105 protein-coding genes and 3 tRNA genes (2 of these 108 running past the window's edge) are annotated in these 115,343 nt (G+C 38.2%); 56 read left to right on the top strand and 52 right to left on the bottom strand.

What is annotated here, in order from left to right; translation table 11 throughout:
• Nucleotides 1-823 carry the 3' portion of a hypothetical protein gene (locus tag LZF87_RS01040; protein ID WP_244340355.1) on the top strand. 206 nt of this gene lie to the left of the window's left edge, so only the last 823 of its 1,029 coding nucleotides appear in the window; its start codon lies beyond the left edge, outside the window; its stop codon occupies nt 821-823.
• A 115-nt stretch (nt 824-938) separates the two neighbouring features.
• A complete protein-coding gene (gene dnaG, locus LZF87_RS01035) occupies nt 939-2,915 on the top strand; it encodes a DNA primase (RefSeq protein ID WP_244340353.1) in 1,977 nt (658 codons plus the stop codon).
• On the opposite strand, the gene LZF87_RS01030 is transcribed toward dnaG, so the two are convergent.
• Nucleotides 2,912-3,541, bottom strand: coding sequence for a response regulator transcription factor (locus LZF87_RS01030; protein ID WP_244340351.1), 630 nt, complete (start codon nt 3,539-3,541; stop codon nt 2,912-2,914). The two genes, dnaG and LZF87_RS01030, sit on opposite strands and share 4 nt — an antisense overlap.
• 76 nt (nt 3,542-3,617) lie before the next feature.
• Entirely contained in the window at nt 3,618-4,439 is an 822-nt protein-coding gene (gene nadE, locus LZF87_RS01025; RefSeq protein ID WP_244340349.1) for an NAD(+) synthase, read from the bottom strand.
• A gap of 85 nt (nt 4,440-4,524) precedes the next feature.
• Between nadE and gldB the strand changes: the two genes are divergently transcribed.
• Together gldB and gldC are read left to right on the top strand one after the other, a co-directional pair.
• Complete coding sequence (gene gldB, locus LZF87_RS01020) at nt 4,525-5,487, top strand: gliding motility lipoprotein GldB (RefSeq protein ID WP_244340347.1); 963 nt, start codon at nt 4,525-4,527, stop codon at nt 5,485-5,487.
• A complete protein-coding gene (gldC, locus tag LZF87_RS01015; protein WP_244340345.1) occupies nt 5,487-5,822 on the top strand; it encodes a gliding motility protein GldC in 336 nt (111 codons plus the stop codon). The genes gldB and gldC overlap by 1 nt, the downstream gene beginning before the upstream one ends.
• Before the next feature lie 28 nt (nt 5,823-5,850).
• On the opposite strand, the gene yihA is transcribed toward gldC, so the two are convergent.
• Nucleotides 5,851-6,468: a ribosome biogenesis GTP-binding protein YihA/YsxC gene (yihA, locus tag LZF87_RS01010; protein ID WP_244340343.1), complete on the bottom strand. Its 618-nt coding sequence runs from the start codon at nt 6,466-6,468 to the stop codon at nt 5,851-5,853.
• A 45-nt stretch (nt 6,469-6,513) separates the two neighbouring features.
• Nucleotides 6,514-7,269 carry an alpha/beta fold hydrolase gene (locus LZF87_RS01005; RefSeq protein WP_023573461.1) on the bottom strand — a complete coding sequence of 252 codons (756 nt, stop codon included), beginning with the start codon at nt 7,267-7,269 and terminating at the stop codon, nt 6,514-6,516.
• A gap of 410 nt (nt 7,270-7,679) precedes the next feature.
• On the opposite strand from LZF87_RS01005, the gene mraZ reads away from it, so the two are divergent.
• The 20 genes from mraZ to LZF87_RS00905 all read left to right on the top strand — a co-directional run bounded on the left by mraZ (nt 7,680) and on the right by LZF87_RS00905 (nt 31,580).
• Nucleotides 7,680-8,150, top strand: a complete 471-nt coding sequence (gene mraZ, locus LZF87_RS01000; RefSeq protein WP_244340341.1) for a division/cell wall cluster transcriptional repressor MraZ — start codon at nt 7,680-7,682, stop codon at nt 8,148-8,150.
• A complete protein-coding gene (gene rsmH / locus LZF87_RS00995) occupies nt 8,125-9,033 on the top strand; it encodes a 16S rRNA (cytosine(1402)-N(4))-methyltransferase RsmH (RefSeq protein ID WP_244340339.1) in 909 nt (302 codons plus the stop codon). Before mraZ ends, rsmH begins: the two co-directional genes overlap by 26 nt.
• A 3-nt stretch (nt 9,034-9,036) precedes the next feature.
• Nucleotides 9,037-9,381 carry an FtsL-like putative cell division protein gene (locus LZF87_RS00990; protein ID WP_244340337.1) on the top strand — a complete coding sequence of 115 codons (345 nt, stop codon included), beginning with the start codon at nt 9,037-9,039 and terminating at the stop codon, nt 9,379-9,381.
• Nucleotides 9,372-11,375, top strand: coding sequence for a penicillin-binding transpeptidase domain-containing protein (locus LZF87_RS00985; protein WP_244340335.1), 2,004 nt, complete (start codon nt 9,372-9,374; stop codon nt 11,373-11,375). The genes LZF87_RS00990 and LZF87_RS00985 overlap by 10 nt, the downstream gene beginning before the upstream one ends.
• A complete protein-coding gene (locus LZF87_RS00980; protein ID WP_244343839.1) occupies nt 11,375-12,835 on the top strand; it encodes a UDP-N-acetylmuramoyl-L-alanyl-D-glutamate--2,6-diaminopimelate ligase in 1,461 nt (486 codons plus the stop codon). Before LZF87_RS00985 ends, LZF87_RS00980 begins: the two co-directional genes overlap by 1 nt.
• A gap of 4 nt (nt 12,836-12,839) precedes the next feature.
• Complete coding sequence (gene mraY / locus LZF87_RS00975; protein WP_244340333.1) at nt 12,840-14,063, top strand: phospho-N-acetylmuramoyl-pentapeptide-transferase; 1,224 nt, start codon at nt 12,840-12,842, stop codon at nt 14,061-14,063.
• A gap of 1 nt (nt 14,064) precedes the next feature.
• Entirely contained in the window at nt 14,065-15,396 is a 1,332-nt protein-coding gene (gene murD, locus LZF87_RS00970) for a UDP-N-acetylmuramoyl-L-alanine--D-glutamate ligase (RefSeq protein ID WP_244340331.1), read from the top strand.
• Between the two features lie 98 nt (nt 15,397-15,494).
• Nucleotides 15,495-16,835 (top strand): FtsW/RodA/SpoVE family cell cycle protein, encoded by a 1,341-nt coding sequence (locus LZF87_RS00965; RefSeq protein ID WP_244340328.1) that lies wholly within the window; start codon nt 15,495-15,497, stop codon nt 16,833-16,835.
• A gap of 75 nt (nt 16,836-16,910) precedes the next feature.
• Nucleotides 16,911-18,005, top strand: coding sequence for an undecaprenyldiphospho-muramoylpentapeptide beta-N-acetylglucosaminyltransferase (murG, locus tag LZF87_RS00960; protein ID WP_244340325.1), 1,095 nt, complete (start codon nt 16,911-16,913; stop codon nt 18,003-18,005).
• Between the two features lie 44 nt (nt 18,006-18,049).
• Nucleotides 18,050-19,405 carry a UDP-N-acetylmuramate--L-alanine ligase gene (murC, locus tag LZF87_RS00955; protein ID WP_244340309.1) on the top strand — a complete coding sequence of 452 codons (1,356 nt, stop codon included), beginning with the start codon at nt 18,050-18,052 and terminating at the stop codon, nt 19,403-19,405.
• Nucleotides 19,392-20,114: a cell division protein FtsQ/DivIB gene (locus tag LZF87_RS00950; protein WP_244340307.1), complete on the top strand. Its 723-nt coding sequence runs from the start codon at nt 19,392-19,394 to the stop codon at nt 20,112-20,114. Before murC ends, LZF87_RS00950 begins: the two co-directional genes overlap by 14 nt.
• 8 nt (nt 20,115-20,122) lie before the next feature.
• Nucleotides 20,123-21,520, top strand: a complete 1,398-nt coding sequence (ftsA, locus tag LZF87_RS00945; protein ID WP_244340305.1) for a cell division protein FtsA — start codon at nt 20,123-20,125, stop codon at nt 21,518-21,520.
• Nucleotides 21,521-21,532: 12 nt separating this feature from the next.
• Nucleotides 21,533-23,542, top strand: a complete 2,010-nt coding sequence (ftsZ, locus tag LZF87_RS00940; RefSeq protein WP_244340304.1) for a cell division protein FtsZ — start codon at nt 21,533-21,535, stop codon at nt 23,540-23,542.
• A gap of 311 nt (nt 23,543-23,853) precedes the next feature.
• Nucleotides 23,854-24,303 (top strand): GatB/YqeY domain-containing protein, encoded by a 450-nt coding sequence (locus LZF87_RS00935; protein WP_244340303.1) that lies wholly within the window; start codon nt 23,854-23,856, stop codon nt 24,301-24,303.
• 83 nt (nt 24,304-24,386) lie between these two features.
• Nucleotides 24,387-24,460, top strand: a tRNA-Arg gene (locus tag LZF87_RS00930).
• Nucleotides 24,461-24,701: 241 nt separating this feature from the next.
• On the top strand, nt 24,702-25,502 hold the full coding sequence (locus LZF87_RS00925; RefSeq protein WP_244340302.1) for a zinc-dependent peptidase: 801 nt from the start codon (nt 24,702-24,704) through the stop codon (nt 25,500-25,502).
• 108 nt (nt 25,503-25,610) lie between these two features.
• Nucleotides 25,611-26,666, top strand: coding sequence for an efflux RND transporter periplasmic adaptor subunit (locus LZF87_RS00920; RefSeq protein ID WP_244340301.1), 1,056 nt, complete (start codon nt 25,611-25,613; stop codon nt 26,664-26,666).
• A gap of 16 nt (nt 26,667-26,682) precedes the next feature.
• The gene (locus LZF87_RS00915) at nt 26,683-29,772 is read left to right on the top strand and encodes an efflux RND transporter permease subunit (protein ID WP_244340300.1); all 3,090 of its coding nucleotides are present in this window, start codon (nt 26,683-26,685) and stop codon (nt 29,770-29,772) included.
• A 4-nt stretch (nt 29,773-29,776) separates the two neighbouring features.
• Nucleotides 29,777-31,084, top strand: a complete 1,308-nt coding sequence (locus LZF87_RS00910) for a TolC family protein (protein ID WP_244340298.1) — start codon at nt 29,777-29,779, stop codon at nt 31,082-31,084.
• Between the two features lie 73 nt (nt 31,085-31,157).
• A complete protein-coding gene (locus LZF87_RS00905; RefSeq protein WP_244340296.1) occupies nt 31,158-31,580 on the top strand; it encodes a CBS domain-containing protein in 423 nt (140 codons plus the stop codon).
• Between the two features lie 30 nt (nt 31,581-31,610).
• On the opposite strand, the gene rpe is transcribed toward LZF87_RS00905, so the two are convergent.
• The 10 genes from rpe to LZF87_RS00855 all read right to left on the bottom strand — a co-directional run bounded on the left by rpe (nt 31,611) and on the right by LZF87_RS00855 (nt 44,174).
• Nucleotides 31,611-32,276: a ribulose-phosphate 3-epimerase gene (gene rpe / locus LZF87_RS00900; RefSeq protein WP_023573481.1), complete on the bottom strand. Its 666-nt coding sequence runs from the start codon at nt 32,274-32,276 to the stop codon at nt 31,611-31,613.
• A gap of 216 nt (nt 32,277-32,492) precedes the next feature.
• Entirely contained in the window at nt 32,493-33,356 is an 864-nt protein-coding gene (locus LZF87_RS00895; RefSeq protein WP_023573483.1) for a sigma-70 family RNA polymerase sigma factor, read from the bottom strand.
• A 136-nt stretch (nt 33,357-33,492) separates the two neighbouring features.
• A complete protein-coding gene (locus LZF87_RS00890; protein WP_244340294.1) occupies nt 33,493-34,215 on the bottom strand; it encodes a hypothetical protein in 723 nt (240 codons plus the stop codon).
• 112 nt (nt 34,216-34,327) lie between these two features.
• Nucleotides 34,328-36,070 carry a hypothetical protein gene (locus LZF87_RS00885; protein ID WP_244340292.1) on the bottom strand — a complete coding sequence of 581 codons (1,743 nt, stop codon included), beginning with the start codon at nt 36,068-36,070 and terminating at the stop codon, nt 34,328-34,330.
• Nucleotides 36,067-37,326: a DUF4249 domain-containing protein gene (locus LZF87_RS00880; RefSeq protein ID WP_244340289.1), complete on the bottom strand. Its 1,260-nt coding sequence runs from the start codon at nt 37,324-37,326 to the stop codon at nt 36,067-36,069. Before LZF87_RS00880 ends, LZF87_RS00885 begins: the two co-directional genes overlap by 4 nt.
• Before the next feature lie 15 nt (nt 37,327-37,341).
• Nucleotides 37,342-40,116, bottom strand: coding sequence for a TonB-dependent receptor domain-containing protein (locus LZF87_RS00875; RefSeq protein ID WP_244340286.1), 2,775 nt, complete (start codon nt 40,114-40,116; stop codon nt 37,342-37,344).
• Nucleotides 40,117-40,119: 3 nt separating this feature from the next.
• Nucleotides 40,120-40,872, bottom strand: coding sequence for a hypothetical protein (locus LZF87_RS00870; protein WP_244340284.1), 753 nt, complete (start codon nt 40,870-40,872; stop codon nt 40,120-40,122).
• A gap of 174 nt (nt 40,873-41,046) precedes the next feature.
• Complete coding sequence (locus LZF87_RS00865) at nt 41,047-43,197, bottom strand: polyribonucleotide nucleotidyltransferase (protein ID WP_244340282.1); 2,151 nt, start codon at nt 43,195-43,197, stop codon at nt 41,047-41,049.
• A 148-nt stretch (nt 43,198-43,345) separates the two neighbouring features.
• A complete protein-coding gene (gene rpsO, locus LZF87_RS00860) occupies nt 43,346-43,615 on the bottom strand; it encodes a 30S ribosomal protein S15 (protein WP_023573491.1) in 270 nt (89 codons plus the stop codon).
• A 103-nt stretch (nt 43,616-43,718) separates the two neighbouring features.
• Nucleotides 43,719-44,174 (bottom strand): GAF domain-containing protein, encoded by a 456-nt coding sequence (locus LZF87_RS00855; RefSeq protein WP_244340280.1) that lies wholly within the window; start codon nt 44,172-44,174, stop codon nt 43,719-43,721.
• Between the two features lie 71 nt (nt 44,175-44,245).
• Between LZF87_RS00855 and xrtF the strand changes: the two genes are divergently transcribed.
• The 7 genes from xrtF to LZF87_RS00820 all read left to right on the top strand — a co-directional run bounded on the left by xrtF (nt 44,246) and on the right by LZF87_RS00820 (nt 50,643).
• Complete coding sequence (gene xrtF, locus LZF87_RS00850) at nt 44,246-44,803, top strand: exosortase family protein XrtF (protein ID WP_244340278.1); 558 nt, start codon at nt 44,246-44,248, stop codon at nt 44,801-44,803.
• Nucleotides 44,778-45,221, top strand: a complete 444-nt coding sequence (locus LZF87_RS00845) for an exosortase F system-associated membrane protein (protein WP_244340276.1) — start codon at nt 44,778-44,780, stop codon at nt 45,219-45,221. The genes xrtF and LZF87_RS00845 overlap by 26 nt, the downstream gene beginning before the upstream one ends.
• Before the next feature lie 34 nt (nt 45,222-45,255).
• Nucleotides 45,256-46,113: a restriction endonuclease gene (locus LZF87_RS00840; protein ID WP_244340274.1), complete on the top strand. Its 858-nt coding sequence runs from the start codon at nt 45,256-45,258 to the stop codon at nt 46,111-46,113.
• Nucleotides 46,114-46,116: 3 nt separating this feature from the next.
• Nucleotides 46,117-47,475 (top strand): MBL fold metallo-hydrolase RNA specificity domain-containing protein, encoded by a 1,359-nt coding sequence (locus LZF87_RS00835; RefSeq protein WP_244340272.1) that lies wholly within the window; start codon nt 46,117-46,119, stop codon nt 47,473-47,475.
• Nucleotides 47,476-47,533: 58 nt separating this feature from the next.
• The gene (locus LZF87_RS00830; RefSeq protein WP_244340270.1) at nt 47,534-47,968 is read left to right on the top strand and encodes an HYC_CC_PP family protein; all 435 of its coding nucleotides are present in this window, start codon (nt 47,534-47,536) and stop codon (nt 47,966-47,968) included.
• A gap of 62 nt (nt 47,969-48,030) precedes the next feature.
• Nucleotides 48,031-50,277 (top strand): TonB-dependent receptor, encoded by a 2,247-nt coding sequence (locus LZF87_RS00825; RefSeq protein ID WP_244340268.1) that lies wholly within the window; start codon nt 48,031-48,033, stop codon nt 50,275-50,277.
• A gap of 27 nt (nt 50,278-50,304) precedes the next feature.
• Nucleotides 50,305-50,643, top strand: coding sequence for a heavy-metal-associated domain-containing protein (locus tag LZF87_RS00820; RefSeq protein ID WP_244340267.1), 339 nt, complete (start codon nt 50,305-50,307; stop codon nt 50,641-50,643).
• A gap of 351 nt (nt 50,644-50,994) precedes the next feature.
• On the opposite strand, the gene LZF87_RS00815 is transcribed toward LZF87_RS00820, so the two are convergent.
• The 11 genes from LZF87_RS00815 to LZF87_RS00765 all read right to left on the bottom strand — a co-directional run bounded on the left by LZF87_RS00815 (nt 50,995) and on the right by LZF87_RS00765 (nt 64,557).
• Nucleotides 50,995-51,654, bottom strand: a complete 660-nt coding sequence (locus LZF87_RS00815) for a hypothetical protein (protein WP_244340266.1) — start codon at nt 51,652-51,654, stop codon at nt 50,995-50,997.
• A 109-nt stretch (nt 51,655-51,763) separates the two neighbouring features.
• The gene (locus LZF87_RS00810; protein ID WP_244340265.1) at nt 51,764-53,374 is read right to left on the bottom strand and encodes a hypothetical protein; all 1,611 of its coding nucleotides are present in this window, start codon (nt 53,372-53,374) and stop codon (nt 51,764-51,766) included.
• A 159-nt stretch (nt 53,375-53,533) separates the two neighbouring features.
• Nucleotides 53,534-55,981, bottom strand: a complete 2,448-nt coding sequence (locus LZF87_RS00805) for a hypothetical protein (protein ID WP_244340264.1) — start codon at nt 55,979-55,981, stop codon at nt 53,534-53,536.
• A gap of 91 nt (nt 55,982-56,072) precedes the next feature.
• Nucleotides 56,073-57,704 carry a chaperonin GroEL gene (gene groL / locus LZF87_RS00800; protein ID WP_244340263.1) on the bottom strand — a complete coding sequence of 544 codons (1,632 nt, stop codon included), beginning with the start codon at nt 57,702-57,704 and terminating at the stop codon, nt 56,073-56,075.
• A 65-nt stretch (nt 57,705-57,769) separates the two neighbouring features.
• Entirely contained in the window at nt 57,770-58,045 is a 276-nt protein-coding gene (locus LZF87_RS00795) for a co-chaperone GroES (protein ID WP_023578438.1), read from the bottom strand.
• Nucleotides 58,046-58,185: 140 nt separating this feature from the next.
• Entirely contained in the window at nt 58,186-58,575 is a 390-nt protein-coding gene (gene secG, locus LZF87_RS00790; protein ID WP_244340262.1) for a preprotein translocase subunit SecG, read from the bottom strand.
• 11 nt (nt 58,576-58,586) lie between these two features.
• Nucleotides 58,587-59,465 carry a hypothetical protein gene (locus tag LZF87_RS00785; protein ID WP_244340261.1) on the bottom strand — a complete coding sequence of 293 codons (879 nt, stop codon included), beginning with the start codon at nt 59,463-59,465 and terminating at the stop codon, nt 58,587-58,589.
• A 73-nt stretch (nt 59,466-59,538) separates the two neighbouring features.
• Nucleotides 59,539-60,042: an LptE family protein gene (locus LZF87_RS00780; RefSeq protein WP_244340260.1), complete on the bottom strand. Its 504-nt coding sequence runs from the start codon at nt 60,040-60,042 to the stop codon at nt 59,539-59,541.
• A 22-nt stretch (nt 60,043-60,064) separates the two neighbouring features.
• Nucleotides 60,065-61,333: a sigma-54 interaction domain-containing protein gene (locus LZF87_RS00775; RefSeq protein WP_244340259.1), complete on the bottom strand. Its 1,269-nt coding sequence runs from the start codon at nt 61,331-61,333 to the stop codon at nt 60,065-60,067.
• A gap of 45 nt (nt 61,334-61,378) precedes the next feature.
• Entirely contained in the window at nt 61,379-62,830 is a 1,452-nt protein-coding gene (miaB, locus tag LZF87_RS00770) for a tRNA (N6-isopentenyl adenosine(37)-C2)-methylthiotransferase MiaB (protein ID WP_244340258.1), read from the bottom strand.
• A 158-nt stretch (nt 62,831-62,988) separates the two neighbouring features.
• Nucleotides 62,989-64,557 carry a glycerol-3-phosphate dehydrogenase/oxidase gene (locus tag LZF87_RS00765; RefSeq protein WP_244340257.1) on the bottom strand — a complete coding sequence of 523 codons (1,569 nt, stop codon included), beginning with the start codon at nt 64,555-64,557 and terminating at the stop codon, nt 62,989-62,991.
• A gap of 284 nt (nt 64,558-64,841) precedes the next feature.
• On the opposite strand from LZF87_RS00765, the gene topA reads away from it, so the two are divergent.
• The 7 genes from topA (at nt 64,842) to LZF87_RS00730 (ending at nt 74,454) form a co-directional block, all read left to right on the top strand.
• Complete coding sequence (gene topA, locus LZF87_RS00760) at nt 64,842-67,343, top strand: type I DNA topoisomerase (RefSeq protein WP_244340256.1); 2,502 nt, start codon at nt 64,842-64,844, stop codon at nt 67,341-67,343.
• Nucleotides 67,344-67,345: 2 nt separating this feature from the next.
• Nucleotides 67,346-68,494: a formimidoylglutamase gene (locus LZF87_RS00755; protein WP_244340255.1), complete on the top strand. Its 1,149-nt coding sequence runs from the start codon at nt 67,346-67,348 to the stop codon at nt 68,492-68,494.
• A 140-nt stretch (nt 68,495-68,634) separates the two neighbouring features.
• On the top strand, nt 68,635-70,035 hold the full coding sequence (gldK, locus tag LZF87_RS00750; protein ID WP_244340254.1) for a gliding motility lipoprotein GldK: 1,401 nt from the start codon (nt 68,635-68,637) through the stop codon (nt 70,033-70,035).
• Between the two features lie 50 nt (nt 70,036-70,085).
• Nucleotides 70,086-70,721 (top strand): gliding motility protein GldL, encoded by a 636-nt coding sequence (gene gldL, locus LZF87_RS00745; RefSeq protein WP_244340253.1) that lies wholly within the window; start codon nt 70,086-70,088, stop codon nt 70,719-70,721.
• A 47-nt stretch (nt 70,722-70,768) separates the two neighbouring features.
• Entirely contained in the window at nt 70,769-72,319 is a 1,551-nt protein-coding gene (gene gldM / locus LZF87_RS00740) for a gliding motility protein GldM (protein ID WP_244340252.1), read from the top strand.
• A 41-nt stretch (nt 72,320-72,360) separates the two neighbouring features.
• The gene (gene gldN, locus LZF87_RS00735) at nt 72,361-73,338 is read left to right on the top strand and encodes a gliding motility protein GldN (RefSeq protein WP_244340251.1); all 978 of its coding nucleotides are present in this window, start codon (nt 72,361-72,363) and stop codon (nt 73,336-73,338) included.
• Nucleotides 73,339-73,404: 66 nt separating this feature from the next.
• Nucleotides 73,405-74,454, top strand: coding sequence for an NAD(P)/FAD-dependent oxidoreductase (locus tag LZF87_RS00730; RefSeq protein WP_244340250.1), 1,050 nt, complete (start codon nt 73,405-73,407; stop codon nt 74,452-74,454).
• Here the strand turns inward: LZF87_RS00730 and LZF87_RS00725 are convergent, their stop codons facing one another.
• Entirely contained in the window at nt 74,455-74,841 is a 387-nt protein-coding gene (locus LZF87_RS00725) for a DUF983 domain-containing protein (protein WP_244340249.1), read from the bottom strand.
• 64 nt (nt 74,842-74,905) lie between these two features.
• On the opposite strand from LZF87_RS00725, the gene LZF87_RS00720 reads away from it, so the two are divergent.
• Complete coding sequence (locus LZF87_RS00720; RefSeq protein WP_244340248.1) at nt 74,906-76,810, top strand: ABC-F family ATP-binding cassette domain-containing protein; 1,905 nt, start codon at nt 74,906-74,908, stop codon at nt 76,808-76,810.
• A 226-nt stretch (nt 76,811-77,036) separates the two neighbouring features.
• Here the strand turns inward: LZF87_RS00720 and LZF87_RS00715 are convergent, their stop codons facing one another.
• Both LZF87_RS00715 and LZF87_RS00710 read right to left on the bottom strand, forming a co-directional pair.
• A complete protein-coding gene (locus tag LZF87_RS00715; protein WP_244340247.1) occupies nt 77,037-78,185 on the bottom strand; it encodes a GNAT family N-acetyltransferase in 1,149 nt (382 codons plus the stop codon).
• 64 nt (nt 78,186-78,249) lie between these two features.
• Complete coding sequence (locus tag LZF87_RS00710; RefSeq protein ID WP_244340246.1) at nt 78,250-78,738, bottom strand: DUF1761 domain-containing protein; 489 nt, start codon at nt 78,736-78,738, stop codon at nt 78,250-78,252.
• A gap of 216 nt (nt 78,739-78,954) precedes the next feature.
• Here LZF87_RS00710 and LZF87_RS00705 point away from each other — a divergent pair, with 216 nt between their 5' ends.
• The 9 genes from LZF87_RS00705 to LZF87_RS00665 all read left to right on the top strand — a co-directional run bounded on the left by LZF87_RS00705 (nt 78,955) and on the right by LZF87_RS00665 (nt 86,183).
• On the top strand, nt 78,955-79,464 hold the full coding sequence (locus tag LZF87_RS00705; RefSeq protein ID WP_244340245.1) for a c-type cytochrome: 510 nt from the start codon (nt 78,955-78,957) through the stop codon (nt 79,462-79,464).
• A gap of 61 nt (nt 79,465-79,525) precedes the next feature.
• Complete coding sequence (gene nosZ, locus LZF87_RS00700) at nt 79,526-81,499, top strand: Sec-dependent nitrous-oxide reductase (RefSeq protein WP_244340244.1); 1,974 nt, start codon at nt 79,526-79,528, stop codon at nt 81,497-81,499.
• Between the two features lie 140 nt (nt 81,500-81,639).
• Complete coding sequence (locus LZF87_RS00695; protein ID WP_244340243.1) at nt 81,640-82,218, top strand: hypothetical protein; 579 nt, start codon at nt 81,640-81,642, stop codon at nt 82,216-82,218.
• A gap of 1 nt (nt 82,219) precedes the next feature.
• Complete coding sequence (locus tag LZF87_RS00690; RefSeq protein WP_244340242.1) at nt 82,220-82,648, top strand: nitrous oxide reductase accessory protein NosL; 429 nt, start codon at nt 82,220-82,222, stop codon at nt 82,646-82,648.
• Nucleotides 82,645-83,880 carry a nitrous oxide reductase family maturation protein NosD gene (locus tag LZF87_RS00685; protein WP_244340241.1) on the top strand — a complete coding sequence of 412 codons (1,236 nt, stop codon included), beginning with the start codon at nt 82,645-82,647 and terminating at the stop codon, nt 83,878-83,880. The genes LZF87_RS00690 and LZF87_RS00685 overlap by 4 nt, the downstream gene beginning before the upstream one ends.
• A complete protein-coding gene (locus tag LZF87_RS00680; RefSeq protein WP_244340240.1) occupies nt 83,877-84,599 on the top strand; it encodes an ABC transporter ATP-binding protein in 723 nt (240 codons plus the stop codon). The genes LZF87_RS00685 and LZF87_RS00680 overlap by 4 nt, the downstream gene beginning before the upstream one ends.
• On the top strand, nt 84,583-85,350 hold the full coding sequence (locus LZF87_RS00675; RefSeq protein WP_244340239.1) for an ABC transporter permease subunit: 768 nt from the start codon (nt 84,583-84,585) through the stop codon (nt 85,348-85,350). The genes LZF87_RS00680 and LZF87_RS00675 overlap by 17 nt, the downstream gene beginning before the upstream one ends.
• Before the next feature lie 18 nt (nt 85,351-85,368).
• Complete coding sequence (locus LZF87_RS00670; protein WP_244340238.1) at nt 85,369-85,743, top strand: group III truncated hemoglobin; 375 nt, start codon at nt 85,369-85,371, stop codon at nt 85,741-85,743.
• Entirely contained in the window at nt 85,740-86,183 is a 444-nt protein-coding gene (locus LZF87_RS00665) for a copper resistance protein CopD (RefSeq protein WP_244340237.1), read from the top strand. Before LZF87_RS00670 ends, LZF87_RS00665 begins: the two co-directional genes overlap by 4 nt.
• Here the strand turns inward: LZF87_RS00665 and nadB are convergent.
• Complete coding sequence (gene nadB / locus LZF87_RS00660; protein ID WP_244340236.1) at nt 86,151-87,704, bottom strand: L-aspartate oxidase; 1,554 nt, start codon at nt 87,702-87,704, stop codon at nt 86,151-86,153. The genes LZF87_RS00665 and nadB overlap by 33 nt on opposite strands.
• Nucleotides 87,704-88,633, bottom strand: coding sequence for a quinolinate synthase NadA (gene nadA / locus LZF87_RS00655; protein ID WP_244340235.1), 930 nt, complete (start codon nt 88,631-88,633; stop codon nt 87,704-87,706). Before nadA ends, nadB begins: the two co-directional genes overlap by 1 nt.
• A 116-nt stretch (nt 88,634-88,749) precedes the next feature.
• On the opposite strand from nadA, the gene ric reads away from it, so the two are divergent.
• The 5 genes from ric (at nt 88,750) to LZF87_RS00635 (ending at nt 94,093) form a co-directional block, all read left to right on the top strand.
• Nucleotides 88,750-89,475 (top strand): iron-sulfur cluster repair di-iron protein, encoded by a 726-nt coding sequence (ric, locus tag LZF87_RS00650; RefSeq protein WP_244340234.1) that lies wholly within the window; start codon nt 88,750-88,752, stop codon nt 89,473-89,475.
• A gap of 28 nt (nt 89,476-89,503) precedes the next feature.
• Nucleotides 89,504-91,594, top strand: a complete 2,091-nt coding sequence (locus LZF87_RS00645) for a ribonucleoside triphosphate reductase (RefSeq protein WP_262917900.1) — start codon at nt 89,504-89,506, stop codon at nt 91,592-91,594.
• A gap of 7 nt (nt 91,595-91,601) precedes the next feature.
• On the top strand, nt 91,602-91,766 hold the full coding sequence (gene nrdD, locus LZF87_RS14710; RefSeq protein WP_117612548.1) for an anaerobic ribonucleoside-triphosphate reductase: 165 nt from the start codon (nt 91,602-91,604) through the stop codon (nt 91,764-91,766).
• A complete protein-coding gene (locus LZF87_RS00640) occupies nt 91,760-92,437 on the top strand; it encodes an anaerobic ribonucleoside-triphosphate reductase activating protein (protein ID WP_244340233.1) in 678 nt (225 codons plus the stop codon). Before nrdD ends, LZF87_RS00640 begins: the two co-directional genes overlap by 7 nt.
• Before the next feature lie 252 nt (nt 92,438-92,689).
• Nucleotides 92,690-94,093 carry a T9SS type A sorting domain-containing protein gene (locus LZF87_RS00635; protein WP_244340232.1) on the top strand — a complete coding sequence of 468 codons (1,404 nt, stop codon included), beginning with the start codon at nt 92,690-92,692 and terminating at the stop codon, nt 94,091-94,093.
• Nucleotides 94,094-94,402: 309 nt separating this feature from the next.
• Here the strand turns inward: LZF87_RS00635 and LZF87_RS00630 are convergent, their stop codons facing one another.
• The 5 genes from LZF87_RS00630 to LZF87_RS00610 all read right to left on the bottom strand — a co-directional run bounded on the left by LZF87_RS00630 (nt 94,403) and on the right by LZF87_RS00610 (nt 99,853).
• Nucleotides 94,403-96,214 (bottom strand): hypothetical protein, encoded by a 1,812-nt coding sequence (locus LZF87_RS00630; RefSeq protein ID WP_244340231.1) that lies wholly within the window; start codon nt 96,212-96,214, stop codon nt 94,403-94,405.
• A 63-nt stretch (nt 96,215-96,277) separates the two neighbouring features.
• Nucleotides 96,278-97,609, bottom strand: coding sequence for a cbb3-type cytochrome c oxidase subunit I (locus tag LZF87_RS00625; protein ID WP_244340230.1), 1,332 nt, complete (start codon nt 97,607-97,609; stop codon nt 96,278-96,280).
• The gene (locus LZF87_RS00620) at nt 97,602-98,033 is read right to left on the bottom strand and encodes a c-type cytochrome (protein ID WP_244340229.1); all 432 of its coding nucleotides are present in this window, start codon (nt 98,031-98,033) and stop codon (nt 97,602-97,604) included. Before LZF87_RS00620 ends, LZF87_RS00625 begins: the two co-directional genes overlap by 8 nt.
• Nucleotides 98,034-98,172: 139 nt before the next feature.
• Nucleotides 98,173-98,724 (bottom strand): fasciclin domain-containing protein, encoded by a 552-nt coding sequence (locus LZF87_RS00615; RefSeq protein WP_244340228.1) that lies wholly within the window; start codon nt 98,722-98,724, stop codon nt 98,173-98,175.
• Nucleotides 98,725-98,791: 67 nt separating this feature from the next.
• Nucleotides 98,792-99,853 (bottom strand): hypothetical protein, encoded by a 1,062-nt coding sequence (locus LZF87_RS00610; RefSeq protein WP_244340227.1) that lies wholly within the window; start codon nt 99,851-99,853, stop codon nt 98,792-98,794.
• A gap of 15 nt (nt 99,854-99,868) precedes the next feature.
• On the opposite strand from LZF87_RS00610, the gene LZF87_RS14705 reads away from it, so the two are divergent.
• Nucleotides 99,869-99,994, top strand: coding sequence for a hypothetical protein (locus tag LZF87_RS14705; protein ID WP_262917899.1), 126 nt, complete (start codon nt 99,869-99,871; stop codon nt 99,992-99,994).
• 44 nt (nt 99,995-100,038) lie between these two features.
• On the opposite strand, the gene LZF87_RS00605 is transcribed toward LZF87_RS14705, so the two are convergent.
• Complete coding sequence (locus LZF87_RS00605; RefSeq protein ID WP_244340226.1) at nt 100,039-100,629, bottom strand: Crp/Fnr family transcriptional regulator; 591 nt, start codon at nt 100,627-100,629, stop codon at nt 100,039-100,041.
• Nucleotides 100,630-101,062: 433 nt separating this feature from the next.
• Between LZF87_RS00605 and LZF87_RS00600 the strand changes: the two genes are divergently transcribed.
• Complete coding sequence (locus LZF87_RS00600; protein ID WP_244340225.1) at nt 101,063-101,497, top strand: RrF2 family transcriptional regulator; 435 nt, start codon at nt 101,063-101,065, stop codon at nt 101,495-101,497.
• Nucleotides 101,498-101,714: 217 nt separating this feature from the next.
• Here the strand turns inward: LZF87_RS00600 and LZF87_RS00595 are convergent, their stop codons facing one another.
• From LZF87_RS00595 to LZF87_RS00520, 16 genes are all read right to left on the bottom strand, one after another.
• A complete protein-coding gene (locus LZF87_RS00595) occupies nt 101,715-101,960 on the bottom strand; it encodes a cytochrome C oxidase subunit IV family protein (RefSeq protein ID WP_244340224.1) in 246 nt (81 codons plus the stop codon).
• Nucleotides 101,961-101,962: 2 nt separating this feature from the next.
• Complete coding sequence (locus LZF87_RS00590; RefSeq protein ID WP_244340223.1) at nt 101,963-102,544, bottom strand: cytochrome c oxidase subunit 3; 582 nt, start codon at nt 102,542-102,544, stop codon at nt 101,963-101,965.
• 22 nt (nt 102,545-102,566) lie between these two features.
• Nucleotides 102,567-103,250 carry a carbonic anhydrase gene (locus tag LZF87_RS00585; RefSeq protein WP_244340222.1) on the bottom strand — a complete coding sequence of 228 codons (684 nt, stop codon included), beginning with the start codon at nt 103,248-103,250 and terminating at the stop codon, nt 102,567-102,569.
• A gap of 45 nt (nt 103,251-103,295) precedes the next feature.
• Complete coding sequence (locus LZF87_RS00580; protein ID WP_244340221.1) at nt 103,296-104,273, bottom strand: DUF438 domain-containing protein; 978 nt, start codon at nt 104,271-104,273, stop codon at nt 103,296-103,298.
• 4 nt (nt 104,274-104,277) lie between these two features.
• Nucleotides 104,278-106,053 (bottom strand): nitric oxide reductase activation protein NorD, encoded by a 1,776-nt coding sequence (locus LZF87_RS00575; RefSeq protein WP_244340220.1) that lies wholly within the window; start codon nt 106,051-106,053, stop codon nt 104,278-104,280.
• Nucleotides 106,054-106,117: 64 nt separating this feature from the next.
• Nucleotides 106,118-106,900 (bottom strand): CbbQ/NirQ/NorQ/GpvN family protein, encoded by a 783-nt coding sequence (locus LZF87_RS00570; protein WP_244340219.1) that lies wholly within the window; start codon nt 106,898-106,900, stop codon nt 106,118-106,120.
• 109 nt (nt 106,901-107,009) lie between these two features.
• Complete coding sequence (locus LZF87_RS00565; protein ID WP_244340218.1) at nt 107,010-108,395, bottom strand: cbb3-type cytochrome c oxidase subunit I; 1,386 nt, start codon at nt 108,393-108,395, stop codon at nt 107,010-107,012.
• Nucleotides 108,396-108,422: 27 nt separating this feature from the next.
• The gene (locus tag LZF87_RS00560; RefSeq protein ID WP_244340217.1) at nt 108,423-108,767 is read right to left on the bottom strand and encodes a c-type cytochrome; all 345 of its coding nucleotides are present in this window, start codon (nt 108,765-108,767) and stop codon (nt 108,423-108,425) included.
• Between the two features lie 606 nt (nt 108,768-109,373).
• Entirely contained in the window at nt 109,374-110,654 is a 1,281-nt protein-coding gene (locus LZF87_RS00555) for an alginate export family protein (protein WP_244340216.1), read from the bottom strand.
• Nucleotides 110,655-110,663: 9 nt separating this feature from the next.
• Nucleotides 110,664-111,257: an SCO family protein gene (locus tag LZF87_RS00550; RefSeq protein ID WP_413614293.1), complete on the bottom strand. Its 594-nt coding sequence runs from the start codon at nt 111,255-111,257 to the stop codon at nt 110,664-110,666.
• Nucleotides 111,258-111,273: 16 nt separating this feature from the next.
• On the bottom strand, nt 111,274-112,047 hold the full coding sequence (locus LZF87_RS00545) for a formylglycine-generating enzyme family protein (protein WP_244343837.1): 774 nt from the start codon (nt 112,045-112,047) through the stop codon (nt 111,274-111,276).
• 29 nt (nt 112,048-112,076) lie between these two features.
• On the bottom strand, nt 112,077-112,463 hold the full coding sequence (locus tag LZF87_RS00540; protein WP_244340215.1) for a c-type cytochrome: 387 nt from the start codon (nt 112,461-112,463) through the stop codon (nt 112,077-112,079).
• A 36-nt stretch (nt 112,464-112,499) separates the two neighbouring features.
• A complete protein-coding gene (gene nirK, locus LZF87_RS00535) occupies nt 112,500-113,975 on the bottom strand; it encodes a copper-containing nitrite reductase (RefSeq protein ID WP_244340214.1) in 1,476 nt (491 codons plus the stop codon).
• 283 nt (nt 113,976-114,258) lie between these two features.
• Entirely contained in the window at nt 114,259-114,711 is a 453-nt protein-coding gene (locus LZF87_RS00530) for a KTSC domain-containing protein (protein WP_244340213.1), read from the bottom strand.
• 128 nt (nt 114,712-114,839) lie between these two features.
• Nucleotides 114,840-114,912: transfer RNA gene (locus LZF87_RS00525), tRNA-Met, on the bottom strand.
• A 32-nt stretch (nt 114,913-114,944) separates the two neighbouring features.
• Nucleotides 114,945-115,017, bottom strand: a tRNA-Met gene (locus LZF87_RS00520).
• Between the two features lie 117 nt (nt 115,018-115,134).
• Here LZF87_RS00520 and era point away from each other — a divergent pair.
• Nucleotides 115,135-115,343 carry the beginning of a GTPase Era gene (gene era, locus LZF87_RS00515; protein WP_244340212.1) on the top strand. 676 nt of this gene lie beyond the right edge of the window, so only the first 209 of its 885 coding nucleotides appear in the window; it begins with the start codon at nt 115,135-115,137; the stop codon falls past the right edge of the window.

Genomic DNA, 115,343 nt, shown 5'->3' with positions numbered 1-115,343 from the left:
TAAAAAGAAGATGCAATTAGCTACAGATTATGCTAAGAAAATAGAAGACAGAGTGGCTGTAGAAGAGGAAAAGCTTAATGCTTTGGTGCAGGAAAGAGTAGATGGCAAACTGAGTGATACCATCAAGATTAAGAAAAGATACTCGATTACCATTCCGGCAGATCATTACGACAGAAAAACAAAGAGAACCACTTCGCAGTTTGTGTTTGCATTCGGACTTAATAATCTGGTAACCAACGGTGCTGTTGCGAATTCCGATTTTGGTTACTGGCGTTCGACATTCTATGAATGGGGAATTACCGGAAGAACGCGTTTGGGTAAAGAAGACAGTCCACTTCATCTTAAATACGGTTTCTCCTTCATGTATAATATTTTGCATGCTACCGACAACCGTTATTTTGTCGATAAAGGATCAGAAACGGTGTTAGAGACATATCCGGTCAACTTAATAGATGATAAAACGTATTTTAAAAATGTATTTTTTGCAGTTCCGATTCATTTGGAGTGGGATTTTTCAGAGAAAAGAGAAATCAATGGAAAAATGTACCGCAGATCTCATGATGGTTTCCGTTTTGGAGCCGGTGGATTTATAGGGATTAATACCAATTCAAAACAATTCTTAGGCTATGAAGACGACGGTTACAAAATTAAGGAGAGACAAAAAGGGGATTGGAATGTAAATGAGTTTACCTATGGTTTAAGTACTTATGTGGGGTACAAAAGTATAAGTTTGTATGCGAAATATGATTTGCAGCCGATGTTTGAAAATAATTCGGTAGATCAACGTAATGCATCGTTGGGATTACGTTTCGATTTTAATTAATTTGTTTAGTTAGATACTTTTATGCCCTTTCAGAGTTTCGATACTGAAAGGGCTGATTATTTCTAAAACTTTGTACCTTTGAGCCATTCCAAAAATAAACAGACTTTTTAATAATTTGATTTCACAAAATACCATAGAAACCGTATTTGAAACCGCCCGTGTCGAGGAGGTTATCGGGGATTTTGTGCAGTTAAAAAGGGCTGGAACTAACCTTAAGGGTTTAAGTCCCTTTTCCAATGAGAAGTCACCTTCCTTCATGGTGTCGCCGGTAAAACAGATCTGGAAGGATTTTAGTTCGGGTAAAGGCGGGAATGCAGTGACGTTCCTAATGGAGCACGAGCATTTTTCGTATCCGGAAGCCATTCGATACCTGGCAAAAAAATATAATATCGAGATTGAAGAAACCGAACAGACGGATGCTGATAAAGCGGAAGCAAATGAAAAGGAAAGTATGTATCTGGTTTCGGAATTCGCGCAGAAATATTTCCACAATGTTTTAATGCACACCGATGAAGGGAAAGCCATTGGATATTCCTATTTCAAAGAACGTGGATTTACGAAAGACACTATCGAAAAATTCGGTTTAGGTTATTCTCCTGAAACTTGGGATGCTTTCACTTTAGAAGCGCTCGGAAAAGGCTACAAGCTGGATTATCTTGATAAAACCGGATTGTCCATTGTAAAGGAAGGTAAGCAGTTCGACCGTTTCAAAGGGCGTGTGATGTTTCCGATTCAAAGTATGTCCGGTCGTATTCTGGGTTTTGGCGGACGAATCTTGACCAATGATAAAAAAGCGGCAAAATACCTGAATTCTCCTGAAAGTGAAATTTACCACAAGAGTAAAGTGCTTTATGGAATTTTTCATGCCAAGCAGGCAATTGCCAAGCAGGATAATTGTTTTTTAGTGGAAGGTTATACCGATGTGATTCAGATGCATCAAGCAGGAATCGAAAATGTGGTGGCATCTTCAGGAACAGCTTTGACTCCGGATCAAATCCGATTGGTCAACCGACTTACCAAAAATATTACGGTGCTCTTTGACGGAGATGCAGCCGGACTCCGCGCTTCTATTCGTGGAATCGACCTGATTCTGGAAGAAGGAATGAATGTGAAAGTCTGCACTTTTCCAGAAGGAGAGGATCCGGACAGTTTTGCAAAGAAAACCCCATACGATGATTTGGTGGCTTACCTGAGTGATAATGCTATGGACTTTATTCAGTTCAAAGCTTCATTACTGATGAAGGAAGCCAAGAACGATCCGATCAAAAAAGCAGAACTCATCAGGGATATGGTGATGAGTATTTCCAAAATTCCTGATAAAATTAAACGCGAAATTTACATTCAGGAATGTTCCCGAATCATGGATATTTCAGAGGATGTGCTTTTCAATACTTTGGCACAGCTAGTCCAGAAAGATGTTCAGGAGGTCGGTAAGAAACAGAAAGCAGACCAGAAAGCCTTTGAGGTTGTAAAAAGCAATCCGGAAGCTGTTTCAGCATCCGTAGACGTTCAGTATGAATTGGAACGAAAAATAATCGAAATATTGCTTTTGTACGGAACCGCCGAAGAGGAATTTGAGGATGTTTTACTCAAAGTCAACGAAGAAGGCGAAGCTATAGAAGTAAAAGAACTCAATAATTACAAAGTTTACCAGCGAATTTATCTTAGCTTACAGGAAGATGAGGTGGAATTGGCGAATCCTTTGTTTCGTGGCATATACAACGACCTGGTTAACTATTTTCATCAGAACGAAAAGTTCGAACTGGAACACTATCTGATGCGTCTTGATCCGGAATTGGCACAAGGAGTAACCCATATTCTTATGGAAGAAGAACGTGAGGCATTGCATAATTGGGATGCACAGCAAATCGTGGTAAAACAAAAAAACCAAACGATTAGTCAATATGTCTCTGAAACGATATTGACTCTCCGCTGGTTTTTAGTGGATAAGATTATTAATGAATTAAAGAATAGTATATCAAGCGAACCAGAAGCAGATAACTCGGAAATCCTTTCTTCTGCCATGGATTATTATAAACTAATCAATTCTTTTTCGTCTAAGCTTGGTAGAGTTTTGTCTCGATACAGTTAAACGATTTCAAGCGTTTTGGCTTTATTAACTAAATCTACCAAATTTGTTACATGTAACTTTGTTAACAAACGTAATTTGTAAGTACTGATGGTTTTTTCGTTTAGCGTAAGCAATTTTGCAATCTCTTTGTTTTTCTTTCCGTCGCTCAAATAACGTAATACTTCAATTTCTCGTGATGATAATTTTCGGTACAAACGATCGGATTTTTTACCTTTATTAAGTAATGCAAGGTTCTTCTTCACAGCATCACTAAAGATAACAGCTCCTTCGTTTACTTTCTTGATAGCGCTTTCTAAATCTTCTAATTTTGAGTTTTTATGTATATAAGCAGAAACACCCGCTTTTAATGCGTTAGGTGCATAAATTTGTTCTCCTAAATTAGTGAAAACCACAATTTTAGTGTCAGAGTAATCTCTTATAAGAGACTTAACCAAGTTGATGCTTGACAGTCCTTCCAGTTCCAAATCAAGAATGACTACATCCAAAGATTTCTTTTTTAGTACTTCGTCCAAATCGTCCAAATTACTAACGACACCTACAAGACTAATATCCGGATTGTCTTTAAAATAGGCTTTCACCCCAAACTGTACGACAGGATGATTGTCGGCTAAACACACTTTTATCATTTCATCAAATATTAATAGTAATTATCTTGTAAAGATACAAAAAATATATAATGTACTGATAATCAATGAAGGAAATTTATTTCAATTCATTTGGGACCAAACACACAGGAATCTTTGTCATTTTATGTTGATTTGTTATATTTAGTCGTGAGAATATTCTGAAAACCTCTTTTTCACGTCCTTCAAAGTCGTTTTCGGTCTTTCCATCCGCTAATGCCTGCATCGCAATTTCAAGTTCATCATAGGTCGCTCCCAATTGATCTTCATCACTTCGGTCGGTTTCTTGGGCTGCATCCGTAAACAATCCGTCCGTCGGTTTTGCGACTAAGATGCTTTCGGGAACTTGTAGGTAAGCAGACAGTTTTCTGACCTCGCTTTTTAATAAGTCGGCAATCGGACTGATGTCTACACCTCCATCGCCATATTTGGTAAAGAAACCGACACCAAAATCTTCCACTTTATTTCCGGTACCCGCTACTAGAGCGCTGTGTAAACCTGCAAAATAATAAAGTGTTGTCATGCGAAGGCGGGCACGTGTGTTGGCTAAAGTCAAATGTAGCAATGCTTCGTTTTCCGATGCCGGAACTTGTGTTTTAAATCCTTCAAAAACCGGTGTCAGTTCGGCTACTGCGCTTGAAACGTTCGGAAATCTCTTTTGTAATTGTTCAATATGTTCTTTTCCTCTGGAAACCTGGTTGGGTGCTTGGTGAATCGGCATTTCAACACATAAGGTTGGCATTCCGGTTTGTGCGCAAAGTGTTGAGGTTAAGGCTGAATCGATACCGCCTGAAATCCCCACAACAAAACCTTTTACTTTTGCGTTTGTTGCATATTCGCGCAACCAGTTAACTATTAGAGTGTTGATTTTATCGGCCTGAAAAGTGTCTGTTGTTGTCATAATTATTTATGAAAATTTTTTAAAACTGTGGCGTATATTTGCGCCGAATTTATTTGCTATAAAAGTATAAATTTTGACAAAAATTATGAAGAAGTATTTATTGCTTGTTGTTTTTGCCGCTTTTGCTGTTTCCTGTAAAAAAAATGTGGATAAAGCAACAGAAGCCGCCGAAGCTATTCCTGTTAAAGTAAAAATCGAACGTTTTGATAAGCTTTTCTACGAGTCGAAGCCTGAGGATTTGGGTCAGCTAAAGAGTAAGTATCCTTTTTTCTTTCCGGCAGGTAACCCGGATACGGTTTGGATAAACAAAATTAAAAATCCGTTGTTGCAGGAATTGTATGGAGAGGTAAAAAAGAAATTCCCTAACGATGCGGCTTTTGAAAACGATTTAGAGCAGTTGTTTAAACGTATTCAGTATAATTATCCTGACCAAAAAACGCCTAGGGTAATCACTTTGATTTCTGAAGTGGATAAAGATGCAAAAGCAATTTACACTGACAGTATTGTGCTGCTTTCGTTGGATACTTATTTGGGTAAAGATCATCGTTTTTATGAAGGATTCCCTAAGTATATGCGTCAGGGATTTGAGCCTGCGCAGATGATGCCGGATCTGGTAAGCAGTTTCTCAATAGGAAGAATCGCTCAGCCTGCAGACAGAACCTTGTTGGCACAAATGATTTACTTCGGAAAAGAATTGTATCTTAAAGATATGTTGCTTCCGGATGCCAGTGATGCGGCAAAAATTGAATATAGGGAAGATCAGATACAGTGGTGTAAAGAAAACGAAAGTGAAATGTGGAAATATTTCATTAACAATAAACTGTTGTATGATACCGATACCAAACTGATGCAGCGTTTTGTGGCTGTCGGACCGTATTCAAAATTTTATCTTGAAATTGATAGTGAATCGCCGGGAAGGGTGGGACAATGGCTTGGCTGGCAGATTGTGCGCTCATATATGGAAAACAATGATGTGCCGCTGAAAAAAATGTTAGCTATGGATGCTAAAGAAATTTTCGATAACTCAAAATACAAACCAAAGAAATAATGGCAAAAACAATAACTTCCGAAATTAAACTGACGGTTGAATTAGATGAAAACCGCGTACCGGAAAAAATAAAATGGACAGCACAGGATGGCGGCGTGAATGAAGAAGAGGCTAAGGCAATGCTTCTTTCTATCTGGGATAGCAAAGTTCAGGAAACTTTACGTATCGATTTGTGGACAAAAGATATGCCGGTTGATGAAATGAAAATATTCTTTCATCAGACATTAGTAGCAATGGCTGATACTTTCCACCGTGCTACTGAAGATGAGAAAATGACAGCAACCATGAGGGATTTTTGCGATTACTTCGCTGAAAAACTGGAATTGAATAAATAAAAAAGCGGTCATTTGACCGCTTTTTTATTTAAATATTGTTGCTCTTAAATATTTCGTCATTCACACCATCTATAAATTCCAAAAGAGAATCTCTTCCGGTTTCTTCTGTAGATGAAGTGACAAAATACTGAGGCATTTCTTCCCAGTTGTTTGCTAAAAGTGCTTTTCGGTAAGCAGCCACATGCTGGTCGATTTTTCCTTTACTGATTTTATCAGCCTTGGTAAAAATAATGCAAAACGGCACTTCGGTTTCACCTAAATATGTGATGAATTCCAAATCTATTTTTTGGGCTTCGTGACGAATGTCGACTAATACGAAAGCGCAAACCAATTGCTCTCTGGTTTCAAAATAATCCGTTATGAATTTTTGAAAAACCTCCTTTGTTTTTTTGGAAACGCGGGCGTAACCATAACCGGGCAAATCCACTAAAAACCAATTGCTGTTTATTTTGAAATGGTTGATCAATTGCGTTTTTCCTGGTCTTCCCGATGTTTTTGCGAGATTCTTGTGGTTGGTCAGCATGTTGATCAACGATGATTTTCCTACGTTAGATCGGCCAATAAAAGCATATTCAGGCAAAGGCTCTTTCGGGCATTTGCTTACTTCGGAATTACTGATTACGAATTCGGCGGTATTGATTTTCATATTTTTTTAAATTTAAAAAGTTACAGTTGCCTGTAACTTTCTATATTATAAATTCTTTTTTTTTAACCAGTCTGCCAATATAGTGTTGAATGCATCCGGATGTTCCATCATGGCAGCATGTCCGCATTTGTCGATCCAGTATAGATCTGAGTCTGGCAACAATCGGTTAAATTCTTCTGCTACATTCGGAGGGGTAACAATGTCATTTTTTCCCCAGATGATGCAGGTTGGTGTTGTCATTTTTGGTAAATCCTTTGCCATGTTGTGACGGATGGCGCTTTTAGCGATAGTAAGCGTTTTTATCAGTTTGATTCGGTCGTTTACTGTCGCATAAACATCATCAACAATTTCCTTAGTGGCTACTTTTGGGTCATAAAAAACATCTTCGGCTTTTTTTCGGATGTATTCGTAATCGCCTCGTTTCGGATAACTTTCACCCATAGCACTTTCGTATAGGCCTGAACTACCAGTGATAACCAATCCGGCCATTTTTTCAGGGTACATTTTTGTGTGGTATAAAGCGATATGTCCTCCAAGCGAATTTCCAAGCAGGATTACTTTGTCGAATCCTTTATAAGTGATAAAGTCCTTTACGAATTTCGAAAAAGCCTTCACGTTGGTTTTTAAAATGTTGTTCGTGTATAACGGCAATTCAGGAATTACAACCTGATATCCGTGTTTTGGAAAGTATTCTGCAACGCCGTCGAAGTTGCTCAATCCTCCCATAAGTCCGTGTAAAATAATGATAGGCGTGCCTTCTCCAGCTTCAAAATATCGGTATTTGCCTTCGTTTTTCAACATGTGTTTTTGGTGTATAATTATCCAATGTAAATATCAGACAAATATATGATTTTCTCAGGAAATAGGAAGTGTTCAAAATGAAAATCGAAAATACTTTCTTATTAAAACTAAAAGTATGTCTAATGTGTTAATTGTCAATAAATTTCATTTTTGTAATCACAAAAACAAGCTTAATTCTGATTTTTTTGTATTGATAAGAAAATCTATTAAAAAGCATGGTTTTTTGAATATTTTTTTATGATTCTTTTAAAATGATAAATTATCGCTAAATATTAAGAATGAGTGATTTAACATATTTTCCTACGTGTGAGAGATGTGGTGGGAAAACTTATCAACAAAGTGGGTGTTTGTGGTAAAAAGTGGTAAAAATTAGTTACTTTTGCTATAAATCATTTCAAATACGATTTCAGTTGACGAACATAATCGGAACATACGAATGTAAAATTGATGCAAAAGGAAGGCTGATGGTGCCTGCGCCTTTGAAGAAGCAATTGCCTTCTTTGGAGAGCGGTTTTGTGTTGAAACGTTCGGTTTTTGATAAATGTGTCGAGCTTTGGCCGAAATCGGAATGGGATGTAATGATGCTGAAAATCAACAAGTTGAATCGATTTGTGAAGAAGAACAACGATTTTATCCGCAAGTTTATGGCGGGTGTGAAAATGGTTGAGATTGATGATGCGGGCCGACTTTTAATCACAAAAGATCTGATTGATTTTGCCGGAATTTCCAAAGATTTAGTATTGACTTCAAAAGTTAATATCATCGAAATCTGGGATAAGGATTTGTATGAACAGTCTATTTCGGGTGATGATATGGATTTTGCAGATTTAGCTGAGGATGTAATGGGTAATTTAAATGACGACGACAATGGAATATCATAATCCGGTTTTGCTGAAAGAGACTGTGGATGGTTTGGATATCAAGCCAGACGGAATATATGTGGATGTGACTTTCGGTGGCGGCGGTCATTCCAGGGAAATCATGCGTCGTTTGGGGCCGAGCGGAAAATTGTTTGCTTTTGATCAGGATACTGATGCGCTGGCTAATGCAATCGACGACGAACGTTTTACCTTAATCAATGAGAATTTTAGATACATTAAAAGGTTTTTGCGTTTTCACGGTGTAAAGCAGGTTGATGGGATCTTGGGTGATTTGGGTGTTTCTTCGCATCAGTTTGATGTGGCAGAACGCGGATTTTCAACTCGTTTTGATGCGGAGTTAGACATGAGGATGAATCAAAAAGATGCTATCAGTGCTTATAATGTGGTGAACGAATATGAGGAGGCTGATTTGCGTCGCATTTTTGCCGAATATGGAGAGTTAACTACGGCAAAAGGATTGGCGCATGCAATTGTTCAGGCGAGAACGGAAAATCCGATAAAAAATACAGAGCAGTTAAAACAGGTGTTAAGCCGATTTTTACCTGCACATAAGAGTAATAAAATTTTAGCACAGATTTATCAGGCAATCCGAATCGAGGTGAATCAGGAAATGGAGGTGCTGAAAGAATTTTTGGAACAGTCACTTGAGGTTTTAAAACCGGGGGGAAGATTGAGTGTGATATCCTATCATTCCCTTGAAGACCGATTGGTAAAGCGTTTTATGAAAAACGGAATGTTTGAAGGCGAGCCTGAACGTGATTTCTTTGGAAGATTTGAAGTGCCGTTTAAATTGATTGGAAAAATGATTGTGCCGTCTGACGAGGAAATTAAGATTAACAGCCGCGCTCGGAGTGCAAAATTACGAATAGCAGAAAAGAAATAGAAGATGAAGGGCGGAGTATACAGTTTGCTGAAGGCGAAATTTCTAATCGACGATGATGCGTTAAAAAACTGGAAGTTTATCGTGTTCCTGATTTTGCTGGCGATGTTGATGATTGGAAACGCACACAGCTACGAGCAAAAAAATTACAGGATTACTGAATTGACAAATGAAGTGAAAGAGTTGCGTTCCGAGTTTGTAGACCGACGCTCTGAGCTGATGGAACTCAAAATGGAATCGACCATTTCCAATCAGATGGAACCGCACGGAATTGTTCCGTCTTCCGTTCCTCCGAAGAAAATTAAAGTGAAAGAACAGGAAAGCAGTATTCTTAAAAAGATATGGCAGTAGAAAATAAAAATATTTCGTACAGAATTTATTTGGTAGCCTTCACGATTTTCGTGATGGCTATTTTCGTTGCTGTAAAACTGACTAACATCCAATGGGTAGAGGGTGACTATTACAGAAAATTAGCCAAAGAAAGAACGGTGAAAAATTTTGTAATTCCTGCCAATAAAGGGAATGTTTACTCTGCCGATGGAAGTTTGCTGGCTACTTCAATCCCAAATTACACCATTCGATTTGATGCGGTGGCTCCTAAAAAAGAACATTTCGATGATAATGTAAAAGGACTGTCGGATTCGCTTTCGGTGATGTTAGGCAAACCGTCCGGGTTTTATCAGAGAGAATTGCGAAAAGCCCGCGCCCACAAAAACCGTTATTATTTGGTAGCCAGAAAATTAAGCTATACCGAATACATGCGAATGAAAACTTTTCCGCTTTTCAATTTAGGTGCTTATAAAGGCGGAATCATTACAGAACAAAAAACTGTGCGCGAACATCCTATCGGAAAGATTGCTGCCAGAACCATAGGTTATGAAAGGACTTATGATGATAAGAGATCAGATGGGAAGGGTATCGAATGGGCCTACCGATATTATATAAACGGTAAGGATGGTAAGAGACTTATGCAGAAAATTGCAAAAAATCAGTGGAAGCCAATTAGTGATAATAATGAAATTGAGCCTCGCGACGGATATGATATAATCTCTACGATCGATGTATATATCCAGGATATTGCACATCATGCTTTGTTGAAGCAATTGCAAAAGTATAATGCTGATCACGGTTGCGTGGTGGTAATGGAAACAAAAACCGGTGAAGTAAAAGCAATTTCCAATTTGGGAAGAGATGATGTCGACGGTAATTATTACGAAACAGATAATTATGCTATAAGAGAATCGCACGAACCGGGTTCAACCTTTAAATTGGTGGATTTGATTGCGTTGTTGGATGATGAAAAGGTTGATACAAGTAAAATATACGATTCCAAAGGGGGTGACATTAGTTACAGGGGAAGGCATGTTCGTGATTCAAACAAAAAAGGTTATGGGAAAGTTTCTTTAGCGCGTGGTTTTGAACTTTCTTCTAACACCATCATGGTTCAGGCAGTATATGAGAATTACAAAAATAGTCCTGAAGAATTTGTTAACCGATTGAATAGCTTGGGCTTGAATAAACCACTTGGGTTACCGTTTAAAGGTGAAGGAATACCAAGAATTCCACAGCCAGGGAAAAAAGGTTGGTCAGGGGTTTCATTACCATGGATGGCCTTTGGTTACGGGGTTTCCATAACGCCTTTGCAAACATTGACCTTGTACAATGCTGTTGCCAATAACGGAGAAATGGTAAAGCCAAAATTCGTTAGCGAAATCAAAGAGTGGAATAAAACCATTAAGAAATTCGATAAGGAAATAATTAACCCGAAAATTTGTTCGGATGTAGCATTGACCAAAATCAAAGCGGTATTGGAGAATGTGGTGAAAAAAGGAACCGGTTCAGGCCTGTATTCTAAAGATTTCTCCATGGCCGGCAAGACCGGAACTGCTCAGATGAATTATCGCAACAAAGGTGACGGTAAGATGTATTACGCTTCTTCGTTTGTTGGATTCTTTCCAGCCGATGAGCCGAAATATTCCTGTGTGGTGGTAGTGCACAAACCTAATGTGGCAAAAGGATATTATGGAGCCGATGTTGCAGGACCGGTTTTCAAGAGAATCGCGCAAAAGATTTTTACTGATGTTCCGTCTACCAATGAAATCAAAACACTGAATGCAAAAATCAAGCATCAGGAAAGGAATTACGTTGAGTATTACAGTAAAGAACAGAAGAAAGAAAATATAGTTCCGAATGTAAAAGGTATGGTAGCTATGGACGCTGTTGCTTTACTTGAAAACTTCGGGATGAAAGTAAAAGTAGTCGGTGTAGGGAAAGTAAAACAACAGTCTATTCAACCGGGACAACGATTCAATAGAAATCAAATCATAACCATAGAATTGTCGTGATGATTTTAAAAGAGATATTGTATAAAGTAGCTATTGAAGCTGTAAAGGGTTCAACTGATATAGAAGTGAACAAAATCGAATTCGATTCTAGAAAAATCGTTTCCGATGATGTTTTTGTTGCCATAAAAGGAACCATTTCTGATGGTCATGATTTCATCGAGAAAGCCATCAATCTAGGCGCGACTGTGATTGTTTGTGAGGCGTTCCCGAGTTTGATTATTGAAGGGGTTACATACGTTCAGGTTAAAAATACGAGCAGCGCACTGGCATTTATGGCGGCTAATTTTTACGAGAATCCATCGGAAAATCTAAAACTTGTTGGGGTGACCGGTACCAACGGAAAAACTACGATAGCATCATTGTTATATCAGTTGTTTAAAAAAGCCGGTTATAAGGTTGGTTTGCTTTCGACAGTAAAAATTCTGGTGGATGATATAGAATACAAAGCCACGCATACCACGCCGGATTCGCTTACGATAAATCATTATCTGAATGAGATGGCAGAAGAGGGTTGTGAGTTTTGTTTCATGGAAGTGAGCTCCCACGGCATTCATCAGAAAAGAACTGAAGGGTTGCATTTTGTAGGCGGAATTTTCACAAACCTGTCACACGATCATTTGGATTATCATACAACATTTGCGGAATATCGCGATGTGAAAAAATCGTACTTCGATAATTTACCGAAATCTGCTTTTGCTATTTCAAATATCGATGATAAAAACGGGGCGGTAATGCTTCAGAACACGAAGGCTAAAAAACTGACTTATGCGCTGAAATCGTATGCAGATTACCGCGCTCAGATTTTGGAAAACCAACTTTCAGGCTTGCTGATGAAAATCAACGATCAGGAAGTTTGGGTACGTTTAATCGGGTCGTTTAATGCATACAATCTGTTGGCCATATATGCGACTGCAGTTGAATTAGGTTTGGATAATCTTGAAGTGTTACGCTTGTTAAGCGAATTGGAAAGTGTTTCAGGGCGTTTTCAGTTCATTGTTTCTGAGTCAAACATTACGGCTATCGTGGATTATGCCCATACACCGGACGCTTTGGAAAACGTATTGAAAACCATTGCCGATATCCGTACTAAAAACGAACAACTTATTACCGTTGTTGGCTGCGGAGGTGACCGTGATACTGCTAAAAGACCGATTATGGCCAAAATCGCGTCCGAGATGAGTGACAAAGCCATCTTTACTTCTGATAATCCGCGAAGTGAGGACCCGGAAGCGATAATCTCAGAAATGGAAGAAGGTGTCGAACCTCAGAATTTTAAAAAGACTATTTCTATTGTCGACAGAAAGCAGGCGATAAAAACAGCCTGTCAATTTGCCCAAAGCGGAGATATCATCCTGATTGCCGGCAAAGGGCATGAAACGTATCAGGAAATTCACGGTGTACGTCACGATTTTGATGATATGAAAACGGTAAAAGAACTATTAGAACAATTAAACAAATAAAGATATGCTGTATTATTTATTTCAATATTTAGATAAAACATTGGATGTTCCGGGAACAGGGGTATTCCAGTATATCACATTTCGTTCGGGCTTGGCCATTATTTTGTCGTTGATGATTTCGACGATTTTCGGTAAACGAGTTATTAACTATTTGAGAAGACTGCAAATCGGTGAAACGGTTCGTGAATTAGGATTGGAAGGACAGACACAAAAAGCGGGAACACCGACTATGGGTGGATTGATCATTATTTTCTCCACACTGATTCCAGTGTTATTATTGGCTAAACTCGATAATATTTACGTACTGCTATTAATTGTTACTACCATTTGGATGGGAACAATCGGTTTTATTGACGACTATATCAAAATATTTAAAAAAGATAAAGAAGGCCTTAAAGGGATATTTAAGGTAATTGGTCAGGTTGGTTTAGGTTTGATTGTAGGTTCTGTACTCTATTTTCACCCTGCGGTTACGGTAAGAACTGATACTGCTAAAACGGATATTTTTAAGCAGGGAACTGTGGTTTCTGCTGTAGCCAAAGAAGAAAAATCTACTGCAACTACGATTCCGTTTTTCAAAAACAATGAAATGGACTATGCTGAATTATTGTCGTGGGCGGGAGATAACTACAAAGATTATGCGTGGTTGATTTTCATTCCGGTGGTGATTTTTATCATCACGGCGGTTTCCAACGGGGCTAATTTAACAGACGGAATTGATGGTCTGGCTGCGGGGACTTCAGCTATTTCGGTGCTGACCCTCGGTATTTTTGCGTTTGTTTCTGGGAACATTATTTTCTCGAATTACCTGAACATTATGTACATTCCGAATTCCGGAGAAATGACAGTTTATATTGCGGCTTTTGTAGGGTCTCTTGTCGGATTCCTCTGGTATAATACTTATCCGGCGACTGTTTTTATGGGGGATACCGGAAGTTTAACTATTGGTGGAATTATAGCCGTTTTGGCAATCGCTGTTCGTAAAGAATTATTGATACCGGTATTATGCGGAATCTTTTTAGCAGAAAATTTATCGGTGGTACTTCAGGTTTCGTACTTCAAGTACACCAAAAAGAAATTCGGTGAAGGCAGAAGGATTTTCCTGATGTCCCCTTTGCATCACCATTATCAGAAAAAAGGCTATCATGAAAGTAAAATCGTAACCCGATTCTGGATTGTAGCTATACTGTTGTCTATATTTTCATTAGTATCCTTAAAATTACGATAAGATGAGATTAGTGATTTTAGGAGGAGGGGAAAGCGGAGTAGGTACCGCAATCCTTGGAAAAAAAAAGGGATACGATGTTTTTGTGTCTGATTTCGGAGAGATAAGAAATAATTATAAGGAAGTACTCCTCTTGAATCAGATTCCTTGGGAAGAAAAGCAGCACACCGAAGAATTGATTTTAAATGCAGATGTGGTGATGAAAAGCCCAGGGATTCCGGACAAGTCGAACATAGTTAAGCATCTCAAGAAAAAGAACGTTCCTATTATTTCTGAAATAGAATTTGCAAGTCAGTTTACTGATTTTGTAACCATTGGGATTACCGGAAGTAACGGTAAAACTACGACAACGATGTTAACGCATCATTTGTTGAAGCAAGGCGGAATGAATATTGGAATTGCCGGAAACATTGGTAAGAGTTATGCTTGGCAGGTGGCTGAGAACAAGTTTGAAGCCTATGTTTTGGAGTTAAGCAGCTTCCAGTTGGACGGGATCGTGAATTATCACCCTCACATTGCGGTGATGACAAACATCAGTCCGGATCATTTGGATCGCTACAATTACGATTACGATTCGTACATCGAAGCAAAATTCCGAATTACAAAAAACCAAACGGAAGACGATTATTTTATATACGATGATGATGATGAAGCAATAGTGAAATGGTTATCGGAAAATACAATACGAGCCAAAAAAATTCCTTTTTCACTGATTAAGAAATTAGACGAAGGAGCATACGCAGACGAACAAAACATAACAACCCACATTAATAACGAAGAATTTACTATGGCAATCAACGAACTAGCACTAGAAGGAAAACACAATGTTAAAAACGCAATGGCAGCTACAACAGTGGCTCAGTTAATGCGTATCCGAAAAGAGACAATCCGTGAGAGTTTATCGAATTTTCAAGGAGTTGAACACCGATTGGAAAAAGTGTTGAAAATTCAGAATGTACAGTACATCAATGATTCCAAAGCTACGAATGTGAATGCTACTTTCTTCGCACTTGACAGCATGAATACACCTACGATTTGGATTGTTGGAGGGGTTGATAAAGGAAATGATTATACAGAGTTGATGTCGTTGGTTCGTGAAAAAGTAAAAGGGATTATCTGTTTGGGAGTGGATAACTCCAAAATAATGAAAGCGTTTGAAAATGTTGTGGATGTGATGATTGAAACGGCAAGTATGACCGAAGCTGTTAAAATAGCTCAGCGTATGGCTGAGAAAGGCGATACAGTTTTGTTATCACCGGCCTGTGCGAGTTTTGATTTGTTTGAAAACTACGAAGACCGCGGAAAACAGTTTAAAAACGCGGTTCAGAATTTATAATTTGAAGAGTAAATAGAGAAAAGGGGCAAAAGTCAAGATATTACAAGGTTGAAATAAATTTTGAAATTTTGCTTCTCTTCGTTTAGAAATGATAAAAGATGAGAGAGATAATTGGTAAACTTAAAGGAGACAGAGGGATTTGGGCATTCGTGGCCCTGTTGTCGCTATTTTCCTTTATGCCTGTTTTCAGTGCAAGTACCAATCTTGTGTATGTGGTGGGGAACGGCTCAATTATTGGGCATTTGATTAAACATTTGGTTCATGTTTTTATCGGTTTCTGTTTTATCTATTTTGTTCACAGGACACCTTACCATTACTTCAAAGCTTTCTCTTGGTGGCTGATGCCTTTGGTTATTGTATTGCTTGCATTTACAATGCTTCAGGGTAATACAATCGGAGGAGCCAATGCGAGCCGTTGGTTGCAGATTCCGTTTATCGGGGTTTCGTTTCAGCCTTCCGCTTTTGCGTTCCTCGTCATGATGGTTTATGTGGCCAGATATCTTTCTAAGATCGAAGAAAAAGAATATACGTTCAAGTCATCGTTTTTTGAATTGTGGATGCCGGTTTTCGGGATCATAGGTTTGATCTTGCCGGCCAACTTTTCTACGGCAGCTCTGATGTTTTCGATGGTTTGTATGCTGGTGTTTGTCGGGAAATACAGATTGCAATACTTGTTTACAATAATAGGAATGGGTATAGCGGGTTTATTACTATTTATTCTAATAGCCAAAGCTTTTCCGGACAACAAATTAACTAGCCGTGTAAACACCTGGATGAGTCGTATAGAACGCTTTAGTTCGGATGAGGAAAATGAAGACGATTATCAGATTGAAAAAGCAAAAATAGCAATAGCCTCAGGTAAGATCTATGGCTTAGGACCCGGTAAAAGTGTGCAGAAAAACTTTTTGCCTCAGTCATCCTCCGATTTTATCTACGCGATTATCGTAGAAGAATATGGTCTGTTGGGAGGATTTGCTATAATGGGATTGTATCTGTTGCTGTTTATCCGATTCCTGATCACCGCACACAAAGCGCCAACAATATTCGGGAAGTTACTCATAGTGGGGCTCGGTTTTCCAATCGTTTTTCAGGCTTTTACCAATATGGGTGTAGCGGTTGAATTATTGCCTACAACCGGACAAACCTTGCCGCTGATAAGTAGCGGGGGGACCTCTATTTGGATGACCTGTATCGCTGTCGGAATCATATTGAGTGTTACGAAGAAAGAAGAAGAAATTGCTCAAATAGAAGTGGAAGCCAAACTAAGGGACGAAGCATTGCAGCGTATCATTGATCGTGAAGTATCGTTGGAAATGGAGAGGGAGAATAAGGAAAATAATGACGTTGAGGAAATAATAGAAAAAGTCCAAAAAGACGAAAATTATTCCATTGAAGATACTACAGATAATCCGATGAATGCGGTTTTGAATAAGAAGTAAGAGATAGATTCAAGAGACAAGAATATAGGGAATAAAACTAGTAACTCAGATACTAAGTAACTCAGAAACTAAAAAATGAAAAACAATCCAAAGTTCATAATCAGTGGAGGAGGAACCGGAGGACATATCTATCCGGCGGTGGCCATTGCTAACGAATTGAAAATCCGTTTCCCGAATGCTGATATTCTTTTTGTGGGAGCCAAAGATAAAATGGAGATGCAGAAAGTGCCTCAGGCAGGTTATCCGATAGAAGGATTGTGGATTTCGGGTATTCAGAGAAAACTGACATTGGACAATGCTATGTTTCCTTTTAAGTTGATTTCAAGTTTGTCAAAGTCATTCGGAATTCTGAAAAGTTTTAAACCCGATGTGGTTATAGGAACTGGTGGGTTTGCAAGCGGAGCTGTTTTAAAAGTGGCCTCCATGATTGGGATTCCCACAGTAATACAGGAACAAAATTCATATCCCGGAATAACGAATAAATTGCTAAGTAAAAAAGCCAATAAGATTTGTGTGGCTTATGAAAATTTAGAAAGATTCTTTCCTAAAGAAAATATGATTTTAACCGGTAATCCGGTGCGTCAGGATTTGATTTCCGTAAGTGAAAAAAGAAACGAAGCTATCGCTCATTTTGGTTTGAATCCATCCAAAAAAACGCTATTGGTTTTGGGGGGAAGTTTAGGAGCAAGAAGAATCAATCAATTGCTTGAAAAAGAATTGGATTTCCTGCTTTCGCAAAACGTTCAGATTATCTGGCAATGCGGAAAGTTATATTTTGATGAGTACAAGCATTTTTCGGATAAGGAAAATGTTCAAGTACTTTCTTTTATTGATCGGATGGATTTGGTTTATGCTGCTGCTGATGTGGTGATTTCACGTTCAGGGGCTTCTTCCGTGTCGGAATTATGTATTGTAGGGAAACCGGTAATTTTCATTCCATCACCCAATGTCGCTGAAGATCATCAAACCAAAAACGCAAAAGCTATTGTTGATAAAAACGGCGCTATTTTATTAAAAGAATCCGAATTGGATGTTCAGTTCGAAACCGTTTTTCAGGGATTGATTTCGAACCAAGAAAAGCAAAGCGAATTGAGTAAAAATATAAAACAATTAGCATTACCTAATGCAACTAAAGATATTGCCGACGAGATTGTAAAACTGATTAAATAATTATTTCAATTATTAAATGTTCCAATCTTTAAATTGTAAAAAGAATGAACCTAAACCAAATACAGAACGTCTATTTCATCGGAATAGGAGGCATCGGAATGAGTGCCCTGGCGCGTTATTTTAAATTTATCGGAAAAAATGTGGCAGGTTACGATAAGACGCACACGCATTTAACGGGAGAGTTAGAAGAAAGTGGTATTTCGATTCATTTTGAAGACGATGTGAAACTGATTGGTGAGGAGTATTTGAATAAGGAAAATACGTTGGTCGTAATCACACCGGCGGTTCCGAAAAATCATTCGGAATGGAATTATTTTCTGGACAATGGCTTCGTTGTGAAAAAGCGAGCTGAAGTTTTAGGAATCATCACTAAAGATACTTTCTGTTTTGCGGTGGCCGGAACCCATGGGAAAACGACGACGTCCAGTATACTTGGGCATGTTTTACATGAAAGCGGTGCTGATGTGACTGCGTTTTTAGGCGGAATTGTTGAAAATTACAATTCAAATCTAATCGGAAACGGGAAAACCGTAACGGTGGTGGAGGCCGACGAATTTGATCGCTCGTTTTTGCATCTGCATCCGAATATTGCCTGCGTGACTTCCATGGACGCAGATCATTTGGATATTTATGGTGATGCTACGGCGATTGAAGCTTCATTTGTGGAATTTGCCCACAAAGTGGAGGATAAGCAACATCTATTTATCAACAACGGATTGCCATTGGAAGCAATAACGGTTGGTGTGAATGATGGTTCTGATTTCGTAGCAAAAAATATAAGAATAGAAAACGGTTGGTATGTTTTTGATGTGAAAACGCCAACAGAAGAAATAAAAGATTTACAATTTGGCCTACCGGGCAGACATAATCTGACCAATGCTTTGTTAGCTTTGGCAATGGCACGTACATTCGGCACCCCAACCGAGGACATAGCCAAAGCTTTTTTAACTTTTAAAGGTGTAAGACGTCGTTTCTCATTCCAGATCCGAAAACCGGAATTTGTGTATATCGATGATTATGCACACCATCCAACGGAAATTAATGCGGTACATCAGGCAGTTCGCGAATTGTATCCGGGTAAAAAAGTGTTGGCTGTTTTTCAACCGCATTTGTTTAGCCGTACGAAGGATTTTGCAGATGATTTTGCCAAAAGTTTATCGCAGTTTGACGAGGTGATGCTGATGGAAATTTATCCGGCCAGAGAATTGCCGATGGAGGGTGTGACCTCGCAATGGTTGCTGGATAAAATTGAAAACAATAATAAAAAACTGGTTCAGAAAGAAGAATTGATTTCGCTTATGAAAGCGTCCGATGCGCCGGTAATTGTTACCATAGGGGCAGGTGATGTGGGTGAAATGGTTCCTGATATTAAAAAAGCGCTGGAAAATGAAAAAGATTAAATGGACAGAAGTACGATTAGTGTTAATGATAGGCTTGCTGGCATTTCTGTATTCCTTCTCTGCAAAACGGAATGAAGAAAGAAAACTGGTGAAAACCGAAGTGAAATTCGCCGGTGAAAATATGCCTTTTGTAACCGATGAAATGGTTAATAACTTGTTAATACAAAATTTTAGCAGTGTTACGAGTATACGAAAAGATAAAGTAGATTTGAATAGATTAGAGCGTGAACTCGATGAGCATGAAATGATTGCTGATGCGCAGGTTTACGCCACTGTTGACGGAACTCTAAAAGCACTCGTAACGCAAAAGACCCCAATCGCTAGAGTGAGTAACGAAAGAAGTTCTTATTACATTGACTACGAAGGGAATAAAATGCCTTTGTCGGATAATTTTTCCGCAAGAGTGCCACTCGTTTTTGGGGAGATAAATGAGGAAAACAGAAAAGGTCTGACTGAGGTTTTTCAAAAAATTCACGATGATGATTTTTTGAAAAAAAATATTACCGGAGCCAAAATTTTGGAGTCGGGAAGCTTATTGATGACGAACAGGAATTACGATTACGGAATTCTTTTCGGTAAAGCGATTAATGTTGATAAGAAGTTTAATAATTACAAAGCTTTCTTTCAGCATGCGATGAAGGATACCTTGATAGGCGAATATAAAATGATTAATTTGAAGTTTACACAACAAGTTGTGTGCACCAAATAGTAGGAGATATGGAAAAAGAAAGTATTGCAGTAGGGTTAGACATTGGGACAACAAAGATTGTTGCAATGATCGGCAAGAAAAATGAGTATGGGAAGTTAGAGATTTTGGGCGTTGGTAAATCCAAAAGTCTTGGTGTGGCTCGTGGTGTTGTAAATAATATTACACAGACAATTCAGTCGATTCAACAGGCTATTGTTGAAGCTGAGGCGGATTCAGGTTACAAAATCAACGATGTGGTAGTTGGTATTGCCGGACAGCATATTCGCAGTATACAGCACAGTGATTACATCAGCAGAAATAACGCTGAGGAAGTGATCGGTGATGCGGATATTGATATGTTGGTTAGTCAGGTGGGTAAATTAGCGATGTTGCCGGGTGAGGAGATCATCCACGTGTTGCCTCAGGAATATAAAATTGACGGTGAATCCGAAATCAAAGAGCCGATTGGAATGTATGGCGGTCGTTTGGAAGCTAGTTTTCATGTGGTTGTTGGGCAAGCGTCTTCTATCCGAAATGTGGGAAGATGCATTAAAAGTGCCGGATTGGATTTGTCAGGATTGACCTTGGAACCGTTGGCGTCTGCTGATGCGGTTTTAAGTCAGGAAGAAAAAGAAGCTGGTGTTGCATTAATCGACATCGGTGGTGGTACTACGGATTTAGCTATTTTTAAAGATGGCATAATTCGTCATACTGCCGTAATCCCTTTTGGAGGAAATGTAATTACCGAAGATATCAAAGAAGGTTGTTCGATTATCGAAAAACAGGCAGAATTGCTGAAAGTAAAATTCGGATCAGCTTGGCCGGGCGAGAATAAAGACAATGAGATTGTTTCTATTCCTGGTTTGAGAGGTCGTGAGCCTAAAGAGATTTCTTTGAAAAATCTTTCGAAAATCATTCACGCCCGCGTGGTGGAGATCGTTGAACAGGTTTTTGCAGAAATCAAAGCATACGGACACGAAGATCCTCGCAAAAAATTAATAGCAGGAATAGTGTTGACAGGTGGTGGAGCCCAATTGAAACATATTAAACAATTGGTGGAATACATCACAGGAATGGATACAAGAATCGGTTATCCGAACGAGCATTTGGCCGGAGATTCTGATGAGGAGATTTCGAGCCCAATGTATGCAACGGCTGTTGGGTTGGTAATGAATAGTATTCGCAACAATACCAAAAGTGCAACGCCATTGATAGAAATTAAAAAAGAAGGGCCTAAAGTTGTAATTAGTCCTCCAGTGGCCGTTGAAGAAATAGTGAAAGAACTAGAGGAGGATAAGCGTCCTGAGCCTATAAAGGTTGAGGTTCCTGGTCCTAAAGGATCAGACGGGCCAATTCAAGGACCAAAAGGAGGCTTTTTTGAAAAATATATAGATAGAATTAAGGAATTTTTAGATAACGCAGAATAAAACCGATACAGTATGGAAAGCAATTCAGATTTTGGAAGCATCTCATTTGATTTACCAAAAAATCAATCAAATGTAATTAAGGTTATTGGTGTAGGTGGAGGTGGTAGTAATGCCATCAATCACATGTTTAAACAAGGGATTAAGGGTGTGGACTTTATTGTTTGTAACACGGATTCACAGGCGTTACAAAATAGTTCTGTGCCTAATAAAATCCAGTTGGGCGTTAATTTGACGGAAGGTCTTGGGGCTGGGGCAAATCCTGAAGTGGGACAGCAATCCGCTTTGGAGAGTATTGAAGAAATTGAAAAAATGTTGGATGTCAATACTAAAATGGTATTCATTACAGCCGGTATGGGCGGTGGAACAGGAACAGGTGCTGCTCCGGTTATCGCGCAATTGGCTAAGGAAAGAGATATTCTTACTGTAGGTATTGTTACCATTCCGTTTCAATTCGAAGGAAAAGTTCGTCAGGACCAAGCGTTATCAGGTGTTGAAAGACTTAGAAAGCAGGTAGATTCTTTAATCGTTATCAATAATAATAAGTTAAGAGAGGTATACGGAAATCTTGGTTTTAAAGCAGGATTCTCTAAAGCGGATGAAGTTTTGGCAACGGCTTCACGCGGTATTGCAGAGGTTATTACGCATCACTATACGCAAAATATCGACTTGAAAGATGCTAAAACCGTATTGTCTAACAGTGGAACCGCAATCATGGGGTCGGCAATTGCGTCAGGCGAAAACCGTGCGAAAGAAGCAATTATCAATGCTTTGGATTCTCCGTTATTGAACGACAATAAGATTACAGGTGCTAAAAACGTATTGTTGCTTATCGTTTCCGGAACCAATGAAATTACAATTGACGAAATCGGGGAAATCAACGACCATATACAAACAGAAGCAGGTTTCAATGCCAACATTATTATGGGGGTTGGTGAAGACGAATCATTAGGAGATGCTGTAGCGGTAACAATTATCGCAACGGGATTTAACGTAGAGCAGCAGGCAGAAATCGTTAATACAGAACCAAAGAAAATCATTCACGCATTAGAAGGTGAGCAAAAATTGGTTCAGGATTTAACTCAAAAACCAATTGTTCCGTCATTTGATTTTTCAATTCCGACTGAACAGCCAAAAGCTGCTCCGGTTGTAGCAGAAGTTACCCCGGTAATTGAAGAAAAGGTTGTGTTTACATTGGAAGAGGAGGTGGAAGTTGTTGAGGCAAAAAAGCCTGTAGCAGAAGTGGATTTGGTGCCGACTTCTGAATTCATTAATAACTTAGACGTATTTTTCGAAATTGTATCTCCTGTAACGGAACAGTCGAAATTTGAAATTAAAGATGTTCGTGAAATAGAAGTTTTTGGAGCCGAAATCGTAAAACCTGAAATTGTGACATCTGAAATTGAAAAGGTTCAGGAGCAAATCACCTTTTCGTTCGATTTGGCAAATCGAGGTGTTTCAGCCAACGACGACCGCATGGTTTTTGATTTAACGGAAGAGACTCGTGAGATGAAGGTAAACGAACCGGTTCAGGTAGTTCCGGTAACTGAAGTAAACCAATCCGGAGTGATTCGTTATTCTTTGGACGATTATATGGAAAAAGAAAACGAACTGGCAAATTCGAAACCAGTTGTGGAAGCAGTGATAGAAGAACCGATTCCTGCAGAGTTGAACTTCACTATGAAAAAAACAGCAGAGGTTCCAGTAATGGCTCCGGTTGTAACTCCGGCAGCAGCTCATGCACATTTCGATGAGATTTCTCCGGTTGAAATGACAATCGAAGAGACATTGCGTATGCGTGCCGACGAGCGTAAAAGAAAAATGAAAGAGTTCAATTATAAATTCAATAACAGCACAACCCGTGTTAATGAATTAGAAAAAGAACCCGCTTATAAAAGAATGGGAGTAGATTTAAATTCGGCTGCCATCGATAACAGCAAATCCCGCATGTCTTTGGGAATGGACAGTAACGACGACATTCAGTTGCGTTCCAACAATTCCTTCCTTCATGATAATGTGGATTAACTAACCTTTTTTGAGAAACCTTTAACCCGAAACAGTAATGTTTCGGGTTATTTTTTTATCTTCGCATAGCAAAATAAAAAATAGTTTTACAGCAAATTGTTAAGGTTTTGACAACCAGCCATTTTTTGCTTTCTCCCCAATTTGCCATTGCAGGTTTTTTAAACTAACTTACAATGCCAGGATTTTAGGTAGAAACTTCATTTCACTGAAAATAAAAATTATTGTAGAGTGAAATAATCGGGGTTGAGGAGGAAATCATTTGTTTTTGCAGTCAAATCAGATAAGTATAATCGATAAACAAATGCCTTACTATGAGTTTAGCAACAAGAATCATGGACGAAATGAAAAACGCCATGAAAGCAAAAGATACTGTAGCTTTAGAAGCTTTACGTGCGATAAAATCAGAATTGTTATTAGCACAGACAGCGTCAGGTTCAAAAGAAGAAATCTCAGAAGCAGATGAAATCAAATTGTTGCAGCGATTGGTGAAAATGCGTAAGGACAGTGCAGCTATCTTTACTGATCAGAACCGATCTGATTTAGCAGAACCGGAATTGGCTCAGGTAGCAGTTATTGAGAAATTTTTGCCTGCACAGCTTTCAGAAGAAGAAGTAGAAGTTGTAGTTGCACAAATCATTGCTGAAACCGGTGCTTCCGGAATGGCATCAATGGGCATGGTTATGGGATTGGCTACTGAAAAATTAGGCGGAACCGCTGAAGGAAAAACGATTTCTACTATAGTAAAAAAATTATTAGTTTAGATACAGATAGCTTGGACTTCTTAGATTTTTAAACAATGTTAGTTCTAATAATCAAAAAATCTAAGAAGTCTAAAAATATAAATGGCCTCGTAGTTCAACTGGATAGAATATCAGATTTCGGCTCTGAGGGTTGGGGGTTCGAACCCCTCCGAGGTCACGAATAAATAAGAACAACACAAAAATGTAAAGCTTGCTTTTAAATTTTTGTGTTTTTTTATTTTCAAAACGAAACTTTGAGGGGAAGGCTTTGTCAATCCTTCCGAGATCACAAATAAAAAGAAACAAAATGTTATATTTTGTTTCTTTTTTGTATTTTTAGGCGGTCCGTTTTGAAAGATGGTCCTTGTTTTTTAATTCAATTGAGAATTGATTAAGCCCTAATCTGTAAATTATAATTCTTGGAAAAGCTTCTGCTCGGTTTTGTTGCGCTTTTTTTTGTCGGGATGTTCCTTTTTAAGGCGTTCGAGAAAGTATATGTTGCTCTTTATAAAAAACCTCTTTATATTCATTTTTATCCTTTTTTAAAGCGTTTAAAGCGTTCACAGCGCGCAATCCTAAAGAGTGAATTTGTCTTTTATAACAAACTTACCAGAAAAGAGAAAAAGTATTTTGAACACCGAGTGGTAAATTTTATTGCCGAATATGAATTCGTGGGCAAATCAGGTTTGGTTGTGAATGATCAGATGAAAGTGCATATAGCGGCCACGTCCACGATGCTGACTTTCGGAATGAAAAATTATCTCTACGATGTTTTTGAACATATATTGATTTATCCCGACGAATATTATTCCATTACAACAGAACAGTATCACAAAGGGGAGTTCAATCCGTCGGTTAAGGTAATTGCATTTTCCTGGAAAGATTTTCAACGGGGATTCAGTATCCAAAATGATAACCATAATCTGGGACTTCACGAATTTGCTCATGCGCTTAATTTTCAGGCCATGAAAAGCTATAATACCAGTATGAATTTGTTCTCGGATATGTTTGATGAAATAATGCAGTATATCCACCATTTGCCTAATGCGAAACGCTTGATTGAATCGAACTACTTCCGTATTTATGCTTACACTAACAAGTATGAATTCCTGGCAGTAATCCTGGAGCATTTCTTCGAGTCTCCAGACCAATTCAAAAGAGAATTCCCTGAATTGTACCACAAGGTTGAATTGATGATTAACTTTAAAAGAAGTCGCTAAATTTTTGTTAAATACTATCAAAAAGAAGTGACATAGAAAAGATTAAGAAGTAGCTTTGTTTAAACCAAATCTTAGAATTGGAGTCATAAAGCACATATCTTATATCTTATGAAACCCAAATACATAATTTACTTACTGCTTTCCATAGTTTTGGGAGGTATGATTTTTTACAGAATATCCGAAAATAAAGAAAAAGGCGGCGGAAAGGATAAAGGCGGTGATAAAAAACCGGCTAAAGTTTCCGGTATTGTTTTAAAACCACGTGTTTTTTCAGATAATCTTTCGCTTTCCGGATCGATTGATGCTAATGAGCAGGTAGAAATCCGTAGCGAAGTTTCCGGCATTGTTGAAAGTATCAACTTCGATGAAGGAACATTTGTTACTCAGGGACAGCAACTTTTTAAAATTAACGATGTGGAACTACGTGCCCAATTGTCTCAGGCGAAAACCAAACAGACCCTGGCTTCGGAGAATGAAAGGCGCGCCCGATTATTGTTGGCCAAAGAAGCCATCAGTCAGGAAGAATATGACATTGCCAGCGCCGATTTTCGTTCTGCTAAAGCACAAACGCAATTGATTCAGGCTCAAATAGCCAAAACGTCGGTAAAAGCTCCGTTTTCAGGTAAGATCGGACTTCGTTCCATATCTAAAGGGACTTACGTTACGCCAACAACCATTGTTGCCAATCTTGTAAATACCAGTCAGGTGAAAATAACTTTTTCAATACCTGAAAAATATGCTACACAAATGAAAATTAATACCGGTATTTCTTTTTCGGTTGCAGGATCCAAAGACACGTTCGTAGCTAAGATTTATGCTATCGAACCGGGAATCGAAGTAGAGACCCGTACTTTAAAAATGAGAGCCATCGCGAATAATTCCGAAGGAAAATTGATTCCTGGAACATTCGCCAGTATTGCTCTTCCATTAGATAAAATTAATGATGCCCTATTAGTGCCTACCGAAGCGCTTATTCCGGTACAAAACGGGAAAAAAGTGTTCGTTTCTCTTGGTGGAAAAGCAAAAGAAGTTATGGTGGAAACCGGGGCGCGTACGGATAAAGAGGTTTTGGTTTTATCCGGACTAAAAGCAGGTGACACTCTTTTGACAAGCGGTGTTATGATGCTGAAGGAGGATTCTCCAGTAAAAGTTAGTTTAAAGTAAGATAAAATTATAAGTTATGAGTTTATCCACTTTAAGTATAAAAAGACCAGTGCTTACCATAGTACTCAATCTGATGCTGATACTGTTCGGGATTATTGGATATACCTTTTTGGGTGTACGTGAATTTCCATCTATTGACCCGGCGCAAATTTCAGTACAGACAAATTATTCGGGTGCGAATGCTGATATTATCGAATCACAGATTACAGAACCTTTAGAGAAAGCAGTTAATTCCATTGATGGGATCAGGAATATATCTTCTTCAAGCAGTCAGGGGCGTAGTAATATCAATATCGAATTTGATCTTGACAAAAATCTGGAGGAGGCTGCTAATGATGTGCGTGATAAAGTGTCACAGGCGGTTCGTAGTTTGCCGCAGGATATAGATGCTCCGCCTGTAGTTTCTAAAGCCGATGCCGATTCGGAGCCGATTATTACCATGACGGTTCAGAGTGATAATAAAAATGTCCTTGAACTTACGGATTATGCTGATAATGTACTTTCACAGCGTTTGCAGACGATTCCGGGAGTGAGTAGCGTTCAGATTTGGGGACAGCGAAAATACGCTATGCGTTTATGGATTGATCCCGTAAAACTGGCTTCTTACGGTTGTACAGTGGCCGATGTACGTGCCGCATTGAATAAACAGAATGTAGAACTGCCTTCTGGGAAATTAACGGGAGCCAACACAGAACTTACGGTTAAGACCCTCGGGAATATCTCTACAGAAGAAGAGTTCAATAATATAATCATCAAAGCGGAAAGCGACAGAATTGTTCGTCTTAGCGACATCGGTAAAGCCTCTTTGGAAGCAGAAAATCTGGAAACGAAATTGTCTGATTCCGGACAGCCGATGGTTGGTTTGGCTATCATTCCGCAACCAGGAACCAATTATCTGGACATTGCCGAAGTATTCTATCAAAAATATGATCAGTTAAAAAAAGATCTGCCGAAAGATTTCAAATTGAATATAGCCGTTGATAACACGGTTTTTGTAAAAAAAGCGGTTTTGGAAGTGGCGGAAACCTTGCTGTTGTCAATTATTCTTGTAGTATTGATCATTTATTTGTTCTTCAGGGATTGGGCGATTGCCTTCAGACCATTAATTGATATTCCGGTTTCGTTAATTGCCACTTTTTTCATCATGTATTTATGCGGATTTTCAGTAAATGTGTTGACATTGCTGGCAATCGTATTGGCCACAGGTTTAGTTGTTGATGACGGTATTGTTGTAACCGAAAATATTTTCAAGAAGGTAGAAGAGGGCATGACGCCCATTGAAGCGGCAATTAAAGGTTCCAATGAAATTTTCTTCGCCGTAATATCCATTTCAATTACTTTAGCAGCTGTTTTCCTTCCGGTAATTTTCCTTGAAGGTTTCGTTGGAAGGCTGTTTCGTGAATTTGGTGTGGTAATTGGTGCCGCGGTACTGATTTCTGCCTTCGTTTCGTTAACGCTTACGCCAATGTTAAATGCCTATCTGATGAAAAGCGGCGTACAGAAAAAATCTAAAATGTATGATTTAACCGAACCGTTTTTTCAGAAAATGAATTCGGGGTATGCTGAAGCGCTGTCGGGATTCTTGAAGAAAAAATGGCTAAGTTTTCCAATCTTGATTGGATGTTTTGCTTTGATATTCCTGTTTTTTAATCTTCTTCAGAAGGAAACGGCCCCATATGATGACCGTAGTTTTATAAGTGTAAACGTAACAGCTCCGGAAGGTGCTTCCTATGATTATATGGATCACTTTATGAGTGAATTAAACGAATTGATCAATGATTCGATTCCTGAGAAAAAAGTGAGTTTGATCGTTACGTCTCCGGGATTTGGTGCTTCATCGGTAAATTCAGGAAGAGCCAGAATTGCCTTGGTGCAGCCTGATGAAAGGGAGAAGAAGCAGAAGCAAGTTGCTGAAGATCTGACCAAATGGACAAAACAATATTCCGAAGCGAAAGTCAGTATTTCAGAGTCGCCGACAATCGCAGTAAACCGAAGAGGCGGAATGCCAATTCAGTTCGTGATTCAGGCGCCGAATTTTAAAAAATTGGAACAGAAGATTCCGCAGTTTATGGAAGAGGTCGAAAATGATCCGACGTTCTCCAATTCTGATGTCAATCTGAAATTCAACAAACCGGAAATTTATGTGACCATCGACAGGGAAAAAGCCCAAAGTCTGGGAGTTTCGGTAATCGATGTGGCGCAAACGCTGCAACTTTCTTTAAGCGGACAACGTTTTGGCTACTTCATGATGAACGGCAAACAGTACCAAGTGATGGGGCAATTCGATAAAAAAGACCGAAATGCACCGATGGACCTGACATCAATTTTCGTAAAAAGTGACACCGGTCAGTTAATTCAGCTGGATAACCTGGTTACTGTGGAAGAGCAGAGTAGTCCGCCACAATTATATCACAACAATCGTTATATGTCGGCCACGGTTTCAGCAGGATTGGCTCCGGGGAAAAGTATTGGAGACGGTATTGATGCCATGGAACGCATTAAAGAGAAGGTGCTGGATGATACCTTTACAACTGATTTGAGTGGTGAATCCCGCGACTTCCAGGAAAGTAGTTCGAATACATCTTTCGCTTTTGGCTTGGCTTTGTTACTGATATTTTTGATTTTAGCTGCGCAGTTTGAAAGCTTTATTGATCCGTTTATTATTATTTTAACGGTGCCGATGGCGGTTGCGGGAGCCTTGTTCTCACTTTGGCTGTTCGGTCAGACCTGGAATATTTTCAGTCAGATTGGAACAGTGATGTTGATTGGACTGGTGACGAAGAACGGTATTTTAATTGTCGAATTTGCCAATCAGTTGAGGGAACAGGGGAAACCTAAGTATCAAGCTATTTTAGAAGCGTCCGAGTCCCGATTACGACCTATTTTAATGACGAGTCTCGCGATTGCGTTGGGGGCATTGCCTATTGCGTTGTCTTTGGGGGCTGCCTCAACCAGCCGAATAGGGATGGGAGTTGTTATCGTTGGCGGAACCTTGTTTTCGCTGATGCTGACTTTGTTTGTAATTCCGGCAGTTTACCTAATGTGGTCGCGGGAAAGAAAACACCGTCCGGAATTTGACAATATTAAAGAATATGAAAAGGAATAAATTCATGAAAAGTAATATTTTGTTTAAAATAGCTTTATTGTTAACAGTAACATTTAACAGTTATGCCCAGGAGGTGTTAACTGTTGAAGAGGCTGTACAGATTGCGTTGAAAAACAATTATGATATCAAGCTTGCTTCTAACGATTTGGAAGTAAGTAAAGAGGGTTATAGTATTGCCAATGCCGGGATGCTGCCTAGGATAGACGGGACATTTAGTCAAAACAATAATATACAAAATACCAAGCAAACACAGGCGACAGGTGAAGTTCGTGAATTGAACGATGCCAAAAACAACAACATGACTTATGGTGTGAATTTGGGATGGACAGTTTTCGACGGATTGAAAATGTTCGCACGTTACGATCAGTTGCAGACGTTGGAAAAACAAGGTGAGGTACAGTTAAAATCGACTATTTTGACGAAAGTCAGCGATGTGATGACTACTTATTACGATTTGGTAAAACAACAGCAACTGATAAAAGCCTTGGATACAACGATAGTGATTTCCAAACAGCGTTTAAAGTTGGCCGATAACCGGTTTTCCATTGGAAAGGCGTCCAAACTGGAAGTGTTGAATGCGCAGGTCGATTTGAATCAGGATTTGTCTAATCTTTTGCTTTTAAAGCAGTTTTTTCAGATTTCAAAAGTAAACCTGAATGCGCTTTTGGCCCGAGATTCGGCAACCGATTTTAAAGTAGTGGAAGAAGTGGTAATTGATGAAAATTTACAATTGAAAGAATTGCAGGATTTGGTGGAGAAGCAGAATCCGCAATTGCAATTGGCGTTGATTAATAAAAGGGTAGCTGAATTGGATTTAAAGCAAGTACGTGCCGAACGATACCCAACAGTAAGATTGAATTCAGGTTACAATTTCAATAAGAGTGAATCCAGTTTGGGGTTTGTTTCGCAGTCTTCAAGTAATGGATTCAATTATGGCGTGGCGGCAACACTGAATATTTTTAACGGATTTCTTCAAACAAAAAATGAGAAAATTGCCAAACTTCAGGTGGATAATTCCAGCCTTTTAATTGAACAGGAAAGACAAACAATAAGTTCTGAGTTATATTCGACGTATCAGACGTATCTGACCAATGTGGAATTGGTAAGGTTAGAAGAGCATAACGAAGAGATTGCAAAAAAGAATCTTGAGATTACTTTGGAGAAATTCAAATTAGGATCGATTCCGACAATTGAATTCAGAAATGCACAGGAGAATTACATTAATGTTAAAGCCAGAAATACAAGTGCTAAATTTCAGGCAAAAATTTCTGAAGTAATGTTGAATGAAATCGCAGGCAATATCAAGTTTTAAATTTGCCGGTTATTCGTTCTCAATTTTGTAACTTTATAGTAGTGAATTTGTTCATTATTAAAACATTATGGTTATGAAAAAACTTGTACAAGTGTCAACCATTATGACGCAAAATGTAGTGAAATTGAATTTGACCGACGATTTGACCAAGGCGGAAAGTTTGTTTAAAGAACATAAAATCCGTCACATACCTGTGGTTAGCGGAAATAAAATTTTAGGGATGTTAAGTTATACGGATTTGCTTCGTATTTCATATGCGGATGCTGCCGATGATGAAGATGAAATAATTGATGTGACTGTTTATAATATGTTTTCTATTGAACAAGTCATGAGCAAAAAAGTGATCACGGTCACCCCGGAAACCACAATTAAAGAAACAGCCGAAATACTGGCAAATAATGAATTTCATGCGGTACCGGTATGCGAAGGCGATTTACTGGTAGGTATAGTAACTACAACTGATCTGATCAAATATTTGATTGAACAGTACGAATAAAAAAGGCGCTGAATTTCAGCGCCTTTTTTATTATATTTCAGTGATTTTTTTCAAATCTGCGATGGTTGCAATAGGATCTTCTGCTCTGAAAACATAGCTTCCGGCTACCAATACGTCGGCTCCGGCTTCCACTAGTTGTTTTGCGTTTTTATTGGTTACTCCTCCATCAATTTCGATAAGGGTAGAAGCCCCGTTTCGCACGATGATTTCTTTAAGTTGTTTGATTTTTTTATAAGTGTTTTCAATGAAAGACTGGCCTCCAAAACCTGGATTAACACTCATAATACATACTAAGTCGATATCGTTAATAAGGTCTTCCAAAAGTGATACGCTGGTATGAGGATTTAAGGCTACTCCGGCTTTCATGCCTTCGGCTTTGATGGCTTGTAGGGTTCTGTGTAAATGAGTAGAGGCTTCATAATGAACCACTAAAATGTCGGAGCCTAAGTCTTTAAATGTTTTGATGTAACGATCAGGATCAACGATCATCAGGTGTACATCGATGGTTTTTTTTGCATGTTTGTTGATAGCTTCCAAAACCGGCATTCCAAAAGAAATGTTTGGAACGAAAACACCGTCCATAATATCGATGTGGAACCAATCTGCTTCGCTTTGATTGATCATTTCGATATCACGCTGTAAGTTGGCGAAATCGGCTGCAAGTACCGATGGTGCTATAATTGCTTGTTTACCCATTTTGTATTTGTATTGTTGTGTTGTCGTTTTGTTGGTGCAAAGATAGTATAAAAAGCAAAACTCCGGTAATCAGCCGGAGTTTCAATCATCAATCAAAAAACGAACAGTTATTGAAACTGTTGTTATTTTCAATATTTTTAGGACTGGATGTCAAATTTTAAGTGCGTAAAGTTAAAATAAACAATTTAAATTACAACTTTTTTTTGACAATTCAAATTATCCTAAGTAAGTTTTAAGAATTTTACTTCTCGAAGTATGTTTCAATCTGCGGATAGCTTTCTCTTTAATCTGACGAACACGTTCACGGGTTAAATCAAAAGTTTCTCCAATTTCCTCTAAAGTCATCGGGTGCTGATCACCTAGGCCAAAATACAGACGAACCACATCGGCTTCTCTCGGTGTAAGTGTTTCCAAAGCTCTTTCGATCTCCGTACGCAATGACTCGTGTATTAATTCTCTATCAGGATTTGGTGATTCTCCTGAACGTAATACATCATATAAATTAGAATCTTCACCTTCCACAAGAGGCGCATCCATAGATAAATGACGACCTGAGTTTTTCATACTCTCTTTTACGTCATTAACGGTCATGTCTAACTCTTGTGCAATTTCTTCTGCTGAAGGAGCACGCTCGTTAGATTGCTCTAACAAGGCATACATTTTATTGATTTTATTAATCGAACCGATTTTATTCAACGGTAAACGAACAATACGTGACTGCTCGGCTAGTGCTTGAAGGATCGACTGACGAATCCACCATACGGCATATGATATAAATTTAAATCCACGGGTTTCATCGAAACGTTGCGCGGCTTTAATTAAACCCAAGTTGCCTTCATTGATCAAATCCGGTAAAGTCAATCCCTGATTTTGATACTGTTTAGCTACTGAAACCACGAAACGCAGGTTGGCTTTTGTTAATTTTTCCAATGCTCTCTGGTCTCCGGCTTTTATTCGTTGTGCTAATTCTACTTCTTCATCTGCAGTAATCAAATCAACTTTTCCAATTTCCTGAAGGTATTTGTCTAAGGAAGCAGTTTCACGATTGGTAACCTGCTTGGTGATTTTAAGCTGTCTCATTTAAGAATCTCCTTGTCTTTTAAGTGTTCAGGTTGTTATACGTATCGATTATCTAAAAAGTTACAAAGACTTTAAAAAAAATAGCAGCTCCCCCGGAAAAACTCCTGAAAGAGCTGCTAAAACAGAATAACTAACTCTATAATTTTCGCTTAGCTGTCCAGCTGCCGCTTTGTGGTGTCTCGTCTTGCCAACCTCCTTTTATGATGTTGTTGTTGATGATTCCTGAGAAGGTTCCTCCTTCAGATTTTCCGCTGATTGTATTTTTGCTAACGGAACCATCTAAATAGATTGTCTCGGTTTCTCCTTTTGTAAAGGCTAATCCAAAGGCATAATTAGTTGGGTTTTTTGGATTAGAAGCTATGGCTACGTTAAAAACGCCGCTTTTGTCGCCGTTGAATGTTCCCAAATAACATTTTATTTGTTCAAAGGAATATTCTTTAAGGATCTGTGCAAATGGTTTTTGTTGTCCGCTGATTTTCAAATTGTTCAAAAAAGGATTCTGACCATCGGCATCTACGTTAAAGTCAAAAGAAGAACTTCCGTTTGTAAATGTTAGGCCGACAATAGGTTGTCCTTCACTGACAGTTTCCGATGTCGTAAAATTATTGTAGGTAACATTGTTTATTACCATTTTTGCTGAAATCGATCCGTTGTTGTAAATGTTCACGTAAATAGTACCTGAAGAACCAACAAAAATACCTTTGTATACTCCGTAATTACTTGTGTCATATTCATCTTTTGCTTCCGGACCAGTGGATAACTTATCATCTGGAGATGTAGATGCTGAATTTGAATTATTGTCATTGGAGCAGCTCAGGAATGTTAAACTAAAAATTAAAAGAAGAGTAATTTTTTTCATGGTGCCCGATTTTAATATTGATATAAATTTAATTACTTTATTTTTTTCAATACGAATCCGGTATCACTAATCGATTAAACGTCAGTTATTTCGGTTTATTTATTTTCGTTCACTACTCAACGGTTATGAATTCTTTCAGCGAAACAGGATCTCCTTTCTCAGTAAAACCTTCTAATGAAATTTCAAACTGACCTTTTACGTCAGATGCGAAAAAAGACAGCGATGTTTCTTGTCTGTTAAGGAAAATTTCCGGTTCCCACAGTAGCTGATACCTGTAATCCGGAATTCGCGCAAAATCATTTTCGGCATAATTTGGGAAAAAGTATTTTTTTCTTCTTTGCGGCCTGTCAATAACCACTGTTTTAATGAAATCACCAGAGGTTTTTGTTTCGTAGTCATTTTTTTTGGTGACAAAATTGATAATACCGGTAAAAATTTTTGAGCCGTAAACATAGCCGTGATTAACCAGACTTACTTTGTAAATGTTTTGAGTATCATAGTCAAATAGTTCGGCATTGTCCTGAATTAAAAGACCGTCCACCATAACCAAAGCTTCACCGAATGAATCTTCCTGAGAAGAACTGGTTCTCAGGCGTATCGAATATCCATTTTCATTTTTCGTATAATAGACTCCATCCAACACTTCAACAATTGTTTCTTTTAAGTTAGGAAAACGGGTGTAATCATCCAGAATGTATTCTTTTTCCAATGGATGGAAGAAAGGTGTCGTTTTAGATATCTCGGCCAGGCTGTCTTTTTTCTTTTGGAAATAGCTGTTTTCTATCTGATTCGCAATGGAACGGTTCTCGATGTCAATTTTGTTTTTCGGATTCAGCTGCAAAGGGCTTACGGTGGTTAACATGCTGAAATCCGGTTTGATTGTTTCTTCAAGCGCTACAGCATATTCCTTGCGGTCATTTTCAACAATTTGAATTATTGCCTCGGAAGCTTCTGGATGTTCGTCTAGGATGAGATTGAATTTTCCGTTTTCATCTGTCTTAGCTATTTTGATTCCGAAATACTTTCCTGGAATTGATATCGATACGATTTTGTCTTTCAGGCTTTTAGAGCTGTCTTTTGAAGAGATCTTTCCCGATATGATTTCGCCCCGCATTTCAGGTAAAAATCTGCTTTTTTCAGTATTTGAATTGTCTTGAGAGGCAACCATGTTTAAGAAATCGATGGATGTGGCCCTCTTATGGTCGGGCAGACTGTCTGTTTTTCTGATAGAGATGGAAAAGTTGCCTTTGATTTCGCTTTTTAAATTGCTTTGGATGGTGAGACTTATTTTTTCTCGGGCAGCATATTTGGACTTATCAGTTCTTAGTGAAAGCAAACTGCTGTTTGATTGAATGCTATTTTCTTTTTTTTCAGTAAGCGAACTGTTTGATGGTTGCTTAAGAGCGCTTTCTTCCAAAGGAATTCTTTCAAATGGATTAATAATAAAAATATCGGTTTTGAAAATCCCTTTTTCCCTTTTGTTGAGCGTCCAGTTCGTATAGGCGATGAGTTTGTAATTTCCGGTTTTTAGTGATGTTGGGATAAAGAAGTCTCCTTGTCCTGTTCCGTTTTTCAAGACGATTTTTTGTTTTAAAACGCTACTGTTTCGATTGTCAAGTAATTCGACGTATGCTATTTTGCTTATCGCATCAAGAGTTTTTTGTTTTGTGTTTAAGGTGTATGCTTTGAGCAAAAGTGTCTCACCACAAAGGAGTGTAGTGGTGTTGCAATGCAAATAGACAGATTCTTCAATGGTGTTAATCTGGTTTATAGGTGTTATGGTACGGGTGCTCTGCCCATGAACAAAGTTGTTGGTAATAAATAAAAGAGCAAGAATGTTAATTATATTTTTCATTGCCAAAAAGGAGGTACTACGTTAGATGCAAAGGAAGAACAATCGCCACAAGGGGCGATAACCATAGTGAAGATGGGAAAGGCTGACTTGTAATGGAGCCTTCGGTCGTCACGGATATCCGCTCTCAGGGCCCCACCCGGGCCGCCCGATCCGCAAGGGTATTCTTCGTTATAAGGGCCGTCACCAAAATTCATGCTGTCAAATGTATATTCAGTGCATTCATAAGGATAGACGGGCAGGTGGGTATTCGGGAAAATATCCCGGAAATTGAAGAAAATCCTTTCGGATGAAATGGAAGCCACTTCAAAAAAACCGATTACTTTTTCTTTTGGATTGGTTGCCGATTTAATGTTTCCACTGAAAAAACCTGGCTGGTTAGGAGATAAAAGGCTTCCTGAACCCGACATGTCTTTCAGTGTTTTGTAAAAAGTGTAAGCTTCGAAACTCTGAACATACTGTTTTACCAGGATGCTGTATCGTTCTGCTATTGTGTAATCCGTATTGGCGATAAAGCGTACAGGGAAGTTGGTTACCCGATCTTCGTTAAAAGCAGTGGTAGTAGTGAGAAAAAGTTCGTCAGATTTTTTTGTTATGTAACAAACACGTGTATCTCGTGGTCTCGGTTCAAATCCTATGGTTTCAAATCCAAGAAATATACCAATGCTCCCACCTATGCTGCCACATATCCTAGGTTGGTCTAGTAAGATAGTATTAAAGGGATTCCATTTTGGAGCCGTAATTTGTGATGTTTCTTCATATTCGTAACGGTAATATTTTGAAGTGCCTGATGGGTCGTAACTGTTAACTCCTATTTCAACTCCGGTTTGACCGCCTTTCAACACAACAGTTGTGCTCAGGCTTTCAATTTCGGTGGGTGTCGTCAGAGTTTCTTTTGTGGAAACATATTCGCTGCCGTTAGCCGTGGTGACGAACAATTGGTATTGTCTGCCCGGGACAGCCTGAAATTGTACGTTAGATTCATAAACATTGTCTCCCTCGGTAAATTCGTATTGATTGCCCAAATCGTCTTCGATGTATACTTCAGCTCCTGTTTCGAAAGTGGGGCCGCTTTCTTCAAGGTGGTATGTTTTGCTGACTTTTACCTGTTGTTTTTTCAGTTCATTCGTAATTGTGGCTTCAAGAACGATGGCTTCGTCGAAGGTATTTGTTTCGAGTTGATAAGGTTCGGTACAGCTGATGATACTTGAGAAAAACAGCAGTACGGCTATGGTTTTTAGAATGTATTTTATTTTCATTTCTTCGGTTTTAAGTTAAAACTTGAAATTGTAGGTTATGGTTGGAACCGGTACAGAAAATATGGAGGTCTTGTAGGCTCTAACATCTCCGTTCTTGGTTACAAAAAATATGGAATACGGATTATTTCGTCCCAAAACATTATAAACGGATATGTTCCAAAAACTGTGTGCCAATTTTTTTATTTTGTGGTTTCCTTCAATGTTTATGCCTAAATCCAAACGGTAATAATCCGGGACCCTGAATTGGTTTCTGTCGCTGTAGACTGTATATTCGGCATTTCCGTAAGTGTATTTTCCAACAGGATAAGTTATTGGCCTTCCGGTTTGGTAAATGAAATTTGCCGAAGCGCTGTATCGTTTGGTGAATCGGTAATTTAAAACAGTACTCAAATCATGCGGTTTGTCGTAATTGGCGGGAAAATATTCTCCATTGTTTACTTTATCGCTGTCAAATTTGCTGTCCAGTTTAACAAAACTACGAGAATAAGTGTAGCCCAGCCATCCGTTTAGTCTTCCTGAATTCTTTTTCACCAGAAATTCGATACCGTATGCTTTTCCTTCTCCCTTTAAAATTTCTGTTTCAATGTTTTCATTCAGTAATAAATCGGCACCAACTCTGTAATCCAAAAGATTGTTTGTTCTTTTGGTGTATCCTTCGATGCTTATCTCACAATCTTCTTCGATAAAATTCTTGTACAATCCCAGAGAAAACTGATCGGCGTTCTGAGGAGCAATATTAAAATCGGATAGTTTCCAAGTGTCGGTTGGCGATTGTGTGGTGTTACTGGAGAGCAGGTGCAGATACTGGAAGGTTTTGTCATAACTGGCTTTTACCGAAATATCTTTACTGATGAAATAACGTGCCGAAATTCTGGGTTCTAAACCGTTATAGGTTTTTATGACTTCATTGTTTCCGTATTGTTTGCTTTCGACTACGGTAGCGTCGGTTATAGGTAAGCCGGATTCATAGGTTCTTTGTGTTGAAGGTCCTAATGCTGCATAAAACGAATAGCGTAAACCGGTATTAAGTAACAGCTTTTCTGAAATTTTGTAAGAGTCGGAAAGGTAGATTCCGGATTCCAATCCTTTCTCTTTTTCGATGGCAACCGGTACAAGTACAGTTTCCTGAGCCGTCGGATTCAAATATCCTGGTTCTATTTGGTATAGTTTTGAGCTGATACCATAACTAATTTTGTGATTATTATTCAGATTATAGCCGAATTTAAACTGAAGGTGGTTTTCATTGATCTTATACCCGAAATCAAACGATTTGGTTGGGTCGTTTTCTTTGTTGTATTCGATGTTGAATTTGTATTGACTGTTTGAAAATACTAAAGACCCTCTGTGTTTAGCATTAAAAACATGGCCCCATTTTAAAGAGAATAAGCGGTTGTCGTATTTGTACAATGAGTCGGATGATATACTGAACTTATCATGACTATAGTATCCCGTAGCTTCTATGTCATTTTTCTCATTTATCTTATGATTGTATTTTATGACTCCATCATAAAAAGAGGCTTGGCTGTTCTGTAATGATTTCTCATCGAGTGTTTTTAAAATCCAATCCGAATAGGTGGCTCTGGCACCAACCAGTAATGACGATTTTCCTTTAATCACTGGTGTACTTACGGTAAGATTGCCGGTAACGGGGCCAATACTGCCTTCTCCGGAGAGTTTGTTTGGGTTTCCGTTTTTGGTTCTTATGTCAAACACTGAGGAAAGGCGTCCGCCAAATTCGGCCGGAATACTTCCTTTATATATATCAACACTTGCAATGGTAAAAGCATTTATGCCCGAGAAGAACCCGAAGAAATGCGAAGGGTTGTAGATGACTCCATTGTCAAGAAGGATCAGGTTTTGGTCTGTTTTTCCGCCGCGGACATTAAATCCTGCAGAACCTTCTCCTGCCGTTTTTATCCCTGGAATTGTTGTAGCCACTTTAAAAATGTCTCTTTCTCCCAATACCATCGGGATGTTTTTCATTCCTTGTACATCAATGGAAGTAACGCCGGTATTGGCACTTTTAAGTGTTTCGCTTTTTTTTCCCTTAACAATTATCTCCCTAAGCTGATTGATATTTTCAGAAACTGCCAGATCTAATTTGCCGTTATTGTACAATATTACTTTTCTGGTTTCTTTTTTGTAAAGAAAGTTTTCCGTTTCGATGATGTTTATTCCTGCTGGTAAGGTTATGGTATAAAATCCCTGAGCATCTGTTATTGCTGTTGCTTCGGCGTTTTTGGAGCGGATTATTACTTCCGGCAGTGGCTTCCCTGTTTTGGCATCTTTTACGTAGCCGGACAGTTGAAAGGTTTTTCCCTTTGGGTTTTTATTTTCTTTTCCTATAACGTTGATGTCATCACCACTTTCATTTGTGTCAAGTTCTTTTTTGAAAACCGGCGCGCCTTGTATAACCACAGTTGTGTTGTTCTGTGGTTTGTTTTTTTCATTGTTGAAAAAGTTCTCAGGCAATTCATCGTAAATAACACTGTTTTTGGTCAGAATGATTTTTTTGTCTGAGATGTAAAAATTAAGGTTTGTGTTTTGAAATAATGTATTCAAAACGGTTTCTATGTTTGCGTTGGTAAGCTTTAGGTTAATTGGTTCCGGGTAGTTTTTGAGCCAGTCTTTATCCAAATAAAAGGAGTAATCCGAATTCTGTTCAATGGATTCGATTGCCTTTTCGAGGGTTATGTTTTCGAAGTTAAAAGTATATTTTTTTTCTTCAATCTGAGCAGTAATTACTTGATGTAACAGCATAACCACTATCGTAAACAATATTTTCTTCATGGGTTAATTACTCGGATTGTTTACCATTTCGTTGTTCAGGTAGTTCATCATTTTTTCGTAAAACAGGGATTCATCCGATTTCAGCATCTTTTTTGATGAGGAATAGAAATCGCTGATTTTCCTTTTGTATTGAGGAAAGAGTTTGATAAGATCTTTTTTGGAACTCACTTTGTTGAAAGCACCATTTTTTTCGATGAAGTATTCATAATCGTTATCAAATTCATAAAAAACGGACGATCCTTTTAATACTTCTCTTTTGTTTCGATGGTGTCTAATGTAAAAAGTAAAATTTTTTCCGGAGATATTTTCTTCGTAATAACCTGGTTTTAGCTTTATAATAGAAAAATAAAAGTTGTTCAGATACACGAATTTTTTATTATTGATATTAAACACAGCTACATTTTTCTGTATGAGTTCGATACTGATGGCATCCGATTCCAGTGGTCTGTAAATCAGGATGTCTTTGTAAATATCATATTTAATAGGGATGTCATAATAGTTTTGGTTGTTGTAGGTAACGAAACCGATTTCAAATTTGTCGTTTGGATAATACCGGTGCTTGTTGTTCAGGATTCGGTATTCATTGATATGGATGATTCCATTATTAATATCCAGATTTTCCTTTCCAATGGCTTGGTCAAATGATTTGGTAAGTGTTTCTTCGGACGACTGACCTTGAAGATGGTTCAAGTTGAAAATTATAAGGGTAAACGCAATTAAGAGTCTCTGGAAATTTGTTTTTGGTTTGGTTTTCATCTGTAATCAGAGCAAAAAAATATTGGATAATTCTTACGCAAAATAAAGATTAATTTGGTTTTATAATGTTAAATATGGTTTTATTTTTAAAAAATCACGTTTTATTATAACAAAAGAAAAACCCTGTTTCAAAACGAAACAGGGTTTACTATGAATTGATTTTATTTGAAAAAATTAACTTTTTTCAGAAACTTCTTTTTTCTCTTCACGTGGAGGTCTAGGTAGTAAAGCTTTTTTGGAAACTTTTTCTTTTCTGGTTTTTGGATCAACACCTAGGTATTTTACCATAAACACATCGCCCATTTTAACTACGTCGGCAACATTTTCCGTGCGCTCCCAAGCTAATTCCGATACGTGAAGCAATACCTCGTTTCCTGGTGCAGCCGTATATTCAACAACCGCTCCGAAATCAAGCATTTTGATTACTTTCACTTCGTAAGATTCACCTAGAACCGGTTTGAAAATGATAGAGTCGATTTTAGCCAATACCGCTGCAATACCTTCAGGGCTTGTTCCTAAAATTTCAACCACACCTTGCTCATCCACTTCGTTAATAACGATTGTTGTTCCCGTAGCTTTTTGTAATTCCTGAATAACTTTTCCGCCAGGTCCGATAAGGGCTCCGATGAAGTTTCCTGGAATAGTACGTGTGATGATTTTTGGAGCGTGTTTCTTAACGTCTGCTCTTGGTGTGGCAATTGTTTCGGTAATTTTACCTAAAATATGCAAACGGCCTTCACGAGCCTGATCTAAGGCTTGTTCCATGATGTCATAACGTAAGCCGTCAATTTTGATGTCCATCTGACAAGCGGTGATTCCATCAGCAGTACCGGTAACTTTAAAGTCCATATCTCCCAAGTGATCTTCATCACCTAAGATATCTGACAATACTGCAAATTTCTGTCCGTCTGTGATCAATCCCATGGCAATTCCTGAAACCGGTTTTACCATCTGAACTCCGGCATCCATTAATGCCATTGTTCCTGCACAAACTGTAGCCATTGAAGAGGAACCGTTGGATTCCAATACTTCAGAAACTATACGGATTGTGTAAGGGCAATCAGCAGGAATCATGTTTACCAAGGCACGTTGTGCCAAGTTTCCGTGACCAACTTCTCTACGTGAAGTTCCTCTTAAAGGTTTTGCTTCACCTGTTGAGAACGGAGGGAAGTTATAATGTAAGTAGAATTTCTCTTCACCTTGTTCTGATGGAGAATCAATTATGTTGGCTTCTCTGGAAGTTCCCAAAGTAACCGTAGCCAATGCCTGAGTTTCTCCTCTGGTAAATAAAGCCGAACCGTGTACGGAAGGTAAATAATCGGTTTCACACCAGATAGGTCTGATTTCGGTTGTTTTTCTTCCGTCCAAACGCAAGCCCAATTCAAGGATTACGTTACGAACCGCTTCTTTGTTGGTTTTGGAGAAATATTTGGATACCAAATCTCCATTTTCGGCTAATTCTTCTTCTGTAAATAAAGCTTTTACTTCTTCTTTTACGGCAGCGAATTTTTCACTTCTTTCACTTTTTCCGGAAGCTTCTTTTGCAATTGCATAGCATTTATCGTAAGCCGCAGCTTTTACTTTGGCATAAATAGCTTCGTCTTCTTTTTCGCCTTCATATTCTCTGTATGCAGGAGTTCCAACAGCGGCTCTTAAGCGCTCTTGTGCCTGGATCTGAACTTTGATGGCTTCGTGTGCAAATTTGATCGCCTCTACCATTTCGGCTTCCGAGATTTCTTTCATCTCACCTTCCACCATGGCAACAGAATCCATAGAAGCACCAATCATCATGTCGATGTCGGATTGCTCCAATTCTTCTCTGCTCGGGTTGATTACAAATTTACCGTCGATACGCGCTACACGTACTTCTGAAATCAAATTGTAAAAAGGAATGTCTGATACGGCTAATGCTGCAGAAGCCGCCAAACCGGCCAATGCATCCGGCATGATGTTGTCGTCATGTGACATTAACTGGATCATCACCTGCGTTTCTGCGTGGTAATCGTCCGGGAAAAGCGGACGTAACACACGGTCAACAAGACGCATGGTTAATACTTCATTGTCGCTCGGACGAGCTTCTCTTTTAAAGAAACCGCCTGGGAAACGACCTGCGGCAGCAAATTTTTCACGGTAATCTACTGTTAACGGCAGAAAATCAACTCCTGGATTGGAGGTACGAGCGGATACCGCGGTAGCTAATAACATTGCGTCGCCCATACGAACAACTACTGAGCCGTCAGCTTGTTTTGCTAATTTTCCTGTTTCGATTGAGATGCTTCTTCCATCTCCTAAATCGATAATTTCTTGGAATACTTTAGGAATCATAAAATGTAATTCTTAATTAAACAATGGGTGTCAGTTGAGTTGTTGTGTTGTTGTTGTGTGTAGTTGTCTAATACCCAATGAAAAACCAAACTTTTTTCTTTTTAAATGTACAAAACAAAAAGAGGCGCGCAGGCACCTCTTCTCATGATTATTTTCTGATGTTTAATTCTTTGATAATCGCACGATATCTGTTGATATCTTTTTTCTTTAAGTAGTCAAGAAGACTTCTTCTTTTACCTACCAATAAAACTAGTGAGCGCTCTGTGTTGAAATCGTGACGATTTTTTTTCAAGTGCTCAGTCAAGTGAGAAATTCTGAATGTGAATAACGCGATTTGACCTTCTGCAGAACCAGTGTTGGCAGCAGCACCTCCGTGTTTAGCGAAGATTTCTGATTTAACTTCTTTAGTTAAGTACATGCTAATATTTTTAAAATGATTATTATGTAAATTGAGACAGTCTCAATACGGGTGCAAAGTTAGTTTTATTTTTTAAACTCACAAACAAATTGCCGAAACTTGCCTAAAAAAGTTTTGCAACTTCCTGATTTACAAATTCTAAAAAAGTTTCGTCTTCTTTTGTGAAAGGATCCAGTACATGACTGTCGATATCTATTTGTCCTATGTTTTTTCCATCAACAAAGAGAGGTACGACAATTTCAGATTTCACCGTAAGGCTGCAGGCTATGTAGTTGTCCTGTGCTTTAACGTCGGGAACGACAAAGTTAGCGTTGGATTCGGCAACTTGTCCGCAGATCCCTTTTCCAAACGGGATGACGGTATGGTCGGTTTCGGCTCCAACATAAGGCCCGAGATGCAATGTCTTGGTTTCGTGATCGGCAAAATAAAAACCAACCCAGTCATAGTGGCTGATAGTGTCGCTTAATAACCGGCACAGATTTTTTAATTTTTCATCACGTGAAACACCGCTTTGTGAAAGCAGTTCGGTAACTTGGGGGTGTAATTCCTGAAATGTCATGTTTTTTGGTTTTTAGCAAAAGTATTTAATTGCGCTCTTTTTATTTTTATATTTTTGTTAAAATCATTTTGGTGAGAGATCTCTTTTTGCAATACAAGCCTTTTTTTGTTTTCCTGATAAAGTTTTTTGCACTTTATGCATTGCTGACCATTGGCTACCGATTATATCTCAGTCAATATGATGTAGCTCGTTTCGAAGTGGACGGTTTTACCCGTATGGTAGCTCATCAGTCTGAAGGTATTTTGCGGTTTTTGGGCAAGGAAGTGAAAACGGAACAGAATGTCTCAGAACCGTGCATGAATTTAATCTACAAAGGAAAATTTGTTGCACGTATCATAGAAGGCTGTAATGCCTTAAGCGTAATGATTCTTTTCGCGGCTTTTGTATTTGCTTTTTCTTCCAAATGGTTCAAGACAATGCTGTATATACTGGTTGGGTGTTTGATTATTCATGTGCTCAATGTTTTCCGGATAGCGTTGTTGGCCATGGCATTGTACGATCTGCCTCAATATGAGCATTTATTGCATGGTGTTGTTTTTCCGTTGTTTATCTATTCGGTAGTTTTTGTTTTGTGGGTTTTATGGATTCAGAAATTTTCAGGTTATGCTCAAAGAGGTGCTGAGAAATAAAGGTAAAATCCTTTGGGTTCTTGTTTTGGTTGTGCTTTTGGCGATGATTCGCTTGTTTGAGCAGGATTTGTTTTACGATCCTTTCCTGGCTTTTTTTAAAGAAGACTATCAGGGAGCTGAATTGCCGGAATACAATTCTGTATCGTTGTTTTTTGGATTGTTTTTTCGCTATTTTCTGAATTCGGCAATTTCATTAGCTGCGATTTATGTTGTGTTTAAAGATATTCAGCTGACAAAATTCATAACCGTTTTATATCTCCTTTTATTTGTTGTGCTGATGGTTTCGTTTTTCAGTCTTTTAAGTTATTCTGAAAAAGCCGATTTCATGCTGTTGTTTTATATCAGACGTTTTTTAATTCAGCCATTGTTTTTGATAGTTTTTCTTCCGGCCATTTATTATCAGAAAAAAAACTTCTGAAAAAATTCGTACCTTTAAACAAATGATTTAGTTTATGAAGGTCGTTAAACAATCCGGTGATATCGTTTATTTCGATCGGGATAAACTCCGTAATTCTCTTGTACTTTCCGGTGCCACAAATGAAAAAATCGAAGATATCCTGAGCATCATCGAAAGGGAGATTTATGATGGTATGCCAACGCGTAAGATTTACAAAATGGCATTTCAGCTGCTCAAAAAAACTTCGAAAGCCCATGCGGCAAGATACAATCTGAAAACAGCAGTTCAGGCTTTAGGCCCTGCAGGGTTCTTTTTTGAGAAATACATAGCCATGTTGTTCCGTACGGAAGGTTTTGAAGCTAAAACCAACGTGATTCTCGAAGGGAATTGCGTTTCCCACGAAATTGACGTGATGGTAAAAAAAGGGAATGTCATTGCTATGGTTGAATGCAAGTTTCACGGTAGCAACGAAATTAAATCCGATGTAAAAATCCCGATGTATATCCTCTCGCGTTTCAACGATTTAAAGGGAAAAACCCATCCGGTTTTCAGTCAGGAGGATACCATCAGTAAATGCTGGGTCATAACCAACAATCGTTTTACTTCCGAAGCAATTGATTTCGGCGAATGTTCCAACCTGAAATTGATCAGCTGGGATTTTCCGGTTAAGGAATGTCTGAAATATAAAATTGAGGAAAACGGTTTGTATCCGGTAACCTGTCTGACCACGCTGACTCAATTTGAGAAAGAAAAACTGCTCATTCAGGATGTGCTTTTGGCTTCTGATTTAGTCAATAACAGTAAATTGTTGTCGGATATCGGTATCAATTACAAAAGGATTAAAAACATTATCAGGGAAGCTTCCGAATTGTGCGAATACATAGGCGACAATAGTTCTATTTTTAATGACTAAACCATGAAAATTCAGTTTTTAGGAGCAGCCGGGACAGTAACCGGTTCCAAAACCTTAATAGAATCAAAAGGGATTCGTATTTTAGTTGACTGTGGTATGTTTCAGGGGAATAGGGAAGTGCGGCAACTTAATTGGGAACCGCTGCCGATTTTACCGTCAACCATTGATTTTGTATTACTTACCCATGGGCATTTGGATCATTGCGGTTGGCTTCCGTTGTTAATCAGACAGGGTTTCGAAGGGAAGATTTTCTGTACCAGTCCGACAAAAGCCATTACCCGACTGATTTTGATGGACAGCGCGAAAATACAAGAGGAAGAAGCGGAAAAGGCCAATAAGGAACATTATTCCAAACATAATCCTGCCGAACCTTTGTATACGGTTGAGGAGGCCGAGGAAGTTCTGCCTTTTTTTAGGGTGATAAAACCGGATACTTTTTTTGATGTGGATGCCGAAATTTCAGCCCGCTATTTTTCAGCCGGACATATATTGGGCGCCTGTTCCATTGAATTGTTTATAGAAGGCAAACGACTTGTTTTTTCAGGCGATATCGGAAGGGATAACGACGACCTGATGTATGCTCCCGTAAAACCGAAAGAGGGAGACTATGTTTTTTTGGAGAGTACCTATGGCGATAAGCTGCATCCTGATAATGATCCTAAAGAAGAATTGAAGCAGGCTATCAACGAAACTTTTGAGAAAGGTGGAAATGTTGTCATTCCAAGTTTTGCCGTCGAACGTGCCCAAGCGATCATGTATTTGATCTGGCAGCTTAAAAAAGCAGGCGAGATTCCGGAGATGCCTTATATCATTGATACGCCGATGGGGGTTAAGGTGATAGATATTTTTGAAGATAACCGGGAATGGCACAAATTAAGGTCAGACGAATGTCAGGAGATGTGCGCCGTTTTTTCCATGATAACGGACTATGAAGATACTATTGCCGCAATTTATGATGATCAGCCCAAAGTGGTAATTGCCGCGAGTGGGATGGTTACAGGCGGTCGCGTTTTGAGTTATCTGGAGCGGTATATAATACGTCCGGAAACGACAGTTATAATTGTTGGCTATCAGGCAGAAGGAACACGTGGAAGAAAACTGTTGGATGGTGAGAAAGAGATTAAAATGTATGGGAAGTATTATCCCGTAGAAGCCAAAATAGTCGAAATAGAAGGGCTGTCTGCACATGGTGATCAGGATGATTTGTTGAATTGGTTGTCGGAGCTGGATGAAAAACCTCAGACCGTTTTTCTGGTTCATGGCGAAACGGAAGCCTTAGTAGCTTTGAAGGAAAAAATCGAAACGCGTTACGCCATTAATTGTGAGATACCTTATCAGGGGCAGACAGTTGAAATCAATTAACAGTAAATTGTGTTTTGAAATTGAAAAAAAGAGTTAATTTTGGTCAGATTTTAACAAAATGAAAATAAATAAGCACATTAGTTTCGTTTTAGCGCTGCTGATCTTGGTTTCCAATGTCGGACTGGCGTTCAATGTGCATTATTGCGGCGGAGATCTGGCTGAAATTTCATTGGATTATAAAAAATCGGAGCCTTGTGAAGTAAAGAAAATTGAAAAGCAAGAGACATGCTGTGCTTCTACGGACGAACACGACAGTTGTTGTTCCAACAGTAAGGTCGATTTGAAAAAAACGATTTCCGATGAGGTTATCGTAAAAAGTTTTCAGTTAGATTTAGGTGCTTTTACTTTTGTAGAAGGATGGAAAGCGCCGGAAGTACCTGTTGATTTTGAAGAAATTAAATTGAAAAGTGATGCTCCTTCGTTTTATTGCGACAGTAATGCTCCGCCACTCTACAAACTCTATTGCCAGTATCTTTTCTACGACAGATTTTAATGTTTTTCCGATTTTCCGATTTAATCGGAGTAAACTTCTATTGAAACATTAAAATCAAAATCATGTATAAATATATTATGATTTTCCTTATGCTGACAGCCAATATTGCGTTAGCTCAGGAAAATGTGTCGGGTACCGTAACCGACGAAAAAAATAATCCTTTGCCCGGCGCTTCCATCGTATGGAAAGATACCGATAAAGGAGCAACGACCGACGAAAAAGGATTTTTCAGTTTGCCGATGAATCCGGGAAGCCATGAAATAACCGTGAGTTATGTGGGATATCAAAGTGTTTCCCTTATGGTTCATGAGCCAAAAGAGATCAAGGTGCAACTTCAACCCAGTAAGAGAAAAAGTCTGGATGAGGTTGTAGTAACGACCAAACGAAACTCGCTTCAAAAGTCGTATGTAAAAACGGCTAACGTAACCACTATGAGCAGCAAAGAATTGCTCAAAGCGGCGTGTTGCAACCTTTCCGAAAGTTTTGAAACCAATCCGTCCATCGATGTAAATTTCTCTGATGCCGTTTCTGGAAGCAAGCAAATCAAAATGCTGGGCTTAACCAGTCCGTACATCTTGATTGCAGAAGAAAATATTCCTTCGGTTCGAGGAGCCTCTCAGGCATACGGACTATCGTTTATTCCAGGGACATGGGTGGAAAGTATCCAGATAACAAAAGGAGCAGGGAGTGTGGTGAATGGGTATGAGAGCATTTCGGGACAAATCAATACCGAGTTGTTAAAGCCCGCAAACGACATTCCGTTTTATCTGAATGCTTATGGATCGACCGACAGCCGTTTTGAGCTGAATACACATCTCAACAAAAAGTTTACAGATAAATTAAGCAGCAGTCTTTTCGTTCATGGTAGTACCCGTGTGTCTAAAAAGGATATGAATGATGATATGTTTTTAGACAATCCTTTGGGAAAACAAATTAACTTGATGAACCGCTGGCAGTACAACGATCTGGAAAATGGTTGGGTGAGCTTTTTGAATGTGCGTTACATGAGAGACGAAAAGCAAGCGGGTCAGGTTGATTTTGATCCCGATACGGATAAAGGAACAACGAACCACTGGGGTTCCGAAATCAATACCGATAAAGTGGATGTTTCTTCAAAAATAGGTTATGTTTTTCCGGATATGCCATGGAAGAGCATCGGTTTTCAAAACGCATATAACTATCATAGTCAGAAATCCTATTTCGGTTTAAACCAATACAATATTCAGCAGAACAGTTTTTATTCGAATGTGATTTATAATTCCATCATCAGTAATACATTAAATAAATTTGCTACGGGTTTGAATTTCACATCAGATGATTACAACGAATTTGTGACGGTAGGTTTGCCGATGGACGTCAGTCGAAGAGATAATTCCCTGGGAGCGTTTTTTGAATATACTTACGATAATACCGATAATTTTAGCTTGGTGGCTGGAGCCCGTTTCGATTTACATAATCGTTTAGGAGCATTTTTTACCCCGAGACTTCACGTGCGCTACAATCCATGGGAAAAAGCCGTGTTGCGTGCATCTGCGGGAAGAGGAAAGCGCAGTGCCAATATTTTTGCTGAAAATCAAAACCTTTTTGCGAGTTCCAGAGCTTTTTCGGTTATTAATGCAAATGGAAAAATCTATGGTTTGGATCCCGAAATTGCGTGGAATTATGGGGTGAGTTTCACACAAGGCTTTCAACTGCTTGGTAAAAAGGCTGAAGTAACTTTAGATTACTACAGAACGGATTTTCAAAATCAGGCCGTGGTGGATGTGGATTTCAGTCCACAGGCCGTAGTTTTTCATAATTTAGATGGAAAATCATATGCGAACAGTTTGCAAATCGATTTCAATGTGGATTTAATGACACATTTTTCGGTTCGTACCGCCTATAAGTTTTATGATATTCAAACCGACTATCTGACAGGAACATTGGACCGTCCATTGCAGGCAAAACATCGTTTCTTTACCAATCTGGCCTACGAAACCCACATCAAGGAAAAAGGACAGCAATGGAAATTTGATTTTACCTATAACTGGATGGGGAAACAGCGTTTGCCAAATACGTCAACCAATCCGGAGCCGTATAAACTGAACCCGTATTCAAATCCGTTTTCGGTAATGAATGCTCAGGTAACGCGAACTTTCTCCAGTGTGTTTGAGATGTATGTGGGGGGTGAAAATATTGGGAATTACAAACAAAAAAATGCTATTTTAGGTGCGGAGGATCCTTTTGGCCCGTATTTTGACAGTTCAATGATATACGCACCGGTTTTCGGACAGATGTATTATGCCGGAATCCGATTTAAAGTTAAATAGATAATAAACAGCTAAACTTAAATTTTCATGAAAAATATTATTGTAATACTGCTGATTTCCTTTTTCGGATTTACAGCCCAAGCACAGGAAAAAAAGAACAAAAACGCTAAAGCGGATGTGGAAGTAAAAGGAAATTGTGATATGTGTAAAAAACGTATCGAAAAAGCAGCTTATTCTGTTGTCGGAGTAAAATCGGCGGTTTGGCACTCAGACGATCAGGTTTTGCATTTGGTGTTCAACGAACAGAAGTGTTCTTTGGAAGACGTAGAAAAATCCATCGCCAAAGCGGGACACGATACTAAAGATGTAAAAGCACCTGAAGATTCATACAATAATCTTCATACCTGCTGTCAATACGATAGATAATAGAACAAAAGCCGACTGAATTGCGAGTCGGCTTTTTTATTGAACTAATATATAACTTCCGTAAGATGCTGGTTTTTTGATTTTTATAAAAGGTGCTGTTTTATATGTTCAACTAAACACAATTTAATCGAAAAAACTACGTTAGTAGCTTATGTGTATGTTTACCATGCCAATCACGATCGATTGAATGAAGCAATGAGATTTTATTATGTGGCGTTAATTGGTAGTTGACTTTAAGTGACCAAAAAGGAACTGCAGTGACATAATATAAGTTTGTTTTAATTAAAAGGTTGAGTTAGTTATAATTAATTAAAGAAAAAGCCGTTCAGGATTTCTGAACGGCTTTACTTTTTAGGGGATTTCGATAATTTTTGTTTCGGAGATTATCTGTCCGTCTGTGGCTATACCTTCGATGACTACTTTTACTGTTTTCACGTAGTAATTAGGGATCGAGAATTTGAAAATTCCTTTTTCATCGGTTTCCACATTAGGCTCCCAGTGAATTGTTCCGAAATCCGTGAATCCTTCATCGCTGTAGCTGGTATATTTAGGATTAGCAAAAAGTTTAAGTTTCTCAAAACCATTTTTAACCAGGAACGATTGCGAATTGATTTTTGTTCTTCCAGGTCCTCCAAACGTTTTTTTGGTGTAAATCCGGATTATTCCATTGTGAGCTTCCGCACCTCCTCCGTAACCGCTTTTATTGATGTAAATCTCATCAACTCTGCTCATACTATAGCCCAACAGAAAGCTAAAATCAGGTAGAGGCGTGTCGTCTAAGAAAACAACAGGACTTTTGCTTCCCAAAAAGGAAGTCGACCTCCTTCCGAGGATCTTTACGTCGAGACCCTGAATGGATACATCATAACCATTTGCCGCTATAAACTGCAGGACGTCTCTACTAGCATCCGCATCCGTTATTTTATATCCCTTTGCCATGGCATTATTAAAACGTTTCAGGTTTGTAAGCTTAGGTTTTTTATCCTTCGCTCCGATTGTAATAGTGTCCAATTGGATGGCCTTTGCAATTTTCGGAAAATGAAAATTTGAATTTTCAGGTTTGCTTGCACCTATTTCCGGACAGTTGTTTTGTGTTATTTTAAAAGGTTTTATGAAAGTCCTATTGTTGTTTAAGACCTGAGCGGCTGATTTTAGTTCGATACGTTGGTTTTTTTTTGTCCAGAAGGGAAAAATGTACTAAGGTTGAATCGGAAACCAAAATGTTTTTAAAATAAAACTCGTTTTTCTCGTTGATTGGCGAAAATTCGCTTAATCCCGATGTTAAGGAGTTTATCTCTACTTTGGAATCCCTATCTTTTACCGGGATATTAATAGTTCCCTTAAAGGTAAGCCCGTTGTCAAAATCAAATTTCTTTTGAGGAGAAGAGCTTAGCATTGTCTGCCAATTGTACTTTGATTTTTGACACATTAAATAGGTGTCCAGTTCATAATGTTTTCTTTTAGAGAAATTGGAAAGCAGTTGATTGCCGTCCGGTGATTTTTCGCTTAGCTGGTTGTCAAGTAAAAAGGAGTTGTATATGGTTTTCTTTTCGGTTAAGGATTTGGTGCCTTCCGGTAAAACAGATACACTCAATGTTCCCGAAAGAATTGTACTTGTTCCGCTGATTACAATCGAATCGTTTTGTTTTCTTAGAACTTTAAGATCTATATTTCGGTCGAACTTCAACGGTTTGTATAGTATTCTTTCGGCAATTTTTTTATGGTTTTTGTCAACCAGATAGAGTGTATTGATTCCGTTCAATAAATTTTCATTTGGCAAAGCCAATAATTGCTCGGTATTGTCGTCTTTAAATGAAAAAGGAACATACGAACTGTAATCGTCTTGCTGGATTATAAGTGTTAAAGGTTCGTTTTTGTATTGGGCCAAACTGTTGCTGTTGGTTTTTATTTTTAATGTAGTCTTATTTTCAAAAGTGTAATTGTTGGCTGAAAAAGTAATTCCGTTAACCTCCGGGAAAGGCAGTTTTTCTTCTGTTTTAACATCGTTAATTTTGAAAACGGCTTTATATAATTCGCTTTTTGTTTGGAGGATTTCAAATTTGCCATAACCTAATGAGTTAGTGCTGAAGTTTGTTATGGTTTCACCTTTGGAATTTACTATTTCCCCGTCTTTTACACTTATGCCGTTTCCGTTGCAATCGCTGATTTTAACAGCTATTGTGTTTGATGTGCCCTCTAAAAACACATTTCCCTCAGGGAAGAATTCCGTCTTTATCGTGCTCAAATTCACTATTCTCGTGTCGGGGAATGTTTTTCCGTCTTTCGGATTGATGATTTTAAGTTCGAAAACAGATGATTCGTTTTCGGAGAAATTGTTCATGTAGTTTGTGAAAACCTCCAGGTAGTATTTACCCGTACTTATGTTTTCGTCAAGCTTGATGTTTCCTTCGAAAATACTGTTTTCGGCATAAAATAAGTATTTTTTGATTTTATTTCCTTTGTCGTCAAGCAAGGAGATGAGAACATTGGAAGTCAAAAAATAAGGCTTTTTGTTTTTCTTTTCTATAATGTACCCTTTGAACCAGATTTCGTCGCTGGTTAAAAAAATATTCTTGTTAAGATGGAGATGGATATTTTCTCTGTCCAGTTTGAAATACTCGGTAAGGGCATCGTTTATTTTTTCATGGCTTTGGTTTATTTCAGCTTGTGAAAAAACTAAGTTTTGTACTGTAAGGGCAATAATTAAATAGACTAATTTTTTTAAGTTCATTCTTTGTAAAGTTTAAACGGCGAAGATATTGAAAAAAAAAAACTGCCTGAAAGAAAAATCTGGTAGTTTTTTAGTTGTTTATATGTTTTTTTAGAACATTACATCATAGCTGGCATCCCGCTTCCTTATTTTCAACCTAATTCCTGTTTCAAATTGAATTTACGGGATTTCAATACTCGTTGTTTCTGAAATTAGTTGTCCGTCTGAAGCTATACCTTCGATGACTACTGTTACTGTTTTTTGGTTGTAATTAGGGAAGGAGAATTTAAAGATTCCATTTTCATCGGTTGTGATGTTTGGCTCCCAATGAATTGTTCCAAAATCCATAAATCCCTCGTCGCTATAGCTGGTATATTTAGGATTCGTAAATTGTTTAGGTTTTTCAAAACCGTTTTTAACCAGGAGCGATTGTGAACTGATTCTTGGGTCTATATTTTTGCTAAATGTTTTTTTTGTATAAATTCGGATTATACCGTTATGAGCCTCCATACCCCCTCCGTAACCGCTTTTATTTATATAGATCTCATCAACCCTGCTTAAACTGTAGTTCAATAACCAGCTGAAATCAGTAATTGGTGAGTCGTCTATATAAATAAGGGGGGCTCTAGTTGCTAAAAAGGAGGATGGTCGCCTGTTGAGGATTCTTACGGTGAGTCCTTGGGCAGAAGCAAGGTTGCCTTTAGCAGCTTCCTTCGCCAATGCAACGCTGTCGACCTTTGCGGGTTTTCCGATGGTAACATCATAACCATTAGCTACTATAAACTGCAGGACGTCTCTGTTGTCATCTGCCTCAGTAATTTTATAGGCTTTTGCCATGGAATTATTAAACTTTTTCAGGTTTGTAAGTTTAATTTTTTTCTCCTTGGTTTCGATTGAGATGGTATCCAGTTGAATGGCTTTTGCAATTTTCGGAAAGTGAAAATCTGAATTTTGAGTGTTGTTTGTTGTTGTTTCCGGACAGTTGTTTTGTGTTGTTTTAAATGGCTTGATGAAGGTTCTATTGTTGTTTAAAACCTTAGCGGCTGATTTTAGTTCTATGCGTCGGTTTTTTTTGTCCAAAAGGGAAAAATGTAGCACGGTTGAATCCGAAACCAAAATGTTTTTAAAATAAAATTCGTTTTTGTCATTGATTAATGAGTTTTCATTCAAAGCGGAAATTAGCGAAGTCATCTGAACTTTAGATGCTTTATTTTTTACCGGAATATTAATGGTTCCCTTAATGGTTAATCCGCTGTCAAAATCAAATTTTTCCTTAGGTGGTGTGCTCAGGATTTTTTGCCAATCGTATTTCGATTTTTGACATATTAGATAAGTGTCCAGTTCGTAGTGTTTCTTTTTTGAAAAATCAGAAAGATAATTATTTCCTTTTGTTGTTTCTTTGCTTAACTGGTTGTCTAACAATAAGGAACTGTATATTGTTTTCTTGCCAGTTAAGGACTTGGTGTCGTGTGGTACAACAGAAATACTAAGTGTGCCTGACAGAATTTTGCTGCTCCCGCCGATAAGAATGGAATCATTTTGTTTCCGAATAACTTTCAGGTCGATGTTGTGGTCAAAATTTGACGGTTTAAAGAGTATTCTTTCAGCAATTTTTTTATTGCTTTTATCCAGCAGATACAGCGCATTGATTCCTGGTTTTAAGTATTCATTCGATAAAGTAAATGGTTGTTCTGTACTCCTTTCTTCGAGTGTAAAAGGAAAAAAAGAACTGTAATTGTCTTGTTGGACAACAAGCGTAAAAGGTTCGTTCTTGTATACGGCCAGGCTGTTCGTATTTGTTCTTATCTTTAAGGTGGTTTTGTCTTCTAAAGTGTAATTGTCAGTCGAAAACGCTATTCCCAAATTTGATGGTGTTGGTAAAAATTTCTCGGTTTTAGTATCTTTAATTTTAAAGACAGCCTTGTATAATGTGTTTTTTGTCTGAACGATTTCAAATTTGCCGTAACCCAATTCATTTGTGTTGAAATTTGTAATCGTAATTCCTTGAGAATCGACAATTTTTCCATCCTTTACACTTAGACCGTTTCCGTTGCAATCGGTAATCCTTATGGCAACAGTGTTGGATGTTCCTTCCAAAAAGATGTTGCTCTCGGGGAAGAATTCCGTAATTACGGTGTTGTAGTTGATTGTATTTGTACCGGTGATTGTTTTGCCGTCTTCCGGATTGATAATTTTAAATTCGAAAACCGAAGACTCATCTTCCGCGAAATTATTCATGTAGTTTGTGTATACCTGAAGGTAATAGGTTCCGGTACTTAAACTGTTGTCAATTTTGATGTTTCCTTCAAAAACACTTTTATCAGCATAAAATAGATAGGTTTTTAGTTTGGTTCCTTTTTCGTCAAGCAGGGCAATGTGGACATTTGAAGTGGGTAAATACCCTTTTTTGCTTTTCTTTTCTATGATGTAACCCTTGAACCAGATTTCGTCGCTGGTTAAAAAAATGTTTTTGTTAAGGTGAAGATGGATGTTTTCTCTGTCCAGTTTGAAATACTCCGTTAGTGCATCGATTGTTTTTTCATTACTCGGACCTGTTTCTGCTTGTGAAAAAACTAAGTTTTGTAATGTCAGGGCTATAATTAAAAAAGCTAATTTTTTTAAGTTCATTCTTTGTAAGATTTGAATGACTAAGATATAAAAAAACTGCCTGAATTTTTTTTCAGGCAGTTTTTTTGTGGGAAATATTTTAAAAAAAAGATTACATCATACCCGGCATTCCGCCTCCCATAGGCATTCCGCCTCCAGCGTTTTCTTCTTTGATTTCTACTAATGCACATTCAGTAGTTAATATCATTCCAGCAACTGAAGCAGCGTTTTCCAAAGCTACACGAGTTACTTTCTTAGGATCGATGATTCCTGCTTTCAACATATCAACGTACTCATCAGTTTTAGCGTTGTATCCGAAATTGTCTTTCCCTTCCGCTACTTTTGCTACCACTACAGATCCTTCTAAACCTGCATTTTCAACGATTGTTCTTAAAGGAGATTCCACAGCACGGGATACAATCTGAATTCCAGTTGCCTCATCAGCATTTTCAGCTTTGATTTTATCCAATACTTTTTTAGCTCTCAATAATGCTACACCACCGCCGGCAACGATACCTTCTTCAACTGCTGCGCGTGTTGCATGTAAAGCATCGTCTACACGGTCTTTTTTCTCTTTCATTTCTACTTCAGAAGCAGCACCAACATAAAGAACAGCAACACCACCGGCTAATTTAGCCAAACGCTCCTGTAATTTCTCTTTGTCGTATTCAGAAGTAGATGTTTCCATTTGAGCTTTGATTTGGTTTACTCGGTTTTTAATCATTTCATGATCACCATTACCGCTTACTACCGTTGTATTGTCTTTGTCGATTGTAACTCGTTTGCAAGTTCCTAACAAGTCTAAAGTTGTATGCTCTAGTGTAAAGCCTCTTTCTTCAGAAATTACGGTACCTCCGGTTAAGATGGCAATATCTTCCAGCATTGCTTTTCTTCTGTCGCCAAAACCTGGTGCTTTAACAGCTGCGATTTTCAAAGCTCCGCGTAGTTTGTTAACTACCAAAGTAGATAATGCTTCACCGTCTACATCTTCAGCGATGATTAACAATGGTTTTCCGGATTGAGCAACTGGCTCTAATATTGGAAGTAATTCTTTTAAAGAAGATACTTTTTTGTCATATAATAAGATGTACGGATTTTCCAGTTCCGCTTCCATTTTTTCAGGGTTTGTTACGAAGTAAGGTGATAAATACCCTCTGTCGAATTGCATTCCTTCCACAACATCTACATAAGTATCTGTTCCTTTTGCTTCTTCAACAGTGATTACACCTTCTTTTCCAACTTTTCCGAAAGCCATGGCAATAAGTTCTCCGATAACGTCATCATTATTTGCGGAAATTGAAGCTACTTGTTTGATTTTGTCTGTAGAACTTCCTACTTCTTTCGCTTGTTTTTGAAGGTCAGCAACAATGGCTTCTACTGCTTTGTCGATACCGCGTTTTAAATCCATTGGATTAGCTCCTGCTGCAACGTTTTTCAGTCCTTCTTTAACGATAGCCTGAGCTAAAACGGTTGCAGTTGTGGTTCCGTCTCCGGCTAAATCATTAGTTTTAGAAGCTACTTCTTTTACCATTTGTGCACCCATATTTTCAAGGGTGTCTTTCAATTCCACTTCTTTCGCTACCGACACACCATCTTTGGTTACAGTCGGTGCTCCGAATGATTTACTGATGATTACGTTACGACCTTTTGGGCCTAAAGTTACTTTTACCGCATTTGCCAATGCGTCCACACCACGTTTTAAACCGTCGCGTGCTTCAATATCAAATTTTATATCTTTTGCCATTTTTTATTTATTTGTTGATTTGTTTCGCCAGTTTACTGACGCTGTAGTTTATTTTGATTTTTGGATTAGATGATCGCAAGAATGTCGTCTTCACGCATGATAAGGTAATCTTTGCCTTCAAATTTCAAATCGGTTCCGGCATATTTTCCGTACAAAACAGTATCGCCTACTTTTACAGTCATGGTGTGGTCTTTTGTTCCGTTTCCAACTGCTACTACTGTCCCTTTTTGAGGTTTTTCTTTTGCAGTGTCTGGGATGAAGATTCCAGAGGCAGTTTGTGTTTCTGCTGCCATTGGTTCTACAAGAACGCGGTCTGAAAGTGGTTTAATGGTTAATGCCATAATTATATTTTTTATGTGTTATTAATTTTGATGGTTTTCCTTTTTTCAGAAATTATGCCAAGGCTTTAAAACTGACAAATTTACTAAATAAAAAATGCCAGCACTGACATGCTGGCATTTTAAAAGTATTTTGTAGAAAATTATTTTGTAGCTTCTTCTGTTGCGGCAGCCGGTTGAGCAGCATCAGTTGCAGCCGGAGCAGTTTCTTGTTTTGCAGCTTCTGGAGTTGCAGGTGCAGCCGGAGCTGGAGTTGCAGCCGGAGCAGTAGCACTGTTGTCAATGATTTTTGAAGCATTGTCACCTAAGTTTCCAGTGAAGCTTAAACTTGATAATAAGATTAAAGCGATTAATAAACCAGCTAATGTCCAAGTACTTTTATCAAGGAAATCATTTGTTTTTTGTACACCACCAATCATTTGTGATCCTCCGATAGAAGAAGATAATCCTCCTCCTTTAGGATTTTGAACCATAACTACCACTACAAGTAAAAAACATACGATTGTGATTAACACTAAAAAAATTGAAAACATATTATAATTCTTTAATTATTATTTTGTTGTAAAAGTCTAATATCCGAAATACGGTCTGCAAAGAAACTACTTTTTTCTGGATATTTCAAAATTAAAATTTCATAAGCTTGAATTGCTTTCTGATATTTTTTCTGTTCAAGATATACTTTGGCTAAAGTTTCGGTCATTAAATAGGAGTTATCCTGTGAAGATTTCTCAATGTTTACAGGGTTTATGACAGCATTTTTAACCGCAACTATTTTCGGATTGCTTTCTATAAACTTATCAATCAGTTCTGATTTTTTCTTTTTTTCGTCGTCTGCTTCCGTTTCTTTTGGCTCCTCTTCTCTGTTAATTGGTGTAACTTTTGCCAATTGCAGCCATTCCTGGAACGAATGTTTTTCCTGAGCAGAGAATTCTAACGGTTTTCCTAGTTCAAGTTTTTCCTCAATTGTCTCCGGTACTTTTTCTTCGGTAGGAATTGGTTTGGTCAAAACTGTTTCTGCAGTTTTTTCCGGTTCTGCAATCTGAATGGAGGAAAGAATGGATTGTTCCAGCGGGTTCGCTTTAAGCTGAACTTCTATCGCTTGCGGAATAACAATTTTGTATTGGTTGACAATAATATCATTGATGGCCGCTTCTTTTTCTTCCAGGAAAGCTTTCTGTATGGAAACGAAATTTTCTGAAGTGATAAACTCAAATAAAACACTTCGGTCTGCCGTATAAGCAGCTGTTTTTTTCAATTCCTGATTGTAACGGAAACTTTTCTGATTGTAAAGCCCCTTGAGAAGGATGGCTCTGACCGGCTGAAAATACGGGAATTCACTTAGAACCGTTTCCAGTTCAGAGGTTTCCTGTCCGTTCAAACTGTCGGGTTTATTAATCAGGTATGTTAAATCGTTTACGTTCAAAATACAGTTTTGAGTTTTATAAGGGACAATTTATGGATTTATTCAAATACTTCCGGTAGAATTATTTAAAAAATTACCATTTTGCTAATGAAGCATTGAAGATATCCTGAGTAATCCTATCAAAAATAGCATCCAGCGCCTCTGTCAAATTAGCTCCTACCAATTGTTCGTTTGCAGGGAAATCATAGTAAAATGAAAACGGTTTTTCGAAATCATCATCCGGATTTTTCTTGTTTGTAAAACGTACGTTTACCGAGATGGTAAGCCGGTTTTGAGCCGCCTGCTGATCGGCTGTTGCGGTCATTGGTGTGATTCGGTATTCTTTGATCTCGCCTTCATAAACCAAATCGCCTCCCGTATTTGTTAGATTCAGATTGGTTTGGTTTTGCAGTAACTCCTGAAGTTTTATCGTAAATGTACGTTCAATTCCGGGTTCAATTAGCGATGCATTGTTCTGAAAGTAATTTACCTGAAAGGTTTTAGCGTCAATTTTTCCCGTTCCGGTAAAGTTGTAAACCGAGCAACTGCTTAAAATAAACAATGTGACAACGGCAATGATATATTGTAAATGTTTCATCTGATTTTAAAATCCAAATTTATTATAAATCGAATTGTTTTATTTTTCGATACAATGTTCTTTCCGAAATTCCCAATTCATCCGCAGCAGCTTTTCGTTTTCCTTTGTTTCGCTCCAACGCTTTTTTAATAAGTTCTATCTCTTTTTCGTCCAAACGAAGCGAATCTTCTTCTTCTACGGTTTCGGCAAAAAGATAATTCTGGTCGTCGTCATCCTCATCTTCAAATTCTTCCTGAAGATTTTGACTTTGTACCGGGAATGCCGTTAAAGAAGGTTCTTCAAACGGGACTTCGCTTTCTTCTTTTTGTCCGTAAATGCGTTGAATTAGATTCTTGTTTGTTTCCTGAACGTTTTTGGCATTACCGCTCTGCATCAGTTCCAGTGTGAGCTTTTTCAGGTCATTTAGGTCACTTTTCATATCGAAAAGGATTTTGTACAAAATCTCGCGTTCCGAACTGAAATCGCTTTCCGATTTTTTAGTCCCGATTACCGACGGCAAAGTGCTTCCTTCTGCCGGTAAATAGGTTTGAAGTGTTCTCAGCGTAATGTCTCTGTTGGTTTCCAAAACAGATATCTGTTCGGCTGCATTTCGCAACTGACGGATATTTCCGCCCCAACGGTATTTTGTCAGATACTGTATGGCGTTGTCGTCCAGTTTGATGGGTGGCATTTTGTATTTATGTGCGAAATCCGAAGCGAATTTCCGGAACAATAAATGAATATCATCTTCTCTTTCGCGTAACGGCGGCAGCATGATTTCTACCGTGCTTAAACGATAGTATAAGTCTTCGCGGAATTTTCCTTTTTCGATTGCGTCAAACATGTTGACATTGGTTGCTGCCACGATACGTACATTGGTTTTTTGTACTTGGGAAGAACCAACTTTGATGAATTCGCCATTTTCCAAAACACGCAATAAGCGCACTTGCGTGGTTAAAGGTAATTCTCCCACTTCATCCAAAAAGATGGTTCCGCCGTCCGCAACTTCAAAATATCCTTCACGGGTTCCTGTTGCTCCTGTAAAAGACCCTTTTTCGTGTCCGAACAATTCACTGTCGATAGTTCCTTCCGGAATGGCTCCACAGTTTACTGCGATGTATTTTCCGTGTTTTCGGTGCGAAAGGGAATGTATTATTTTTGGAATACTTTCTTTACCCACACCACTTTCACCGGTAACCAATACTGAAATATCGGTTGGGGCGACCTGAATGGCTTTTTCAATCGCACGGTTGAGTTTTGGGTCGTTCCCGATAATCTCAAATCGCTGTTTTATGGCTTGAACTGATTCCATTTTTTGTTGCGGGTTTGCGAAGCAACCTCTGTTTTGTTGAACAATTTAGTTCTGCATGTTTGAATATCCGACTGCTTCACCAATTAGGGTAGCAGTAGTACAATCGTTTACTTTTACCAATACAAAATCACCTGGTTTGTAATCGCCCTTAGGAAAAACGGTCACCACGTTTTCGGAGTTTCTTCCGCTCCAATGCGCATCCGATCGTTTTGATTCTTTTTCGATTAAGACTTCTACGGTTTGGTTTAAGAAACGCGAGGTTCTTCTCTGGCTTAATTCCTGTTGTAAATCAACCACTTCCTGTAAGCGACGTTTTTTAACTTCTTCAGGGACATCGTCCTCCATTTTTCTGGCAGCCAGCGTTCCTGGTCTTTCGGAATAAGCGAACATATATCCGAAATCGTATTCAACATATTCCATCAGGCTTAAAGTGTCCTGGTGATCTTCTTCGGTTTCTGTAGGGAAACCGGTAATCATATCTTGTGAAATCGAACATCCCGGGATAATCGCCTTGATTTTATCTACCAAAGCCATGTACTCTTCTCGGGTATGCTGACGGTTCATTTCTTGTAATATACGTGTACTTCCCGATTGTACCGGTAAGTGGATGTAATTGCAGATATTGTCGTGTTTTGCAATAATATGCAATACTTCTTCGTGCATGTCCTGCGGATTCGAAGTCGAAAAACGGAAACGCATTTTCGGGAACTGAATGGCGCACATGTCTAATAATTGTGCAAAATCCACTGCGGTTGCTTTTTGCATCTCAGTAGCTTTTTCAAAATCTTTTTTCAGTCCGCCTCCATACCAAAGGTAGCTGTCTACGTTCTGACCCAAAAGCGTAATTTCTTTAAAGCCTCTTTCCCACAGATCTTTGATTTCCTCCAAAATCGATTGCGGTTCACGACTACGTTCACGACCGCGGGTAAAAGGAACTACACAGAATGTGCACATATTGTCGCATCCTCGCGTGATGGAAACAAAGGCATTGATGCCGTTACTTTGTAAACGTACCGGTGAAATGTCTCCATAGGTTTCGTCTTTCGATAAAATTACGTTGATGGCATCGCGTCCTTCTTCTACTTCTTTCAAAAGATTTGGTAGATCCTTGTAGGCATCAGGTCCTACAACCATGTCTACAATTTTTTCTTCTTCAAGAAACTGGCTTTTCAAACGTTCGGCCATACAACCCAAAACGCCCACTTTCATGCCTGGGTTGATACTGCGTTTTACGGCATTGTATTTTTCCAGACGTTTGCGAACAGTTTGTTCTGCTTTATCACGTATTGAACAGGTATTCACCAAAACCAAATCGGCTTCTTCCAGATTTTGGGTGGTGTTGTAACCTTGTTCTGTTAATATGGAAGCTACGATTTCACTGTCCGAAAAATTCATCGCACAACCGTAACTTTCAATAAAAAGTTTCTTAGTATTCTCTTCTTTTTGTTCTAAAACCAGGCTCGTACCTTGTTTCTTCTCATCAATTTCCTTTTCCATAAAGCACTTAAAAGTGTAAAATCTTAGGGCAAAGATAGCACTAAATTTTATTTTCTGACAAGATGTCAGATTTGTTTAACAAAAGTTTTGGGAGCTTGTTATTTGATTGCTTTAAAGCTGTAGTTAGGGCACCGTATAATGGTTCTCTATTGAAGTGTTTAGTGTGGGAGATAACCTTGCGCTACTTTTTTAAAGTCGGCAATTTGTTTTTGTTCCCAGTCAGCGTTTTTGCCTAGTTCTTTCGATAAGAGGCTGGCGACTTTTTCAGTACATTCGATAGCAGCTTGGGCGTCTAAAAAAAGCAGCCGGAGCCGTCTTGCTAAAATATCTTCCACCGTTCTGGCCATTTCGTTTCGTATGGACCAAACCACCTCTGATAAAGTATTAGGATAATCGGGGTGTAGTTTTTCCTTTAGCTCAGGTTCGGTTTCCTGTAATTTTAAAAGTTCCGAAATATCTGTACCATAAACAGACAAGTGATTTTTCCGTTCGGATTCTGTAACGGTTGTGTGACCGTGAATCGCAATGTTTCGGGTTTTACATTCAGTTTTTGGTAAATGGTGAATCTCGATTACTTTGTCTACTACGTCTTCAGCAATTTTGCGATACGTCGTCCATTTGCCTCCAATAACTGAAATTAGACCCGAGTCAGAAACAATAATCTGATGGTTTCTGGATATTTCTTTCGGGTCTTGCCCTTCTTTTTTTGGTAAAGCCAAAGGTCTTAATCCTGCAAAAACAGACAGGACATCGCTTCGTTGTGGTTTTTTTGATAAAAAATTCTGAGCCGTTTCCAGAATGAAATTGATTTCTGTTTCTAATGGTTTGGGTTCTAAGCTTGGTTCATCAACAGGAGTGTCTGTTGTGCCTACAATTACTTTATCATGCCAAGGTACCATAAAAAGTACTCTGCCGTCTCGGGTTTTCGGAATTAAGAGTGCGTTTTCACTAGGTAGGAATGATTTGTCAAAAACCAGGTGAATTCCTTGGCTCGGAATAACGAACTTTTTGTTTCTTGAACTGTCCAGACTCATGATGTCATTCGTAAATACTCCGGTTGCATTGATTACTGCTTTGCCTTTCAGATCATATTTTTCTCCAGTTTCCTGATCCTCTATTGTGATGCCTGAAATTTGATTTTCATTGTTTTTTAGGATGTCGAAGGCTTTGGCGTAATTTAAAAGACATGCTCCTTTTTCAATGGCGGTACGGGCAAGATTTATAGCGTAAAGAGCGTCGTCAAACTGGCCATCATGATAAAGAATACCGCTTTGCAAACCTTTTTGTGCTATTGTCGGTAGTAATTCGATTGTTTTTTCTTTGGATATCGATTGGGAACTTCCAAAACATGTGCTGCCGGCCAGTAAGTCGTATATTTTTAAGCCTGTGGAGAAATAATAACCATTAAGACGACTGTATACCGGAATGACAAATGCCTGACTTTTTACCAGATGACCGGCATTTTTTAGCATTAGTTCCCTTTCTTTCAAGGCTTCGCGTATTAGAGCAATATCTAGTTGTTCTAAGTAACGAATTCCTCCATGAGCTAATTTTGTGCTTCTGCTGGAGGTGCCTTTGGCAAAATCAACCGCTTCAACCAAAACAGTTTTGTAGCCCCTGCTTGCTGAATCGAGCGCAATTCCCAATCCGGAAGCACCACCACCTATAATGATAACATCCCATTCCGGGTTTTGTTTTAATTTGGATAACTGCTCTTCTCGATTCATTAAAAGGGATTAATTGTTTTGAGGTGTTAACAAAGTACAAATTTGCTGTTTGATGTGCAATGAAATAGGAGAAATTATTTTTAAGTGTTTATCAACCGTAATATTGATTATATATATAGGTATAACTTTCGAAATGGTGTTGTTGTTAATTAATGGAGGGTTTCTTTTTTGTGTACAAGTGGAGTCATCCTTCGGGGTTTTTAATCGACAAAAATTGCTTTTAAAATTTCAAAAACGTGATATTTAAAAAAATCCTATACTTTTGCGGGATAAATAAAAAGTAAATGGCAAAGAATTTAGTGATCGTTGAGTCACCGGCAAAGGCGAAAACCATAGAAAAGTTTTTAGGGAGCGAGTATCAGGTAGAGTCCAGTTATGGGCATATTGCAGACTTGCCGTCTAAAGAAATAGGTGTGGATGTTGAGAATGGATTTAAACCGAAGTACGAAGTTTCTCCGGATAAAAAAGCCTTGGTGAGCAAATTGAAAACGTTATCTAAAGCTGCAGACACGGTTTGGTTGGCTTCCGATGAGGACCGCGAGGGAGAGGCTATTTCATGGCACTTGGCGGAAGAATTAAAATTGGATCCGAGTAAAACCAAACGTATCGTTTTTCACGAAATCACAAAAACCGCGATTCAAAAAGCAATCGAAAACCCAAGAGGAATCGATTATAATTTGGTAAATGCACAACAGGCCAGAAGGGTGTTGGACCGTTTGGTGGGTTATGAATTGTCACCGGTTTTATGGCGCAAGATCAAAGGCGGCTTGTCGGCAGGTCGTGTGCAATCGGTAGCGGTTCGATTGATAGTGGAACGCGAACGTGAAATTCAGAACTTTAAAGCGGTAGCCTCGTATTCAGTTGTGGCGGAATTTGCCAACGAAGCAGGTAAAACGTTTAAAGCGAAATTGCCAAAGAACTTCAATACGAAAAAAGAAGCCGAAGATTTTCTGAATCAGAATATCGGTTCTATATATAAGGTAGCGGATTTAGAAACCAAGCCTACCAAAAAAACTCCGGCGGCTCCATTTACGACATCGACTTTGCAACAGGAAGCGGCTCGTAAATTGTACTTGCCTGTTGGAATCACCATGCAGTTGGCACAGCGTTTGTATGAGGCCGGACTTATTACTTATATGAGAACGGACAGTGTGAACCTTTCCAAAGAAGCTATGGATGCGGCTCAGGCTGAAATTGTTTCTTTCTATGGAAAAGAATTCTCCAAGCCAAGAACGTTTGCTAACAAAAGTAAAGGAGCGCAGGAAGCCCACGAGGCAATTCGTCCGACCGACATGTCACGTCATACGGTGAATATCGATCGTGATCAGGCGCGTTTATATGATTTGATCTGGAAAAGAACTTTGGCATCCCAAATGAGTGATGCGGAATTGGAGCGTACCAATGTTAAAATCGAAGCCAATAATCACAGTGAACTTTTCGTTGCAACCGGTGAGGTCATCAAATTTGAAGGATTCCTGAAAGTGTATTTGGAAGGCCATGATGAAGATGAAGAAGAACAGGAAGGAATGTTGCCGGCTGTGAAAGTGAATGAAAGGCTTCAAAATAATTATATAACGGCAACGGAACGATATACGCGTCCGGCTGCCCGTTACACAGAAGCATCTTTGGTTAAGAAATTAGAAGAGCTTGGTATTGGTCGTCCGTCAACTTATGCACCAACTATTTCTACTATCATCAACAGACAATATGTAGAGAAAGGAAACCTGGAAGGTCAGGAACGAAATTATACGCAATTGACACTTCAATCCGGAAAAGTGGGGGAGAAATCACTGAAAGAAAATACCGGATCGGATAAAGGAAAATTGGTGCCAACAGATATCGGAACCATCGTAACGGACTTTTTAGTTAAGAATTTTGAGACGATCCTGGATTATAATTTCACGGCGAAAGTGGAGCAGGATTTTGACGAAATTGCAGAAGGGAATATCGAATGGGCTCAAATGATGAACGATTTTTATAATCATTTCCATCCGACTGTTAAGAATGTTGAAGAAAATGCCGAAAGAGAAAGTGGAGAACGTATTTTAGGTACGGACCCGAAAACAGGTAAGCAGGTGAGTGTTCGTTTGGGTAAATTCGGGCCGATGGCACAGATTGGAGAAGCCGATGATGAGAACAAACAATTCGCAAGTTTACGTACTGAGCAGAATATTGGTAGTATCACTTTAGAAGAAGCATTGAATTTGTTTTTGCTTCCAAAAGTATTGGGTACATATATAGGAGAAGAAGTAGAAGTAAGTAATGGACGTTTTGGGCCGTATGTGCGTCACGGAAGTGTCTTTATTTCTTTACCAAAAGGCGAAGATCCGTTGGATGTTACCATGGAAAGAGCTCAGGAGCTGATTGATGAAAAGGCAAAAGCAGATGCGCCAATCGCTACCTATAAGAATGAGCCGGTTCAAAAGGGGGTTGGTCGTTTCGGGCCTTTTATTAAATGGAGCGGTTTGTTTATCAATGTAAGTAAGAAATATAATTTTGATAATCTTTCGCAGTCGGATGTGGAAGAATTGATTGAAGATAAATTGCAAAAGAATATCGATAAGGTTATCCATAATTGGGAGGCTGAGGGTATTGTCGTTGAAAAAGCACGATGGGGCCGTTCGGTAATTATCAAAGGAAAAATCAAAATCGAATTAAGCAAAGATGTAGATGCGGCGGCAATGACGTTGGAGCAAGTGAAAGAGTTAATCGAGAAAAAAGCTCCAGCGAAGAAAACTGCAGCCAAAAAAACAACAACTAAAAAAGCACCTGCTAAAAAGAAATAAATATGGTATTTGATTTTTTTCAGCCACTGGATTCTGATTTTTTTGAATTTGTTCAAGGTTTGAGCAGTCAGGCTTTGGGTAGGAAAGTTGTGTTTCACTCCGAAACCGATTTTCCGAATATTGAAAAAGCATCCATTGCAATCATCGGTGTGACGGATAGTCGTGGTTTGGGTGAAGGGAATTATGATGTTGATTTAACCCATGTCCGAAAAGAGTTTTACAGTCTGTTTCCCGGAAACTGGGAATCGCAGATTGTGGATTTGGGAAATATTGTTCCGGGAAATTCATTGGAAGACACTTATTATGTGTTGAAAAATGCGGTGGCACATTTGATAAAGAATAGGGTTGTGCCAATTGTTATTGGTGGATCACAGGATTTGACCTATGCAATGTACCGCGCTTATGATCAGTTGGAACAAATGGTGAATGTGGTTTCTGTAGACAGTAAATTTGATTTTGCAAAGGAGGACGGATTGCCGGCCAATTCCTTCTTGTCAGGTATGATTGTCGAAGAGCCTTCTAATCTGTTCAATTACAGTAATATTGGATATCAGACCTATTTCAATTCACAGGAAGAAATCGATTTAATTGAGAAATTGTATTTTGATGCTTACCGATTAGGGGAAATTTGTAATAATTCAGCTATAGCTGAGCCTGTTTTTAGGGATGCGGACTTGGTTTCCATTGATTTAACCTCGGTAAAATCAGCAGATTCGGGAAATTTTGTGAAATTTAATCCCAATGGATTTAATGGAAAAGAAATTTGTGTACTTTCGCGCTACTCCGGAATAAGCGATAAGGTAACATCGTTTGGAGTTTTTAATCATAATGGTTCTGAAAAGGAGTCAGTATTGATTGCTCAGGTTTTATGGTATTTTATAGAAGGGTATCATTATCGTTCCAAAGAATATCCATTTGGTGCTAAAGAAGATTATTTGAAATACATAGTGCCTCTTGAAGATGAGGAGTTGATTTTCTTTAAAAGCGACAAAACCGAGCGTTGGTGGATTGAAATACCTTTTTTATCTGGTATTAACAATAAATTAAGAAGAAGTACGTTATTACCATGTACATATGAAGATTATTTGGGTGCTATCGATCAGGAAATACCTGAGAGATGGTGGAAAGCTCAAAAGAAAAATTTAGTATAATCAATAAAAATGCGATAAACCTGTCTGTTTTGTGACAAAATGTTTTTTTTAAGTTTTTTTTAAAAAAAAATTGCTTTTTAAAAAATAAATAAATAGGTTTACGCCCTTAAAATGTAATATATAATTAACCCAAGATTTATATGAAGAAGTTCATTGCGTTTACAGCACTTGTTTCATTGTTCTTTAGTAGTTGTCATAAAAACGACAGAGGTGAACTAGTAGGAGTAAAAGGAAGAAAATGGCATCCTGAGAAGCCGTTTGGTATGACTTTGGTTCCGGGAGGTGCATTTATAATGGGTAAATCAGATGATGATTTAGCTAATGTTCAGGATGCGCCTACTAAAACTGTTACTGTACGTTCGTTCTATATGGATGAGACGGAAATTACAAATAGCGAATACCGTCAGTTTGTGGAATGGGTGAAAGATTCAATTACCAGAACAAGATTGGCTATTCTTGCTGATGAACAAGGTCAGAAGCCTGGGGCTAACGGTGGAAAAGGTGGTAGTATCGGAGATTTTGCTTTTAAAGATCAAGATCCTACTAAAATGTCTGCATATGATAAATATATGTATGAGAACTACTATAGTGTAGGTACAGATGAAGATCCTTATGCGGGAAGACGTTTGAATAGAAAAGTAAAATTGCATAATGATGTTCAAAAATATCCAGATGAGTATTATGTAGAGGTAATGGATTCATTGTATTTACCGGCTACTGAGTCGTATAACGGATTGAGAACTTTTGATGTTTCTAAATTGAAATTCCGTTATACTTGGATGGATATTCAGGCTGCGGCGAAAGATAAAACTGTTGGAAGTAGCAGAACAAAGAGAAGTAAGTATATGAAAACTGAAAATGTTGAGATTTATCCTGATACTACAGTTTGGATTAAAGACTTCGCTTATTCTTATAATGAGCCGATGCATAATGATTATTTTTGGCACCAGGCTTATGGGGATTATCCTGTAGTTGGGGTGTCTTGGAAGCAAGCTAAAGCGTTCTGTGCTTGGAGAACTATGAATAAGAACTCTTATATCAAAAAGAAAAAAGGAAGAGATCAGGTGAATTCATTCCGTTTGCCAACAGAGGCAGAGTGGGAATATTCTGCAAGAGGAGGTCTGGAGTCTGGAACATATCCTTGGGGAGGTCCTTATGCTAAAAATGATAGAGGATGTTTCTTGGCGAACTTTAAGCCAAATCGTGGAGATTACGCAGCAGACGGTGCTTTGTATACAGTAGAAGCTAAGTCTTATGAGCCTAATGAATACCATTTGTATAACATGTCTGGTAACGTAGCTGAGTGGACTGATTCTTCGTATGATCCTGCTGCTTATGAGTATGTGTCTACAATGAACCCGAATGTTCCGGATTTGTCTAATATGCGTAAAGTAACACGTGGTGGTTCTTGGAAAGATGTTGCTTATTTCTTGCAAGTGAGTACACGTGATTATGAATATGCAGATTCTGCAAGATCATATATCGGATTCAGAACGGTTCAGGATTACATGGGAACAAGTAACACTAGAAATCAGCAATAAGAAAAATTAACCAATTTTTATATTAACTTAACTAACTAAAATTTTTTATTATGGCAGTATTACCAAAAAAAGTGATGAGTTTTGCCTACGGTATGGGGGCAGCAGTAGTAATTATCGGAGCATTATTTAAAATTATGCACTGGCCGGGAGCGGGTACATTCCTTATCATTGGTTTGGGAACTGAGGCATTAATCTTTGGATTGTCAGCTTTCGAAACAGAAACAGAATTAGATTGGACTTTAGTTTACCCTGAATTAGCAGGTGGAGAGGCTAAAAAGAGAGAAGCAAAGAAAGTTGAAAACCCAACAGAAGCTCAAGGTTTGTTATCTCAGAAATTAGACAACATGTTGAAAGAAGCTAAAATTGACGGTGCGTTAATGGCTAGTTTAGGAAACAGTATTAAAAACTTCGAAGGTGCTGCTAAAAACATGGCTCCTACAGTTGATGCTATCGCTTCACAAAAGAAATATGCTGAAGAAATGGGCTTAGCTGCTACGCAGTTGGAGACTTTAAACGGTATGTACAAAATGCAGTTGGATAGCGCTACTCGTAATGCTGAAATCAACAAAGAAGTTGCTGAGAACAACTTGAAATTAAAAGATCAAATGCAATCATTGACTGCAAATTTATCTTCTTTAAATAATGTATATGGCGGAATGCTTTCTGCAATGAGTAACAGAGGCTAATTAGTTTCAAAATTATTAACTTATTTTTTTAAAAAACTAATTAGAAAATGGCAGGAGGAAAATTAAGTCCTAGACAGAAGATGATTAACCTAATGTACTTGGTTTTCATCGCGATGTTGGCATTAAACATGTCAAAAGAAGTACTAACGGCTTTCGGTTTGATGAATGAAAAATTCGAAGGCGTTAATAAATTCTCAGACGAATATAACGGAAGTTTATATGGTCAATTAGAGAGTAAAGCTGGAGAGAATGCTGCGCAGTTCGGTGCTCCATTTGCAAAGGCAAAAGAAATCAAGCCTATTGTTAAAGAATTTAACGATTATATCCAGGGCTTAAAAAATGAGATCACTAAAGATATTGAAAAAGAAGCAGATGGTAAATTACCATATGAGTCAATGGATAAAGGTGATAAAATTGATGAGGCTTGGTTTAGTGGTGATGGTTATTCTAAAAAAGGAAAAGAAATCATCGCACAGTTTGATAAATTCAAAAATGGTATCGCTGGTGTAATCGGAAAAGACGTGAAATTCCAACCGATTCTTAAAGATGTTAATGGTAAATTCAGTACAGCTGATGTGAAAGACAAAGAAGGTGTTACTAAATTGTTTTTAGACTACCACTTCAAAGGTTTCCCGGCAGTAGCTTCATTAACAAAATTATCAGCTATCCAAAGTGATATCAAAAAAACAGAGCAAGATATTTACAATGCTTTAATTGGTAACACTACAGCTCAAGCGGCTTCAATGTCAAACTACAAAGCAATCGTTGTATTCGAAAAATCTGTAGTTTTCCAAGGAGAGGCTGTAAAAGGAAAAGTAGTATTAGGTCGTTATGACGAGTCTACAGTTCCAAACTCTTTCAACGTAAACGGAGCTAGCTCGAAAATTGAAAACGGTCAGGCAGTATTCAATGCAACTGCTGGTGGTGTAGGTGAAAAAGAAATCTCTGGTAAATTTACATTTATCGAAGATGGAAAATCTATCCCAGTTGAGTTCAAAGAAAAATATGTTGTAGTACCAAGACCAAACTCAGCTAATATCTCTGCTGATAAAATGAACGTTGTGTATAGAGGGTTAGCTAACCCAATGACAATTTCATTTGCTGGTATTTCTGATGATAAAGTAAATGCTTCTGCTCCAGGTTTAGCTAGAGCTGGTAAGCCAGGTCAGTACAACTTGACACCAGGTTCAGGTAGTGAGGTTACGGTTACTGTTACAGGTAAATTACCTGATGGTAAGACTGTAATGGACAAAAAAGCGTTCCGTATTAAAAATATCCCTCCTCCAATGGGTGCTATTGGTGGACAAACAGGTACTGCTTCAGGAGCTAAGTCTAGATTAGAGGTTTCTCAGATAACTGCTAAGCTTGAAGATTTTGCATATGACTTGCAGTATCAAGTAACACAGTTTACATTAAAAGCTCCTGGTCAGGCTGCGGTTATTGTAAACGGAGACAGAGTTGATGCTAGGTGTAAAGCTGCGATGGCTAAAGCAGGAAGAGGTGATGTTATCACTATCTCTGATATCAAAACTAAAATCATTGGAGTTTCTGGAATTATACCTCCTAGAGTTGCTCCAGTAGTATACGAAATAAAATAATCATTTAAGTACAGTAACTTAAATAACTTTAATTTTAGAACATGAAATTGAGAAATTATTTAGTAGTCTTTTTTGCATTAGCAGGAAGCTATGCATCATTCGCACAGTCTAACTTGCTGAATGCAAAAACTCCTAGTGAAATAGGAAAGAAAACTGCTGCGCAAATGAATGCCGATAACGATAAACCGCTACCTTACGGGTATGTACACGATCGTGACATCCTTATGGGTAAGGCTATTTGGGAAATCATTGATCTTGATGAGAGAGTTAATTTTCCATTGTACTATCCAATTGATTCGGTAAACATCGGTAGCGACAGACGTTCTTTATTTGATGTTCTTTTGAAAGGAATTAGAACGGGCAGAATCACGGAAGTGTATAGCGATGATTATTTCACTACTAAGAAGACACTTAAAGATATGTCATCTTCTTTTACTTACATCGATACTACTCAGGCAGGTCGTGATGAGATTAATACTTATTATGATGATTACTTCCCGAAAGCTAAAACTGTAAGAAAAAAAGTTGATGGAAAGTGGGTAACTGAAACCGTTCCTGGGACACCTACAAAAGTTTTGGACCCTCAGTTTATTGATAAAAGAGAGTTGACAGGACAGGATGTTTCTGGGTATAAAATTAAAGGATACTGGTACTTTGATAAAAGACAAGGTGAATTGAAATACAGAATGTTGGGTATTTGTCCAGTAGCTCCGGAAGCGAGAGAAATTGGAAATGACAATGCCGACGTAATCGAAATGTTTTGGATTTACTTCCCTTCAGTCAGAGATGTATTACATGAAGCCAAAGCTTTCAATGATAAGAATTCAGCTATGCCGCTTACCTTCGATCATTTGTTAAATGCACGTCGTTTCAGCGCTGTGGTCTACAAAGAGGAGAATGTTTACGGAGATAGAAGAATTGAAGATTATATGAAAGAAAACTCACAGATGCAGTTATTAGAATCTGAGCGAGTAAAAGAGAAAATCCGCAACTTCGAACAGGATATGTGGAACTACTAGTAGTAAATTCTTTTTAATAATATAAAAACTCTTACCATTACGGTAAGAGTTTTTTATTTTTGCAGTATGATAGATTATTTAATTGTTGGTGCCGGTATAGCCGGGATATGTTTTGCCGAAACTGCCTTTCAAAACGGGAAGTCTTTTATTGTTGTGGAGGATTTCTCTTCCTCATCATCCAAAGTGGCTGGAGGATTGTATAATCCTGTAATTTTAAAACGTTTTAGTCAGGTATGGCAAGCGAAGCAACAATTGGAGTATGGGCTACCTTTTTACGCTAAAATTGAAGATCGACTTAATGTGGCCTTCGATTATAAAATACCTGTCTATCGTAAATTTGCATCCATAGAAGAGCAGAACAATTGGTTTCAGGCGGCAGATAAACCAACGCTGTCTCCTTTTCTTTCTACACGGATTATTCAAAAACAATATAAATCGATTTCATCTGATTTTGGATTTGGTGAAGTGCTGCATACGGGGTATGTCGATACCGCTGTTTTTATTAGTTCGTATGCTGAGTACCTCCAAAAAAACAACTTGTTTTTAAATGAAACTTTTGAATATTCAGCAATAACTTTTCTTGAAGATTCGGTAAAGTATAAAGGTATAGAGGCTAAGCATATCATTTTTGCAGAAGGTTTCGGTTTGCAGCACAATCCATATTTCAATCAATTGCCATTGGATGGTACGAAAGGGGAGTTGTTGATTATTAAAGCTCCTGATTTGAATCTCGATGTGGTTTTAAAGTCGAGTATTTTTATTCTGCCAATTGGAAATGATTTGTTTAAAGTTGGTGCAACCTACAATTGGGATGATAAAACTGATACGCCAACAGAAGAAGCGAAAAAAGAACTAATTGATAATCTGAAAGAATTGATTGAATGCGATTTCGAAATTGTGGATCATTTTGCAGGTGTTCGCCCAACGGTAAATGACCGTCGTCCATTGGTGGGAACCCATGCAGAATTCAATAGATTGCACATTCTTAACGGACTTGGTACACGTGGGGTGATGTTAGGCCCTTTTTTAGCAAGGGAATTATTCAATCATATCGAAAATCAAGTGCCGCTCGACATACAAATCGACATTAAGCGATTCAACAAAAAGAAAAAATAGTCACATTCTGTTTTTCCAGTCCTTGTCGTAATGGATGAAAATGTTTATCCAGATGTTTCTTGATAATCGCATGATGACCGGCATGAAACCGACTAAGGTTGCAATGATAGCAATGAAAGAGGTTTTGAGATTAGTGCCCAAAAATATACGACTGATTATAAATGCGGCAACACCAAACGCAATTCCAACACCATAACTTACATACATAGCGCCATAAAAAAAAGAAGGTTCGATTTTATATCGGGTTCCGCAATGACTGCAAGTCTCATTCATTTTGAGTGTATTCGATAAATGGTATGGATTTTTGTCAGAATACATGCTCTCTTCCTGACATTTTGGACAACTTCCTGTTAAAATGCTGTTTAGTTTGGATCCTTTTTTTAACATTTGCAAAAAATTTATGTAAAGGTAATTCATTTGAGAATTTACCGGGTAACATTAGCTATATAATATGCTTAATATTCACAATTTATCGGTTTCTTTCGGGGGAACATATTTGTTTGAGGAAGTAACTTTTCGATTAGGTTCGGGTGATAGAGTAGGTCTTGTTGGAAAAAACGGAGCCGGAAAATCAACCATGCTTAAAATTTTGTCTCGTGATTTGCAGCCGGATTCCGGAAGTATTGCGACTGAAAAAGAAGTGAAGATTGGTTTCCTGCGTCAGGATATTGACTTTGTGAAAGGCAGAACGGTTTTGGAAGAAGCCTATCAGGCTTTCGAAGAAATCAAACTAGCCGAATTTAAAATCGACGAAATCAACCATCAGCTGGCCACAAGAACCGATTATGAAAGTGCCGAATATTCTGAACTGATTGAGCAACTAGGCGACGTTACCCATCATTATGAAATTTTAGGCGGTTACAATTACGTAGGCGAAACCGAAAAAATCCTTTTGGGACTTGGTTTCAAACGTGAAGAATTCAACAATCAGACTGATACTTTTTCGGGTGGTTGGAGAATGCGTATCGAACTGGCTAAATTATTGCTTCAAAGCAACGATATATTGTTATTGGATGAGCCGACGAACCACTTGGATATCGAAAGTATCATCTGGCTGGAAAGTTTCCTGCGCACCTTCCCGGGGGTTGTAGTAATAGTTTCCCACGACAAAATGTTCCTGGATAACGTGACCAACAGAACCATTGAGATATCTCTGGGTAAGGCATATGATTTCAATAAGCCGTACACGGAATATTTAGTGCTGCGTCAGGAAATCCGCGAAAAACAATTGGCTACCCAAAAAAATCAGGCTAAGAAAATAGAAGACACTGAAAAGCTGATTGAGAAATTCCGCGCCAAAGCTTCCAAAGCTTCGATGGCGCAATCCTTAATCAAGAAATTGGATAAAGTGGAGCGAATCGAAGTAGATGAAGACGATAATTCGGTAATGAATATTTCGTTCCCGGTTTCCGTTACACCCGGACGTGTGGTGGTTGAAGCCGAACAGGTAACCAAGGCTTACGGCGAGAAGACCATTTTGAAAGATATTAACCTGTTGGTGGAACGCGGAAGCAAAATCGCTTTCGTGGGTCAGAACGGTCAGGGAAAATCCACATTCATGAAAGCTATCGTAAACGAATTCGAATACGGTGGAAGTATCAAATTAGGTCACAACGTGCAGCTGGGGTATTTTGCACAAAATCAGGCGGAATATCTGGACGGAGAAATCACCTTATTGGAAACTATGGTGGAAGCCGCAACCGACTCCAATCGTTCGAAAGTGCGCGATATGCTAGGTTCATTCCTGTTCCGTGGCGACGATGTGGAGAAAAAAGTTAAAGTGCTTTCCGGAGGCGAACGAAACCGTTTGGCGCTTTGTAAATTGTTGTTACAGCCGATAAACGTGCTTGTGATGGATGAGCCGACGAATCACTTGGATATTAAATCTAAAAACGTCTTAAAAGCCGCTTTACAGCAATACGAAGGGACTTTGTTGCTGGTGTCTCACGACCGTGATTTCCTTCAGGGGATGTCAAACATCGTTTACGAATTCAAGGATCAGAAAATCAAAGAATATCTGGGGGATATCAACTTCTTCTTAGAGCAACGCAAATTGGAAAATATGCGTGAAGTAGAAAAGAAAGATGTGGTGAAGGAAACCCAAAAGCAAGACAAATCACTTTCCTACGAAGAGCAGAAAAAAAACAAATCGCTGCAAAACCGATTAAGTAAAATAGAAAGTCAGATTCAACAGTTGGAAAAAGACATTCAAAACGACGACAAAGCCTTAGCGTCCAATTACGACAAGCACATTGAAGATGCGAAATTTTTTGCAGCCTACGAGAAGAAAAAGAAAGATTTAGATCAGTTGTTGGAAGACTGGGAAAAAGTACAAGGCGAAATTGATGCTCTTTAAATAATTTTTGAAGCGAATGGTTCGGGAAGAGAATAAGCCCTTTTCCCGCTTCCTGATAGCTATCGGGACACTTTATCTTTTCTCACCATCATTTCGAGAGCCTAAATGACCGTTAGAAAAGGATGCCGCGTCCATCGGGGTTAGTTAATCACTTGGGGTATTCTTTGAGCTTTTTACCTTGTCTCTTTTCCCTTATCCCTTTCTCTTTATAGATAAGAAACTAAAATCATTTAAACGGATTCCGTTCCTGCCAAATGGTTTCGGGTTCCAACGATTTGAAAATCTTTCCGACATAACGGTTGATCAGTGGGTTGGAATGTTGCATGAAGCCTACCATTTCATTAGGTTTGGCACCCACGGAACTTTTGATTTCCAAAGCAGTTCTGGCGAAAATAATTTCTTTGAATTGTTTCTTGATCGAATATTTGATCATGTCGTACAGCATGTTCAGATATACCATCATTTCCCTTTGATGTTCGTCATCATACCCCAAAAAATACGTGTCAATGGTATTCCCGTTTTTAATCAGGGTGTTGAAACCGATCAGTTTGTCTTCCAAAAAATAGCCATAAAAAAGGAAGTTGTGACCCAGGTGCTTTTTGAGTTCATAAAAATGATTTTCCGCTAAAAAGAAAGTATTGAAAGGAGCATTTTTGGCCACATTTCGATAGAGGAAGTTAATCGTCGTATTGTGTTGCTCAATTTCTGTCAGGCTCATTTTTCGTTTTTCAACTCCGTTTAATTTCTTATGGGCCCTTTTGTACTGGTCGCGGTATTTTTTACTCAGCGCACTAACATAATCGTCTTCCGATTTCCAGCTTTCCGCTATCGAAAAAATCATGTTGGGTTGGGTCGAGAACTTGTAAAAAGATCCGAATTCGGGCGCTTCCAAAATGGGTTTTTCATGGGTGAAAAAATCCTTGAAAGTGGTCAGGTGAATTTTTTTGCCTTGTTTTTTAAAACGGTTTTTAAGTTCCTCAGCTGCATTGTGCAATAATTTTATGCCTTCTTTAGGTTTCAGCTCTTCGGAGAAAATGAAAGCGTTTTGCCCCGTAAGCATGTTGTTTCCCATGAACAAAACGTGTGAAGTGAAGTTTCGGAATACAAAATTACGAACCGAAGTTTTGATGCAATTATCGCGTTCTCCAAAAGAATCCACCAGATTCAGGTCGAGAAACTGAGAAAGCGCTATGCCTATCAGTTCACTATCTTTAAATAAGCCGATGTAATGGCAAGTCATATTCTTTGGTGCCGAATGGTCCATTACTTTCAGATAGTCCACCGAAAGAAAAATATTCGATACAGACAATTCATCCCAAGTGTTGGGGAGTTCTTTTACAGAGGAATAGATTTTATAATGATAAGACTGCTTCACAAAGAAAAAAATCGCTCTACAAGTACAAAAGTAGAGCGATTGCGCTATAATTAAATGTTAATTTTTATTTCCATCCACAGATGATTGAGCCCATGATAGTTAGGGAAACAATCCAATATCCGGCGTTAATCAAAATGTACTTCCATGATTTTTGCTCGAATAAAGCATTGATTGCGGTAATTGGTAGTGCTAAAAATAATCCTGATGTAAATCCGTGAAGTGCTCCGTGTTTGAACGAGCGGAAAGCGTCTCCGTAATCGGCTATGAAAGCTGCGTAAGAAGGAAGTGCTTTATCAGCAAATGCAAATCCGCCTACCATGGATAATGCTCCCATCTGGTGGACTACTAAACTGGGAACAGCCAAGGAAAGCATCAAGGAATAGAAAATGGTCAGTCCGAAAATTTTAAGCATGTTGCCCTGTTTGGCCTTTTCTTCGGTCATCCCGGATTCATTCATCCAGATCGTTCCGAAAACTTTAGGGTTGTACCATATAAATCCAATAAGTAAAGTGACTAGTGAAGCCACCAGCACAGCTACGAAGTTAAATTTCATAAATATTTTTTTTTGCGTTATGCTCAAATATAAGAAAAAATACACAAAAGTAAATCATTGTTTTTCTGAAGCTTAAACGATTCTTATAAATGTTATTTGATATTTCTGTAAGTATGAAAGCCATTCGCTTTTCGTGATTTTTGACTTATGATTACGGTCATAAAATAAAATTGGAGATATAAGTAAATTCGTCTTAACATCTTAAATCGTATTATCATGAAAAGATTATCATCAATTTTTGCACTAACAATTTTATTATTCGTCTCTTGTGGGAAAAAAGAAAGTTCAGGGGATGATTTTTCAAAACCTACAACGGAAACACCTTCATCTGAGCCATCTTCAACTGAAACATCTTCGGCTGCAACCGATGCTGAAAAATATGATCCTCATCGAGGGGAAGGTAAATATGATAAAGTAGATCTGGGAGCAAAACTGGATCAGGCTATGGCTACTGAAGGAGAAAAAGCAGCAGGAGTAAAATGTACCTCATGTCATAAACTTACCGACGAAAAACTCGTTGGCCCGGGATGGAAAGATGTGACTACTCGTCGTAAACCTGAATGGATCATGAATTTTATCACGAATCCGGACCCTATGATTGATAAAGACCCTGCGGTTCAGGCACAATTAGAAATTTGTTTGGTCCGTATGCCAAATCAAGGACTTAGTGATGCTGAAGCAAGAAATATTCTTGAATACATGAGAAAAAACGACGGAGTAAAATAAAACAATATGAAAATCGCATTGGGATAAGCGCTGCGATTTTCTTTTTTTAATTCAAATCACTATGAAAAATAAATTTATACAGTCAATCTTTGTGATTGCAGTAGGGAGTATGCTTTTTACTTCCTGTAAACCTAAAGATTCAGGGGACGCAGTGAGTGGTGATGCAGCTCAAAAAGCGTATGTTGCGCCAGGGAAGTACGATGAGTTTTACAACTTTGTTTCCGGTGGATTTAGCGGACAGCTTAGTGTTTACGGTTTGCCGAGTGGAAGATTATTCAGGGTAATACCTGTGTTTTCCGTTGATCCTGAAAAAGGATGGGGATATAGCGAAGAAACGAAACCGATGTTAAATACCTCCCACGGATTTGTACCTTGGGATGATTTACACCATACAGAAATGTCACAGACAAATGGCGAAGTTGACGGACGTTGGGTTTTTGCAAATGCTAACAATACTCCTCGTATTGCCCGCGTTGATCTTAAAACATTTAAAACTGCTGAAATAATTGAGTTACCAAATGTTGGCGGGAATCATTCTTCACCTTTTATTACTGAAAATACTGAGTATGTGGTAGCCGGTACCCGTTTTAGTGTTCCCGGTGATTATGTCGACGGTGATGTGCCTATAAATACCTATAAACAAAATTTTAAAGGACATATCAGTTTTGTAAAAGTTGGTAAAGAAGGAGAAATGGATTTGGCTTTTCAAATTGTTACCCCAGGGGTGAATTTTGACTTATCACATGCCGGAAAAGGAAAATCACACGGATGGATGTTTTTCTCTTGTTATAATACGGAACAAGCCAATACTTTATTGGAAGTGAACGCTTCTCAAAAGGATAAGGATTTTATCATGGCAGTAAATTGGAAAAAAGCTGAGGAATATGTCAAAGCCGGTAAAGCTAAAAAGCAATCTGTAAAATATGTACATAACAAATGGGATGAAAAAACTCATACTGCAACTTCTGAAACGAAAAATGAAGTTCTTGTGCTTGATGCGACTGCCTTAAAAGATATCTGTTATATGATTCCTTGTCCAAAATCCCCTCACGGATGTGATGTTGATCCTACAGGGGAATACATAGTAGGATCAGGAAAATTAGCTGCTTTGATACCGGTTTTCAGTTTTGATAAATTGCAATCGGCAATTACCAATAAGCAATTTGACGGAGATTATAGCGGTATTTCGGTTGTAAAATATGAAGCAGCATTGCATGGGGAAGTTAAAAAACCAGGTTTAGGACCATTACACACAGAATTTGATGCAAAAGGAAATGCATATACCTCTATGTTTGTTTCTTCTGAAGTTGTAAAATGGGATATCAAATCATTAAAAGTTTTAGACAGGGTACCTACCTATTACTCTGTTGGACACTTATGTGTTCCAGGCGGCGATTCTAAAAAACCATTTGGAAAATACATGATAGCCTATAACAAAATCACTAAAGACCGATATTTGCCAACCGGACCGGAGCTGGCACAATCGGCTCAGATTTATGATATCAGCGGAGATAAAATGCGGCTTATCTTGGATTTTCCAACTATCGGTGAACCTCATTATGCACAAGCTGCGCCTGCAGATTTAATTAGAAATAATGGTCAGTATAAATTCTATAAGATTGCAGAGAATAACCATCCTTTTGCGGCAAAAGGAGAAAAAGAGGCAAAAGTTGTACGGCAGGGGAATAAGGTTCATGTTTATATGACTTCTATCCGTTCTCACTTTGCTCCTGATAACATCGAAGGAATTAAAATGGGTGACGAAGTATATTTCCATATTACCAATCTTGAACAGGATTGGGATGTGCCTCACGGATTTTCTATTAAAGGAGCCAACAATGCGGAATTGTTAATCATGCCGGGAGAAACCACTACATTGAAGTGGGTGCCGGACAGAGTTGGAATTTTCCCAATGTATTGTACGGATTTCTGTAGTGCCCTGCACCAGGAAATGTCAGGATATGTACGCGTATCACCTGCAGGAAGCAGTGTGCCGCTCACATGGAGCGTCGGTACTAACCAGCCAAAAATTTAAAATAACCTAACATAAGAAACTGTCCAAAATTTATTTTCTCTTTTCAAGCAGAAAAACAACAGGTTTAATTTGAATGCCGATTTAAGGAAATTTCAAAATGACAATGTTGTAATTTTTGGACAGTTTCTTTTTTTTATAGTATGGAAACAACAAAAATTTCTAATTCGTCAAAAGTGTTGCTTTTAATGGTTGCAGCTTTATTTGCAGGATCTTTGTTTGTGCCATTATGGAGAATTGAGCTCGATGCTCCCCAATATCCCGAAGGATTAGTACTGCAACTGTATCCAAACAAAATAGGAGGGGATGTGGATGTTATCAATGGGTTAAACCATTATATCGGAATGGCAACACTACATACCGAAAACTTTTTCGAATTTTCAGTTTTGCCATATATTTTCGGAGCTTTTGCCCTTGTATCATTCGTTTTAATATTTATTGCCAAACGAAAAGCGGTACTTGGATTTTTTATAACGTACATGCTTTTTATTATTATTTCAGCTGCCGATTTTTATCGGTGGAACTATGAATATGGTCATAATTTGGATCCTAATGCAGCCATCAAAGTGCCAGGAATGGCCTATCAGCCACCCTTATTGGGATATAAACAATTGTTGAATTTTGCGGCATATTCGATTCCTGATACCGGAGGGTGGATGCTTGGGGGTTCTGCTTTACTGTTAATTATGATTGTATTAAAAGAATTTAAATTCAGGAAATAAGATGGGGAAGTACTTGTTTTTTGTCATGGCTTTATTGTTATCGGCTTGCGGGAGTAATGGGCCGGAAGAGATAAAACTGAATTCCGATCATTGTGATTTTTGTAAAATGACAATTTCAAACGGGAAATTTGGCGCCGAATTAATTACACAAAAAGGAAGGGTCTATAAGTTTGATGATTTGCTATGTATGATTTCCTATGCCAAGACAAACACAACTGTTCCTTACAAGTCGCACTATGTTGGAGATTATACAAAAGAAAATAAACTGATTCCTGCAGAGAAATGTTTTTACGTCAAAGGCGGAATTATTAAATCACCTATGGGGGGTAATTTTGCAGCCTTTACTAACAGCAAAGAACAAAATGAATTTCAGCAAAAGTACAATGCTGTATCAATGACCTGGAGCGAGGTATATTCGTCTATCAAATGAAAAAACTGTTATCGATTCTATTCTTGATCGGTTTTATCTGTTTGGGTAATGCCAAAGTGATTACCGTTGGGAAAAATTCAGCTATTAAAAAAATTAAAAAAGCGTTGGAAATAGCCTCAGATGGCGATACTATCATTGTAGATGGTGGGTATTACAGTGAAGGAAATATCCGAATAGATAAAAAAGTCACCTTCATTGGAAAAAATTATCCGATCCTTGACGGAAAACACAAGGTTGAAGTTTTATCGGTTAATGCTGATTATGTTACGGTCAAAGGATTTAAAATTATAAATTCCGGTCATGCATCGCTTGAAGATCCTTGTGGAATTAAAGTGTATGACCAAAAAAATGTGGTTATCGAGAATAATATCCTTGACAATAATTTCTTTGGGATTTATCTGCAGAATTCTACGAACTGCATTATAAGAAACAATAATCTCCGGGCCTACGGAAAAGGCGAACAGCTTATCGGAAACGGAATCCACTGCTGGAAAAGCAATAATCTGAAAATAATCGGGAATAAAATAATGGGGCACCGCGACGGAATTTATTTTGAATTTGTCACCGAGTCCTTAATCCAAAAGAATATTTCAAATAACAACATTCGTTATGGCCTGCATTTCATGTTTTCAAATGATGATTCGTATGTCGGCAATGTTTTTAAAGGTAACGGGGCAGGAGTAGCCGTAATGTTTACCAAGAACGTAAAGATGATTAATAATCATTTTGAACAAAACTGGGGCGATTCGGCCTACGGATTATTACTCAAGGAAATATCAGACAGCTATATTTTTAAAAATACATTCAGCAAGAATACTTCAGGGATTTATATGGAAGGGACTTCGAGAATTAAAGTTGAAAAGAACGTGTTCAGCGCAAATGGTTGGGGGATGAAAATTCAGGCTAGTTGCATGGACAATGTAATTACTCAAAACAATTTTTTGGGGAATACCTTTGATATCAGTACTAATGGCAGCTTGGTGCTCAATACCTTTAACAGTAATTATTGGGATAAATATGAGGGGTACGATCTTAATAGGGATAATGTCGGAGATGTTCCTTATCATCCACTGAGTTTGTTTGCAGTTCTTACCGAGAATACGCCATCCGCTATGTTACTGTTCAGAAGTTTTATGATAACGCTTTTAGACAAATCAGAGAAGGTCCTTCCCAGTATAACGCCCGAGAATTTTGTTGATAAAACCCCACTAATGCATTCCTTACCACTATGATCGAAATTAAAAATTGCTATAAAAAATTCGGGAAATTAGAGGTGCTGAAAAACGTTTCCTTATCCTTTCAAAAAGGTGAATGTATTGCCTTGGTTGGCCCTAATGGCTGCGGAAAAACCACACTGATTAAGTCGATTCTCGGAATGGTTTTGCCGGACAGTGGCGAAATCGAATTTGAAGGAAAGTCTGTTTTTGGGGATTACCGCTATAGGGAAAAAATTGGTTATATGCCTCAGATTGGAAGATATCCTGATAATATGACTATCGGACAGATCGTGGACATGATTAAACAGATTCGAAACCATGATGCCGACATCGATGATGAATTGATGAAAAGTTTCGAATTAGAGAAAATGTTTGATAAAAAAATGCGGACTCTTTCCGGCGGAACTACTCAAAAAGTAAGTGCTGTTTTGGCTTTTTTATTTAATCCCGATGTTTTGATATTGGATGAACCTACTGCAGGTCTTGATCCGCTTGCTTCTGAAATTTTAAAAGAGAAAATTATCAGGGAAAAAGAAAAAGGGAAACTGATTCTGATTACCTCCCATTTGTTAAGTGAATTGGATGAACTGATTACGGAAATCATTTTTGTTCAGGAAGGCGAAGTCTGTTTCCATAAAAAAGTAGCTGACCTGAAGGAAGAGATTCAGGTAGATAAGATATCAAAAGCCATAGCCAAAATATTAAAGAAAAAGCAGCATGAAAAGGTTGATTAGTATTATTTTACACGATATAGTGAGGAACAAAATTGTATTGGTTTACACCATTATTTTGGCGGCACTATCTTGGAGTTCCTTTGCCCTTGAAGATACTTCTTCCAAAGGATTACTTACGATTCTAAATGTGATATTGTTTACCGTGCCTCTGGTGTCGATACTTTTTTCAACCATTTATATTTACAACAGTGCAGAGTTTGTCGAATTGCTTTTAGGACAACCCGTCACCAGGGATAAAATCTGGAAAAGTTTGTTTGCCGGACTGTCTTTGTCCATGGTTTTGGCTTTTCTTATTGGCGCCGGTATTCCGCTGCTTTTATATGCGCCGGATGTCACTGGTTTTATGATGATTGTAGTTGGCAGCTTAATTACGGTAATATTTGTCGGACTGGCATTTTTAAGTTCAATTTTGACCAGGGATAAGGCTAAGGGAATTGGGATTGCAATTATGCAATGGTTGTTTTTTGCTTTGTTGTTCGACGGATTGGTTTTGTTTCTGTTGTTTCAGTTAGCGGATTACCCAATTGAAAAATCGATGGTGTTTCTGTCTGCGTTGAGTCCGATCGATCTGGCCAGGATATTAATATTACTGCAACTCGATGTTTCGGCTATGATGGGTTATACAGGGGCTATTTTCAAAGATTTTTTCGGAACCTCATGGGGGTTGGCAGCTTCTTTTATATTGCTGTTTCTTTGGGGAATCGTTCCGTTTTTTATTTCATTGAGAAAATTTAAGCATAAAGATTTATAGTTTTTACAAGATATAATAATGAAAACTGATATCAGGCATAGAGAAGACATCAAAAAAATAGTTGATACGTTTTATGATTCGGTAAAACAGGACGAGGTCATCGGCTATCTGTTTAATGATGTAGCCAAAGTGAATTGGGAAACCCATCTGCCGAAAATGTACAATTTCTGGGAAAATATTTTGTTTTTTGCCGGCAATTATGAGGGGAATCCCATGCAAAAGCACAAAGAACTTCATCAAAAAAGTACAATGAATAAATCACACTTTGATCATTGGGTTCAATTATTTACCCAAACGGTCGATTCGTTATTCGAGGGAGAAAAGGCGGAGGAAATCAAAAATAGAGCCGCGAATATTGCTTCGGCTATGATGTATAAAACTTTGTCGCAATGAGGCATCACATTCTTTTGGTTTTGCATTTATTGGCAGCCTCAATATGGGTTGGGGGACATTTGTTTTTGTCGATTCGTTTTTTGCCCGAGGCGATAAAAAAGAGAGATGCCTCAATTTTAAAAAACTTTAAAGGTAAATTTGAACCTGTCGGATTGCCTTCACTCCTGATTCTGGTAATTACCGGAATTATGATGGCTTACGATTTTGATGTAACTTTCACTAAATGGTTTTCCTTTTCAAATGCTATTGAAAAAGTAGTTTCTACAAAATTGATTTTACTTTTAACCACAATGGTAATGGCAATCACTGCAGACATTTTTGTGTTTCCAAAGTTGAAATCAGATAGATTACTTCCTGCTGGTTTTCTGATTATTACGGTAACAGTGATTGGTGTAGTCTTACTTATTTTAGGGAGTCTGGTGAGAATAGGAGGTCTGTAAAGTATCAAATTTAATAAACCCGCCACGATTTTCTTTTCTCGACATAGATTGCGTCACTATCAGTAAACTAACCGTTATCATGTTTTTTAATTCGTAGAATTCTTTAGTAACCAGAATTTGGTTTTCCAACTTTAATAATTCTAATCGCCACTTTTCCAGTTTGTTTTTGGTTTTTTCCAAATCGGTATCGTTTCTGGTGATACCTGCGTTTTTACGCATTGTATTTTGCAATTCGTTCTTAATATTGGAAAGATAGAATTGATCCAATTTTTTATCGTTATTTTTCTTTTTTCCGGGGAAGTAAGTTGTGCCGCTATCTGTTGTGCTGACTTTTTCCAGATATTTATATATTCTGTCTGAATAAACAATGGCTTCTAAAAGCGAGTTAGATGCCAGTCGATTGGCGCCGTGCAAACCTGTTCGAGAGCATTCGCCACAGGCAAATAAATTTTCTAAGGATGTTTGTCCGTTCAGATCAACGGAAATTCCTCCGCACAGATAATGTTGTGCCGGAACCACCGGAATCCAGTTCTTTTCAATATCAATTCCGGCCTCTTTGCATCGACTGTAAATCATAGGGAAATGTTTGATAAAAGCATTTATCTCAAGATGCGTACAATCAAGATACACACAATCATCCCCCGATTTTTTTAATTCGTTTTCTATGCTTTGCGAGACAATATCCCTGGAAGCCAAATCACCCCTGGCATCATAATCTGACATAAAGGGAATGCCGTCTTTGGTTCTGAGAATGCCACCAAATCCCCTTACGGCTTCCGAAATTAAAAAGGTAGAACTCAGGTTTTCATTATACAAAGCCGTTGGATGAAACTGGATAAACTCCATGTCGGTAATTTTGGCATTTGCTCTTTTTGCCATTGCAATTCCATCGCCCGTAGCTATTGCGGGATTTGTGGTATGGCCATAGATCTGCCCGATTCCGCCTGTTGCCAATAAAGTGTAATCGGATAATAAAGGGATTATCTCATTCGTTTTTTCGTTTAAGGCATAAGCACCAAAACAACGGTTATTTTTGGTAATCAATTCGAAAGCAAAATGGTAATCCAGAATCTGTATATTTTTAGTTTTATACACTTTCGCTAAAATGGCTCTTTCAATTTCATAACCCGTTTGATCTTTATGATGAACCACCCTGTTTGTGGAATGTCCGCCTTCCCTTCCTAAATCTAAGTTTCCTTGTTCATTCAGGTCAAATTTGGCTCCCCAACTGATTAATTCCTTTAGTCTTTTCGGACCATCGGTGACTACCATTTCAACAACTTTTTGATCACACAATCCATCACCGCAGATTAGGGTATCCTCAATGTGTTTTTTAAAATTGTCGGCTACTTTGTCAATAACCACAGCAATTCCGCCCTGAGCATATTTTGTATTGCTTTCATCTGCATTCGATTTGGTCACAATGGTCACGGATCTGTTGGGGAAACGATCGGCAATTTTTAAAGCAAATGTCAATCCGGCAATTCCCGAACCGATGACTAAGTAATTGGTCTGTGTCATTATCTTGATAATTCTAACATTCGTTCAATGGGAACTAACGCTTTCTCTATTAGTTTTTCCGGTAGTTCGATCTCAGGGGTTTCGTTTAGCAGGCAATCATATACCTTTTGCAGGGTATTCATTTTCATAAAACCGCATTCGCTGCAAGCACAAGTGTTGTTTTCATTTGTTGGGGCAGGTATAAGCGTTTTTTGAGGTACTTCCTGCTGCATTTTATGTAAAATTCCGGCTTCGGTGGCAATGATGAATTTATCATTCGGACTTTCTCCTACATATTTTATCATTTCGGCGGTCGAGCCTATGAAATTTGCTGTTTTCAGTATATGGGATTCCGATTCGGGATGTGCAATGATTTCGGCATCTGGATGTTCTTTGTATAGGGCGATTAATTTGTCTAAGGAAAAAGCTTCGTGTACCACACAGGAGCCATCCCACAAAACCATGTTTCTGCCTGTTTTTTGGATGATGTGCCTGCCGAGATTTTTATCCGGAGCAAAAATTATCGGAGTGTCTTCAGGGACAGATCGTACTATTTTTTCAGCGTTGGAAGAAGTACAGACAACATCACTCAAAGCTTTAATCTCAGCGGAACAGTTGACATAAGTAATGACAAGGTGATCCGGATGCGCCTGTATGAATTTTTCAAAATCAGATGGAGGACAGGATTCGGCTAAAGAACAACCGGCTTCTAAATCGGGAAGCAATACCCTTTTTGATGGGTTTAAGATTTTGGCGGTTTCGGCCATAAAATGTACGCCGGCAAATAAGATAATATCTGCATCTGTTTTTTTGGCTTCCTGCGATAACCCAAGACTGTCTCCAACATAATCGGCTATTTCCTGAATTTCCGGACGCTGATAATAATGAGCCAACAGGACGGCGTTTTTTTTCTTTTTCAGTTCGATTATTTGATTCTGTAATGCGTTCATATTGTTTGTAATAAAGTACAAAGTACGCGAGGTTAAAAGTTTTTGCATATGATTTAAGTCATATAATCAGGCTTGCTTATCAATGTAATATTGTATAAACATTAAAAAGAAATATTATGAAAACACAAGAAAATACAATTGGTGAATTTGTAGCTCAGGATTTTAGAACAGCTGCTGTTTTTTCAAAATACGGCATTGATTTTTGCTGTAAAGGGCATCGTACTTTAAGTGAAGTCTGTGAAAAAAAAGGACTTGATCATTCAGAATTGGAAAATGAGATCAACGAGGTTTTCAATCAGAAAGATGATGCTAATATAGATTATAAATCTTGGCCTGCAGATTTATTGATCGATTATATCGAAAAAGTACATCACCGTTATGTGGAAGAAAAAACACCAGTGTTGCTGACATTTTTAGATAAATTGTGTAAAGTCCATGGGGAGCAACATCCTGAACTTTTTGAAATTAATTCTCTTTTTCAAATCACTGCCGGAGCTTTAGCCCAACATATGAAAAAAGAAGAATTGGTACTGTTTCCATTTATCAAAAAAATGTGCGATTCATTACAGAAAAATACCCAGATCGAACAACCGCATTTTGGGAGTGTATATAATCCGATTGCTATGATGATGGATGAACATGACAGTGAAGGAGAACGTTTGAGAAGAATTTCTAAACTGGCCAATAATTATACACCTCCGGCCGATGGATGTAATACCTATAGAGTGACTTTTGCCATGCTCGAGGATTTTGAGAAGGACTTACACAAACATATCCATTTGGAAAACAACATTCTTTTTCACAAAGCAAAAGAATTGGAACAAAAATTTACGGTTTTATAGCCCCTGTATAACATAAAAAGCCTAAAAAATGGAAAGATATGTTATCAAAAGAAATGGCGATTATAAACCGTTTGAGGATTTTAAAATCAAGGACGCCATAGAAAAAAGTTTTGCCAGTGTTTCAATTCCGTATGACGAACGTGTTTTTGAGGATGTAATGGCCACCATGCCATACAGTGATGTTTGGGCTGTTGAAGAAATTCAGGATGTTATCGAAAAACTGTTTTTTGAAAGAGGATATTTTGAAGTGATGCGTTCCTTTATGCTGTATCGCCATACCCGAAAACTGCAACGGGAACACGTTCAGGGATTGAATGACGACACCACTTATGTAGACAGTTCGCAAACCATTGAGGAATATACGTCGCAAACCGACTGGAGAATTAATGCCAATGCCAATACTTCTTTTTCCAATGCTGGCCTGGTCAATAATGTAGCCGGTAAAATAATAGCCAATTACTGGTTGGATAAAGTGTATTCCAAAGAAGAGGGCTATGCGCACAGAAACGGCGACATACATATTCACGATTTGGACTGCCTGACGGGTTATTGCGCGGGATGGAGTTTGCGTGTATTGCTTAATGAAGGTTTCAACGGCGTTCGGGGAAGAGTAGAGAGCAAAGCTCCGTCACACTTCAGGGAGGCATTGGGGCAAATGGCCAATTTCCTTGGGATATTGCAGAGTGAATGGGCCGGGGCTCAGGCATTCAGTTCTTTTGATACGTATTTAGCACCATATGTTTTTAAAGATAATTTGACCTTTGACGATGTTTTAAAAGCCATACGGAGTTTTGTTTACAATCTGAACGTGCCAGCCCGTTGGGGTCAATCGCCGTTTACCAATATTACCCTGGACTGGGTAGTTCCCGAAGATTTAAAAGAACAAATTCCGACTAAAAATGACCAACATCTGTTTGTAAGCTGTAAGGATGAAACGATTCTGAAACGTGCCAAAGAAAGAGGTGTGACGGATGTAGCCGAAATGCGTTATGAACATTTTCAGGCTGAAATGGATCTGATCAACAAAGCGTACTATACGGTTATGACCGAAGGGGATGCCAACGGACAGCCATTTACTTTTCCAATCCCAACCGTGAATATTACAGAGGATTTTGACTGGAATGGTGAGAATACCAATCTGTTGTTTGAGAATACTGCCAAAATCGGGTCGTCGTATTTTCAGAATTTCATTGGCAGCCAGTATGTATTAGATGAAAACGGCAATCAGGTAGAAAATCCTAATGCTTATAAACCTAATGCCGTGCGCAGTATGTGCTGCCGTTTGCAATTGGATTTAAGAGAATTGCTGAAACGAGGCAACGGACTTTTTGGTAGCGCCGAAATGACCGGAAGCATTGGTGTTGTAACCATAAACATGGCTCGATTGGGTTATCTGTTCAAAGGAGAAAAAGAAGAGCTTTTTGATGAATTGGATAAGTTGATGGAAATAGCCAAATCCACTTTGGAGAAAAAAAGAGCTTTTATTCAGGATATGTATGACAGAGGATTGTATCCTTATACGAAAAGATATCTTCCGCACTTCAGAAACCATTTTTCTACGATTGGTGTAAACGGAATGAATGAAATGATTCGGAATTTTACGAATGATACAGAAGATATTACGACGGTTTTCGGGAGTGATTTCTGCACTGAAATTTTAGATCATATCCGTAAACGAATGAAAGAATTTCAGGAGGAAACCGGAAATCTGTACAATCTTGAAGCAACTCCTGCAGAAGGAACTACCTATCGTTTTGCCAAAGAAGACAAAAAACGTTTTCCGGAAATTCTTCAGGCAGGTGTTGGTGAAAACATATACTATACCAACAGTTCCCAAATTCCGGTGGACTATACAAGGGACCCTTTTGAAGCTCTTTTGATGCAGGATGAATTGCAATGCAAATATACCGGAGGTACTGTACTGCATTTGTACATGAATGAAAGAATCAGTTCTTCTGAAGCTTGTAAAAACTTTGTAAAAACCGTTTTGACGAAATTCAAGCTGCCTTATATAACGGTTACTCCGGTGTTTAGCATATGTCCGAAACACGGTTATCTAAACGGCGAACATGAGTATTGTCCAAAGTGCGATGAAATAATAATTGAAAACCAAAATTAGAATAACTATGAAAACTAAAACCGACCAAATTTTAGAGGAGAATCAGGGTTTAAGGACGAAATGCCTGGTTTATACGCGTGTAATGGGGTATCACCGTCCCGTAGAAAGTTTTAATATCGGAAAAAAAGGTGAACATAAACAGCGCACGTATTTTAAAGAAGGTGGATGTTAAGCAAACCTATTTCTGATATTACTCCGTTTACGCTGTTGGATTATCCCGGTAAATCAGCTTGCATATTTTGGTATGCGGGCTGTAATATGAGATGTTTATATTGTTATAACCCCGAAATTGTTTTAGGAAAGGGACGAGTTCTCTTTTCTGAAGCAATTTCTTTTTTAGATACCAGAAGAGGATTGCTGGATGCTGTTGTTTTTAGCGGAGGTGAATGTTTGATTCATAAGAACATTCAGGAACAGATTAAAGTAATTAAAAACATGGGCTATCTGATTAAAATAGATACCAACGGTTCCAGTCCAAAAATTTTAAGGCAGCTTGTAGAAGAGAATCTTATTGATTATGTTGCGCTCGATTTTAAAGCTTTGGATGATAAATATCAAATGATTACTGTGTCGGATCTGTTTTCTCCTTTTGAACAGTCGCTGCAGTTGCTGCTGAATTCAAAAGTAGCCTTTGAAGTAAGAACAACTTGTCATTCCGACTTGCTGGCATCTGTCGATTTAAATAAAATGATTCACTATTTGGATAGTAAAGGATATGAGGGAAATTTTTATGTCCAGGGATTTAGAAATGATAAAGAAACGCTTGGAAAGCTTTCTTCTTCCTATGCGATAAAGCCGGCAGAATTAGATTCTTTACCAAATATTCAATTTGTTTTGAGGTAAATTTAGCCTTATTGCACTTGTGTTAACACCAGGTTTGTCATCCTGAGACGAAGCAATTTCTTCAAACTTCTTCAACGCTTTCTTTGTCACGTTTACCCGGTAAGTATCACTGCATTATTATTTAAGCAAATTGCTCAAGAAATTTAATTCCGGTTTTTTGTTTTCGATTGGTTATTAAGAGTATAACGTGTTATTTCGTAACTTTATATACCTCAAATTTTTCCTGATTGTTTAATTTTTAAAATTAGCATTATGAGAAAAATTATCTTTTTATTCATTACAGTTTTTACTTCATTAATTGGTTTGGGACAGGACGGTTCCTTGGATCTTAGCTTTAACCCTACTGGAGTTAGGGGAGTTATTGATGATTTATTGCTGCAGCCCGACGGGAAAATACTTACTGTTGAAGGTTACTCAGCATTTCCGGGCAATTGGATTTCGCGTTTAAACAGTGACGGATCATTGGATACTGGCTTTAATAGTGCGCTTGGTGAAGGAGAGTTTTCTTTTGGTGCAATACAAGCTGATGGCAAAATATTAGTTATCCATAGTCATGTGCCACAAGATGGTTATCCGGCATCCGGTAGGATTTATAGATTGAAGCCCGATGGCTCATTAGATGAAAGTTTTAAGACTTTAAACGGAGCAAATGGTTCTATAAATGCTTTGGCACTACAACCCGATGGTAAAATTATAATTTCCGGTGGCTTTTCAATGTACAACGGTTCAAATGTTAACCGTATGGTAAGGCTAAATACGGATGGGACATTAGATACCGGTATTTCTTTTAAGGTTCCGGCCAAACAAATATCAAATATAAAATTACTTCCGGATGGTAAAATTTTGGCTTATCTACGCTATGATGATCAAATTTTAATTAATCTTGGGACTCTTGTTAGACTTAATTCTGATTGGTCTCTAGATTATGGTTTTAATCAAAGCGGTATGTGCCGATACAGCGCTTTGCATTTAAAAAGTAGCGGAAAAATGGTTATAACTACCCAAAGTTTATGTGAGGATTGGAGTTGGGATCCTGAGCCTTTCTTTAATCCTTTTTATGGTTTAAATAATGATGGTTCATATGATGCGAATTTTCATTCCGGTGTTGTCGATTTTGTGGATGAGATATATTATTTCAGATCAGGTTTGCAATCGGATGATAAAATAATAATTGCTGGCAGCTTTACAACTTTTGATGGTATCCCGGTAAATCATATTGCGCGATTAAATCCTGATGGAACATTAGATCAATCCTTTAATGGAGGAACCGGACCTGATTTAGTTTCCATGAATTATGTTTCAAAAATAATTACACAGCCTGATGGAAAAATCATTATTGCGGGAGCGTTTTCGCAATATAATGGAGTCCAAAGAAATAATATGGCTCGCATAAACAGTACAGTATTATCTTCAAATGAGTTTGAGACAAAAGCCTTTACTTTCTATCCTAATCCGGTTAAAGAAGTTTTGTATTTAAGCATCCCTGATGAAATTGGCACTAACGAATTTGAAATTTTTGATTTATTGGGAAAAACTATTAACACTGGTGTACTTGTTAGCAATCAGATAAATGTTTCAGATTTAAGTAATGGTCTGTATCTATTGAAAATTAAAACCGAGAAAGGTATTTTTGTCAGTAAGGTTTTAAAAAAATAAAGCAGAGAAACCGTTATGTGCGTTACGATTTTTTCTTTCAATAATTATAAAAGATTGAAAATGAAGAAGTGAGTCCGGTTTTATATGGTTGAAGGATTTAGCTAACAGGGTCTCGTTATAAAGCAGGAAAGTGTTTTTTTATATAGAAAAGGCTGTTTCACGATGCGTGAAGCGGTCTCTTTTTTTGTATCACTTAGATTATAGAAAAGAAACGCCTGGGAAGTTGTTTTCTTCCCAGGCGATAAAGCCCTCAGAATTGCTTTCTTTACCAAATATCCGATTCGTTTTCAGGTGATTTTAAATGGTTTTTTAAGCCATTTCTAAAGTGAAAACTTCTATTTGAGCCAGCTCTTTCCTGTATTGTGTCAACTGTTGCTGAACATCCTGCTGGACAGACTTAAAGTATTTCGTCGACGAAAAAAGATTTTGATAATAATCGATTCCTGCCAGAAGATTGGTTTTAAACGAATTCCATTTTTTTGTCTGGCCCGCTGTTATTTCTCCGGAAAAGTCATTGATCTCTTTTTTTAGGTATTCCACATACATTTTTAATTCTTTCACAAATACATGCGGACGGTTTTTATCAGTAATGATATTCCCGTTTCCGTAAATGTGACGAACCATTTCGGCTAATGATACTTCTTTGTCAAAATACGCCAGATTTGGCCCCGGGCAAATAACAACACCCTGCTGTTGCCCTTTAATCTCGATATTGTTTTCCAGATAGGCAGCATTTACCAAACCTACGCACAGACATGATTTTTCAGTAATAGCATTTTTTCTTTTATCAATTTCTGAAGGCAGCAAATCTTTTTCAAAGGCTTTTAACTCATCCAGTTTGATATCCTGAAATTTTTTGGAGGCAGTGCAAAGGCCTTTGTGATCATATTCTTTGTTTAAGGCCAACAATCTTTTAGGGCAGGAGCTGCCGGCTTTATTCTGATCGATTCTTTTTTGTTTCCAAAAATCATTGGATACGCCCTTTACGGAATTAAAAGGGACACCCAATGGCGAAATATTGCTTAGATAAAAATCGTCTTCTTTGGCTTTGGCCAATATATTTCTAGTTTCTTTGTCAAGAGAAGTTGCTTCGGGAACCAATAAAAAAGGCGACCCCCAACCAACGGAATCCAGATTGTAATGTTCGAGTAAAAAGTCATGCTCTTCAGCAGTTCCGATGCCTCCCTGAGCGGTGATTTTCAGCTCCATTGGTTCTGTTGGTACATACAGCTCTTTCAGTGTTAATGCTTTGATCAAAAGTTCATGTGCCGATTGGATCAATTGATCTTTTTTCTCTTTGAATTCTTCCAAAATGGGTCCCATTAAAAAACCGTCTGTGGCAAAAGCATGACCACCGCAATTTAATCCCGATTCAATTCGGTATTCGGAAACCCAAAGTCCTTTTTTAGCAAGGAAATTACCCTGAATCAAAGCGGAACGGTAGTCGCTGACTTTTAGAATAATCTTCTTTTTCAGTTTGCCGTGCGTATCCGGGAAGAAATCCTTGAAATTTTCAATGTAGCTGAATAATCTTGGATTCATTCCGGCCGAAAACACAACCGATGAATTCAGTTCACTCTGTGCAAATCCTCTTAGTGAGGCATGGGCATCATTGAACTCAACCGGTAATTGGACATCATTTTCATAATTGTCCTTGTCCACTTTTGTCATGATGTTGACATCAATACTACCGGGAGAGAAATAGTCTTCAAGAAAATTTTGAATGTTTTTCTTAATGGCACTTCCTTCATTCATTACCTTTTCCAGGTTGATCTTTAAATCGGAAGTATTGGGCAAAAGGGATATGAAATTTTCCAGAGTCGTTTTATTTTCGAGCAACTCGCTTTTAAAGTTCTGAAACTTTTCTTTTACTGTATCATTAACCATGTTCAGATAGGCCGTAATTCTTTTTGCCCTGTAGTCAATGGTTTTTTGTGTTATTTCCAGATAAGGGATATTGAATTTATCACAATAGAAAGCTCTTAATTTTTCGAGAATTTCATCATCGGTAATAGCTATTACTGAGGAAATGCCGTAATGAGCCACTCGGATAGGGCTGTCAATGGTGTAGGACAGTCCCATTACCGGTATGTGAAAAGTATGTAACTGTTTTGTTTTCATTCGTTTGTAATTGTTTAATGCTTCAAAGATTGTAAAATATCAACACTTAAAAGTTGATAAAAGTCATGTTCTGAATTTGTCGCGTATTAAATTCAGAAGTTTAAAGGAGATGAGGTATAAACCCATAAGTAACCCGAATCCGAACAGCACGAAAAGGGCATAAATCCAATGCATTGAATTCTGAAATGTTCCAAAAGAAATATTTTGGCTGAAATATGTCCAATGCCCTTTTTTAACTCCCAAAACCAATAAAGTAATCCAGAAACAGATAAAAGAAACATGGAAAATTTTGATTCCCTGTTTTATTTTTAAAAGTACGGTTGCGGTAAACATGAATTCTTTTTCAAGAATGTACGTTATTGATGAAAACAATATAAGTGTGTTTATCCCGATGGTTGTTCCCATAGAATGGGCCACTGTTATGTGTGTTCCGTGCGTGAAAAGGTTTATCGACGGTATGGAAATCAATAAGGCTAGGATAATATTTAAAAACACCCAGAAATCGGCTAAAATCATGAATTGGTAGGCAATAAAATTGGCTTTCTTTTTTTCTTTACCAAGATTTTTTTTCCAGTCATAGATGATTGAGAATAGGATGATCCATTCGGTCATGCTGATGGAGTAGGCAACATATCTGATCCACGGACTTGTTGGTACTATGTAAATGTGATGTGCCCAGCCAAACATCAAATTGGTTAATCCTAAAAAGTAAAAGAAAAAAGCTTTTTTTGATTTGGCATAACTTTCATCATTGCTGATTTTTGACATTACAAACAAAGCGGTTCCATATACCAATTGATTCCAGGCACCAACATAGGAACCTCCGGCTTTCCACTGAATGGCAAAGTTTCGGAGAAAATTATCCCTGAAAGAGGAAAGCAGCCACAAATGCGCTTCGGTGAAATGAAAGATCATAAAAACTATTCCTGTTCCCCACATCCAGTAGTACACCGGCCAGGTTTTGAAATTAGGAAGCATGGTTTTGAAATAATTAATGCCTAAAAAAATCCATCCGACAATAATTGGGAAATAAAAATAGGCTGGGAATTCAAGATACTCTTTTCCACCGAAATTATGAGTTATATAAGAAATTGTAATTCCAATTCCAGTTAGCAGAAAGAGCCAGAAATGCCACTGAACCAGCTGATGGTTGAAAAATTTGATTTCCGGATTTTGGTTCAGGTAATAGTAAATTCCTCCCAGTGAGGATAACAGGATCCAGGAAACGACAAACAAAGTATGTAATGGGCGTAACGAGTTAAAAGGTAATGTTTCTTTGATGAAATCCGGGACGATGTATTGAAATCCAGCCAGTAGGCCGCAAAGCAAACCGAGAAGTAATGAAATTAGTCCGGTGCCGATAAACAGGAATGCGTATTTTTTGGTGTTATTCATAATGTTGATCTTTATATTTAATGGTCACCCAACCATTGTTTTTGGAGTTCGCCTGTAGATTAGGATAAAAACCAGTTTGGTCGATTTCTTTTAGGAATTGGGCCAACTGATTCCGTTCTTCCTCGTTAAAATTAAATTTAGGCATAGCTTTCGCACCACTGTTAAACATGGCTTTGAGATAATCTTCGTTGGAGATTCGTGAGTAGGCGTTGGTTAAATCCGGACCGAGGTATCCGCCAAGCCCATAAATTTGGTGGCAGGAATTACAGTTGTTTTTAAGCCATATATTTTCGCCTTCGATTGCTTTTTTTGACAAATGCACCTCGCCAAAATCCGAATCAGAAGTGTATAAAATACAATTGTAAACAAGAAAAACAGATAAGAGACACAGTAAAAGGATGGAATATTTTTGGTAGTGTTTCATAGCAAAGCAATTTGAATATTACATTACAAATTGAATTATTATTCCATGAATACCTTATGATTGCAATCACAAAAAAAGCGTAAACACTTTTTTGTTTACGCTTTTTTGCTTCCGTGGAAGTGGTCGAATTAATAATAACCTATTTCTGACTCAGAACATCACCAATTACATGTATGATCCCATTCGATGTTTCAATGGAGGTGGTGATTTCGGAGCCGTTTACTAAAGTTTTATCTCCTTGTTTCGTGATATTTACTTTGCCGCCCGAAACCATTTCAAATGACTGTCCGTCGCTCATATAGTCTGTTTTTAAAGAACCTACATAAGTATGATATTCTAAAATACCTTTTAATTTGTCTTTGTTTTCCGGTTTTAACAAATCTTCCACTGTTCCCTTGGGAAGTTTGTCAAAAGCCGCATTTGTCGGAGCAAAAACGGTAAAGGGACCTGCGTTGGACAGAGCATCTACCAAGCCCGCTGCTTTTACGGCTGTAACCAGAGTTGTGAAGTCTTTACTTCCGGCAGCTGTTTGTACGATATTTGGCGCCGATGTTTCGTCTTTTACGCCGGATTGGCCGACACTTTCAGTAGTAGCGCCTTCAGTAGTAGCATCTGGTTTGACTTCTTCGGTTTTTTTACACCCAATGGCCATGAATAAACCTGCTAAAACAAAGAATTTGATTGTTCTCATAATAATAAATTACTTGGTTCGTACTTGTAAAGTAACTGATTATTAGATTGTTTTACTATGAGCGTAATCATAAAACAGACTCGTTTTTGACTTTTTGTAAAGAATGAACCATTATAAAGATGATTCCTAAAACCATTATGATCGAGACCCCGAAAAGGGTTTCATTTATGCCAGGGATTAAAGTGTAGCTGAATGATGCAATACCTTGAATGGCAAGCACGGTCTCATTTAATAATACACCTGTTGAAAAAATAATCACGCCTTGAATAATTTTTTTGTTTACAGCTAAGAATTTATTGGAGAAAATATAAAACAACAGGAATAATGAAATTATGGCAAGAAGGACCAAGTGTAAATAGGCAATTACAATTGGCCTGAAACCAAAAGCCAGCTTACTCAGGGAAGGGATTGTCGATCCTAATTGGAGCAGTAACTTTAAGCTTGTTGCAAATCCAATGAAAAGGATTATCCAACGAAAAACAGGCAGGTTGTTTTTTAGTATATGAAGTTTGGTTTTTACTAGTATGGACAGAAATCGGAACCAAGCATATACTTGGATAAGGGCCGAAAGAATTGTAATTATGTAAACTCCTAGAGGCAGTTTCATCCAAAGTGTCGAAAGAAAATAAGCCGGGATGCACGCCACGAAAAACAAATAAAATGTGGTGTTGAAAAATGCATTGTTTTCTTTTTTTATGTCGATAAAATCATAAAATAATCCCATGCAGGCAAAGAAAAACCATCCGTTATACTGAAAATGCAAATAGTAATAAATAGATGCAAGATACATGTCCTGCTGGATGCTTTTTGTCATCATCATATAGGCCAAAGCAAAAGTTCCTAATGAAGAAATGATGTTGAAAAATATAGCGGCGGTGAACCATTTTTTGGAAAGATTGTCCGGATTTATTTGCCTTAAATCTTTGATGAAATGGTAACTGAAAATGTAGAAAATAAGTATCGTTGCAGTGGAAAAGAAAATTGAAATTGGCCCGTATCCCTGGTAAATGAAGGATATCAGCATCCCATAGGAACAAAGTAAATTGGAGACAATTATCTTATTGTATTTGGAGAAACTGAGTGTCTCTTTATCAGTATATCTGGTCCTTTTTTCTAAAAAAGCAATCATCAAGACAATCAGCGTATGACTTATCCAGCCGGCAAAGGCAAAATGCGAGTGGGAATGCTGGAGGCTTTTTTGATCGAAGTGGGGGAATTCAAAACCTATTTTATATCGCATCAAGAGACCTACGGAGGCAACGATAAGTAAGTTTATCAATGAGATTTTTAACCAAAATTTGCTGTTGAAATACATTAGAAATAAATTTTATGGTTTACTATTTCAACTTTTTCGCATTGGTTCATTTTGGATAAAGCTCTTATAACAGTTTCTACGCGCAGTCCTGTAAAATTGGCAATCTCCTGCCTTGTAAATGGTATAAGTTCTTTTTCGAGATTTTTTTTGCTTTTTTTGTAGTCATTCAGAAAAGCCATGATCCTGAATTCCGGTTTTTGGTTTATAATATCCTTTGAAGTTTTCGCTTTCGAGTGGATTCTTTGGCACATCAGATTTAAAAAATCTTTTTGTACGCATGGATATTCTTCCAAAATCTTCAAAAATTTGTCTTTTGATAATTTTATGATGGTACAATCCTGGAATGCCGTGGCAGTAGAGGGATAACTTTCATTGATGAATAAGGGAGGCTCGCCAAAACTTTGCCCGCTATAAAAATAACCTTGGGTGAATTCTTTTCCGTCATCATTAGCATTAAACATCCTGACTATTCCTTCAGCTATTTGATAATAAAAATTGGCCTGATTATTTTCTCTGAAAATAACTTCACCTTTCTTATATTCTTTCGCTATTGCACCCCATGTGAAGAGTAAATCGATGTCTACAAGCATATTTTTACGGGAAATATTTTGTGGTTAATAAAGGTGGTCTTGGTCGGTATTTTTACATTATTTACAAATTTATTATAGTAAATATAAAGAAAATATGATATAAATCAGCATTGGAAATGAAATTTTTAAGCGTTATACTTACATTATTGGTTGTGAGTTGATTAGTGTTTAAAATCCGAAAGGTGTTAGTTATTATACTTTTTTAATAGTTCGATTTTCAAATGAAGATAAGGAGTTTTTGTCGCAAAACCGGGCTTGTGATTGAGACGTTTGTTTTTTGTGATTTAATCTTAAAGTTTTTTATAAATTGCTAATCATTTTTTGTGATTGGTTGGATGCTGTTTTTATGATTTTGTTTAAAAAGACAGAAGCAATCTTTATTTCTTACCTTTAATGGATTTATACATATTCGAATTTTAAAAATAATGTAATTATGTTTTCAAAAACATGCAAATACGGGATTAGGGCGGTTATTTTCATAGCTTCAGAATCTTTACACAATAAAAGGGCAGGGATAAAAGACATTGCAGAAAAGATTGATTCTCCCCAGGCATTTACTGCAAAAATTTTACAAATTTTAGTTAAGAATGATATTATCTGTTCGGTTAAAGGAGTTGGCGGTGGTTTTGAAATACCTGCAGAGAATTTGAATAAAATAAAACTGTCCCAAATTGTGACAGCTATAGACGGGGATGATGTTTTTACCGGCTGCGGGTTAGGATTGAGTCATTGTTCAGAAGAACATCCTTGCCCAGTACACAATAAATTTAAGTTTATCAAAGAAAAGCTGACGGCAATGCTTGAAAATACTACTTTGGAGGAGTTAGCTTTGGGAATTAAATCGGGAGATACTTTTTTAAGGTATTAAATTTAAGATATTGAAGATTTTGATAAAGGGATATTATCTTTTCGATAAGGAAAAATGGGGAAGCAAAATTAAATAGCTTCCCCATTTTTATTAACTACAAAAAAAAACAAAAATTAATTGCTAATTAAGCCGCTGTCAAAAACTTTCAGGAGGTGTTGACGATCCAAAATGAGACGATTGCTGGTCAACAATACTCAGAATCACTTTTGAATGCGGCTTAGAAACTTATCAGAACAATTGGTAATATCGTAATCGCCACAACAAAAAGAAGTGCGATTTTCCACGTAAGATTCGCTTTTTTCAATTCCATGAAATTAAAAGCTACCAAGTAGAATTTAATAAACGATATTCCCATGATCAGACTGATAAGGAGTCCTGATACAGTTACAGAATTTGATAGGATGGCGGCCGTAATCGTCAAAAAGATTAAAAGGCTATAACAAAGGGTGAGCGGATTTTTCATTATTAGAAAAGTAAATAAAGGGTTGGGAATACCAATAACCAAATTAAGTCGCACATATGCCAGAAGGCGGCACAGGCTTCAACATCTTCTGTTGAGGTGTCCGAATTTTTTTTCATCATACCGTAATGTGTCAACATTAAAATGACCAAACCGACGATAACGTGGATGAGATGAAAACCGGTAACAAGCCAGTAGAAACTGTAAAAAAGGTTAGTCTCTATGGAAATTCCCATTTCAATTTTGTGATAATATTCAAATCCTTTTACAATTAAGAAAAGGAATCCTCCCAAAAACGATAATTTGAAAAAAAGTGAGGCTTTTGCCAGATTATTGTCTTTGAATTTTTGGACAGCCCGAGCCATAAAATAACCGCTGGTAAGAAGGAAAGCGGTATTTAAAGTGCCCAAAGTTGTGTTGAGCTGCATTCTGGAATCGTGGAAAACCTCCGGCTGTTCCTTTCCGTAGAATACAAATGCAACAAGTGCCATCCCGAAAGTAATGAGCTCCAGGAAAATAATGATCCACATCAGGATACCTCCCGGCGGATAAAAAAAGTTGCTGTGATTGATTTCTGCCGTTTTCATTTTTAAGATTGTATAAGTTGCTTTATATGAAAATCACCTCGCCCGTCGCGATGTCGTAGTAAGCGCCAACGATTTTGATTTCGCCTTTTTCCGATTGCTGACGAAGCGTTTGGCTTTTTTCCAAAATGCGTTTGATGGTCAGGCGAATGTTTTTCCGGGCTGTTTCATCTGTCATATAATGGGGAAGAGGATAGGTTTCATGCTTATTGATGGCCGGTTTTATCTGGTTGGTCAACTGCGTGAGGTGTTCCAACTCAACATTGGCCATGGCTCCGGATACCGCTCCACAGTGCGTATGTCCTAAAACAACTATGAGTTTAGTGCCCTTGAGTTTAGTGGCAAATTCCATACTCCCCAAAATATGGTCATCTTCAATGTTTCCTGCCACACGGGATACGAAAATGTTTCCGATTTTTTGGTCAAAAATGATTTCCGGCGGGACGCGTGAATCTACACATCCTAAAATGAATGAATGCGGATGCTGCCCGTCTTTTGTCGCCTGAATTTGGGCATGGAAATCGCTGTTGACGGTTTGTTTGTCCAGAAAACGGCTGTTTCCGTACTTTAATTCGGCCAGCGCATCGTCGGGGGTTTTTATTTCATGACTATGCTTTGCAATAATAAAGCTGCACAGAAGGAGGATGAATGCTGGGGAAATACCAAAAATCAGGAGGTTTTTGTTTTTCCGTGAATTTTTTTGAACCATGATAATCAGTTGTAAAGTTTGAACCTTTATTTATTGCCCGGAATCTTACTTCCACTCTAGAAGTCTTTTTTCGCCTTCGATGGTTTTCATGTCGGTGATGTCCTGTGACATCTCAATAACACCCCTGTAATTTTGTTTGTCGTCTCGTACTGCAAAATAGCGGATGTAGATCAGCCGTTCTTTATAATTTATCCAAAAAGAAGCTTCGCTTTTTGTGCCTTTTCTGAACTCTTCCAGTATTTGCAGTACGGTTCCCACGCTTTTTGGAGGATGGCAAAATTTGACTTCACGGCCAATGATACCGGCACTTCTCGGGAAAACCCTTTCTTCGCCGCGATTGTAAAATATTACCTTGTCGTTTTCATCTACATAAGTTAAATCGGCCGGGATGGTTCTGAAAAGAAGATTGACTTGCTCGACGGTCATATACCCTTCGTCAAAATGATGGGAATTACCATGTTTACTGTCTGTAATTGGTTCTTTGACTTCAATATTCCTAATGTCTGTCGTTTGCTGCGGAAATGGTGCAGGTACACGGGATAACATCCAGCCAATTTCTTCTTCTCCGGAACGCATTTCAATCCAGTCGTTCTCTTCTAAAATAGCTAAAGCATTGGGGAATAAAGTATTTTCTTCAACATGCATCAGTCGATATATTCCGTCAACCAGATATTTAGTGTTTTCATTTATTTTTGGTGCATTCTGAGTTTTGATATAGTATTTAATCAGACGAATCTGATCTCTCAAATTATCATGGAAAGACCACATGCCTTTGGAAGGGCCTGTCCAGTGCCGTTTTTCTAAAAAGGGGAACAGCTGATTCTCTTTTCGGGCAAATCGCTTCTCAATAGTACATAAATGATTGAATACGTTGAAGTATTTCTGAAAGTCTTCTGTGGCATCTGTTGATAATAATTCTGCTAAAAGCGTTTTGATTAAATCGCGTTCTTCAAAATAGATCTGTACCGGATGTCCTTCAGGAAGTGTAGCGAATTTTGGATCTTGGTTTATTGTTGGTTGCATGATTTTATTTCTGATTTTTGATTTTGTCGTAGAGTTTTACCATCGACTGCAGTAATTCTCTGGGAGTTGTAAGTATTTGATAATGGTTTTGCCCAAACATTTGTGGCAGGTAGTACTGAGCCTGGGCTTCAATGGCCAATGCATACGAATTGATGTTTTTAGAATTAAGTTCGCGCAGTGCCTGTTTTATGTCACTGATTCCGTATTTCCCTTCGTATTTGTCATAATCGTTCGGCTTACCATCCGAAAGAAGTATGATCCATTTGTTTTTGGTGCTTCTTTTTTCAAGTCTTGCTCCGGCATGGCGCAGTGCGGCCCCGATTCGGGTATAGCCGCATGGCTCCACAGCTCCGATTTTGTGTTTGGCAGTATTCCAGTTTTCGTCAAAATCCTTGAGTGTGAGATAGGTCGAGAAATTGCGGGTTTTAGAATAAAAACTGTCGATGGAAAAATCGATGTTGAACTCATTCAGGATTTCGCCAAAAAGGATTGAAACTTCCTTTTCAACATCAATAACCCTGTTGCCGCCGGCATAACTGTCGCTCGACAGACTTATGTCGAGCAGGATTAAAATTGATAAATCTTTTTCTTTTTTTCTGTTTGCAATGTAAACCTTCTCGGTTGGTGTTCGTTTGGAATGCACATCCACATACAAATCAGTTATGGAATCAATGTCGAATTCGTTACCTTGGGTTTGGCGTTTTTGTTGTTGTATTTTATTATTAACGGAAGTAAGCATTTTTCGCAGCCCCATCAAAGTGGAAGCGTTGTTCGAAATGGTGTTTTTATAGTAAACAGGATCCGATGTTTGTTGCAGTTTAGGGTAGACCTTACAGAAATTTTCTTTGTAAATGCGTTTGCCATAATCCCATTCATCATAAGTGAAATGCAGTCCGCTGGCATCAACTTCGGCACTTTCTGAAACAGAAGCATTTTCGATAAAATCAGCCTGATAAACCGAATGGGCTGTGTCGTCAACACGAACGGTGTGTTTCATGTTCAGTTCGTCAAGGGCATCCTGGTGATCTTCCAGTTCGTCTGTTCCGTCAAAATCGCGCCAGGTGCCGTTAAACTCTTCTGCCGTTTCAACTTTTTCAAAGTTGTGAAGAAGCACATAGTCTTCCTGTTGTTTTTTATCCAGTTGGGCAATATTTACCTCTTCAACTGCTTTCGATTTTACGGTAGTGGTGGGCTGGTTTTTGTCGGCCGATTTGGTCTTGTCGGAGAAGTTTTGAAGTACGTCTTCCGAATCACTGACAAAGTCATTCTTCATCCATTTTCCGTATAGGAAAGTAAAATCCGGTTCGTCACTGTTTTCAGCTATTTGTATAAAATGTTCCCGGGTTTTCTGGTATGTTTTTTCTGCTGAAGGAAATTCTTTAAGCAATATTTTTATTACCTGGGAAGAACTGACTATCGCCTTTTGACGGGATATATCAAGATCTGATTCTTTTTCGCCGGGAGGCCAGTTTAAATTTAGTTGTTGCTGAATGCTTAAGTATAAAACCCGAAATACATAAAAATCATGATTTTCAGTCAGGGAAGGAAGTTCGGCAAATGATACCGGAAGGAAAAAATTGTTGTTTTTGTAACCTCCTTCTCTTTCAGCTGGAAAAATTTCTATTGCTTTTCCCGTAAGTGCTCTGGCAAGAATGGTGAGTTTTGGCCTGATTTTTTCCAAAGTGATTCGTCGGGCTTCTGTCTCGGGATCTATTTTTTTTCTCTTTTTCAAATGCTTGAAAAATTTCTCCACTATATATTCATCTATCTCAAATCCCATTTTGTGTAATTTTAGATTTGTAATTTGCAATCCTAAATGGACTGCTGCTTTTCTGCATAGTGAATTAAATCACTAAATCGCAGAGGTCTTTTAGCGCTTCCAGCGTTTGCGGGTCATCTGTCAATGGTTCAATGACGGCTGCATATACAGAAAGTCTTTTTGGTAATCCACTGTGAATAAGTTTTGAAGCATCTACCAATAATCGGGTTGAAACAGTTTCCGTCAAACCTAACTCGGTCAGATTTCTGATTTTGTTGCCGATAACTACCAGTCTTTTTGCAGATTCAGAATCGATATTAGTTTCTTTAATCAGGATTTCCGATTCAATTTTAGCTTCAGGATAATCAAATGAAATGGCTACGAAACGTTGTCTTGTCGAAGGTTTTAGTTCTTTAAATCCTCTTTGATATCCCGGATTAAAAGACGCAACTAGCATGAAATTATCATGAGCTTTAATGGTCTCGCCCAGTTTATCTATAAAAAGTTCCCTGCGGTGATCTGTCAGCGAGTGTATGGCTACAATTACGTCAGGACGTGCTTCAGCAACTTCATCAAGGTAGAGGATAGCGCCTTCTTTTACAGCAGTGGTCAAAGGCCCATCAATCCATACAGTTTCGGCACCTTTGATAATGAATCGTCCTATTAAATCTGTTGAAGATGTTTCCTCATGACAACTGATGGTGATGATTTTTTTGTCCAAGACATAAGCCATGTATTCAATAAATCTTGATTTGCCAGTTCCGGTAGGCCCTTTCAGTAAAAGGGGTAATTTGTTTCTAAAAGCATGCTCAAAGACTTCTTGTTCCTTGCCCACGGCATGATAATAAGGGATATTTAGTGTTTCCATAATCTTTTGAGTTTTGAGAAAAAAACCTGAACGTTAAAACAATCTTTTTTCGGGGAGATGAATACGGAAAAATCGTTTAGCGTTCAGGTAAAAAATATTTTGTTAACTATTAATTTAATTCGAAGACTTCTTCTTTGCTAGAAAATGCAGGAGTTTTCGTTTTTTGGTCAACCAAAGCTTCGTCAGTCGGTCTTCCGTATTTAATGAAATCGTAGATAAACATAATGATACCTGTCGTAAACATCGTTGCACAAAGTAACAATACCACAAAGTGAATACTGATTTCGTTTTGTACGGTCATGAATTCCATTTTCATTTTTCTTTCCATGTATACCTGAGCAACCCCGGCCACACCGAATGCAACGGTCATTCCCAGGATTCCGATGTTAGAGAGCCAGAATGCTGCCGAGCCTGTTTTCATCAGATAACGTTTGCGCCCGGTCAAGTTTGGCATAGCATAACTTATCATAGCTAACACAATCATGGCATAAGCTCCCCAGAAAGCATAGTGTCCGTGGCTGGCGGTAACCAGTGTTCCATGAGTATATAAGTTGGCTTGAGGCAAAGTATGGGCAAAACCAAGTATACCTGCTCCGATGAACGATACAATTGAAGAACCTATTGTCCAGAATAACGCAACTTTGTTTGGATGGCTTTTTTCGCCTTTTCTGTACATATTGATTGCAAACAGTGCCATTGCTAAGAAAGCTAAAGGTTCTAAAGCTGAAAATATTCCTCCGACGATCAGCCAGATTTTATTGACACCGATATAATAGTAGTGGTGTCCTGTACCTAAAATACCTGAAAGGAATGTCAGTCCGACAATTACATACAGCCACTTCTCAATTACTTCACGGTCTACGCCAGTCAATTTGATCAGAAGGAAAGAAAGAATACCTCCCATAATCAATTCCCAAACACCTTCAACCCATAGGTGAACAACCCACCAGCGGAAAAATGAATCCATTACCTGGCTGTCAAACCAAATCATACCCGGTAAATACAGTAATGCGGCAAAAAGCAATCCCATTGACAATATCAGTGCCGTGGTGGTTTTTCGTTTTCCTGTAAAGAGTGTTCCTAAAATAAGACCGAGGAAGAGCAATACGTTTACGACGACCAAAAAGTCCAGTTCTCTTGGGATTTCCAGGAATTTACGTCCTTCCCAATGATTAAAGTGGAATCCCACAATAGCGATAACACCTACCACAGCCAGTGAAACCAGCTGAACTATGGCCAGCTTCGGACTGATTAATTCTCTTTGTGCTTCTTCGGGGATTATGTAATATGCAGCTCCCATAAAACCTGTCAGTAACCATACAACGAGTAAGTTGGTATGCACCGCTCTTGCTACGTTAAATGGGATGATGTCGTGTAAACCTTGTATACCGATTCGGTCAAAGCCCATGATAAAACCATAGACAAGCTGCAAGGAGAATAAGAGCATGCTCAATGCAAAGAACCAGTAGGCGATTTTTTGTGATTTATATTTCATTTTAAAAAAATTTAGAATTGATATTTTTTACTGATTAGCCTTAGCTAAAGGCGAAACAACGCGGTCAAAGCCGTTTAAGTCTATATTGCCCACCCATTTGAGATAAGCGATCATTGCTTGGGCATCTTTTTCGTTCATGTTGTAGGCAACCATCTTTCTTCCGTTTGGTGCCCATGGTATCGGTGACGTTAACACTGCTTTTACGTAGCCTTCACCTCTTCGGTCGATTACTTTTGTCAGTTCCGGAGCATAATATCCACCTTCTCCCATGATAGTATGACAACCCATGCAGTTGTTGGTTTCCCAGATTTCTTTTCCTCGTACAACCTGTTTGTCAAGTTTGGTGTAATTGGATTGGTCCTTGCTGGGCATAAACGAGTATATGGTCAGACCGATGAAGATGGAGAAGGTGACGACCGTACCGCCTAAAAAGAATGCCCGCGCTTGTGATTTTGAAAGCATAATTTGTGTAGTTTTTGTTTAATATTTTATTTCTTTTAATAAAGGATGTTTTTGTCCTTTATTCTTTAAAGCGAAATTAACAGTTAAAAAATGTTTAGAACATGATAAATGTCATTTCGAAATAATTGTTTTTTTGATTACATTTTTCTTAATGAATAGGGTGCCTGAATGTCGATTGAAGTTTTAGAAAAAGACGTTATTGGAAAAAGTTTTGCAGGTGGCAAAGTGTCTTTCAGTGAAAGTATTTTTTAGAAAATGTGATTCAGCAACTGTGTGTCAAAGAATGATGGTTAACTGAAGAGGTTGAGGATTTGGCTGAGAAAATGCTTTTTAAAACAGATGGTTCGAAGTTGTGCGCGTCTTTATCGCATACTTTAAAGCTGTAGAATGAATTCTGATGTCATTTATGTACTCATTATAGAGACAATTCAGGAGATATAAAAGACCACCAAGAGAATCAGTGTCAGCAGTACAAATTCAATTGGCGGTCTTATCAATAACAGCAATTATGGCAAATTACTGGTTGGGTTGTGGCTGTTTTGCAGAGAAAATACGTGGGTTGATGTTTATCATAAACCAAGCCCAGTTATTGTTCGCTACATTATTGCCTCCTTTTAGTATATTCATAGTTGAAGTTCCAAACATTTGGGAGAATCCTCCTGTGGCAGCAATGAATTTGTGCAGCTGGTAACCTGCTGTAAAGTCGATCTCGGTTCCTAAATAGCTGTCCATTTTTTCACCGTTAGTGTCTATAACCGATGCCGAAGCTGCGAATGCGTGTGGCATTAAGTTAAATTGCCATTTGTTTTTTGCATAAGTAAGTTTTAAATAAGCATCTTGTAAACCTACACTGTTTTTGTGGTTTCCACCAACGTAGAAGTAGTCCATGTAACCATTAAAGGCGTGGTTGGTACCAAACAGTGGGTAGAACGATTTTATGTCGGTGCTGGTGTCGTTTTGATCTTTACCCGAGAAATATTCATAACCGGCTCCTAATTTAAAGTTACTGTCGAAAGCATATCCCACTAAAGCTCCGGCGTAAAATCCGTTTACTTTGTTATTGGTGTCTTTACCGGATTGTCCGTAAATTCCAAGGTTGGCATCCCATGCTTTGTTCTTGAAAGTTAAGTATGTACCAAAAGTTTGTTTGTAATCTGTTTTTAGAGTAGTGGCGGTTTTTTGGTATTCGTAGCCCGTGTTTAGTAACAACAAGCTTAGACCCACTTTGGAGATGTTAGTATGATACCATCCGTATTGAAATGTTTTATAATTTGTTGTATAAGGCGCAACGGGGCGGGTTAGGTTTTCTGCATTTGCATTATAGGCTGCCCCTAAATCCAGTCTGTGATTGGCAGGGTGGTAGCTCACCAATAAGGCATCGTGGCTTTGTCCTTGTTGTAGCCAGTCAATTTCACCCATGATACGCTCGTTGTCATAAGCGATTACCTGACGCCCGAAACGTGCGCTCCATTTATCAGTGAAATCATATTGGCCCCAAGCTTCAAACAATGCAACTCCATTTTTGTCTGCTGTGGCAGTTGTAGGGACATCTCCCCAGGTGCGTATGTTTTGTAAAGATATTTTTGTTGAGAACTGATCCAGTTTAAAATCAAATTTTAAACGGGTACGCTGAGAAACAAAGGAGGTTGGCAATTCTCCATATTTCAAGGGGGCTTTATAACCGTTTCTATATTCATAACGGGGTCTTAACTGAAGATCGGCATTAAATTCTTGAGCATAAGTACCTATGCCTACCATCGCAAAGAACGATAAGCTGATTTTTTTAAAGGCTTTCATATAAATTATTTACGATTTTTGCGCTTCTTCAATAATTTTTTGAACGGTCTCGTCAGCATTTACATTAAGTCCTTCCTGCTGATAGGTTAATTCGCCGACATTATTGAAAACGCTTATGATATTTGAGTGAGAGAAATCCATAGGGGAGATTTTTTTATAATTTACAGCCAAAACAGCAGCAAATTCTCTGGTATTGTCCTCGGATGAGCGAAGGAAAGTCCATTGATCGCCCTCCATTTGGTTTTCTTTGGCAAATGCTTTTAGACGTTCGGGGGTGTCAACTTTCGGATCGATGCTTATTAGTACGAATTCTACATTTTTGGTGTCTTTGGGAAGACGGCTTTCGATGTTTCTCATATCGGCAACGAGTCGCGGACAAGCTGATTTGCATGAGGTATAAATCATAACCATCACAAGTACTTTGCCCTTCATGTTTTTCATCTGAATGTCTTTTCCATCCTGATTGGTCCATTTAGATGGAAGGTGGTAGATAGACAGATCGGAGATACTTTTGGATTTAGGTGCATCACTGGCTTTTTTGTTCGAATCGCAACTCTGAAAAATCATCAGTAACAATCCTAAGCCTAAAATTATATTTTTCATATAGCTGTTTTTTTAGTTATTTAAAATCTTTGGCACAGCGGAATCCCAGATTTCTTGTAGTGTATTTGGCTTTGAGACTTCCTCTGAAAGCATAGCGCATAAAAGCTGCGTAATTCATGAGGTCGGTGGCGTTTACCGATCCGCTTCCGCAAAAGAGATTTTTGTCTGTGTCTTTGTCCTTTCTCGATTCTCCGGATAAAAAAATGCTGTTGAAATCTGATGTCCATTCCCAAACCAGTCCGTGCATATCATAAACACCCCAATAGTTTTTGAACGTTTTACCGACCGGGTTTGCATAGGTTTTTGATTTCTCATACCAGGAGAGTATATATTTTGTATATGATTCTTTGGTTCTCGCATCAGTGCGTTTTTCATCTGCCATGGCCGTATATTCCCATTCGTCTAATGTTGGAAGGCGTTTGCCTTGACATTCGCAGTATTTCTTGGCGGCAAACCAGGAGACATTAGTTACGGGAGCATTGCTCAGGTTGTTTGTTCCGTAACTGAAGTCGCTTTCCCAATGCGATAAATAGCTTTTGTCGGCAAAGATTCCTTTGATTTTAGATTTACTGAATTCCGGATTTTTTTTGATAAAATCCAGAAACTGGGCATTGGTTACCGGATAAATGTCTAACTGAAACTCGTTTACGGTTACCGGTTTTTTGTCAACAGTTCCGTAAAGGGGGACAAAAGCCCCCTTTTTTACCAGAACCATTTTTGAGTTTTGTGCCCAAAGGGATGCCGCAATAAATATTGAAAAAAGCGACATGTATAGTGATCGTTTTAACATTGCGTGCATCTTTTTAAAGTTTTAATTGATTACGATTTTCTTTGAGCTTTAACCATTGCAGGAGTAACTTTCTTTTTGTTGTTACCCCAGTTGCTGTAAACGTAAGTCAACACGTCTGCAACTTGTTGATCACTTAGTGTGCTTTGAGGAGGCATTGCTCCGTTGTATGTTTTTCCATTAACAGTCATCGGTCCGGATGAGCCTTTAATTATTTGTTTAATTGAACGATTATGATCTTTGTTTAGCCAATCTGATTTTGCTAATGGAGGAAAAGCGTTGGGAATACCTTGTCCTGCCGCCTGGTGACAAGCTACACAGTTTGAATTATAGACTGCTTTTCCTTTGTTGATGTCTTGTGCTGATGCCGAGAAACTGAAGATAGTTCCTAATACGGCGCCTAATAAATATTTGTTCATAATTAAGGAATTTAGAGATTATTGAGTATTTATTAATTAATGTACATTTTGTTCTCTTTGTGCTTTAACCATCTCTGGTTTTACAACTGTTTTATTGTTGCCCCAACTGTTGTAGACATAAGTCAATACATTGGCGATTTCTTCATCAGTAAGGTTTTGGCTGGTCATGATGTTGTTAAACTTGTTACCGTTTACCATAACTTCACCGCTCAATCCGTTCAATACGGTGTTAATAGCTCGCGTATGGTTCGCATTTAGGAAATCAGATTTAGCCAATGGAGGGAATACGGTTGGGATTCCTTGTCCTTCTGATTGGTGACATGCAAAACATGTTTTTCCGTAAATTTCTTTTCCTGCAGCAATTTGTTGCGGAACAGTAAGGCTAACTTTTGGTTTTTCCGGTACTTTTACTTTTGGCATATTTTGGATAGTACCACCTTCCGGTAAGTAGATGCCCTCCTGAGTAGTTCCAGAGTAAATCGTTTTGTCACCAGGTCCTTCAACTTTCAACATACCTAAGGATCCTTTGTTGAACGTTCTGAAGATAGAGTGGTCAACTAAGATAAGAGTTCCCGGAACGTCAACTTTGAAATCAACGATTGCGGAACCGCCGGCCGGAATCAGTGTCGTCTGAACGTTTTTGTTGATCATTTCTCCTCCTTCGACATGGACTTTGTCAAAGATTTCTCCAATCACGTGGAATGATGATACTAGGTTTGGACCTCCATTGCCGACAAATAAACGTACTGTTTCACCAACTTTGGCTGTAATGGCTTTGTCGCCTACCAATGATTTTGTACTTCCATTGAATACCACATAATCAGGTTGTTCTTTGACTGCCTTGTTCATGTCGAAAGGTTGTAAACCTGATTCTCCGTTAGCACCTTTGGTGTAGAAGTCACCCTGCATTACATAGTATTCCTTGTCAACCGGTGGCAAACCTCCTTCTGGCTCTACCAGGATTAAACCATACATACCATTTGCGATGTGCATACCTACAGGAGCTGTGGCACAATGGTAAACGTAAAGCCCCTGGTTAATTACCTTAAAGTTGAAAACTTTTTCGTGACCGGGAGCAACCAGCGATGATGTAGCACCTCCGCCCGGGCCTGTAACAGCATGTAAATCGATGTTGTGCGGTAATTTGTTGTCGGGATGGTTTCTCAAGTGAAACTCAACTTCGTCACCAACTCTTGTTCTGATGAAGCTTCCCGGAACAGAACCTCCAAATGTCCAGTAGGTGTATTTTACACCATCGGCCATTTCTCCTTCCATTTCCTTGATCTCCATGTTGACAATCAGTTTTTTGGCAGGTCGGTTTCCAACCGGTTTGGGAACGAAAGGAGGTGCCGTTAGTTCGGCAACCATTTCTCCTTCAACAGGAACTTTTTTGTAGTGGTCTGCATCATTTTTTGTGAAATTGATTCCAAATGCAGTTAAGCCCACTGAAATCAGGGTGCAGCAAATTACGGCGACTCCTGTTTTTGTGCGTTTTGTTAAATTTGTTATCATAATAATTTGTGTTTTGATTAAGACTTAAATCTTGATGTAAACTTAGAGGACAAAAATGTCTTTTATTATGATAAATATCATGAATGTGAAAAAAAAATGACGGCTAATTTAAAGTATGATTTCTTTCTGAATCCCTTATTAATACAATATTAAGAGATAGGTTTCTGAAATTTATTTGAAAATATGACCTGACTTATTATTGTAAAATGTGCTTTGATGTTGCTGTAAAAAAAGAAAACCATCAACTCTCGCTGATGGTTTTGTGTCCTATATATAGGTGAGCTTATTCCGCAGCTACCAACTTGCTGGCACTTCGGTAAGTGAATTCATTAAAGATGTGTCGTTTTGCAAAACGATTCGGTGATTCCGCATTGATCATTTTGATATAGGTGTTTTTTGGAACGCCAAAATATTCAAACTGATTGCCATCCAGGAAGCTGATGTATAAAACCCCGTTGTCCATGTAGAACTCCAAAATATTGGAAGTACTGGTGGTTTTGATGTATTCGTCCTTGTCTTTCTCAAGGGTTTCAGGCGCGATACTTACTAAAAAGTGATAAGCTTCAATAACTTGTTTGCTTCTTTCTTCCGCCGCTAAACGTTCAACAGGATCAGCAATAGTATCAGGATGGTCTTCCTTCATGCTTTTTCTGTAGATTGTTTTCAATTCTTTTAATGTTGCTGTTTTAGTAACATCCAATAATTTTCGGTATTCGGCAATTTTTTTTGTATTCATGAGTAAAAAATAAAAGCGTTTTTTTAACGAAACGTTTTGATTAACAGTGGAATAAATCTTAAAATATAAGAAATAAGCAACTTCAGTTTATTTAAAAAAAAAGAGAACCAAAATGATTCTCTTCTTAGTAGCGGGAACAGGACTCGAACCTGTGACCTTCGGGTTATGAGCCCGACGAGCTGCCTACTGCTCTATCCCGCGATGTACGGTTTGTATTCTCAATATTTTCTTAGTAGCGGGAACAGGACTCGAACCTGTGACCTTCGGGTTATGAGCCCGACGAGCTGCCTACTGCTCTATCCCGCGTTATTTCGAGTGCAAAGATACAACGAAATTTGATAGATACAACAAAAAGATAAAAAAATTTTAAAATTTCTACTATATCGCTAGTAATGACTACCTTTGTAGGCTAAAATTTTTACTATGTCACACAAAGCAGGTTTTGTAAACATCATCGGAAATCCAAATGTTGGAAAGTCGACTTTAATGAATGCTTTCGTCGGGGAACGCCTGTCGATCATCACATCTAAAGCACAAACCACACGTCACCGTATCCTTGGAATCGTGAACGGAGAGGATTTTCAGGTGTTGTTTTCAGATACGCCAGGAATTATAAAACCGGCGTACGAATT

This window comes from Flavobacterium enshiense (assembly GCF_022836875.1).
GTDB classification, from domain to species: Bacteria; Bacteroidota; Bacteroidia; order Flavobacteriales; family Flavobacteriaceae; genus Flavobacterium; species Flavobacterium enshiense_A.
Note: the sequence above shows the minus strand (reverse complement) of the source record. Positions and strands in the feature narration are given on the sequence as shown.

Excerpts from the sequence above, each read along its gene's own strand:
- LZF87_RS01030 (WP_244340351.1), bottom strand. The coding sequence starts at position 3,541 with ATGATAAAAGTGTGTTTAGCCGACAATCATCCTGTCGTACAGTTTGGG.
- nadE (WP_244340349.1), bottom strand. The coding sequence starts at position 4,439 with ATGACAACAACAGACACTTTTCAGGCCGATAAAATCAACACTCTAATA.
- gldB (WP_244340347.1), top strand. The coding sequence starts at position 4,525 with ATGAAGAAGTATTTATTGCTTGTTGTTTTTGCCGCTTTTGCTGTTTCC.
- gldC (WP_244340345.1), top strand. The coding sequence starts at position 5,487 with ATGGCAAAAACAATAACTTCCGAAATTAAACTGACGGTTGAATTAGAT.
- yihA (WP_244340343.1), bottom strand. The coding sequence starts at position 6,468 with ATGAAAATCAATACCGCCGAATTCGTAATCAGTAATTCCGAAGTAAGC.
- LZF87_RS01005 (WP_023573461.1), bottom strand. The coding sequence starts at position 7,269 with ATGTTGAAAAACGAAGGCAAATACCGATATTTTGAAGCTGGAGAAGGC.
- rsmH (WP_244340339.1), top strand. The coding sequence starts at position 8,125 with ATGACGACGACAATGGAATATCATAATCCGGTTTTGCTGAAAGAGACT.
- LZF87_RS00990 (WP_244340337.1), top strand. The coding sequence starts at position 9,037 with ATGAAGGGCGGAGTATACAGTTTGCTGAAGGCGAAATTTCTAATCGAC.
- LZF87_RS00985 (WP_244340335.1), top strand. The coding sequence starts at position 9,372 with ATGGCAGTAGAAAATAAAAATATTTCGTACAGAATTTATTTGGTAGCC.
- LZF87_RS00980 (WP_244343839.1), top strand. The coding sequence starts at position 11,375 with ATGATTTTAAAAGAGATATTGTATAAAGTAGCTATTGAAGCTGTAAAG.
- mraY (WP_244340333.1), top strand. The coding sequence starts at position 12,840 with ATGCTGTATTATTTATTTCAATATTTAGATAAAACATTGGATGTTCCG.
- murD (WP_244340331.1), top strand. The coding sequence starts at position 14,065 with ATGAGATTAGTGATTTTAGGAGGAGGGGAAAGCGGAGTAGGTACCGCA.
- LZF87_RS00965 (WP_244340328.1), top strand. The coding sequence starts at position 15,495 with ATGAGAGAGATAATTGGTAAACTTAAAGGAGACAGAGGGATTTGGGCA.
- murG (WP_244340325.1), top strand. The coding sequence starts at position 16,911 with ATGAAAAACAATCCAAAGTTCATAATCAGTGGAGGAGGAACCGGAGGA.
- murC (WP_244340309.1), top strand. The coding sequence starts at position 18,050 with ATGAACCTAAACCAAATACAGAACGTCTATTTCATCGGAATAGGAGGC.
- LZF87_RS00950 (WP_244340307.1), top strand. The coding sequence starts at position 19,392 with ATGAAAAAGATTAAATGGACAGAAGTACGATTAGTGTTAATGATAGGC.
- ftsA (WP_244340305.1), top strand. The coding sequence starts at position 20,123 with ATGGAAAAAGAAAGTATTGCAGTAGGGTTAGACATTGGGACAACAAAG.
- ftsZ (WP_244340304.1), top strand. The coding sequence starts at position 21,533 with ATGGAAAGCAATTCAGATTTTGGAAGCATCTCATTTGATTTACCAAAA.
- LZF87_RS00935 (WP_244340303.1), top strand. The coding sequence starts at position 23,854 with ATGAGTTTAGCAACAAGAATCATGGACGAAATGAAAAACGCCATGAAA.
- LZF87_RS00920 (WP_244340301.1), top strand. The coding sequence starts at position 25,611 with ATGAAACCCAAATACATAATTTACTTACTGCTTTCCATAGTTTTGGGA.
- LZF87_RS00915 (WP_244340300.1), top strand. The coding sequence starts at position 26,683 with ATGAGTTTATCCACTTTAAGTATAAAAAGACCAGTGCTTACCATAGTA.
- LZF87_RS00910 (WP_244340298.1), top strand. The coding sequence starts at position 29,777 with ATGAAAAGTAATATTTTGTTTAAAATAGCTTTATTGTTAACAGTAACA.
- LZF87_RS00905 (WP_244340296.1), top strand. The coding sequence starts at position 31,158 with ATGAAAAAACTTGTACAAGTGTCAACCATTATGACGCAAAATGTAGTG.
- rpe (WP_023573481.1), bottom strand. The coding sequence starts at position 32,276 with ATGGGTAAACAAGCAATTATAGCACCATCGGTACTTGCAGCCGATTTC.
- LZF87_RS00895 (WP_023573483.1), bottom strand. The coding sequence starts at position 33,356 with ATGAGACAGCTTAAAATCACCAAGCAGGTTACCAATCGTGAAACTGCT.
- LZF87_RS00890 (WP_244340294.1), bottom strand. The coding sequence starts at position 34,215 with ATGAAAAAAATTACTCTTCTTTTAATTTTTAGTTTAACATTCCTGAGC.
- LZF87_RS00885 (WP_244340292.1), bottom strand. The coding sequence starts at position 36,070 with ATGAAAAATATAATTAACATTCTTGCTCTTTTATTTATTACCAACAAC.
- LZF87_RS00880 (WP_244340289.1), bottom strand. The coding sequence starts at position 37,326 with ATGAAAATAAAATACATTCTAAAAACCATAGCCGTACTGCTGTTTTTC.
- LZF87_RS00875 (WP_244340286.1), bottom strand. The coding sequence starts at position 40,116 with ATGAAGAAAATATTGTTTACGATAGTGGTTATGCTGTTACATCAAGTA.
- LZF87_RS00870 (WP_244340284.1), bottom strand. The coding sequence starts at position 40,872 with ATGAAAACCAAACCAAAAACAAATTTCCAGAGACTCTTAATTGCGTTT.
- LZF87_RS00865 (WP_244340282.1), bottom strand. The coding sequence starts at position 43,197 with ATGATTCCTAAAGTATTCCAAGAAATTATCGATTTAGGAGATGGAAGA.
- rpsO (WP_023573491.1), bottom strand. The coding sequence starts at position 43,615 with ATGTACTTAACTAAAGAAGTTAAATCAGAAATCTTCGCTAAACACGGA.
- LZF87_RS00855 (WP_244340280.1), bottom strand. The coding sequence starts at position 44,174 with ATGACATTTCAGGAATTACACCCCCAAGTTACCGAACTGCTTTCACAA.
- LZF87_RS00845 (WP_244340276.1), top strand. The coding sequence starts at position 44,778 with ATGCTCAAAGAGGTGCTGAGAAATAAAGGTAAAATCCTTTGGGTTCTT.
- LZF87_RS00840 (WP_244340274.1), top strand. The coding sequence starts at position 45,256 with ATGAAGGTCGTTAAACAATCCGGTGATATCGTTTATTTCGATCGGGAT.
- LZF87_RS00835 (WP_244340272.1), top strand. The coding sequence starts at position 46,117 with ATGAAAATTCAGTTTTTAGGAGCAGCCGGGACAGTAACCGGTTCCAAA.
- LZF87_RS00830 (WP_244340270.1), top strand. The coding sequence starts at position 47,534 with ATGAAAATAAATAAGCACATTAGTTTCGTTTTAGCGCTGCTGATCTTG.
- LZF87_RS00825 (WP_244340268.1), top strand. The coding sequence starts at position 48,031 with ATGTATAAATATATTATGATTTTCCTTATGCTGACAGCCAATATTGCG.
- LZF87_RS00820 (WP_244340267.1), top strand. The coding sequence starts at position 50,305 with ATGAAAAATATTATTGTAATACTGCTGATTTCCTTTTTCGGATTTACA.
- LZF87_RS00810 (WP_244340265.1), bottom strand. The coding sequence starts at position 53,374 with ATGAACTTAAAAAAATTAGTCTATTTAATTATTGCCCTTACAGTACAA.
- LZF87_RS00805 (WP_244340264.1), bottom strand. The coding sequence starts at position 55,981 with ATGAACTTAAAAAAATTAGCTTTTTTAATTATAGCCCTGACATTACAA.
- groL (WP_244340263.1), bottom strand. The coding sequence starts at position 57,704 with ATGGCAAAAGATATAAAATTTGATATTGAAGCACGCGACGGTTTAAAA.
- LZF87_RS00795 (WP_023578438.1), bottom strand. The coding sequence starts at position 58,045 with ATGGCATTAACCATTAAACCACTTTCAGACCGCGTTCTTGTAGAACCA.
- secG (WP_244340262.1), bottom strand. The coding sequence starts at position 58,575 with ATGTTTTCAATTTTTTTAGTGTTAATCACAATCGTATGTTTTTTACTT.
- LZF87_RS00780 (WP_244340260.1), bottom strand. The coding sequence starts at position 60,042 with ATGAAACATTTACAATATATCATTGCCGTTGTCACATTGTTTATTTTA.
- LZF87_RS00775 (WP_244340259.1), bottom strand. The coding sequence starts at position 61,333 with ATGGAATCAGTTCAAGCCATAAAACAGCGATTTGAGATTATCGGGAAC.
- miaB (WP_244340258.1), bottom strand. The coding sequence starts at position 62,830 with ATGGAAAAGGAAATTGATGAGAAGAAACAAGGTACGAGCCTGGTTTTA.
- LZF87_RS00765 (WP_244340257.1), bottom strand. The coding sequence starts at position 64,557 with ATGAATCGAGAAGAGCAGTTATCCAAATTAAAACAAAACCCGGAATGG.
- topA (WP_244340256.1), top strand. The coding sequence starts at position 64,842 with ATGGCAAAGAATTTAGTGATCGTTGAGTCACCGGCAAAGGCGAAAACC.
- LZF87_RS00755 (WP_244340255.1), top strand. The coding sequence starts at position 67,346 with ATGGTATTTGATTTTTTTCAGCCACTGGATTCTGATTTTTTTGAATTT.
- gldK (WP_244340254.1), top strand. The coding sequence starts at position 68,635 with ATGAAGAAGTTCATTGCGTTTACAGCACTTGTTTCATTGTTCTTTAGT.
- gldL (WP_244340253.1), top strand. The coding sequence starts at position 70,086 with ATGGCAGTATTACCAAAAAAAGTGATGAGTTTTGCCTACGGTATGGGG.
- gldM (WP_244340252.1), top strand. The coding sequence starts at position 70,769 with ATGGCAGGAGGAAAATTAAGTCCTAGACAGAAGATGATTAACCTAATG.
- gldN (WP_244340251.1), top strand. The coding sequence starts at position 72,361 with ATGAAATTGAGAAATTATTTAGTAGTCTTTTTTGCATTAGCAGGAAGC.
- LZF87_RS00730 (WP_244340250.1), top strand. The coding sequence starts at position 73,405 with ATGATAGATTATTTAATTGTTGGTGCCGGTATAGCCGGGATATGTTTT.
- LZF87_RS00725 (WP_244340249.1), bottom strand. The coding sequence starts at position 74,841 with ATGTTAAAAAAAGGATCCAAACTAAACAGCATTTTAACAGGAAGTTGT.
- LZF87_RS00720 (WP_244340248.1), top strand. The coding sequence starts at position 74,906 with ATGCTTAATATTCACAATTTATCGGTTTCTTTCGGGGGAACATATTTG.
- LZF87_RS00710 (WP_244340246.1), bottom strand. The coding sequence starts at position 78,738 with ATGAAATTTAACTTCGTAGCTGTGCTGGTGGCTTCACTAGTCACTTTA.
- LZF87_RS00705 (WP_244340245.1), top strand. The coding sequence starts at position 78,955 with ATGAAAAGATTATCATCAATTTTTGCACTAACAATTTTATTATTCGTC.
- nosZ (WP_244340244.1), top strand. The coding sequence starts at position 79,526 with ATGAAAAATAAATTTATACAGTCAATCTTTGTGATTGCAGTAGGGAGT.
- LZF87_RS00695 (WP_244340243.1), top strand. The coding sequence starts at position 81,640 with ATGGAAACAACAAAAATTTCTAATTCGTCAAAAGTGTTGCTTTTAATG.
- LZF87_RS00690 (WP_244340242.1), top strand. The coding sequence starts at position 82,220 with ATGGGGAAGTACTTGTTTTTTGTCATGGCTTTATTGTTATCGGCTTGC.
- LZF87_RS00685 (WP_244340241.1), top strand. The coding sequence starts at position 82,645 with ATGAAAAAACTGTTATCGATTCTATTCTTGATCGGTTTTATCTGTTTG.
- LZF87_RS00680 (WP_244340240.1), top strand. The coding sequence starts at position 83,877 with ATGATCGAAATTAAAAATTGCTATAAAAAATTCGGGAAATTAGAGGTG.
- LZF87_RS00675 (WP_244340239.1), top strand. The coding sequence starts at position 84,583 with ATGAAAAGGTTGATTAGTATTATTTTACACGATATAGTGAGGAACAAA.
- LZF87_RS00670 (WP_244340238.1), top strand. The coding sequence starts at position 85,369 with ATGAAAACTGATATCAGGCATAGAGAAGACATCAAAAAAATAGTTGAT.
- LZF87_RS00665 (WP_244340237.1), top strand. The coding sequence starts at position 85,740 with ATGAGGCATCACATTCTTTTGGTTTTGCATTTATTGGCAGCCTCAATA.
- nadB (WP_244340236.1), bottom strand. The coding sequence starts at position 87,704 with ATGACACAGACCAATTACTTAGTCATCGGTTCGGGAATTGCCGGATTG.
- nadA (WP_244340235.1), bottom strand. The coding sequence starts at position 88,633 with ATGAACGCATTACAGAATCAAATAATCGAACTGAAAAAGAAAAAAAAC.
- ric (WP_244340234.1), top strand. The coding sequence starts at position 88,750 with ATGAAAACACAAGAAAATACAATTGGTGAATTTGTAGCTCAGGATTTT.
- LZF87_RS00645 (WP_262917900.1), top strand. The coding sequence starts at position 89,504 with ATGGAAAGATATGTTATCAAAAGAAATGGCGATTATAAACCGTTTGAG.
- nrdD (WP_117612548.1), top strand. The coding sequence starts at position 91,602 with ATGAAAACTAAAACCGACCAAATTTTAGAGGAGAATCAGGGTTTAAGG.
- LZF87_RS00640 (WP_244340233.1), top strand. The coding sequence starts at position 91,760 with ATGTTAAGCAAACCTATTTCTGATATTACTCCGTTTACGCTGTTGGAT.
- LZF87_RS00635 (WP_244340232.1), top strand. The coding sequence starts at position 92,690 with ATGAGAAAAATTATCTTTTTATTCATTACAGTTTTTACTTCATTAATT.
- LZF87_RS00630 (WP_244340231.1), bottom strand. The coding sequence starts at position 96,214 with ATGAAAACAAAACAGTTACATACTTTTCACATACCGGTAATGGGACTG.
- LZF87_RS00625 (WP_244340230.1), bottom strand. The coding sequence starts at position 97,609 with ATGAATAACACCAAAAAATACGCATTCCTGTTTATCGGCACCGGACTA.
- LZF87_RS00620 (WP_244340229.1), bottom strand. The coding sequence starts at position 98,033 with ATGAAACACTACCAAAAATATTCCATCCTTTTACTGTGTCTCTTATCT.
- LZF87_RS00615 (WP_244340228.1), bottom strand. The coding sequence starts at position 98,724 with ATGAGAACAATCAAATTCTTTGTTTTAGCAGGTTTATTCATGGCCATT.
- LZF87_RS00610 (WP_244340227.1), bottom strand. The coding sequence starts at position 99,853 with ATGATTGCTTTTTTAGAAAAAAGGACCAGATATACTGATAAAGAGACA.
- LZF87_RS14705 (WP_262917899.1), top strand. The coding sequence starts at position 99,869 with ATGACTTATCCAGCCGGCAAAGGCAAAATGCGAGTGGGAATGCTGGAG.
- LZF87_RS00605 (WP_244340226.1), bottom strand. The coding sequence starts at position 100,629 with ATGCTTGTAGACATCGATTTACTCTTCACATGGGGTGCAATAGCGAAA.
- LZF87_RS00600 (WP_244340225.1), top strand. The coding sequence starts at position 101,063 with ATGTTTTCAAAAACATGCAAATACGGGATTAGGGCGGTTATTTTCATA.
- LZF87_RS00595 (WP_244340224.1), bottom strand. The coding sequence starts at position 101,960 with ATGAAAAATCCGCTCACCCTTTGTTATAGCCTTTTAATCTTTTTGACG.
- LZF87_RS00590 (WP_244340223.1), bottom strand. The coding sequence starts at position 102,544 with ATGAAAACGGCAGAAATCAATCACAGCAACTTTTTTTATCCGCCGGGA.
- LZF87_RS00585 (WP_244340222.1), bottom strand. The coding sequence starts at position 103,250 with ATGGTTCAAAAAAATTCACGGAAAAACAAAAACCTCCTGATTTTTGGT.
- LZF87_RS00580 (WP_244340221.1), bottom strand. The coding sequence starts at position 104,273 with ATGCAACCAACAATAAACCAAGATCCAAAATTCGCTACACTTCCTGAA.
- LZF87_RS00575 (WP_244340220.1), bottom strand. The coding sequence starts at position 106,053 with ATGGGATTTGAGATAGATGAATATATAGTGGAGAAATTTTTCAAGCAT.
- LZF87_RS00570 (WP_244340219.1), bottom strand. The coding sequence starts at position 106,900 with ATGGAAACACTAAATATCCCTTATTATCATGCCGTGGGCAAGGAACAA.
- LZF87_RS00565 (WP_244340218.1), bottom strand. The coding sequence starts at position 108,395 with ATGAAATATAAATCACAAAAAATCGCCTACTGGTTCTTTGCATTGAGC.
- LZF87_RS00560 (WP_244340217.1), bottom strand. The coding sequence starts at position 108,767 with ATGCCCAGCAAGGACCAATCCAATTACACCAAACTTGACAAACAGGTT.
- LZF87_RS00555 (WP_244340216.1), bottom strand. The coding sequence starts at position 110,654 with ATGAAAGCCTTTAAAAAAATCAGCTTATCGTTCTTTGCGATGGTAGGC.
- LZF87_RS00550 (WP_413614293.1), bottom strand. The coding sequence starts at position 111,257 with ATGAAAAATATAATTTTAGGCTTAGGATTGTTACTGATGATTTTTCAG.
- LZF87_RS00545 (WP_244343837.1), bottom strand. The coding sequence starts at position 112,047 with ATGTTAAAACGATCACTATACATGTCGCTTTTTTCAATATTTATTGCG.
- LZF87_RS00540 (WP_244340215.1), bottom strand. The coding sequence starts at position 112,463 with ATGAACAAATATTTATTAGGCGCCGTATTAGGAACTATCTTCAGTTTC.
- nirK (WP_244340214.1), bottom strand. The coding sequence starts at position 113,975 with ATGATAACAAATTTAACAAAACGCACAAAAACAGGAGTCGCCGTAATT.
- LZF87_RS00530 (WP_244340213.1), bottom strand. The coding sequence starts at position 114,711 with ATGAATACAAAAAAAATTGCCGAATACCGAAAATTATTGGATGTTACT.